The organism is Tissierella praeacuta DSM 18095 (genome assembly GCF_900128955.1).
GTDB classification, from domain to species: domain Bacteria; phylum Bacillota; class Clostridia; order Tissierellales; family Tissierellaceae; genus Tissierella; species Tissierella praeacuta.
Window position 1 is genome coordinate 57,672 of the sequence record NZ_FQTY01000006.1, and the last position, 115,343, is coordinate 173,014.

Below are 115,343 nucleotides of genomic sequence, written 5' to 3' on the forward strand. Positions count from 1 at the left end.
CTTCATCATACTTAGCATACTCCTCTCTACTAAATGATCTTTTCTCCATTTTGGCCATAGAATACAGTTCATTAATATATCCGTCCTTCTTAAACACATTTCTAAATTATTTCTATTAGAATATAACAGTTCAACATTAGGTGGCAATATCTTTCTTGCTTCTTCAAGTTTCTTTATATCTATATCTAGTATAGTTACTTTGTTTCCAAAAGCTGATGCTAACTCTGCAGCTGCTACACCTGAATTACCTGCTCCTATAATAGTTATTTCAGGTGTTCTTATGCCATCTATTCTTGATAATAATATTCCATTACCACCATGTATTTTTTGCATAAAGTTTAATGCTGCTAAGAAACCTCCCTTCCCTGCTATTATACTCATTGGTCTTAATAATGGAAATTCACCCTCTTTGTCCTTTACATCTTCATATGCTATTCCTATGATTTTCTTTTTAATCATAGCATCTGTTTGCTCTCTATAGGCATTGGAATGAATATAAGTAAATATTATTTGTCCTTCTCTCATATATTCAAATTCCTCCGGGAATATTTCCTTGACCTTGTATATTAAATCAGCCTTTTCAAATACTTCTTTGGCAGAGCCAATTATTGATGCTCCTTGTTCCCTATATTCATCATCAGTAAATCCACTTCCTAAACCTGCATTTTTTTCAATCAATACTTCATGTCCTCTGCTTACAATTTCTTTTACTCCATTAGGATCACAAGCTACTCTATATTCGTTTGGTTTTATTTCTTTTGGTATTCCTATTATCATATTTATTCCCCCAAGGTTTACATTCTATAACATTATTCCTATTACTAAATACAATACGGCAGATACTCCTGCCACTGAAAGAGCATAAGGTATTTGAGTTTTTACGTGATCAATATGATCAGCCCCTGCTGCCAGTGATGATAATATTGTTGTGTCCGATAATGGTGAACAGTGGTCTCCAAAACATCCGCCTCCCATTACTGCTGCTAAAGTTGCATATACTAAAGTAGTTATTTCTCCTCCTGTTAAATTGAATGCTAATGGAACAACCATTGGTGTTATAATTGCATATGTTCCCCAACTTGTTCCTGTGAAAAAGGCTATAAATGCAGAAATAATAAAAGTAAATACTAATAATAGTGCTGGAGTCATCCATGAACTAGCTATAGATATAACATAATTAGCTGTTCCCAATTCCTTACTTATAGAATTAAGTGAGTAAGCTAATGCTAATATTATAACTGCTGAAACAATACCTTTTATTCCTTCAACTGCTGTTTCTATTAATTCCGATATAGTTCCCATTTTCTGAATTAGCATAGTTATAAATTGAAATGATACTGCTGCAACGAAACCTTCTAATGTTTTTGCACTGCCAGTAAATATATATGTTCCTAATGTAATTGAAATAATAATTAAAGCTGGTGCAAAGAAGTTTATAAAAATATTTGGCTTGATACCCTCTTTTGGTCTTATTTCTGAAAGTTCCTTGCCTAACAAAGGTCTTGCTTCATCTCCTACTACTTTACCTGTTTCCCTAGCTCTCTTTTCCGCCTTTTTCATTGGCCCATAGTCTGGAAATATTCCAAAAGCTATTGCCCCTACCATTATTACTGATAATATACCATAAAAGTTAAATGGAACCATTCTAACTATTGCATTCATAGCTATATTATTATCTGTAAATCCTCCAATTCCAACTACTAACCCAGCCATATATACTCCCCAAGATGAAAATGGGATTATTGTACAAACTGGTGCAGATGTAGAGTCACATATATAGGCTAGCTTTTCCCTTGAAACTTTTGCTTTATCTGTTATATTCCTCATAACTGTACCTACATATAGTGGACTAAAATAATCACTAAAGAATATAAATATTCCTAATAACCAAGCTAATACTTGAGCTCCCCTTGCTTTTACATTGAATTTCTCAATGGTTTTTGAGAACACATCAATTGCCCCTGATTTTTGAAAGTAGGCAATCATTATTCCTACGAAAACTTCTATACTTAGAACCCAAATAAAATCTGCATTTCCTAAAGCTGACTGAGCCAATCCTGTAAATCCAAATAAGATATTTTGTCCTGTAACAATAATCCCAACTAAAATTCCTATTAATAGTGAAAAAACTGCTTCTCTGGTGATAAATGCAAGGATTAATGCTGTAAATGCTGGCAATAATGATAAAACTCCATAACTTGTAACCGGATCCATTATATTACCTCCCAAGTTTTTATAATATTTTATAAAATTTCAAGTAAATTTGCTATTTGGTATTTGTCTAACCCTAATGTTTCCATGGTTCTTCTCTTTTCTCTTCCATAGTCCTTTTCCATAATAACCGATGCAATCTTTATTACTGCATCAATGGTTGGTGTTGGAACTCCAATTTGCTTTCCTAAATCTGACAAAAATATTAGACCGTATCCTACATCCTCGTTTAAATACCTGTGTTCTAGATTTGCTTGTGCTCCTATTCCCTTAAATCCTATAGCTTCTGAATATCCTTTGTCATAAGTAGCTTCTTGCATATATCCTTGCTTCATACCTAATATAGGATCTTCTATGATTTTAAACCCTAGTTTCTCACCTATAGCTATTCTCTCATTATCTACCTCCTTCATTAATCTTCCTACTGCCTTAGTAACTCCTTCTTCATAGAAATAAAAATCACCCTTAGTCCTTTCTATCAATGCTGCATTTAGTAATGTTACAGATGGATGGATTACTGGATTAGCATTTTGTAATGTTGTTTGAAATACATTCTTTGCTGGTATTAAAGCTGGATAAACTTCTTTAACTAATTCATAAACTCTAGACGTATTTTTAGCAGGCAAAGCTGCTATAAATACTCCATCTTTTAATTTTAAAAACACATTTATACTAGCTGGCTCGCTAATTCTTACTGCATAGGGTAAAGTACTTGTTTCTGCAATAAAGTAATCTTCATTTTCTAAGCTTAATCCCAATGCGTTTTTAAATACAATACTACCACCACATGAACTTGGACATATGATAAAAGTTTGGTTCTTTTCCAAATAAGGTTTTGCAGCTCTTCCAAAAGGTTCTGTACTATAAGCTGGTCCTACTACAAATATTAATTCTGCACCTTTCAAGGTTTTTTCCAAATCATGACCTGCATATGCTAATTTTTGAAACCCTTCTAACATACCTGAACTTGTAATTCCACCTTTTTCATTAATAGCATCAATATTAGATGAAAATTGTTCAAAATCATATAGATATACTTCATGCCCTGCTTTTGCCCAATCAAATGCTACAGCAGATCCACCATTACCAGAACCTAATACTGCAACTTTCATTTCATTCTCCCCCTTAAAATTTTTCTTGTAATAAATCCATAGCATTTTTTACTACTTTTAACCTTATTTCTCTTTCCTTTTCTTTTGTTTCATTAGGATCTCCCACAGGATATGGTATAGCAATTGCTGGCACTATCCTTATTGCTCCAACTGTTTTAGATATAGGTGTTACTGTACATATATGTGCTGCTGGAATCCCTACATTCTCTACTTCTTTTACTATTGTTGCACCGCAACGTGTACATGTACCTCATGTGGAAGTCATAATTGCTCCATCTATTCCTGCATCTAATAATTCCTGTGCTATCTCCTTCCCCATTCTTGTTGCATCTGCTACTGATGTTGAATTACCTGTTGTTACAAAATAATACTCATATAAACTATCTATCCCTCCTTCCCTTTCTAATTCTTTTAGTAAATCTAAGGGTAATAATCTATTTGGATTATGATTTGCATACACTGGATCAAATCCTGCGTGAACTGATTCAAATTCTCCTTCTTTAAACTCTTCTATTCCACCTATTGGATACTTTTTGTAAAACTTTGCAGTAGCAGCTGGTAAATGATCTGGATTATTCAAGGGTACTAATGCACTAGTAGTTAGTAAAGCAATTTTTGCCTTTTTTATATCAGCTACTGGTTCGGCTGGAATAATAGTGTTGTAAGTGGGTATAGGAATTTCAGTCCTAAACTTTTCTCCCTTTAACTTTTTAACTAGCATATCTAATGCTCTTTCCGCACCATTTTTTTCATAAAATACATTTATTCTTACTCCCTTAGGCATATATCCTTCATCTTCTGGTAAACCAATAGGTTCTTTATTTAGTATTTTATTGGCTAACTCTACTATTTTAGGTACTGCTTTTCTAATTCCAGCTGCCGAATTACTGGTTTCTACTATATAAGTATTGCTTTTATATATTTCAACTGCTGGATTTTCAATATACATTCCAGTTATGGTATCTATGCCGTATTTTTCCTTAACAAAATTACATATATCGCCACAAGCTATACCAAACCTTCCTGCATTAAATGCTGGTCCTGCAATTACCATATCTGGCTCTAATTTATCTATTTGTTCCGATATAAATTTTCTTGCTTCTTCTATATTTTCAGCATAGTAGTTATCTCCACAAATTATAGTTGCTACTATTTCTCCATTTAAAGCCTTAAATAAATTTGCTGAACCAACTGCACCTTCTTTTATTTGTGGTGGAATATTTGCTTTATCTTCTCCTCCAATTTGTCCAAAAAATTGATTAGTATAAAATAATATTTTCTTCATTATTTCACCCCCTAAATTGTTACTGCTGATAAATTACTAAATCCCTGTAAATTGTGACTGCCCATTATACCATGGACTTCTATAATTAAAGACCCATCTTCTTGTCTAGAGCCTTTAAAACCTCCTGTAACATGCTCTAGAGCATCTAAATCTCCCAGTATAATATCCAGCTTTGGTATCCTTATTGTTGCATTGCTATTTCCTGTAGACACCATGGCATTAGCTTCAACAGTTCCATCTGGTAAGGATTCAGATTTACCGTCTACCCCTGCATCTTCATTACTTATAAGGACTGTTTTGATTCCTTTATTTTCAAGTCTTTTACATATCATCATTAAATCAGTTGTTGGATTCCCAAATCCTTCTTGAGATTGAATCACTCCCTCTGCTCCAATCATTTCTATGGTTCTAGCTGTAATTATTGCATTTCTATATTTATCTGCTAAAAATGTGGTCATAGGACTTAAAACTACTCCTATAAAATTGATTTCTTTTCCATGCCTTTTAAAGCATTCATTAATTATGGCATTATTTTGGTGATGATATGTTGTAGTTTTAGAACCTGCTGATACACAGTTACCGCTTACTAATGCCCCATCAAATATTTCTAAAGGATTAACCATTGTTGATACCATGGTCTTAGTGTCTTTTCCATAAAAATATGTATCATGTAATAGCCCTTGACCTACACATTGATAAACATATGCTACCTTTGGTAAATGAGGGTATTCTTGTGATTTTACTCCTATATTATCCCAAGTATAAATATCTTCCTCATCATAGTCAGATTCCAAAGCTTTCTTTCCAATATAATGGGCAACCCTTATCCCCCCAACTCTTACTGCTTCTTCGTGCTCATGAGGACTTACTTCAGGTTTCTTCTTTATATTAAGGACAAGGTTGTTTAATTTTGAAAATGGAGTATACTGAGTCAAAGGACCTTTCATATCAATTATCCCCTCTTGAAATCCTACTATGGGTCCTGTAGTAATTACTGCACAATTTTTTAGTGCATAAGTGACCCCTCTCCCAACATCTTCAATTTCACCATCTATCCCTGGGAAAGCATCTCCATTTAATTTAGCTCTAGGTTCTATAACATCTTTAACAGGTATAATCCTTATGGATTCTCCTGGTCTGGCTATATCTATCTTTACTTCTGATATTCTTTCATCTTCCAATATCAAGTTTTTTATCTCGTTTTTAGATATTGTTAAAATTCCATTATTTATTTTTGTAGTTGAACCAAAAGCAATTTCTCTTACATTAATTTTTCTTAAAGTTAATTCCATATTTTTACCTCCATTCTTTTACTTGATTATCTACTATCTTAAATATTTGCAAAATTCATGCCAGTAGTTTTTAGAACTATTTTATCATTTCAACATAAAAAAACTTTCACAAGATGACAGAAATCTGTCATCTTGTGAAAGTTTTTTTGCTATTTATTTAACATTATATTAATTCTATTCTATATTTATCTAATTTATAATGTAATCTTTGTCTAGTTATTTTGAGTAATGATGCTGCTTGAGTTATATTTCCATTAGTTTCTTCTAATGCTTTAAATATCATTTGTTTCTCTATTCCCTCTAGAACTTCATCTAAGGATTTAGAACAACCAATATTGTAACTATATTCATTTTCTTTTATATTATCTCCATTTATCTTGTCGTTCAAATACACTGGTAAATGAATTAGCTTTATATCTCCTTCTTTAACAAAATTAATGGAGGATTCTATTATATGTTGCAATTCCCTTACATTACCAGGCCAGCTATAATTAAAAAATAACCTTTTTACTTCATCAGATACTCCTGTTATTTCCTTATTATATTTTTTATTATAAATATTGATGAAATAGTCTACATATAACATTATATCTTCTCTTCTATTTCTCAAAGGTAATAACTTTATATTTACTACGGATAATCTATAGAATAAATCCTCCCGAATTTGACCTAATTCCATAGCTTTAATTGGCTCTATATTCATTGCTGAAATTATTCGTACATCTACTTCCTTTTCCTTATTTCCTCCTACTCTACGAACTCTACCATCTTGTAATACTCTTAGGAGTTTAGCTTGAAGGTTTAATGGCATAGAATTTATCTCATCTAAGAATAGTGTTCCTCCATGTGCTTCCTCAAATAATCCTGGTTTATCTACTGCTCCAGTAAAGGCTCCCTTAACTGAACCAAATAATATGGATTCAAATAGATTTTCCGGCAAAGCAGCACAGTTTTGTACTATAAAAGGTTTATTTCTTCTATTACTATAATTATGTATGGCTTGAACATATAACTCTTTACCTGTTCCAGTTTCTCCATAGACTATAACTGATGATTGATTATTTGATATAATCTTTGCCCTTTCTATATTATGTAGCATTTCTTTATTGGATGTTATTATATCTTCAAAAGTATATATTGCATCTTTTTGAACCTTTTCTTTTTTAAAAAGATTTTTTGAAAAATTTGTTTTATTTTTAATTTGTTCTTCAATTTTAGTTATATCCTTAGATAATTCTATTGCTCCAAGAATTTTGCCACTTTTTATTATTGGTATTGTAAGGTTTTGAGTATTTATTATTCTTCCCTTATAATCACTAAATACCTGTTGAGGTAAATAAAAAGCTCTCCCTTCATTTATACATTTAATCATGGTACTATCTTTAGGATTAATATCTGGATACACTTCCAAAAAGTTTCTATTTATAATATTTTCAAAATCATCTTCACAAACATTGCTATCAAATCTCGGATTATATCTTACAGAATATACTATTCTTCCATGCCTATCAACTATCATTATGGCATCTACATATTCCATCTCGGTTAGATAACTATTGTTTTCCATTATATTCCCTCCAGGTAATCTATACTTGTATTATACAATATAGATAAAGTTTATGGCAAATATAAGTCTAAGGCTAATTTGAAAATATAAAGCTATGAATTTATATTTTTATGGCTATATTTAACTAATTTCCTATGTTATAATAATTTTAAAAAATACAGGGGGGATTTTTATGTTTAAAACTTTATTTCCTATAGTTGGAATTGTTATTATAATATCATTTCTTACTACTATTTTAAAGAATAAAAATACTAAGTCAGATATTTTTGACGATATTTATCCTTATGAAAAGAAAAAATACTTATTATCAGTGGCTGAAAAGAATTTCTATGATATTCTAACCTTGGCAATTAAAGACACTGCTTATTATATATGTCCAAAAGTTAGATTAGCCGATATTATTGTAGTGGGAAAAACTGATAAAAGGCAATCTTATTTTAATAAAATTCAATCTAAACATATAGATTTTTTATTATGTGATAAAAACTCTTTAGTTCCACTATTAGCAATAGAACTTGATGACAGTAGCCATCTTAAAGATGATAGAATCTCTAGAGATGATTTTGTTAATAAAGCTTTAGAATCTGCTAAATTGGATCTTATTAGATTTAAAGTTCAACAAGCTTATACTGTTACAGAAATTAAAGACAAATTAAATACTCTAAAAACAAAGTAAGAACCTTATATTTTATAAGGTTCTTACTCTTTGGTGCACCTTCAGGGACTCGAACCCTGGACCCACTGATTAAGAGTCAGTTGCTCTACCATCTGAGCTAAAGGTGCATATGCTTTTTTCAACATCTTTTATTATACTACCTTAATTTATATTTGTCTATAGTTTTATTAAAAAAAGCTAAATAAAAGAATTTTTTTCTATTATTTAGCTCTTATTTATTTATTCTATATAATTTTCTCTTAAAAAGAACAATGCTATTGTACCAGGCCCAGAATGAGCACCTATTGATGCACCTATCATATTTATGATAAAAGTCTTAGCTCCAAATCTTTCTATGATTAACTCTTTAAGTTTCAATGCTCCTTTCAAATCATCACCATGAGTTATACAAATTATTTGCTCCTTTAAATTAGCCTTTTTTGTTCTTTCCTCCATTATATCCAACATACATTTAAATACTTTATGTCTTCCTCTTACTTTTTCTAATGGAATTAATTTACCATCTTCCACATGAAGTACAGGTTTAATATTTAGTAAACCACCTACAAATGCCTGCATTCTTGATACCCTTCCACCTCTAAATAAATATTCTATATCATCAACCGTAAATATATGCTCTATATTTTCTTTATAGAATTCAACTGCTTTTAATATCTCTTCTTTTGTTTTCCCTTTCTTCGCTAATTTTGCAGCTTCCAACACTATAAGACCAAAACCACCTGACGCTGCCTTTGTATCCACTATATCTAAATCAAAATTAGGATATTCTTCAATTATTGATTCCTTTATAATCAATGAAGTTTGATACGTTCCTGATAAGCCTGATGAAAACCCTATATAGATTACACTATCTCCATTCTTTGCATATTCTGTAAATTTGTCTTTAAATACATTCGGTGGTATTTGTGCTGTTTTATACACTTGACCATTTCTCATATCTTCATATACCTTTTTTGGAGTTATAGTAATATTATCTAAGTATTCCTTATTATCATTTATTACAATAATAGGTAAGATTTCTATATTATATTCTTCTATTATTTCTTTTGACAGATCACAGGCACTATCACTTAATATTTTTACAGTCATTTTTATTCCCTCCCTTTCCCAACTAATATTATACAACATTATATCAATAGAATTAACAGTAAAATAAAAATAATGGTATATATTTTTTATTTTTTAAATAGATTATAATACTATTATTTTAAGGAGTTGAGCTTTATGAAATTATTCTTTATCAAGAAAAAGACTTTATTCTGGATAATTGCAATATTGATTTTAATTATTGTTTTATTTGTAGGCATCCCTTTTTTAGTTTAGACCTTGACTTAAGAAATATACATTCTTATACTTAATATAAAAGGAGGTCTGATAATGAATATATTAGAAAATACTTTTATATTAGGTATACTTGCTAGTACAGTAGCTGGTCTAATGACAGGTATAGGTGCAATACCTATATTTTTTACTAGAAATATTTCAGAGAAAATGTTAGATAGCTTACTTGGATTTGCTGCTGGTGTAATGCTAGCTGCTACCTCTTTTTCTCTTATAATACCTAGTTTAGAAGCTTCAGGTGGTGGAGTAAAAGGTGCAATGATAACTGGGTTAGGTATCTTAGCAGGTTCCATTTTCCTAGACTTAACAGATAAATACTCTCCTCACGTTCATCTGTTAGATAAAAGAAAAGAAGGTAATTCTAGTACATCTTTAAAGAAAATTTGGCTGTTTATCATTGCAATAACTCTACATAACTTTCCTGAAGGTTTAGCTGTAGGTGTTGGATTTGGTGATGATAATATAAAAAATGGTTTATCCATTGCTATTGGTATAGGTCTACAGAATATGCCTGAAGGTTTAGCTGTAGCTTTAGCTTTAGTGAGAGAGAAATATAATGTTAAAAAAGCTTTTTTAATTGCATTATTAACAGGCTTAGTAGAGCCCATAGGAGGCTTATTGGGAATCGGTCTTGTATCTATATTTAAACCCATACTTCCTTTTATATTAGCATTTGCAGCTGGTGCAATGTTATTTGTTATATCTGATGAAATAATACCTGAGACCCACAATAATGGATATGAAAGAGAAGCCACTTATGGAGTAATTATTGGATTTATTGTGATGATGATATTAGATGTCACTTTAGGATAAAAAAGCAGCAGATTTATACAATCTGCTGCTTTTTATCTTGTATATACAATGAATAATATTTATTTATTAGCAAATCCAATTCTTGACTAAATCTTAAAATTTTGTCCTTATCTAGTCCTTCTAAGAGTATCTTATTAAGTTCTTCTCGCTTAATTTGAATTTCTCTTCTTATATTTTTCTCACACCATTTTTCACTCATATCTCTCCCTTTACCTTTCTTTTGTTTTACACAAGACTAGTTAAAATACATATCCGATTTATCATTTTATTGTAATATACCCCGTAGCTTCATTTATAAACTCAATATATATTTTGCCCAACAAATATTATAGCACTTAACCATATGAAGTAAAGTTAAATTTTTTTTACTTTTTCTACAAAATTCCCCAATATATTATTTTTTATGTTGTATAATATAGCTAATGCACAATAAATATAGGAGGTAATATAATGAATAAACTAATTAATAGGTTTCTACAATATGTTAAATATGAAACCACTTCAGACGAAAGTTCTACTTCTATACCTAGTACCTTAAATCAGCTTGAGTTTGCAAAAATATTAGGTAAAGAATTAGAGAACCTTGGACTAACTGATGTATCTGTAGATGAAAATGGGTATGTGATGGCTACCTTATCCTCAAATATCAATAAAAATGTTCCAACTATAGGTTTTATAGCTCATATGGATACTAGTCCAGATATGTCAGGAAAAAATGTAAATCCTAAAATTATATCTAATTATGATGGAAATGACATAGTATTAAATGACGAAAAAAATATTATTATGTCAGTAAAAGATTTTCCAGATTTAAAAAATTACGTGGGAAAAGATTTAATCACTACAGATGGAACTACTTTATTAGGAGCAGATGATAAAGCAGGAATAGCTGAAATAATAACAGCAGTAGAATATCTAATTGAACATCCTAATATTCCCCATGGTACTATAAAAGTTGGATTTACTCCAGATGAAGAAATTGGTCGTGGAGCAGATTGTTTTGATGTAGAGAAGTTTGGTGCAGATTTTGCGTATACTGTAGATGGAGGACCAGTAGGTGAATTAGAATATGAAAATTTTAATGCAGCAACTGCAAGAATTTATATTCAAGGTAGAAATGTTCATCCAGGTACAGCGAAAAATAAGATGTTAAACTCTATTTTAATAGCAAGTGAACTTAATTCTATGCTTCCTATAAATGAAAGGCCTGAATATACTGAAGGTTACGAAGGCTTTTATCACCTAATGGATTTCAAAGGTTCTGTTGAAAAAACAGAAATTGCATATATTATAAGAGACCATTCTATGGAAAAATTCCAAGCCAAAAAAGAAACTTTGGCTAAAATAGTAGAGTTCTTAAACTATAAGTATGGAGAGATTATTACATTAAAAATAACAGATTCATATTATAATATGAAAGAAAAAATTGAACCAGTTATGCATATAGTAGATATTGCTAAGAGAGCCATGGAGGACTTAAATATTGAACCTCTAATCAAACCTATTAGAGGCGGTACTGATGGTTCTAGGCTTTCTTATATGGGATTGCCTTGTCCAAATCTTTTTACTGGCGGGCATAATTTTCATGGTAAATTTGAATATATACCAATATTCGCCATGGAAAAATCAGTAGAAACTATTTTAAAAATAGTGGAATTAGTTCAAGACATGTAAATTAAAATCCTTCGTTATACTAAAACTAATAAAAAATAATTATAGTTATAACGGAGGATTTTAATTGTTAACTGTTATTTATCAATTAAACTATATCCATTCATTTTTATTTTTTAAAATGTAATTCTCCATCTCTCTTACATAAGCCTTATTTATTTCTTTTATTATTTCATTGTTTATAGAATTTAATTCTATATTATCAATTGTTGAAATAGGCAATACGTTTACAGATGTTCCAGACATAAATCCTCCATCTAACTTATTTAAATCATCTATATGAATACTTTCTTCTATTATACTGATATTTAGCTTATTACATACTTCAAAAATATGCTTTCTTGTAATGCCTATTAATACATCAGATGCTTTAGCTGTGTACACTTTATCTTCTTTTATAAAAAACATATTTGAACGACTTCCTTCAGGTATATAGCCTGATTTATTTACAAGTAATGCTTCAAATGCATTATTTTCTTTTAATGATTTTGCTACATTTTCCTTAAATGAAGTAAATAGCACCTTTGCATTAGGATTATTTCTTTCATAATGAAATAGTATGGTATGTATACCTTTTTTATAAAATTCCTCAGGTGGATAAAAACTTTCAACATTATATACTAAAAACACCTTACCTATTTCTTCAATTTCAGTAGATAAAAGTTTTACATTTAATCTATCTATATTGTTTTTTAAGATAAGAGTTTTTATATCATTTCTTATGTCTTTTTCATCTTTATCTATGTCATATCCTATTATTTTTGCCGAATCTGTCATTCTTTGCAAATGGTCTTCCAGGAAAAGAGGAACTCCTTCTATTGTTCTAATTACCTCATAAACAGGTGGTTTTTCTATTTTATCAAAAATTTTTAAATCTCTTGTAGTTTCCAACTGTCCATTTACAATATAATAATCTTTAATTGCTTCTGGTTTCATACTTTCTCCCCCTTATTATTGTTATTTACCCAATTCTTCAAGATTTTTTATTATTATATCCCTTTTAATTCTAACTAATTTTATACTATTTTCCTTCAATGATTTATTCATATCTTCTATAGATAGATTAACTTTATCTAATATCTTTATTTTGCTATCATTTTTTTCAAGCTTTAATCTAATTTTACTTATATCCTCTTCAGAACTTTTCAATAGTTCAATAGTTTTTAAATCATCTCCTTTTAAGCTGTTTAAATAAGATTGATAAGTAAGATATTTTAATCTATTTATTTCCCCCCATATTTCATCTTTATATAATCCAAATATAGGACTAAGATTTAACATAGTTTGACTACTATAATCATAAATTCCTATTATGTTCTTACCCTCAATTGAACTTGTTAAAGCATTTAAACTGTCCTTAAACCTATTACTTATCTCAGAAGTTACGCCTTTTTTCATTCCTTCCGTTTCATAGGAGTTCCATTTATTGTGAATATCTTCTAGTTTCTTATTTATTTCTTCCCATTTATCTAATAATTTTTCATCTTTATTCTTATATTTTTTTTGCTGGCTATCCCTACTATCTTCTGTTTTTTCATCATTTTCCTTTCCTACTTTTTTTCCCATAGTTTCTCGATTATTATCTGCCCCCTTATTATCATCTTTTATTTCAATGATATTCTCTAATTGAGCTTTTTCTTTCTCTTCTGCCTTTTTCAATTCAAGCTTTTTTATTTCAAAATCAGTTCCATCTAATATATTTTCAATTTCTTCAACTTCTCTTAATATATCTTGTATTCCACTACTAATGTCCCCTAACACTCTAGGTGCTTTATCCTTTTTCTCGAATTTAACTCCCTGATTTTTGTATGATTTACATCCACTTAATACAAATATAATTATTATAATCAATATATACCATCTAATATTTTTCAAAATAATCACCTCTGGATTATTATCTCCAGAGGTGATTATTTTATTAAAGAATAGGAGATAACAGTCTAGAAAAAGACTCTTTTATCTTTACTATATTACTTCTGTTATTATATTCTTCTATAGTTATTTCCTTGCAATATTGCAAATCATCTAAAAATCTATCTGTTAGTTTTAAATTTATAGACTCATCATATAAAAATGCATTCACTTCAAAATTTAATTTAAAGCTTCTAATGTCTAAATTTGCAGTACCAACAGAAGAAACAAAATCATCCATCAATACTACTTTTGAATGGAGAAAACCATTTTCGTAGGTATAAAATTTTACCCCTGCTTGTAAAAGTTCACCAATATAACTCATACTAGCCCAGTAAACAAATGGATGATCTGGTTTACATGGTATCATGACTCTAACGTCTAATCCAGATAATCCAGCAAGTTTTAATGCTTCAAAAATACTATCATCAGGTATAAAGTATGGTGTTTCTATATAGACCTTTTCTTTCGCATTAGTAATCATCTTTAAGTATCCATCTTTTATACTAGGCCATTTTGAATCTGGTCCTGAAGATACTATTTGTATTCCCGTATTGCCTAGTGCCTCTTCTCCAATATAAGTTTGGCATCTAGTTATTTCTTTACCTGTAGCAAATCTCCAATCTAAAAAAAACCTCCATTGAAGGGAGCTAATGGCGGAACCTTTTATACTAATATGTGTATCCCGCCAATATCCAAATTTCTTTGACAATCCAATATATTCATCTCCAATGTTAAATCCTCCTATGAAAGCTTCTTCCCCATCTATTATACATATCTTCCTATGATTTCTATAGTTAATCCTTAAACTTATAAATGGGACAAATGGTGGAAAAAATATTCCAATTTCTGCACCTGATGCTTTAAGTTTTCTAATATATTTTTTTGAAAACTTTCTTCCTCCCATACCATCAACTAAAAGTTTTACTTCAACACCTTCTTGAGCTTTCCTACATAATGCATCTATTATTTTTTTCCCAAGTCCATCAGATTTAAAAATATAATATTGAAGATGAATATAGTGTTCTGCATTATTTATACTTTCTAATAATGCTCTAAACTTATCTTCTCCGTCAAAAAATATTTCAACATTATTATCTTGAGTAAAAAATGATTCTGAACTAATTAAATGCATCTTTATTAAATCCTCATACTTAATATAATTAGGATCCTTATATCTATATTCATCTTTATCTATTTGTTTTTCTTGAACTGTTACTAAATCTCGAAAACAATAGTCCTCCTGTTCTTTCGTTTTAAACAGCTTTTTCTTGCTTAAATCTTGACCAATAAATAAATAAAGAATAAAACCTATACCAGGTAAAAAAGTCAAAACCATAAGCCATAACCATGTAGACGTAGGATTTCTTCTTTCAAAAAATACAAGTAATATAGCAAATAAAATATTCAACCATAATATATTTCTAAATATCCATATATAGGATGTCAATAGGAGCTCCATAATTTCCCCCTAAATTCTTAATTATTTTTCTTTGCCTTATACCTCTTAGTTCCATCTAATATTTTCTTTCTTATTCTAAAACTAAGTGGTGTTACCTCTATTAACTCATCGTCTTCAATAAACTCTAAAGCTTCCTCTAATGACATATTCTTAGGTGGAGAAAGTCTTAAGGCTTCATCAGATCCTGAAGCTCTAACATTAGATTGCTGCTTCTTTCTACATACATTTACATCTATATCTAATCCCTTTGGATTAGAACCTACTATCATACCTGTATATACAGGTATTCCAGGTCCAATGAATAATATACCTCTTTCTTGAGCAGAATGGAGTCCATAGGCAGTAGATTCTCCTGTTTCAAAAGAAATTAGAGAACCTAGTTTTCTCTTAGGAATTTCACCTTTATATATGGCATAACTATCAAATATAGAGTTGAGTATTCCATTACCTTTAGTATCTGTCATAAACTCTTGTCTATATCCTATAAGTCCCCTAGCTGGTATAAGAAACTCTAATCTTGCATATCCTCCATTGGATTCAGTCATACTAACCAGTTCTCCTTTTCTTTGACCTAGTTTTTCTATAACTGCTCCAACAAATTCATTAGACACATCTATAGTAACTCTTTCCATTGGCTCCATTTTTTTACCATTCTCTTCTTTAAATAGAACTTCTGGCTTAGATACTTGAAATTCATATCCTTCTCTTCTCATATTTTCAATTAAAACCGATAGATGCAATTCTCCCCTACCTGATACTTTAAATGCATCTGTTGATTCTGTTTCTTCCACCCTAAGACTTACATCTGTCTGTAATTCCTTAAATAATCGGTTTCTTATTTGTCTTGAAGTTACAAATTTTCCTTCTCTTCCTGCAAAAGGACTATTGTTTACAGAAAATGTCATGGCAATAGTTGGCTCAGAAATCTTTACAAATGGTAGTGGTTCAATATGATTAATATCACATATGGTATCACCTATATGAATATCTTCTATGCCTGTTACTGCAATAATACTACCTACTGTAGCCATTTCTACTTCTGTTCTATTTAATCCCTCAAATTCATAAACTTTAGCAATTTTAACTTTGTTCTGCTTTTCAGGTTCTTCCTTATTTACTATAATTACCTCCTGATTAGCAGATATCTTTCCCCTTTCTATCTTACCAATACCTATTCTACCAACATATTCGTTATAATCTATAGTAGATATAAGCATTTGAAGAGGTGCTTCCATATCTCCCTCTGGAGCTGGTATATTATCTATTATAGTTTTAAATAATATATCCATACCCTCTACTTCATCATTAAAGTCTAAAGCAGCTGTTCCTTTCTTTGCAGAAGCAAAAACAAAAGGACAATCTAAGTTCTTTTCATTAGCTCCTAATTCAATAAATAAATCTAATACTTCATCAATTACTTCATTTGGTCTTGCTTCTGGCCTATCAATTTTATTGATACAGACTATAACTGGTAAATCTAATTCAAATGCCTTTTTTAGAACAAATTTAGTCTGTGGCATTGGCCCCTCAAAAGCATCTACTACTAATATTACACCATTTACCATTTTAAGCACACGCTCTACCTCTCCACCAAAGTCTGCATGGCCTGGGGTATCTATAATATTGATTTTAAAATCTTTATAATATATAGCTGTATTCTTAGCTAATATGGTTATACCCCTTTCTTTCTCTATATCATTGGAGTCCATTACTCTATCTTCAACTACTTGATTAGCTCTAAAAACTCCTGATTGCTTTAATAGACTATCAACTAATGTTGTTTTTCCATGGTCTACATGGGCTATTATTGCAATATTTCTTATATCATTTCTTGTACTATTCATAAAACATATCCTTTCATATTTAAAATCATTATATATCTTTAACAAAATTCATTTTACCATACTTTAATCATAAATCAAAATATAATATTAAGCTTTATATAAAAAATCAGGTCTATTCCTTTAAGACCTGATTTTTGTTGCTTATTTGTTACTGATTAAAAATATACTTATAAATCATATTAGCTGCATCTTCCCTATTTAACTCATATCTTGGTTTTATATTTCCCTTTCCATCTCCTGTAATTATCTTTAGTCCATAGGCAATATTTATATATCCTTTTAAGTCTTTTGATACATCTCTGTCATCTTTAAACATCTCTTTGTATATTCCCTCTATTTCAGCTACTTTATCCATATTCATTACCCTAAGAATATATTTAACAGCCTCTTCCTTCGTAACAATTTTATTCGGATTTTTTTCTTCTTCTTTCATATAACCAGATGATATGAACTCTTTATATATATCTTCTTCTGTTGGGTCATCTTTTACATACTGGTTCATTGATTTCCAAAGTAAATATACAAAATCTTTTTGTTTTATTTTATCCTTAGGTTTAAATTCTTCTCCTTTGAAACCAATTCCATATTCAGCTAGGGTTATTATTTTATCTTTAGCATATGAGTTATTTATGTCTTTGTAGGATATTGGCTTTATATCTTTATATGCTTTCCCTGAATAATCTAATATCTCTCCTGTTATACCAGAAATTATAACAGGTTTATCTTTCTTTAATGTATATGCTAATTTTATTTCAGAATTTTTATTTTCTGATTTAGTATAATCATAAGTCTTAACATAAATTAATTCTAATCCAATTTCATTCCACAATATATCATAAGCCTTGTCTGTTGAAATAAGATTATCCTTTGAAGGAAGCTTACCTCTAAACCAATCTAAATTATAAGAAATTACCTTTCCAGTAACTCCATCTACGCCTACACGAATACTATCATTTTCAACATATATCTCTCCATCTTTCCTAATAAATTGAAAATTATAACTTAGTTGATTATCTTCTATATACTGTTCTTCTATTAACTCTATTTCATTAAATTTAGAAGGCTCCATTTTTTTAATATATTCTTTTGCTATATTCAAAGCTTTGTCCTTAGATATTTGTGACTTAGCATTTGCTTCATGATATACAGTAGTATTAAAATTCAATATTTCTCCCGTTTTAGCATCTAATCCTATTTGTATATACAAAGGTTGCTCCTTAGATATTTCTTTATAAAAATACATACTCCATATATATTCTTCTGGATTTTTAAAATCACCATAAAGATTCTTATTCTCTAATTTATAATCAATATCTATATTTAGTAACTCTCTTGCCTTTTTTTCTGCTGATTTCTCGTCTAATAATCCTGATAATTTGTCAATAGCCTCTTGCTCTACGGGGGTAATGCCCATTTCCACTGAACTATTCTCTTTTAATTCTTCACGCATTCCATAATATGGACCATAATGATTTAGATCTATCTTTTTACCTGTATAAGCATCTATCCCTTTATTTTGTTCTAATATGGAATAAGCCAAATAATAATTATTCTTTTCTTCAGCTCTAATACCATAACGAACCCTCGTCTTATACATTGGTTTAATTCCAATTTCTTTCCTATATGCTTCTTTTCCTTTGTCTAAACTTACTACGTTTTTTGGTGAAGGAAAAACTAATTTTCTATCCCACTCAACATAATAACTCTCAATATCTCCAGAATATTTATTTACAGTTATACTCACTGAATTTTGAGGAAATTGTATATCATTTACATAACGACTGAAATTAAAACGGTATTCTGTATCCATAGTATTTTCTGGATATTTTTCTGGAAGCAATTTAATTGAATTTAAAATATTTGAATCTATTTTATTTATAAATTCCATAGCAAATTTTTGTGCTTCTTCTTTCGTATAATTAGGTAATTTTGATTTAGGTTCTTTATATATTGGTGAATAGCTATTATAAGAAATAATATTTCCCTCTATATCAGCATTGACATCAATATTATTTAACTTTCCAGTAGAATCTGTCCAGTTTAAATAAAAATTGGTATTTCCTTCATATGAACTTACATTGGATGTAAATGTATCATATTTATCAGATATATTGAGGAGCTTTTTTACTTTAATTATTGCCTCTTGTAATTTTTTATCATAGTCATTTTTTGCATATGATGTACTAGGTAATAATCCACCAATTAATACTACAGCAGCTAGTAGCATTATGGATATTTTTTTCATAACTCCACCTCCTAATTTATATGTTTTATTGCAGTAACTTTGTTTTTCTGGATATAGAATTCATCAGAAAGACCATTGACAATAACTAACCCCCTGCCACAGCATTTTAAATCGCTAGGATCATAGGATTCTAAATTATAATCTATACCAGTTCCCTCATCTTCTACCTGAATCGTTAAAGTATTTTCCTTTACTTCTAATGATAGTTTAACACATTTAGATGTAATACAATCATTACCATGTAAAACACCATTGATAACTAATTCATTGAGTATTAATCTTATATCAAACATTATATCATTGTTCTCTATTATATTATTCAGTTTTTTTAAAACATCCTCAACAAAATTTTTTATCATATCCAAATCAGAACATACTATTCCGCTGTATTTAAAATCCAATGTCATCACTTCCATCTAATTATATTATTATATCTCTTAGTTTTTATTTTACCCATTTTTTTCCCAATATAACCTATTTGTATCATAAGTAAAAATAAAATTTTAATCAAAACTTTTTTATGGTTTATTATATGTTTTTTTGGGTATTATCTATATGATTACAAAATGAAAGGAGAATGTAAATGGATAGATATGTATGCGATCCATGTGGTTATGTATATGATCCAGCTGAAGGAGATCCAGATAATGGAGTAGCTCCAGGAACAGCTTGGGAAGATGTTCCTGCTGATTGGGTTTGTCCTGTTTGTGGTGCTGACAAGGATCAATTTTCAAAAGAATAATTGGAACGATAAATCAATTGTTCTCTACATAAAAACCAGTAGCATAATGCCACTGGTTTTTATTTTATATATAAACACACAATGGATGAATTTTTTATGGAAACAATATAAATTCTTATCTACATTAAAATCTCTTCAAATTTTTGCCAAACCTTATCCTTATTTATCTTTTTTTCTGATGAATAAGGTATAATAAGATTTGTATCTTTTATTTCCAGTTTATCCTTTATTACCTTTATGTGTTTCTGCCAATTTCCCTTTGATATCTTGTCTGCCTTAGTAGCTATAACTATACCAGTATATCCAAAGGATTTAATCCACTGATACATCATTAAATCCTGTTCTGTAGGCTCATGTCTTATATCTACTATTAATATGACTTCTTTTAAGTTTTTTCTATCAGTAAGATATTTTTCAATTATCTTTCCCCATTTTTCCTTCTCTGATTTAGAAGCTATAGCATATCCATAGCCTGGAAGGTCTACAAACCTAAAGCTATCATTTATAATATAAAAATTGATTGTTCTTGTCTTCCCAGGTTTTCCTGAAGTTCTAGCCAAGTTTGCTCTATTAATCATAGAGTTTATAAAAGATGATTTTCCAACATTAGATCTCCCAGCAAAGGCTATTTCTGAAAGTTCATCTTGTGGATATTGTTTTGGTCCTACTGCAATTGCATGTAAATCAGATTTAATTATCTTCATCATTATCATTCCTCTTTAACAATGCATGTTCCAATACTTCTTTCATAGATTTTACTAGAACAAAAGTCATCTTCTTTCTTATCTTATCTGGAATTTCTTCTAAATCCTTTTCATTCTCAATAGGTAATAATACTTTCTTAATTCCCATCCTATTTGCTGCTAATACTTTTTCTTTAATTCCCCCTACTGGTAAAACTCTTCCTCTCAATGTTATCTCTCCTGTCATAGCCACTTCTCTACTAATTGGAGTATTTGAAAGTGCAGAAATAACAGCTGTAGCCATGGTAATACCTGCCGATGGTCCGTCCTTTGGTATAGCTCCTTCTGGTACATGAATATGAATATCCATTTCTTTATAAAAATCTGATTCTATACCTAATATATTAGAATTAGCTCTAATATAGCTGATACCTGCCATAGCAGATTCCTTCATGACTTCTCCTAACTTTCCAGTTAATTGAATTTTGCCAGTTCCTTTCATTGTATTAACTTCTACTGAAAGGGTTTCTCCTCCAACAGATGTCCAAGCCAATCCATTAGCTACACCAATTTGATTTTCTTCACCTAATGTATCAAACCTATACTTTTCAATTCCTAAATAATTTGATAAATTACCACTATTTATTCTTACTGATTTCAAACTCTTTTCTACTATCTTCTTAGCTGATTTTCTACAAACATTAGCTATATTTCTTTCTAGATTTCTTACTCCTGCCTCCCTAGTATAATTATTGATTATACCTCTTATGGCTGCTTGGGATATAATTAGATTATCACTACTTAATCCATGTTCTTTTAATTGCTTTGGCAATAAATGGTTTATAGCTATTTCTAGCTTTTCTTCCTCTGTATAACCAGATATTCTAATGACTTCCATCCTATCTAAAAGCGGTGCTGGTATTGTAGCAGTGGTATTTGCCGTAGTTATAAATAGCACCTTAGATAAATCAAAGGGTACATCTAAATAATGATCAGTAAATGTAGTATTTTGTTCTGGATCTAATACTTCTAACAATGCACTAGAAGGATCCCCCCTATAATCACTACTTAGTTTATCAACTTCATCAAATAGAAACACTGGATTTTTAGTCCCAGCTTTCTTCATAGAATTAATTATGCCTCCTGGCATAGAACCAATATAAGTTCTCCTATGACCTCTTATCTCAGCTTCATCTCTTACTCCACCTAAAGACATTCTAACAAATTTTCTATTGAGAGATTTAGCTATTGATTTAGCAATTGATGTCTTACCAACTCCAGGAGGTCCCACTAAACAAATTATAGGTCCTTTCATACTATTAGTTAGTTTTCTTATGGCTATAAACTCTAATATCCTTTCCTTTACATCTGTAAGTCCATAATGGTCTTGATTTAATATATCTCTTGATTTTTTAATATCTATCTTATCTTTTGTCTCTTTATCCCAAGGTAAATCTATAAGCCAGTCTAAATAAGTTCTAACAACTCCAGTTTCAGGTGAATGAGGTGATAACTTTAGAAGTCTTTCAACCTCCTTCAGTGCCTTTTCTTTTACTTCCTTAGGCATCTTTATTTTTTCTATCTTTTCCTCATACTCTTCTGCTTCTGCCATAATATCATCATCTTGCCCTAATTCCTTTTGTATAGCCTTTATTTGTTCCTTGAGATAATATTCTTTTTGAACCTTATTTATTTGTTTCTTTACTCTTTGGTTTATTTTATCCTCAATTTTCAGTACTTCTATTTCTTCTTGTAATATTATGTGAAGCAATTCTAATCTTTCATAGAAATCAATTGTTTCTAATATCTTTTGATTATCTTCTATCTTTAAATATATATATGATGCTATAACATCTGCCAATCTTCCTGGATCATCAATATCCATTATAGTAATTAAAATATCAGAAGAAATTCTATCATTAAAAGAAAGATATTCTTCAAAATCATTTATTACAAGTCTCATAGCTGCTTCTAAATCTATATCCTTTTCTATATCTTCCTCATCATATGATAATTCTTCAACTTCTGCTATGAAAAATGGCTCTTCTTGAACCACATTAATTACTCTACCCCTATTTATACCTTCAACTAAAACTCTAATACTTCCACCTGGTAATTTTAACATTTGTTTAACCTTTACAACTGTTCCTACATGGTAAAAATCATCTACAGCTGGTTCATTCATTTTCGTATCCTTTTGAGTACATAAAAAGATAGACGAATCATCTAACATAGCATTTTCTAAAGCATTTATAGATTTTTCCCTCCCAACATCAAAATGAACAACCATGTGAGGAAATATTGATATTCCTCTTAAAGGTATGAGTGGTAGGGTTTTATTTTGTATTTTATACTGGTTCATTCTTTTTTATCCTCCCGATATATGCACAATTTTATCCCTAAATACAAATAAAAGCTCACAAATGTGAGCCTTTAAGATGCAGATTCGTTGTTGCTTGTTTTCTTAGACCTACTTTTCTTTTTTCTATCTGATAGTACCAAAGTAGGCTCTACCTTGTTTTCTATTGTTTCCTTAGTTATAACACATTTCTCTATATCATCCCTTGAAGGTATCTCATACATAATATCTAACATATTTTCTTCTATTATGCTTCTAAGCCCTCTTGCTCCAGTCTTTCTTTCAATTGCTTTCTTAGCTATAGCAATGAGTGCTTCTTCTTCAAATTCAAGTTCTACTCCATCTATTGCAAACAACTCTTTATATTGTTTTACAAGAGCATTTTTGGGTTCTGTAAGAATTTTAACCAATGTTTCTTCATCTAATTCTTCTAAGGTTACTATAACTGGCAATCTTCCAACAAATTCTGGAATTAGTCCAAACTTAAGAAGATCCTCCGGTTGTAAATGTTTTAAAAGCTCACCTATTTTAGCATCCTTCCGAGATGATACCTCTGCTCCAAATCCCATAGCTTTTTTGCCTACACGATTTTGAATTATTTTATCTAATCCATCAAAGGCACCACCAACTATAAACAATATATTAGTTGTATCCACTTGGATAAACTCTTGATGTGGATGTTTTCTTCCTCCTTGAGGTGGAACATTGGCAACAGTTCCTTCTAAAATCTTAAGTAATGCCTGTTGTACCCCTTCACCACTAACATCTCTTGTAATAGATGGATTTTCAGTTTTTCTAGCTACTTTATCTATTTCATCTATATATATTATCCCTTTTTCAGCTCTCTCAATATCGTAATCCGCTGCTTGAATAAGCTTTAATATTATGTTTTCAACATCTTCACCAACATATCCAGCTTCTGTCAAAGAAGTGGCATCTGCTATAGCAAAAGGTACATTCAGTATCTTCGCTAAGGTTTGAGCAAGCAAAGTTTTACCAGAACCTGTAGGTCCTAGCATAATAATATTACTCTTTTGAAGCTCTACATCATTATGTTTTGTTGGTTTTTTATTTATTCTTTTGTAATGATTATAAACTGCTACAGCTAAAGCCCTTTTAGCCCTCTCTTGTTTTATAACGTAATCATCTAGAGTTTCCTTTATAATAGCAGGCTTTGGTAACTCTTGCATATCATAATCAAAATTATCAACAAATTCTTCTTCAACAATTTCCTGACATAACTCTATACATTCATTACATATATAAACATTTGGCCCTGCAATAAGCCTCCTAACCTGTTCCTGTGGCTTTCCACAGAAAGAGCAACGGAGCTGTCTTTCATCATATTTAGCCACGATGACACCTCACTTAATTTATTTTCTTAATATTACTTCATCTATTATACCATATTCCTTAGCTTCTTCAGCTGTCATATAATAATCTCTATCTGTATCCTTAGACACCTTTTCTAATGGTTGACCAGTTCTATCGGCTAGTATCTTATTTATTCTTTCCCTTATTTCAATTATTTTTTCAGCTTGAATTCTAATATCTTCTGCCTGACCTTTAGCACCACCTAAAGGTTGATGTATCATAATATCAGCATTAGGTAATGCAAATCTCTTACCTTTTGCACCTGCTGCTAATAAAAATGCACCCATACTAGCAGCCATACCCATACATATAGTTGAAACATCTGGTTTAATATATTGCATAGTATCAAATATAGCAAATCCTGCACTTACTGAACCACCAGGGCTATTTATATAAAGTTGAATATCTTTGTCTGGATCTTCTGCTTCAAGAAATAATAACTGAGCCACTATTAAATTCGCAGTCATATCATTAACTTCACTGCCTAAAAATATTATTCTTTCTTTTAATAATCTAGAGTAAATATCATAGGACCTTTCTCCCCTGTTGGTTTGCTCTATAACCATAGGAACTAAAGTCATTTTACATCCCTCCATTAATTATTTGAATTTAGCATTAGCTACTAATAAATCAATAACTTTTTGATTTATAATAGCTGTTTCTAAAAAGGCTAAATCACCTTTTTTCATGTCTTTTATAAATTTTTCTTTATCTTCTTGCTTATATGAATCTGCCATTTTATCTAATTCTTTATCTATATCTTCTTCTGTTACTTCAATATTTTCAGCCTTACCAATAGCTTCTAGAACTAAATCTCCTCTAACTCTCTTTTCTGCCATAGGTTTTAATTGTTCCTTTAGAGATTCTTCTGTTGAGTTAGTTATTTGTAAGTATTGCTCTAAGTTAAGACCTTGCATTCTCATCCTATAGTCAAATTCTCCTAATTCATTTTCCAATTGAGAATCTACCATAGCCTCTGGTATGTCAACTTGACAGTTTTCTATTACTTTTTCAATTAAGTTATTTTCATTTTCTGCTTTTTCTTTGTTTTTAAATTCTTCTTCTAGTTTTTCTCTAATACTTGTTTTATATTCTTCAATAGTATCAAATTCAGATACATCTTTTGCAAATTCATCATCTATTACTGGCAACTCTTTTTCTTTTATTTCATGAATTTTTACTTTAAAAGTAGCTTCTTTCCCTTTTAATTCTTCTGCATGATATTCTTCTGGGAATGTTACAACTACATCTACCTCTTCTCCTTTATTTTTACCCACTAATTGTTCTTCAAAACCTGGAATAAATCTACCAGAGCCTATTTCTAAAGTTTGTCCTTCAGCTGTTCCTCCATCAAATTGTGCCCCATCAACATATCCAGCATAATCAATTGTCAAAACATCTCCAGTTTTTACCGCCCTATCTCCAGCATCAATTATTCTTCCGTTCATTTCTTGAACTGACTTTAATTCATCTTCTACATGCTCGTCTGTAACATTATACTCTACTTTTTCAATTTCTATACCTTTGTATTCACCAAGAACTACCTCTGGTTTTACTATTACTTCAATTTTAATTAAAATAGGTTTTCCTTTTTCAATTTCTTCAATATCCACAATTGGCTGATCAACTGGTTCAAGTCCCAACTCTTCAACTGCATCACTATAAGCATGTGGTAAAATGGCATTTATAGCTTCTTCATAGAAGATACCTTCTCCATAGTTCATCTCAATAATCTTTCTTGGAACTTTTCCCTTTCTAAATCCTGGAATATTAAATCTAGCCCTATTTTTTAAATATGCTTTTTGCAATTCCTTTTCAAAATCAACTTCAGATATTTCAATGGTAAAATCCACTTTATTATTTTCTTTCTTTCCTAACACTGCCTTCATCTACAACTTCCTCCTTAACGATATATTTATCCACTTTAAACTAACCTATTATATCATAAAATTATAACATAACAAATAGTAATATCCAATACAATATATTAAAAAACATAGTAAAAAAACCAATGGTACAAATCCACTGGTTTAAACATGGTGCGGGAAAGAGGACTTGAACCCCCACGTCAATGACACTAGATCCTAAGTCTAGCGCGTCTGCCAGTTCCGCCACTCCCGCATAAATAAAAATTTTGTTTACCTTATAATTATAACATGATATTTGTACTTGTCAATATATTTTTATATTTAAAAATTCCCATTACATTTAAAATACTAAAATAATTCCCCCATCATTGGCATAAGCAGAACTTAGCCCTGCTGTCTTAACTAAAATAATATCTTTAAAATTATACCTTTTTTGAATTTCTTTTTTTAGCTCTTCTGCTTTTTCAAATGCATTAACATGAGAAATTGCTAATATTTTTTCCTCAAATTTTTCACCAGTTTCTCCAATTATTTCAACTAGTCTTTTAAATGCCTTTTTAGTCCCCCTTACATTTTCAACAAGCTTTATATTTCCCTCTCCATCTTCTCCCATAATAGGTTTTAGATTTAAAACATTTGCAATTAAACCCTTAGTTTTTGAAATCCTGCCATTTTTTATTAGATTATCAAGATTTTCTAAAACAAAATACGTCTTCATTCCATTAATATATTTTTCTACCTTTTCAACTATTTCAAAGTTGTTTAATTTTTTCTCTATTAACTCTTGTATTTTCATAGCTATTAAGGTTTCTCCTACACTAGCAGACTTAGAATCAAAAACATGAATAAATTTATCAGGCTCTTCTTCTTTTGCCATATCCTTTGCTAATACTGCTGAATTATATGTTCCACTTAATTTACCTGATATTGTAATAGCAAAAATATTATCCGCATTTTTATATTCCATAACAAAATCTCCAGGTGAAGGACATGAAGTTCTAATTGGATTTGGACTGCTTTTCATTGCATCTATTAATTCTACCATATTTATTTCTTCATTATCTATAAATTTTTTATTATCTATATCTATTTTAAATGGAACAAGGCTAATATTAAGTCTTTGTTTCAATTCTTCATTTAAATCACAGCTACTATCTGCTACGATTTTATAATTCATCTTATCACCCCATAATATATTTTGATTTAAGAATTAATTCCTATTCTCTCTTCAATAAATTTTGCTAAGTTAGATGCAATTTTAAATAATCCAATATCTTCCTTTGCTTCAATCATTACCCTAACTAGAGGTTCTGTACCAGAAGGTCTTATAACAACTCTACCCTGTCCATGAAAAATTTCCTCAACTCTTTTTATTTCTTCCATTATTTCTTGGTTTTCCATATATTTATATTTTAATTCATTTTTTACCTTTGCATTAACTAAAACTTGAGGAAAATTCGTCATTAAATTATTTAATTCTGACATTGGCTTTTCAGATGCTCTCATTACTTCCAATAAATGTAGTCCAGTGGCCAAACCATCTCCTGTAGTATTATAATCCAAGAAAATTATATGACCTGATTGCTCTCCTCCTAAAACATAATCTGATTTTACCATTTCCTCCAATATATATCTATCACCAACTGTAGTTTTCACTATATTTATTCCTTCTTTCCTTAAAAATACATCTAAGCCCATATTTGTCATAATTGTACCTACTACAGTATTATTCTTTAACTTTTTTTGTTTATGGAGATATAGTCCACAAATAGCTAAAATATGATCCCCATCTATTATATTCCCTAACTCATCAACAGCTATTATCCTATCTCCATCTCCATCAAAAGATATCCCAATATCTGCCTTTTCCTTCAATACCAATTCTTGAATCATTTTTGGATTAGTAGATCCACAGTCAGCATTTATATTCATTCCTGTGGGTTCTGTATTTATAACTATTACCTCTCCCCCAAGCCTTTTTATAGTTTCTGGAGCAATTTTATATAAAGCTCCATGACCACAGTCCATCGCAATCTTCATTCCAGTTAAATCTATATTAGCAGTAGAAGTTAAATAGTTTATATAATCTTCACTGCCATTCTTGTCTAATATTACTTTTCCAATCTTTTCTCCTATAGGTCTAATATCTAATTCTTTCTTGTTTAATATAATATCTTCTATTTTTTCCTCAATCTCATCCGGCAATTTAAATCCTTGATTATTAAAAAACTTTATTCCATTATATTCTCCAGGATTATGGGATGCAGATATTACTACACCTGCTATTGCCTCATACTTTCGAGTTAAATATGCAACTGCTGGAGTTGGAATGATGCCTACAGATATTACATTTAATCCCATAGAACAAATCCCTGCTGTTATGGCAGCCTCTAGCATATCTCCAGATGCTCTTGTATCTTTTCCAACTATTATTTTCCCATAGTTGCCTTTTGATAATATATATGCTCCTGCTCTACCTATTTGAAAGGCCAACTCTGGAGTTAGCTCCTTATTTGCAATTCCTCTAATACCATCTGTACCAAATAATTTTCCCACTTTAGTAAACACTCCTTTTATATAATTGACAATTAATATTATCAATTAAAAGTATAAAATATAATTTTTTAACTCATCACTTATATTTAACTATTATGATATAATTTCATAAGCCTTTAGATTTTTTAATTAATGCCATGTTACTACTCTAAAATAATTATTTAAAATCTTTCCTTTATAATATTAATCAATTTTTCCTTTTCATCTAGTTCAGGTTTTTCCAATACCTTTTCCAATAAATAATCTAAAATTTCACCAATTATTTTTCCTTCTTTATATCCTAATTCTATCACATCACGACCATTAATTGCTAATTGATTTTTGTTGTAAACCTCTTTGTTTTTTATAATATCTTTTATCTTTTCTTCTCTTTCTAATAAATCCTTTATATTAGCTTCTTTATTTGAGCAGACCCTATCAGCTTTCTGTAACTCTAACAAAGTAAATATTTCTTCTTCACCAAAAGTAGATAATAGTCTTTTTAGTCCTTTTTCTTTTAAATTATCATGTTGCGTCATATGTTTATGTACTAGCATTTCAACTTTTACAATTATATCCTTAGGTGTTTTCCATCTTTGTAATATTTCCTTTGCCATTTTAGCACCTAATTTATCATGCCCATAAAAATGTCCAATTCCCTCTTCATCTATAGTTAAAGTACAGGGTTTTCCTATATCATGGAATAAAGCTGCCAGCCTTAGGTGTAAAATAGGTGTGGTTTCATCTAATACACACATTATATGTTGAAATACATCCTTATTATGATGAGGATTATGTTGGTTAAATCCTATTGTATTTATCATCTCAGGCAAAATAATATCTAGTATTTTTATATCTTTCATTAATTTAATTCCATAGGAAGGTTTTTGTGATAATATTATTTTAAAAATTTCTTCTCTGATTCTTTCTATGCTAATTTCAGATATATGTTTACTATATAATCTACAAGCATGGAGAGTTTCCTCATCAATAAAAAACTCTAGTTGTGTTGCAAACCTTACTGCTCTCATTATCCTCAAATAATCTTCCTTGAGTCTATTGTATGGATTACCCACAGCCTTAATTCTTCTTTTCTCCAAATCTTCTACTCCATGAAAATAATCTATTAATCCAGTCTTTTTATTATATGCCATAGCATTTATTGTAAAATCTCTACGGGATAAATCCTCAAAAACATTTTTTGAAAAATATACTTTTTCAGGTCTTCTTCCATCTATATATTCCCCATCAGCTCTAAAGGTTGTTACTTCTACAATCCCTTCATCTTGAACTACAACTACAGTACCAAATTTTTTCCCTACTTCCAAGGTTATATATTCACTAAATATTTCTTCTATTTCCTCTGGCAAAGCATCTGTAGTTATATCAAAATCGGATGGCTCTCTATCTAATAATATATCTCTAACTGACCCACCTACTATATATGCATTGAAACCTTTTTCTTCAAGTTTATTTATGATTATCTCTACGTATTCTGGAATATTAAATACCATAATATCACTCCATATATTATATTATTTTAGTATACCATAGTATCTGTGATAGACAAGTTTTTTTATACAAATAAAGGCTTTGGACATTTCTCCAAAGCCTTTATTTGTAATTTATTTAAGTATGGAAATAATACAAAGTATAAATGAAACAATTGCCAATGAATTATGTCAAAATATCCTTTTCAAAAATAATTGGCTCCATATCATTTGTTTCCTTATTAAATATAATTTTCATAGATTTAACTTCTTCATCATTTATATATTTATTGGTATTTTCATTTTCCATAATCATATGGAATAATCCCTTACTTATTTTTTCGATCTCTTGATTATGTATACCATCAACTGTATATATATGAAATTCTATAATCAATATATTGTTATCAGTACCAAATCTTTTTAATTCATAGTTTTTCTTGTACTCTTTTATATACTTAAATATCTCTTCTAATATTAATTTTTCTCCTTCAGATTTTTCATTTCTTAAAGTTATCATTGTTTGAGAATCTCTTGAATTATTTATATTTGAACTATATTTTAATTTATTTTTCCTATCTGCATATGATATTTCTAATCTTCCAACTTTTGAATATTCAATGGTACTTTCCTTATGTAATATATCCAATAAATCCTTATTGGTATTTTTCGTCAGTTCTTTAAAAGCCTTATCTTTTTCTGCTATAGTCATGTCTTTTTTCAAATCCGTAGAAAACTTATCTAAATCCACCTCTATATCCAGTAGTATTTTTATATTATTAAATTTTTTTACTTCATTAGTATTATCTATTGCTAATTTATCCTCTACAAACTCTAGATTAGAAACAGTATAATAATCATAATTATATAAAAAATCATTGATTATATTTGAAAGATTTTTTACAACATCATCATAACTAATATTTTTTACTTTACTAATATCTTCCTTAGATATATTAGTAGAACTACATGACGTTACTAATACAAGTAAAATTATTCCTATGATATAATAATTTATTTTTTTCATAGTTAAATCTAACCCCTTTCAGAAATATGAATAGAATAGCCTTTTATAATTTCAATATATTTATCCTATCGGAAGTAATTTTTGTATATAATTTTTATTACCTATACTATTCTACCGTCTTTATCTACTAAAACCCATTTATGTTTCATCAGGCGAAAAGCACTAATAATAATTATAAAAGTAGTTGAAAAAGTTAAATATCTATCTGGTATTAAAAACACAAAAAACAAAATGCAAAATGAACAAATATATTCTAAATCAGCAGTGTCATTCTGTGCTTTTATCCAAAAATCTTCATCAGAAGTAGTATATCTGTAAATACCTTTAGTTACTTTTTTTTGGATATCCGTAGGATAAATAGTTATTTGATTCATCTCTTGTTTATTTTTTTGCATTTTTAGAACATCTTTTACTTGTCTAGCATGCCTTATAAAAGCTAGACTTGCTAATGACGCAACAAATCGAAGAATGGAATCTCCAAAATCTTTAAAATTTATTATTTTAACTTTGTTAAAAAGTACTGCTAATATAATATTTAAAATGATAAAAACAAATAATAGTGATTTTATAGAAAGTTTTTTAGATAAAATAATTATCCTAAAAAACAATAATATTCCTATATAATAAATAACAGTATATGAAAAAACGTCTAGATTTTTAGCTAGAATCAATGATTGTGGAATAGGAAATAAAGAGTATGATGACAGCAAAAACCAAAGTGCAAAGAAAATATTAAAAATATCATTACTTCTTTCATTTATCCAAACTACAATTCTCTCTTTCAAAATAACCACCTTCAATTTGTATTGAGATTTTATTACAGATAGTAACTTGATTATATTCAAGCTTTATAATATGATTACAATTTACTAAATAGGAATATATATGTTATTTATATTATAGCTTAACATATGAACTATTAAAACACTCAATCTACAAAACAAACTAAAAGGACTTTGATTTCTCAAAGTCCTTTTAGCCTAATCTATATACTTTTTAAATAATACCGTTGCATTATGTCCACCAAATCCTAATGAATTTGATAGAGCATAGTTTATATCTCTTTTTACTGCCTCATTTGGTGTATAATTTAAATCACATTCCTCATCTAGATATTCATAGTTTATAGTTGGAGGGATTATCCCTTCCTTTATTGCCATTATTGTGGCTATAGCCTCTATTCCACCAGCAGCTCCTAGTAAATGACCTGTCATTGATTTTGTTGAGCTAATATTTAAAGCCTTTGCATATTCTTTAAAAACATTTTTTATTGCTAGGGTTTCTAGTTTGTCATTGAAATATGTGGATGTACCATGGGCATTTATATAATCTACATCATGGTAATCAGCTGCTGCTTCTTCTAATGCCAATTCCATAGCTCTTGTTGCACCCTTTGCTTCTGGATCTGGTTGAGTTATATGGAAAGCATCAGAAGTAGAACCATATCCTACAATTTCACCATATATATTTGCTCCTCTAGCCAACGCATGATTTAGCTCTTCTAAAATCAATATCCCTGCTCCTTCTCCCATTACAAATCCATCTCTTTCCTTATCAAAAGGACGTGATGCCTTTGTAGGATTATCATTTCTTGTTGAAAGAGCTTTCATTGAACAAAAACCTGCTACTGAAATAGGTGTTATAGACGCATCAGCTCCACCTGCTACTATCATATCTACATTCCCTGTACTAATCATTCTAAAACCTTCTCCTATAGCGTGAGTACTAGAGGCACAAGCTGTAGTTACTGTCATTGTTGGACCTCTAAAACCAAAGGTCATAGATATTTGTCCTGGTGCCATATTAGATATCATCATTGGAATAAATAATGGGCTAACTCTACTGGGACCTCTATCCCTTAGCTTTGTAAACTCAGTTTCCATGGTTTCCATACCACCAATACCTACACCAATTATAACACCAACTTTATCTAAGTTTAATTTATCTAATTCTACTTTTCCATCTTCTAATGCTAACTTTGCACCTGCTACTGCATATTGGGTAAATCTATCCATCCTTCTAGCTTCCTTCTTATCTATATAATTAGACGAATCAAAATCTTTAACCTCAGCACCTATTTTGGTATCAAAGTCTGTTGTGTCAAATCTAGTTATAGCTCCTATTCCTGACTTTCCTTCTATTAGAGAGTTCCAGAAATTTTCCTTTCCTATTCCTATAGGTGTTATAGCACCTAATCCCGTTATTACGACTCTTTTCATTTTTTACCTCCAATACAAGGTCTTATTCAGTTTTTTCTTGGACATATTTTACTATGTCACCAATGTTTTTAAAGTTTTCTGCATCTTCATCTGGAATTGTTACTCCAAACTCGTCTTCTAATGCCATCATAATCTCTACTGCATCTAATGAATCTGCTTCTAAGTCCTTCATCATAGAGGTTTCCATTGTAATACTCTCTACATCATCTACTCCTAATTGCTCTGCTATTATATTTACAACTTTTTCAAATATCATTTTTATATTCCTCCCTATTAATTTAATTCACTATTTATATTTCAAAGCTACCCTGCAGTTTCGCAACTCAAATCTATTTACTCGCTACGCTCGTATAGATTTGACCCTAATGGCACTCCCAATGATAAGTTCTACATTAAGGTTGGTGCTCATTGCCTTTGACCTACATCAACTCACTATCCTTCGTTGTGTTAGGTCATAATCATTCCGCCGTCTACATTTATTATTTGCCCTGTTATATAGTCTGAACTTTCACTTGCTAAAAATACTGCTAAATTTGCAATGTCCTTTGGGTTTCCAAAGCTATTTAATGGTATTGTTTTTAGCATGGCTTCCTTTATTTCGTCTTTTAATACATCTGTCATATCTGTTTCAATAAATCCTGGTGCAATTCCATTAACCCTAATACCTCTACTAGCCAATTCCCTTGCCATGGATTTAGTAAATCCTATGACTCCAGCCTTTGAAGCACTATAATTTCCTTGCCCAACATTTCCAGTTATTCCTACTACAGAAGTAATATTTATTATTTTACCATATCTTTTTTTCATCATTATCCTAGATACTGCCTTAGTACAAAGAAAAACTCCCTTTAGATTAACATCCATTACCTCGTCCCAGTCTTGCTCTTTCATTCTAATAAGAAGATTATCTTTTGTAATTCCTGCATTATTTACTAATATATCTATGGTACCTAGTTCTTCTTCTATGGTTTTTATCATTTGAAACACTTCTTCTTCTACTGATACATTTGCTTTTACAGCAATTGCATTAACTCCGTAAGATTTTATCTCTTCTAATACTTCATTGGCCTTTTCTGTGTTGCTAACATAGCTAATTCCTATGTGAACCCCATTTCTAGCTAATTCTAAGGCAATTTCTTTACCTATACCTCTTGATCCACCAGTTATTAGGGCTGCTTTATCCTTTAGACTCATCTTTGTTGCCCCCCTTACCAATTAACAATTTTTCGCTATTCACTTATTTTATTGTTTTTTAATGATTTTAAATATTCAACAGTTTCTTCAAAGGAATTAACATCACCTACATTTAATGCCTTTACTTCCTTCCCCATAGCCTTACCAATTCGTTTTACAAATCCTGAAAGAGATTTGCCTGGTCCTATTTCCACAAAAGTATCCACACCTTCATTTATCATATATTCAACAGATTGTTGCCACAATACTGAATTGCTTACTTGATTAACCAATTTAGGTTTAATTTCATCTTTATTGGATAGAAGTTTAGCATCTACGTTAGAGATAAATTTCTTTTGAGTATCTTTTATATCTACTTTAGATAGCTCATTCTTTAATTTTTCCCCTGCTGAAACTAACAAGGATGAATGAAAGGGTGCTGATACAGGCAATGGTACCGCTTTCTTAGCTCCTAACTTAACTGCTTCTTCACATGCAATCTGAAGTCCTTTTAATTCTCCTGATAATACAATTTGCTCTGGACTATTATAATTTGCTACTTCAACAACTCCATATTCCTTAGTTTTTTGTAAAATAGAGGGTATGTTTTGTCTGTTTAATCCAAGTATTGCAGCCATTCCTCCCACTCCTAAAGGCACTGCCTCTTGCATAAATTTGCCTCTCTCTTTTACAACCTTAAGAGCATCCTTAAACTCTATACTTCCACTGTTGACTAAAGATGTATACTCACCTAAACTAAGCCCTGCCGTATATTCACAATCTATACCTCTAGCTTGTATTGCCTTTAAAATTGCTATACTTGTAGCTAATATGGCTGGCTGAGTATTCTCTGTCTTTTTTAAATCTTCTTCACTACCATTAAAGCATATGCTTTTTAAATCCATACTTAATACTTCATTTGCCTCATCAAATACTTTTTTAGATTCCAAAAAACTCTCATAAAAATCTTTACCCATTCCTACATATTGAGAACCTTGCCCAGGAAATATAAATGCTAATTTACTCATCTTTATCACCTTCTTTTAGTAGGTGTAAAAAATCTAGTTTTTTCTCTGCATAAGAAACTATATCTCCTATTATTTCTTTACATGGCTTAATATCTTTAATTAGTCCTGCAACTTGCCCAGACATTAAAGACCCTTTATTTATATCTCCTTCTACTACGGCTAATTTTAATCTTCCCGAGCCTAAGAGTTCTAGTTCTTCAAGAGAAGCATTATTATTCTCAAGTTCTAAAAACTCTCTAGTAAATTTGTTTTTTAATGCTCTTACAGGATGACCAGTACTTCTCCCAGTTACTTGTGCATCCCTGTCTTTTGCCTTTACTATAGCTTCCTTATAATTTATATGAACCTTGGCTTCAGTGGAGCATACAAATCTAGTACCTATTTGTACTCCTTCTGCTCCTAAAGATAATGCTGCTAGAAAACCTCTCCCATCACCTATTCCTCCTGCTGCTATAATAGGGATTTTAACTGCATCAACGATTTGAGGAACTAAAGTCATGGTGGTTAATTCTCCGATATGACCACCTGCTTCTGTTCCTTCTACTATTACAGCATCAACGCCTTCTCTCTCTAATCTCACTGCTAAAGACACAGTAGGTACTACAGGTATGATTTTTACATTATGTTCTTTTAATTTTTTAATATATTTCCCTGGACTTCCTGCACCTGTAGTTACAACAGGAACTCCTTCATCACATACTATACCTACAATATCCTCAGCAAAAGGTGACATTAACATAATATTTACGCCAAATGGTTTATCTGTTAACTCCTTAAGCTTTTTAATTTCTTCTTTTATTACTTCTGCTGGTGCATTGCCAGCTCCTATAATTCCTAGTCCCCCAGCTTCTGATACAGCTGCTGCTAATTCATGAGTTGCTACCCAAGCCATGCCTCCCTGTAGGATAGGATACCTTATATTTAACATATCAGTTATTCTAGTCCTAAACATTTCCATCCCTCCTACTCCATCTTATAACCATTGAAGCCCAAGTAAGACCTGCTCCAAAGGCTACTAGAAGTATATTGTCACCTTTCTTGATCCTATTATCCTTAACTGCTTCATTTAGGGCTACTGGAATAGAGGCTGAAGACATATTTCCATATTTGTTTAGATTTACGCATATTTTATCTTTTTCTAGCTTCAACTTTTTTGCTGCTGCATCTATTATCCGCATATTAGCTTGATGAGGAATTAAAAAATCCAAATCATTCAATTCTAAGTTTGCTTTTTTTAAAGTATTTATAGATGTTTTTTCCATAACTCGTACAGCAAATTTAAATACTTCCTTACCATCCATTTTTATAAAGTGAAGTTTATTTTCTATGGTATCTATACTAGCTGGTATTCTAGATCCTCCTGCTGGTTGAGTTAATACCTCCCCATTGTTTCCATCAGAACCTAATTCAATAGAAAGTATTCCAAAACCTTCCTCGCATTTCTCTAGCACACAGGCTCCTGCACCATCTCCAAATAGTACACAAGTGTTTCTATCTCCCCAATCTACTATTTTGGATAATGTTTCTGCACCTATGACTAATACCTTTTTATACATACCTGATTTAATAAAGCTTTCTCCTATGGATAAACCGTAAACAAATCCTGAGCATCCTACGTTTATATCAAATGCAGCTGCATTTACTGCACCTATGTTTTTCTGAATTATACAAGCAGTTGATGGAAAAGCATGATCAGAAGTTACAGTTGCAACTATTATAAGATCAATATCCTTTGACTTAATATTAGCATCTTCTAAAGCATTCTTTGCAGCCATAGTTGCCATATCCGAGGTTGCCATATTATCACTAGCTATTCTTCTTTCATGTATGCCTGTCCTCTCTATTATCCATTCATCCGATGTTTCCACAATCTTAGATAAATCATTGTTAGTAACAACTTTTTCAGGCACATAACTACCTACACCAGAAATTCCTACATAAATATCTTTCATTCTCCACCTCCATATTAAATTGTATTTTCTTTATTATTATTCCCATCTACCACCTCCTTTAAAAGTATTTGCAAATTAATTTTCTTTAGATTATTATTAATATGATATGAATAAAACGTTAAGACTTAGTATATATGAATATAATAAAATAATCAATCATTAATTTTTCCCTAAAAAAGACTAAAAAGGAGGAGTTTTATGGATAAATTGTTGAATATAGAGGAAATAAAGGGAATTATTCCCCATAGATACCCTTTTCTCTTTGTTGATAAGATTTTAATAGAAGAAGTAGGTATAAAGGGGATAGGGTATAAAAATGTTACTGTAAATGAATTTTTCTTCCAAGGTCATTTCCCTAACATGCCTGTAATGCCAGGTGTATTAATAGTAGAATCTATGGCTCAAGTAGGAGCTATAATTTTATTATCCCATGAAAAATACAAGGGTAAAACTCCTTATTTTGCTGGAATAAATAAGGTTCGATTTAAAAGAAAGGTAGTCCCTGGAGATACACTTAGGATGGAAGTAGAATTAACTAGAATTAGAGGATCAGTAGGTATAGGACAAGGAAAAGCCTATGTTGAAGATGAGCTTGCCTGTGAAGGTGAATTTTTATTTGCAATAGAATAAATTTATTATCACCTAATCTACTTGGGAGAATATATTATAGTATGGACATGACATAAAACCATTGACATCCAAATGATATTAAGGAGGAAATACTATATGTACAATCCAATAGAAGGTACAACAATTAGTAATGTACGAGTATTTGACAGTAATTTTGGGCAAACTAGGGTTAATTCAAAACCCCATGTCCCCGAATGTAATTCTAATTCAAAACATCAAAATCTTTGTGTTGATGTGAAAAGCAATGTATTGGATAGTTGTACCAATACACCAGTAACACCTATTGGAATCTCAACTGGTGTTGTTGCTAAAATCCCAGTAGTTTTAGCTGAATTAACTGTTCAATTCCATGTTGGTGCATTAATTCATTTGCCAGAGAGGGCACTTGAAGTTAAAAATATAAAGAAGAGAGTAAAGATTACTCAATGCATGTTACTTCAACCCACTAATGTATTATTTATAAAAGGTTTTATTCGCAAAAACATTGATTACTCTACAGGAACTTGTGCAAATATGAAAGGAATCTGTGGTGAATTACACCATTGTACCGTAGATGTTCCATTTGAATGTTCTACACCTCTTTCTTTCTCTACACCACCAGCAGAACTTGCTGTAAATTCTAGTGCTGAGTTTGAGTATTTTAAGGTAAGCGATTTACCAAATAAACATTTTGCTGAAAAGGATAAGTTGTTGGCTGGAGATTTATCAGAATTCAATCAAATCATAGTTGAAAACTTCAATGAACTTCCATTCTGTGAACTAATTAGTGCAAGAATTTTTGAATTTGATGAATTTATAGGTCGCCATAGTCACCATGATGAAGAACTTCCTTTTGAAGAAAAGTTTTTCAAGAAAATAGAAGAAAAAATGGTTATAGAACTTAGAGTTAAAGTTTTACAAAATAGACAAGTTCAGATTCCAGCAGTAACAGGAACCAGTGGTGGATGCCCTTCCCATTTTACTTGCTCCGCAGATGAAGACTAATCCGTTAAATAACTAGGTTAATAGCTAAAAAGACAGGAGAAAATTTTCTCCTGTCTTTTATTATTTAATTTTATTTCATTTGTTCTCTTGCTATTTCTGCACCTTTTTCTAAAGCTTCTTTATTAATAGGTAATAAATGAGCCCTATTTTCTCCAAATACTGCTGTAAAAGCTTTATTAAGTATTGAGTCTACCTCTACTGCTTTTGTAGCTTCAAGGAATGCTCCTAGCATTACCATATTTGCTGTTCTTGGATTACCTACTTTGTCCGCTATTTCATTTGCTGGAATATAATATACTTCTATATCATCTCTTGTACATTTTCTATCTATTAAAGATGAGTTTATAAACAGTCTGCCTCCTGGCACTACTAAATTTTCAAATTTATCTAAAGATGGTCTATTCATTACAATAGCTGAAGTTGAATCTATTACAACTGGAGAGCCTACTTCATCTGGAGATATAATAACATTACAGTTTGCAGTTCCTCCCCTCATCTCTGGACCATAGGACGGCAACCAAGATACTTTCTTGTTTTCTATCATTCCTGAATATGTTAAAAGTTGACCTAATGCCATTACACCCTGTCCACCAAAACCAGCAATTACTATTCTTTCTTCCATTTTATTCAACCTCCTCTGGTCTTCTAAAATTTCCAAGAGGATAATAAGGTATCATATTTTCCTCTAACCACTTCATTGCCTCTGGAGCTGTTAATCCCCAGTTAGTTGGACATGTGGACAATACTTCTACTATTCCAAATCCTTTACCATCAAGTTGTAATTGGAAACATTCTTTTATGGCTTTTTTTGCTTTTCTTATATTTGCTGGAGTATTTACTGCTACCCTTTCTACAAACTTTGCACCGTGAATTGTTGCTAACATTTCAGATATCCTTATTGGTCTACCACTATGTTCTTCTGTTCTTCCAAAAGGTGCTGTTGTGGCTTTTTGTCCAATCAAAGTAGTTGGCGCCATCTGACCACCTGTCATACCATAAATAGCATTGTTAACAAATATTGTAGAAATCTTTTCTCCTCTATGTGCTGCATGAACTATTTCTGCTGTACCAATGGAAGCTAAATCTCCATCTCCTTGATAAGTAAATACAAACTTATCTGGATGAACTCTTTTAATTCCTGTAGCTACTGCTGGTGCCCTACCATGAGCTGCTTGCTGCATATCACAATTGAAATAATTGTAAGCAAATACTGAGCAACCTACTGGTGCAACGCCTATAGCATTATCTAATACTCCTAATTCTACTAATACTTCTCCAACTAATCTATGGATAATTCCATGTGTACATCCTGGACAATAGTGGGTTTGAACATCTGTTAAACCTTGAGTCTTTTCAAAAACTATAGCCATTATTTTTCACCTCCATAGATTTTCTTAACATGTTCGATTATTGCGTCTGGTGTAGGAACCATTCCACCTGTTCTTCCATAGAAAGATACTGGAAATCTTCCTTCTACTGCTATTTTAACATCATCTACCATTTGTCCTGAATTCATTTCAACTGTAAGTACGCCTTTACAATTTGGATTTATCTTTTTAAATTCATCATATGGATATGGCCATAAAGTAATTGGTCTAATAAGTCCTACCTTATATCCTTCTTTTTCTAATTTCCCTATTGCTGTTTTTGCAATTCTTGCTGTAGTTCCATAAGCTGCTATAACTACATCAGCATCTTCTATATTATATGAATCTACTCTTACTTCATTTTCTTTCATTGTTCTATATTTTGCTTGAAGTTTAATATTATGTTCTTCAAGTGCTTCTGGTGCTATATATAATGAATTTATAATATTTGGCTTTCTCTTTCCACCAGTTCCTACTGTTGCCCAATCCTTTTCTGGCAACTCTCTTTTTGCTGGTGCTTTAAACTCTACTGGTTCCATCATTTGACCTATCATACCATCACCAAGAACCATAACTGGGTTCCTATATTGGTCTGCTATATCAAATCCTTCTATAATTAAATCGACTAATTCTTGAACATCTGCTGGAGCAAATACAACCATTCTATAGTCTCCATTTCCACCACCTCTAGTAGCCTGGAAATAATCTGTCTGTGAAGGTTGGATACTCCCTAGTCCAGGGCCACCTCTCATTATATTAACTATTAGACAAGGTAATTCTGCACCTGCAATATAGGAGATGCCTTCTTGTTTTAATGACACTCCAGGGCTTGATGAAGATGTCATAACTCTTGCACCTGCACCTGCTGCTCCATAAACCATATTTATAGCTGCTACCTCTGATTCTGCTTGTAAAAATACTCCTCCTGCCTTTGGTAACTCTCTTGACATATATTCTGGTAATTCAGATTGGGGAGTTATAGGATAACCAAAAAAGTACTTACAGCCTGCTTGGATAGCTGCTGCCCCTATAGCCTCATTCCCTTTCATGAGAACTTTTGTCATTATAAAACCCTCCTTAAAATATATTAAACTCTTTCTACAGTAATAACTACATCTGGACAGATTGTAGCACAATTAGCACAACCAATACATTTTTCTGGGTCTGTTGTTGTAGCTGGATGATAACCCTTAGCATTTATTTTTGTTTTGTCCAGAGCAAGTATATTCACTGGACAAACAGTTGTACAAAGTGAACATCCCTTGCAGATGTCTTCTTTAAATGTTACCTTTCCTTTAGCCATTTTTTTACCCTCCCTTATTATTATAACATCCATTCATCCCTCATAAATAATTTTATGGGGAATATTTCCCCTTCCAAATTTTTTGGAAGGCTTGGTACTATATCCTCTAATACAGATATATATCTTAACTTTATACCGGTTCTTTCTTGAACCTCTAAAGCTAATTTCTGACCTCTTAATACATCTTCGCAAGTTGTACTCTTTAACAAATGTGTATTATTTACAATACCTGTTATTTTAGCCCTTGATACATCTTGAATCTTTACCATATATTCTAACACCTTATCTACAGTTTGAGTTTCAGGTCTATTTGCATTTAGGACGAAGAACATATCGTATTTACCTTCTTCAAAATACTCATAATATCTTCCTAAAGCTCTTGCTCCTACTTGATCTCCACCTACATCCAATATTAAATTATAAGATTCATCTTGTAATGGTGTATAAACTTCAGCAGATATAGATGGTACTTCTATGGCAGGTGCATTTATTTGACTGCCTATTACCTTTATACCAACACCTTCCATCTCCAATGCCTTTTCTCTAGATCTAAAGTACATATTCACTATATCCAAATCAGCCAATGCAACTTTTCTATTCATTTGTGCTAATTTAACAGCATAATTTACACTAAACTCTGACTTTCCTGAACCATAATGCCCTATTATAACCCTAATTCTTTTGTCGTTTAACATAATCACCAAATCCTATTTATATAGTTTTGCTTCTTCTTCTCCTCTTAAAACACGAAGTCCGCCTTCTGCCAATGCCATAAGCTCATCTTCTCCTGGATATACAGTTACATCACAAATAAATTTAACCCTTTCTTCTATCCAAGATGTAAATTCTTTATCATAGGCAATACCGCCTGTAATTAGAATTCCATCAACTTTTCCTTTTAGCACTGCTGCACATGAGCCGATTTCCTTTGCGACTTGATATGCCATAGCATTATATATTAACTCTGCATATTTATCTCCATTTTTTATTCTTTGTCCAACTTCTCTAGCATCATTGGTATTTAGATAGGATACAATCCCACCATTTCCTTTTATCATCTTTTTCATTTCATCTAAAGAATACTTCCCAGAATAACAAAGCTTTACTAAATCTCCTACTGGAAGAGAACCAGATCTCTCTGGAGAAAATGGTCCCTCTCCATCTAAGGCATTTGCTACATCTATTACTCTGCCCTTTTCATGAGCCCCTACTGAAACTCCACCACCTAAATGAGCAACTATTAAGTTTAGTTCTTCATATTTTCTTCCTATTTTGTTAGCATGTCTTCTTGCTACGGCTTTTTGATTTAATGCATGAAATATACTTTTTCTCTCTATTTCCTTTAGTCCAGATACTCTAGCTACTTCTTCCATTTCATCTACTACAACTGGATCCACTATAAAAGATTTTTTGCCTATTTCTTTAGCTATTTCATAAGCTATTATTCCACCTAGGTTTGAGGCATGCTCTCCTAAGTATCCAACTTTTAAATCTTCTAACATCGTATCATTTACTTCATAAGTACCACCTTCTATAGGTTTAAGAAGTCCACCTCTACCTACTACTCCATCAAGAGTCTCTATAGAAATATTATTTTTTTCCAATACATTAACTATAATGTTTTTTCTAAATTCATATTGATCATAAATTTTATTGAAACTAGAAATTTCTTGTACTGAGTGACGAAGAGTTTCTTCAAATATGCTTTTTTCATCATCAAAAACTGCTATTTTAGTTGATGTAGAACCTGGATTTATAATTAATAGTCTAGTCATTTTCCCCCTCCTATTTTGAAGCCATAAGTACGGCTAAGGCTATTGAATTTAGTTTTGACTCTTCATTATCAGCTCTAGATGTAAGTACTATTGGTGACTTTGTCCCCACAATAAGTCCTGCTGATTTTGCATTCGCTAAAAATGATAAACATTTATATAATACATTACCAGCATCAATATGTGGTACTAATAGTATATCTGCATCTCCTGCAACTTCACTATTTATTCCCTTTAATTTTGCTGATTCCTTAGATATAGCATTATCTAATGCAAAAGGTCCATCTACTAAACAGCCTGTAATTTCTCCATTCTTATTCATATCAGCTAATTCTTTTGCATGAATAGTAGCTTCCATCTTTGGAGATACTTTTTCCTTTGATGCCAAAACTGCTACTTTTGGTTTTTCTATATCTAAAGACTTAGCCAATTCTACAGCATTCTCAATTATTTCTTTCTTCTGAGAAATATTTGGAGCTATATTCATAGCTGCATCAGTTACAATGAAAACCTTATGATAAGTTGAAACATCAAATACAGCAACATGAGATATTACCTTGCCTGTCCTAAGTCCGATTTCACTGTCTAATACTTGTTTCATTATTACTGAAGTGTCTATAAGCCCCTTCATTAAAACATCTGCCTTCCCACTGCTTACCATCTCTGTTGCTATTCTACAAGCCAATGCTCCATCTTTTTCATTAATTATTTCAATACCTGATAAGTCAAACTGAATTTCCTTAGCAATTTCTAATATTCTTTCCTTATCTCCCACTAATATAGGCTCTGCTATTTTTGACTCTGTAGCATTTTTTATTGCAGATAATACGTCCTTGTCCTGTGCTACAGCTACAGATATTTTCTTTGGTCCCCTTTTTTTAGCTAATTCTAATAAATCTTCCAATGACTTAGCCATTTATCTTCACCTCATCTTCATATATTTTTACTACTTCTTCCCCATTAATTACTCTTTGAGCACCTTTGTTTAATGCCTCCATTTCATCTTCTCCAGGATATACTATAACTTCAGATATAAAGTTTATCATTTCTTTTATTCTATCTACTAAATAATTAGAATATGATAATCCACCAGTTAATATGATATTATCTATTTTCCCATAAAGCACTGGTGCATAAGCTCCTATTTCTTTCCCTATTTGATATGCCATTGCATCATAAATAAGTTCTGCATACTTATCTCCCTTATTTATTCTTTCTTCTACCTCTCGTCCATCCATAGTACCTAAATATGAGAAAAGTCCTCCTTCTCCTTGAAGCATGGTTTTCATCTCATTTATCGTATACTTTCCTGAATAACATAATTTAACTAAATCCCCAACAGGTAATGTTCCTGCTCTATCTGGAGAAAAAGGTCCCATTTCTTTAGCATTATTTACATCTATTATCCTACCAAACTCAACTGCTGCAATAGATATGCCCCCTCCTAGATGAGCTACAACTAAGTTTAAATCTTCTATTTCTTTATTTAACTCCTTAGCTCTTCTATGGCATACAGCTTTAATATTTAATGCATGAACTAAGGATTTTCTAGGAACTTCCTTAAGTCCAGATATTCTAGCTATTTCATGAAATTCATCTACTGCTACAGGATCTACTATATACGCTGGTATGCCTTCTAAATCAGCTAATCCCTTAGCAAGAATACCACCTAGATTAGAAGCATGTTCCCCTTGTATACCGACTTTTAAATCTTCAATCATTGCATCGGTTACAGAATAAGTCCCTCCAGGCATGGATCTTAATAATCCTCCTCTTCCAACTACTGCTATCAGTGAATTAGTGGGTATATTTTCCATTTCTAACCAATTTTTGATTAAATTTAATCTATAATCATATTGGTCTACAACCTTTTCATACTTCTCTAAATCTTCTTTTCTATGGTCTATCTTAAAGGTTTTTAACAGCTTTTCCCCTTCAAATATAGAAACCTTTGTAGATGTAGAGCCTGGATTAATTGCTAAAACATATTTTTTCTCCATACCTTTCCCCCTACCGTTTAATTATTTTAAATTCAATGGATTGCGGTATAATTTCTTTTATTGTAATACCTGTTGGTGTATTAGAACCTAAATATACTTTATGTGTTCCTTCATCTATCATATTAAAATCTAAATATAATTCTATGTCTTCTTTACTTAAAGCTTCAACTATTTTTTTACTTCCCTTTACAGAAACCTGTATAGTTTTAGAGCTATCATCAGTATCAATAGCTAAGCTATTATCTAAATTTCTAATCTCTACTTCATTTAACGCATATTCAAATACCTTAGTAGAATTTTCTTCAATATTTAAAGATACGGTTATCTTTTCATTAGGATTTAATAAAGAAACATTTTCTGGAAGTTCTAATTCAACAGGTACATCTGTATTTCCAATTAATTTATTTACATCTATTGGCTTAGTTTGAATAAAAGTTAAATTTGATATACTTTTATCCCCCTTAAGTGTTATCTTATTTGGATTTATAGTAATTTCAGTAATCTCATAGTTATCTGGTAGCTGCTCTTGTAAGTTAAGCTCTATTGGTACATTTACTGTCCTAAATATTGGAATAGTAATATCTACTACCTTTGGCTCTTTTTCCACTCCTATAACATCATGTCCTTCATCATCTATTAATTTTATAGGTACAGTAATACTCTCATCTTCTTTTCTATTGTTAAGATCTACCTCTACTATTGCTTCCGAAACCTTATTTACTAAAGTCCTAGGTCCTTTAAGTAAAACTGATTTAGATTTTGTTGTCATATCCCCTACTACATAATTTGCTCCAAGACTCCCTTTAGTCTTTATCCTTAAATTCTTTTCCTTAGTTATTAATTTATCGAATGTAAATAAGGCCTCCCTTGGTTCGTATCCAACCATTTTTATATTATTTGATTGACTTAAGTTTACATTTATCGGAACCTTTATTTGTCCCTCTTTATATCCACTTAAATCTACTTGAGCCTTTATAGATTCTTGAGAAAAGTTAGCCATATCAGATTTTTTGCCTACAACTTTTACATTTACAGTTACTTCCTCTGGCTCCATAATAATTAACCCTTGTCTTTCCAATGCACTTTCATTATTAAACCTTACTGGAATATTCTTATATTCCTTAGATATATCTGGATTTACTTCACTCATAACATAGCTCCACAAAATAACAGCTATAATAAAAGCAAAGACCTTTAGCGTTAAATCATTCTTCTCCTTGCTCATCTTTTCGCCTCCATTTTGTCATAAATGTTTGGGGTGAATCCTTTGGCTTATACATATCTATTAAAATCTGCTTTAATGTCTTAGAATCTAAATGCCTTGCTATAGTTCCATTCTCGGCTATTGAAATAGCTCCTGTTTCTTCAGAAACTATTATAGCTAGACTATCTGATCTCTCTGATATGCCCAATGCTGCTCTATGTCTGGTTCCTAACTCTTTACTTAAATTCATATTATCTGTAAGTGGTAAAAAACAAGCTGCTGCCTTAATCATATCTTCTTTTATAATTACTGCCCCATCGTGTAGAGGAGTATTGGGAATAAAAATATTAATGAGCAAGTTACTAGACACAACTCCATTTATCTTAGTTCCTGTTTCTACAACTTCATTTAAACCAGTTTCCCTCTCAAGAACAATCAATGCTCCGATTTTTTGTCTAGATAAAGATGCACAAGCTTCAACTATTTCTTCTACAATCTTTGACAAACTTTCTCCTTTTATTTCTAGAAATGATTTAGTAAAAAACCTAGATCTTCCTATATATTCAAGTCCACGTCTAAGTTCTGGTTGAAATACAATTAAAATAGCTATAACTCCAACTGTCATAGTGTTTTTTAATATCCAGTTAATAGTATATAGTTCTAACAATCCTTCTCCACTTATTTTTTCAAATACAAATATAACAAATATTCCTTTAATAAGCTGCTCTGCTCTAGTTTCTCTGATTAGTTTAAAAACCTTATAAAAAACTGCCGCTACAATAATAATGTCTATAACATCTCTTATTCTAATGTTTGAGAATAATCTATTCAAAATTTCCAAGGTTTACCACACCTTCTATAGTATTTTCACTTCTATTTCTATTATATAATAACTGTTCCATTAATTGAACTGATAAATTAAATATATTAAATTTAATTCAATTCTGAAAAGCCTTAATTTTCAATCATCTTGTTCATAGTATCTTCAAAGGATTTTTTAAGTCTTGGCTTCAATGACTCTTCTACAGCTACATCTAGTTCCCCTTGAATATAATCATCTATAGGTAAAATTTCATAAAACAGCTTACCATTTTCCCTATATCTATAAACCCATGTTGGTATATAATCTCTATTTTTAATTATTGTTTCTCCAGTTATGAAATCCTTTTCTATATTTAGATTAACCATTATTCCATCTTCAGTATATGGGTTGTCTGTATTTTCTTTTCTCTGATTAGATAAAAAATTCCCCATAGAATAAATAATAAAATTATCTTTCCCATCTTTATTTATTATTTCAGTCCTTTGAATTACATGGGGATGACTGCCCAATATAATATTCGCACCCCATTCTACCATATTTCTTCCCAGTTCCACTTGATGGATTGAAGGCTCCCTTTGATATTCATTTCCCCAATGAATACATATTACTACTAAATCAGCACCTAAAGACTTTGATCTATCTATATCAGATTTTATTTTTTCTTCATCTATTCTATTTATCATATAGGATAATTCTTCTTTAGTTAAAGCATTATCCAGTCCATTTAAACCATAGGTATATGAGAGAAGAGCTATTTTTATGTCTTTTATCTCTTCTATAAGAATGTTATCATTAGGTTCTTTATATGTTCCTATATTTTTCATTCCATATTCATTTATATTATCTATGGTTTTAATTATCCCTTTCTTTCCTTGATCTAAGCAATGGTTATTAGCTGTAGTCAATATATCAAATCCTGCTTCCTTTAAAGCTAAAAGTGATTCTTTGGGAGTATTAAACCTTGGAAATCCAGAAAAACCAACTTCTGCTCCAGCTGTGACCGTTTCAAAATTCCCCAATGCTAAATCTGCTTCTTCTACATATTTCTTTATATGTCTAAAAGTAGGAGTAAAATCATAGGATTTTGTTTCCTTATTAAAAGCAGCTTTATATTGAGGAGAATGGAACATTATATCTCCAACTGCTAAAATATTTATAGATGAAATCTTGGGTTCTCTAAAGACTTCAATTGTTTCATTATCTTCTTCTCTTATTTCTTTGTCTAAACTAATATGTTCACTTTGTTCTATAAAATTGTTAAATATTATTATCCCTAAAAAAACAAATAGACAAAGTGAAAAAGTTAAAAATAATATTTTTAAATTATGTCTTTTTCTCATAAATGTCCTCCTTCGTATTATATTAATTGAATTACTTATTCATTTCCTTTGATTTTTCTCCACATATTCTCATGGCTTCAATTATACTTCTCCTAAAACCTAATTCTTCTAGCTTTGCCACAGCTTCTATTGTCGTACCTTTAGGTGAGCATACATTATCTTTTAATTCTCCTGGATGAATATCAGTATCCAAAACCATCTTTGCTGCACCTAATACTGCTTGGGCTGCCATTCTATATGCTTGTTTCCTTGGTATACCTTGCAACACTCCTCCATCACCCATAGCCTCTATCATCATATATACATATGCAGGGGAAGAACCACATAAAGCAGTAAATCCATCCATAAGTTCTTCTTCTAAAATTTCAGTTCTACTAAAACTATTAAATATAGATATTATTTCAACTTTAGTTTTTTCATCTATTTTTTCATCAAAGGATAATGCTGTTACTCCTTCTCTCACCATTGCTGGAGTATTTGGCATGGCTTTCACCACCAATGCAGCATTACCTAAATGTTCTTTAATATAACCTATACTAATCCCTGCAGCTATTATAATAACTATACACTCTTGACTTATTTCTTCCTTTATCTCTCTTAATATTAAATCATACATATGGGGTTTTACTGCTAATATTAAATAATCTGCTCTAGCAACCTTTTTATTATCTAAAGTAACATTAACTTTATAATTCTTTTTCACCTCTTCTAAAGTTTCCTTTGTTTTTGCTGATACTATTATTTTTTGTGGAGAAATTAATTTAGATTCTATCAATCCATTGAGCATTGCCTTTGCCATATTCCCACATCCTATAAATCCAATTGTTTTATCCATTTTTTTAATCCTCCCATAAATTTAATAATCCTTATGATAAATTACAATATCATTGACAAATCCATATATTTGTAAATATAATAACATATATACCATTCTATTTAAACAAATACTAAATATAAGTTTTCTCTCTAGCTGAGGTGATGCTATGAATAAGTTCAAATCTTTATTTATATTTATAATAGTATTAACTCTTATAACCATAAGCTTTAGAGTTAAATATAATAAATATCTATCTGAAATCAAATCTGAGTTTAACCACTTCCTTTATAAATATGATAATTTTGATGATGAATTACCTGTAATAGTTAGTAAAGATGAAAATTCTCCTTGTAAAAGTCTATCTTCAATTAGTAAAGATAAGGCAACTGAAGATGTAGAATATTTATTTAGCCTATTAAAATTTGGATACTCAGGATATGAATTTTTCGGAGGGGATAGTACCTTTATTCCTGCTAAAGAAAATATTATATGGTCTGTAATTGCTTCAGAAGGTTCTTATATTTGTGTTAATAAATTTTTGGATATTATATACTCAGAGCTTAAATTTATACAAGATTCACATTTTAATATAGGCAATTATAAATTATGTAACTATAGTAAATATTTTAGCAGTAGAAAATTTATATTTCATAAAGATAATATTGGATTCTATACAAAGATATATGGTAAGCCTTTTTATCTTGAGAAAGTTAATAATGAAGACCCTTGAGATTATATTAAAAAATCCTTGGATAAGGATGGCAATATAGTTTATAAGTTGGGAATTGTATCTACTACAAAAGATGTTTCAATACCTCTTAATCTAATATTAAAATCTAATGAATATATAAAAGAAGAAACTATCAGTTTATTTGAATATATCCCATTACTTAATAACAACACCAACAGCTATAAATATTATGAAATAGATAATATTCCTATATTACAAGTAAATTCCTTATGTCGAATTACTCCAGAAGATAGAACCCTTGAAAAATTTATTGAAGATAGTAAAAAGCTAAAAGGAAAGGATAATATAATAATAGATTTGCGAAATAATACTGGTGGAAGTATGGTCAATATAGATAAATGGTATGAAGGATTTACTGGAACAAAACTAAAAAAAGATATAATTGAAGCCAGTCTATATACGAATACTAGCATTAGTTTATCAAAAGATAAATTTAAATCAAAACAAAATGAACCTGATAATATAAAAGATAAATGCCTTGAAAAAATATCTAGTTATGAAGATAAAAAATATTATCCTGGCTGGAGTCCAATTGAATACGAAGATTTTAAACATACGGAGAATAAAACTAATATATTTATACTTGTAGATAAGAATACATCTTCTGCAGCAGAGTTTTTAGCATACTACCTAAGAAAATTAAATAATGTTACTTTAATCGGAACTAATACAAATGGTTGTATGCTAACGGGAAATTGTAATTCTAATTATCTTCCAAATTCTCATATACCAATAAATATATCTCATAAAATATATATGAACAAAGATTTTACTAATATTGATGGCTTGGGATTATTCCCTGATTTATGGGTAAAGCCAGAACAAGCCTTAGATAGAATAGTTAAGTATATAAATAAAAACATATAAAAAAGATACCTTAAATTATTTAAAATAACTTAAGGTATCTTTTCTCATTTTTTAGATTTCTGTGCCATTGGATCCGATATAGCTTCATACCCTCCCATACTTGCTACTGTTATCATCATTGCATTGATAATAGATAATACAATACCTTGAATTCCATTAGTGTCTCTGGTAAAAATAAGGGTTAGTATCAAAGATACAAAAAATGCATATAGCCTTACCATCGAATCTCCAAATGTATTTTTTACTATAGGTTTAGTAAATTGTACAATTACCGTAACAGCAGTCGTCAACCCTACAAAGGTCTTTAATCCATCCGCACTCATAATTTCATTAAACAATCGTCCCCCTCCCCTAATAATAATCTTTATATAATTTTATGATTATATTAGAGAGGTTATTCTCATTAATCTTTAATTTAATAAATTTCTCCCCTAGCTATATGAGTTGCACTACCTAACATGAAAATTTTATAATCATCTTTTAATTCTACTACTAATTTGCCTCCTTCTGTATTTACATAAACCTTTCGATTGAGTTTGTGCAGCAGATTACCTATGACTACTGAAGCACAAGAACCAGTGCCACATCCTAAGGTTCTGCCAGCCCCTCTTTCCCAAGTATAAACATTAATATTATCACAATCTATAATTTCAACAAAATTAACATTAGTCTTCCTTGGAAATAGGGGATGTATCTCTATCTTTTTCCCCAAATCATTTATATTGATTTCCTTTATATCATTCACAAAAATAACAACATGAGGAACTCCTATTTTTAATGCAGAAAATTTATAACTTTTTTCTTCTATAACTATGGTTTCTTCTATGATATTTTCCTTATCTATTCCTACTGGAATTTCTCTTCCATGAAATATAGGATTTCCCATATTTACCTTAATCATATTTACTTTTCCTAACCCATCAACTTCCATAGTTATATATTTTATACCTGCTAAAGTTTCTATAGAAATATCTCTATTTTTTACAATTCCATAATCATAAATATACTTAGCAAAGGCTCTAATTCCATTACCACACATTTCTCCCTGGGAACCATCTGAATTATAGTAAAGCATTTTTATATCTGCAATATTACTGTTATAACATACCATCATACCATCTGCACCAATACCAAAATGTCTATTACAAGCTTTCAAAGCTAGTTTATTATAATCCTCTATATATTCCTTTAAGCCATTAATTAAAATAAAATCGTTTCCTGCAGCTACATATTTATCAAACTTCATATACATCACTCCATTTGTATAAAATAAATATATAGTAATATGATAGTTTCTACACTATATCCATATTGATTATGTGAAGTTTAATTCTTTTTTAAATCCATCATATCCTATAACTGTATTTGAAAATATGTTCATAGCATTTAATTTATATAACTGAGGTTCATCCATGACTGGACTAAAGTGAGTAAGTAGAAGTTCCTCTACTTTTCCATCACGGGCTAATTCTGCTGCTTCACTAAACAACATATGTTTGTTTTTTATTGCTTTATCTAAATCTTCATTATCTCCATAAGTACCCTCGCATACAAATAAATTACTTTCATTTATAAAATTTAATATTTTATCTACTGGTCTTGTATCTGTTATATAGCTTAACTTTATTCCTTTTCGTTCTTCTCCAAGTACCATATCTGGAGTATATGTCTTATTATTATGTATTATAACTTCTCCATTTTGAAGTCTTTTCCATATCTTTTTAGGTACTTGGTATAATTCTGCTTTTTCTGGATAAAACTTAGGTTTCCGTCTTATATAAAAATTATATCCTAGACATGGTGAAGAATGTTCGAGATCCAAAGTAGAAAGAATAATATCATTATTACTATGTTTTTTAGTATAATCTTTTATTGACATTCCATTATCTAATATTTGAATACTTAAAGAATTTTTAGGATTTTCTATTATATTTATAGTGTAAGGAAAATAGGATATTGATGATATAAGTCCATTTACTACATCAGCAATTCCCTCAGGCCCTATTATAGTAACAGGTTCAATTCTACTACTGTTTCCAATTGTTGAAAGAAGTCCTGGCAAACCAAAAATATGGTCTCCATGAACATGAGTTATACATATTATATCAATCTGTTTAAATCCTGTTTTCAAATTTCTCATAGATACTTGAGTTCCCTCTCCACAATCTATAAGAATCTTTCTCCCTTTATAACTTATAATCATGGAGGACAAAAATCTATTAGGCATAGGCATACCTCCACCAGTCCCTAATAAAACTATATTAAACAATAAAATCTCTCCTTTGGTAATTAAAGTAATATTAACTATAATTAGTGTACCCCATAATAAAAAATCCTCTATCAAACATTAAATCATTCAAAAAATTTTTCTCTAACTTTATTTAGTTATACTAATTTTAATATAGAACTTTCCAGGATTTCTCAATCTCTATGGCAGTTTTAAGTAATTTATCTCTTAAATAATCAAACCCTTTATAGCCCAATCTCGAAGTTGGCCCTGAAATACTAATTGTAGCTACTATGTTCTCTTCACAATTCTTTATAGGAGCCGCAATACATGTAAGCCCATATTCGTACTCTTCTCTATCGTATGAAACTCCTTCATTTTTTATATTCTCTTTTAACTCTAAAAATTTTTCTAAATCAATTATTGAATTTATAGTTCTTGATTGTGGTTTATCACTATTAAAATATTTTCTCAACTCTTCATCTGAATACTGAGAAAGATATAATTTTCCCATGGCAGAACAATTTAATGGACTGATGGGTATAAGTTTAGAAACTAGATAGAAATCTTCTCCCTTTGCATTATATATAGTCATGACTAAATCTTCATATAGAATACCCAAATTTACACTTTCTCCAACTTCCTTTGCCAATGAATCAATATAGGGAGTAGCAATTGTTGAAATATCTATATCTGATTTTACTCTTGAACCATATTTGATAAAGGACTTACCTAGGAAATATTTATCAGAATTACTCTTTTCTACAAATCCCCATTTACTCAATGTAAATAATATCCTGTAAACAGTTGCTTTTGGAATCTTTAATTCTTTAGATATTTGAGAAATACCTACTTCTTCAATAGAGTTATACATAAAATTTATTACCTCAAAAGCTCTATCTATCATTGGAATTATATAATTATTTCCATTTTCCATAAAATTCTCCTTTACTAAAAATGTTATCAATAAATTATACCATAGGAAAAAATACTTTACATTAATATGTAGAGAAATAAAATAATTTTATAAAATATATTGAACTTTCTTATAACTTAATATATAATCAACTCAATCTTGAAACATCGTTTCATAACATAAACATTAAAGGAGTGATTGACTTGAAAAGTCCTTATATCTCAAAAAGATATTGGAATTCCATATCTACTCCCATGGGAGAAAGTACAAATTTATTGGGAAAATATCCAGACCTGATTAATCTTAGTCTTGGAGATCCGGACCTTAATACGGATGAAAGGATTATAAAAAAAGCTTTTGAAGATGCATTAAATGGTCATACCCATTATACCGACTTCTACGGTGTAGTAGAACTTAGAGAATCTATTTGCAATTTTTACTATGAAGAATATAATTACAAATTGGTAAAAGAAGAATGTATGATAACTACATCTGGTTGTCATGCAATGTGGTTAGCATTAGAAGCCATTTTAGATGATGGTGATGAAGTTATAATACCTTCTCCATATTTTACTCCCTATCCACAACAAGTAAAATTGGCAAGAGGCATACCAGTATTTTTAGAAACCTTGGAAGAAGAAGATTTCCAACTTAATATGGATAGATTAGAAAATCTAATAACTGATAGGACTAAAGCTATAATAATAAATACACCAAACAATCCAACGGGTACATGTTTAACTATTAAAACTTTAGAAAATATAGCGTCCATTGCTAAGAAATATGATTTATTAGTGATAGCAGACGATATCTATACCATATTTAGCTATGAAGAGCCTTTTATACCTATTACAAGCCTAGAAGGCATGAGAGAGAGAACTATTACTATAAGCTCCTTTTCTAAGGACTATGCAATGACAGGATGGAGAATTGGGTATATACTCGCTGAGCCGTATATTATAAATATAATCAAAGATATAAACGAAAATAATGTTTTTACTGCTCCTTCAATCTCTCAACAAGCAGCAATGTATGCCATAAAACTTAGAAAAGAAATTCAACCACCAATGATTAAAGAATTTAAAGCTAGAACTTTTACAGCATATGAAAGATTAAAGCAGCTTAAAAACGTTTCAATATTACCACCAAAAGGTACTTTCTATTTATTTCCAAATATAAAGGCTACAGGACTTACTTCTCAAGAAGTAGCCCATAGAATACTTGAAGAAGCTCATGTAATGGTTCTTCCTGGCACTTCCTTTGGTGATAATGGAGAAGGATATATAAGGATAGCAGCAACTGTTGGTAAAAACAAGATAAATGAAGCTTTTGACAAAATAGCTAAAATGGAAATTTTTAAATAGGAGGAATTTAAATGAATGTAAAGAAAAAAGTAGCTTTATGTGGTGTTCCAGGTATGAATAGGGAAGATATAGAAAAAATGGAGAAATATATTAGGGAAGAATACAAAGATGTAGAGTTCCTATTCTTAACTGAAAATGTTTTAGAAAAGGAAGAATTAATTGAACTATGCCAAGATGTAGAAATTTTAATTTCCTGGGATCAAGAAATGGATGATGAGATTTATGAAAAATTAAATCTACGGGCATATTGTGCTGCTAGCACAGGATTTAATGCTGCTAATATAGAAGCTGCCACTAGGAATAAAGTAATAGTCACTAATGTAGTAGATTATTGTGTAGATGAAGTTGCTACCCATGCAATTATGTTAATGTTAGGATGTAACAAAAAAATTTATTCCATGGTTCCTTATGTAAAGAATGGAAATTGGGATCTATCTGTTTTAGGAAAAATCCAAAGATTTGAAAATAGTACCGTAGGATTACTAGGATTTGGTAGCATCCCTAAAGCTGTAGCTAAAAAATTAAGTGGTTTCCACCTTAATATCATATCATATGATCCTTTTGTCAATGAAGAGGATATGAAAACATTAAATGTAACTAAAGTTGATTTAGATACTTTATTTAAAGAATCAGACTATTTATCATTACATACTCCCCTATTAGAGAGTACAAAGAATATTATTAATAAGGAAGTATTTAAAATAATGAAATCAACAGCCTTTTTAATCAATACTGCAAGAGGAGGTTTAATAAACCATGAAGACCTTTATGAAGCTCTTACAAATAATTATATTCAAGGAGCAGGTTTAGATGTATTAGAAAATGAGCCTCCTAAAGAAATTGACAAAAAAATCATATCTTTGCCCAACACTATTGTTACTGCTCATTCTGCTTATTTATCAGAAGAAGCATCAAATTCACAAATAAGAATTACAGCTGAAACAGTAGGAAAGATATTGAACTCAAGTATTCCTAATAACGTGAAGAATCCTCAAATATTGAATAATATTGATTGGCTAATTAAATAATTTTAAATATCTAATTAACCAATATTAATCAAGCTTCCATAATAGTTATTTATTACGGAAGTTTGATTTCATAAAACATTTAATTATATTTTCTCTTATCACCAAATAATTCATCTTTAGTATACATGGCTATCTTATATATATGATCTGCAATTCTTTCAAGATGACCTACTATATCTATAAAAAGCACTCCTGAGTCCACATTGCAAGACCCTTCATTAAGCCTTCTTATATGATTTTCTTGGAAGGTTTCACTCATCTCATCTATTTTGTCCTCTAATTCAACAATTGTTTTTATAATATCATTATCTCTCTTTTTAAGAACAATAATAGTATTATCAAACAATTCAATAATAGAGCTTTCCAATTCTTTTAATTCAGTTATGGCAACATCCGTAAAGGAAAGATTTCCGTCTATTTTTTTGTTAAACAAAGAAGATATTTCGATAACTCTATCTCCTGATCTTTCAATATTATTTATACTACTTATCATGGCAGGTACCATAATAGATTGACTCTCTGTTAATTCTCTTCTTGAAACTTCTACTATATATCTTGTTAAATCCTTCTGCATTTGATTTATCTCTGCTTCATTATCCATGATTTCAGCTATCTTCTTTCTATCATCTAAATATATCATATTCATTACATCTGATACCATATGTTTTAATATTTCCGTGCCTCTAATAATCTCAGATCTTGAAGCTTCTAAAGCTGCTACTGGTGTATCTATCAAAAGCTTATCTAATATTACCTTTTCCTTAAGTCCATTTTCTTTTGACCTTATTATTTTATATAAAAATTCTACATAATATTTTGTTAAAGGTAAAAATATTAATGCGTTTATAGAATTAAATAAGGTATGTGAATTTGCAATATATGCAGATATATTAGTATCTGTTTTATGAAAATGGTTTGTAAGAAATATAATAATTTTTATAAATACTGGCATTAGTATTAAAGCTAGCAAAACTCCAAAAACATTGTAAAGAGTATGAGCCCATGCTGTTCTTCTAGCATTTATATTTCCCGTCATACTTGCAAGTTGAGCTGTAAAGCAAGTTCCTATATTATCTCCTAAAATAATATATATAGAAGATTGCAAGTCTAACAGTCCTGCTTGACTTAGAACCATTACTAATCCAATTGTAGCTGCACTACTATGTACCATTGCAGTAACACACATCCCTAAAAATATTGCTATTACTGGAATAGACGCATAATTAGTAAAAAAGTATCTTAGGGATTCACTTTGCTGCATATATGGAACTCCTTCATTTAGGATTTTAAGACCTAAAAACATCATTCCGAATCCCATCATTGCTTGACCTATATTTTTAAATTTCTTATTTTTTGTAATACTATTAATTCCAAAACCTATTCCCAAAACTGGTAATGCTATATCTGTTAATTTAAATTTAAAACTAAATGCCATAAGTTGAGCTGTTATTGTAGTTCCAATATTAGCACCATAAATAATACCTATTGCCTGTGAGAGTTTCATAAGACCAGAGTTAACAAATCCAACTGTCAATACTGTAACAGCAGTGCTACTTTGAACTATTGCTGTAACAAAAATACCCACTAAAAAAGCACTCCATACTTTTCCAGTCAGTACTGTAAGAATCTTTTTCATGGTTTCTCCAGAGGCCTTTTCAAGACCATCCCCCATCATATCTACACCATACATTAATAAAGCTGTTCCACCAATAAGTCCAAATATTAGCTCCTCCATTAGTCACCCTCCAATTGATAATTAACAAACATTCTTATATTAAGATAAATTACAGCAAGTCCATAATAATTTTACCAGTAAAATTTTATAAATACAATGTTAATTATTATATTTATTAATATAAAAAAGAAATAAGCCTTACAATTAATTGTAAGGCTTATTTCTTTGGCACACCAGAGAGGACTCGAACCCCCAACACCTTGATCCGAAGTCAAGTGCTCTATCCATTGAGCTACTGGTGCTTATTAATATTACGTATAAAAAAAATTGGCTTATGCCAATTTTTATGTATGGTGCGGGAAAGAGGACTTGAACCCCCACGTCAATGACACTAGATCCTAAGTCTAGCGCGTCTGCCAATTCCGCCACTCCCGCATATTCCCTTTATGGGAATTATTGGTGATCCATCCGCGACTCGAACGCGGGACACCCTGATTAAAAGTCAGGTGCTCTACCGACTGAGCTAATGGATCATGTTTAAATATGGGGTGGATGATGGGATTCGAACCCACGACCTCCAGAGCCACAATCTGGCGCCATAACCAACTAGGCCACACCCACCATGTTTTAAACTATTAAGCTGGCGCACCTAGGAGGATTCGAACCCCCGGCACACGGATTAGAAGTCCGTTGCTCTATCCTACTGAGCTATAGGTGCTCTCACAGTTGGAGCGGGTAAAGGGGATCGAACCCTCGCAGCTGGCTTGGGAAGCCAGTGCTCTACCACTGAGCTATACCCGCATAGTTCGATACTCAGTGATTGCTTTCAACTTTTATTCGCTAACAATTTAAAATTATAACAGGTTCTAAATACAATGTCAATAGCATATTCTTAATTTATTTGAATTATTTTTGTATCTATTGAATTTCCAATGTTTATAATACCAAAGGTTTTTATTTTTACAGCATTTCTTGGCAAAGAAGGACTTCCTGGATTCATTATAATCATATTTTCTAGGTTTTCTACAATGGGTATATGGGTATGACCAAATAATACTACATTAGCACCTAGTTCCAATCCTTTATAATATAAGTTTGTTATTCCATTTTGTACATTATACTTATGTCCATGAGTAAGGAAAAACTTCTTTCCTTTAAATTCTATAATTTCATCCTCATTATATTCTGTATGAAGATAGTCTCCATTTCCCCTTACAATTATGGTTTTAATCCCCAAGGCTTTAGATATTTTAACTCCATCATTGACATAATCTCCAAGATGAAATAAAATATCTGGTTTTTCTATTTCTGATAATTTCTCTATAATATCTTTATTATTCCCATGTGTATCACTAACTACAGCTATCTTCATATTAACTTACCTCTAATATATTCTTTAGAGCCTCTTTTAGATTTTCTAATGCCTTTGCCCTATGACTTATTTTATTTTTTACCTCTTCTCCTAATTCTGCAAAAGTTTCATTATATCCCTCTGGAATAAATAAAGGATCATATCCAAATCCATTCTTCCCTTTTAACTCAAACCCTATTTTACCTGCACATTCACCTGATACTACTATTATTTCTTTATTCTCTGTTATTAATACTATAACTGTTTTAAATTTAGCACCTCTTTTGTTTAAAGATATATCTTTTAATTCATGTAAAAGCTTATTATTGTTTTTTACATCATTTCCTTCTTCTCCTGCATATCTTGAGGAATACACCCCAGGTTCACCATTTAATATATCTACAAAAAGTCCAGAATCATCTGCTAAAACCATATAATCTAGTTCTTCTGCTAAAGCTTTAGCCTTTTTCAAACTATTTTCCTCTAATGTATAACCATCTTCTACTACATCCAACTCACCTAAACCTACATCTTTCTTCGAAACAACTTCTATTGATAAACCTTCAAGTATATTCTTTATTTCCTCTACCTTATGTTGATTGCCCGTTGATAATACAAGTTTTCTTTTTTTCATATTAAATATATACTCCTTTATTTTTAATATCCTTTTCTATTATTATATTTTACCAAATAAGAAAATTTTTATCTATAATAAAAATAATCAATTGACTTATTCACATTTGTTTGATAAATATAAAAGTATTGATGGGAGGAGTTTAATATGAATTTAAGTGGAATCTTAGTTGGCATTGGAGCCTTTGCTATTATTGGAATATTTCACCCTATTGTTATAAAGACAGAATATCATTTTGGAAAAGGCGTATGGCCAATATTTTTAGTTTCAGGAATTATTTGTAATGTAGTTTCTATGGTTATATCTAATGTTGCCCTTTCTTCATTAACATCTGTTTTAGGTTTTACTCTATTTTGGAGCATTAAAGAACTATTTGAGCAAGAGGTTCGAGTAAGTAAAGGCTGGTATCCTAAAAACCCTAAAAGACAATCAAAGGCTACTGGTTCAAATTCAAATTAATAAAGAAAAAAGTGAGCAAAGCTCACTTTTTTCTTTATTAATTTATAATTGAAAATTCATCTCCAAATTAACGTTACTGCCTTAATATTCATTTGCAAAAACAGGAATAGTAGTATTTATTGTTTCTCCATCTATAAGTAACTCAACATTGTTAATTTCCTCAAACTGACTTAATGTCAATCCTATATTTTTTACTATATCGCTAAACATTTTATCTTCCGATGAATCTGAGTGGTTGTCATAAGATATATCTACATATGCAGTACCATTTTTTACTTCTACTCCTTGAAGCATAACACCCCTTGGAATATCTGAAGACAAACCTATGTCCTGTGGTGGTCCTTCAAATAGAAGATCTAATGCAGAATATACATTTGCTACTGGTGCTAAAGTAGGTACAGTAACTGGTATAAAATATTCAAATTCTTCTTCATTCATACCCTTATAATAAACAACTACCTTTGACCTTCCATCTTCTAGTTTTCCAACTAAATTAATATTTTCTCTTGCTAAAGGTTTACTAATATCTCCTCCATGTTTTAAAGAAGGTATTACCTTTCCACCAACTAAAATTTGTACTTCTCTAATAGCCGGAAACTCTGTTAATGTATATACTACACCTTTTATAAAATTTTCTTCTTCCTTTTCTGATTGATTTTCTAAAACTTTATCAGAAAAGTCTACCTTACATACTCCTGTTTCATCATTTATAGATATTCCTAAAACTTCTGTACCTGCTGGGATTATAGGCAATAAACCAGTAGGGTTTAAAGTTTCCCGAACTTCTGGGCTATCAATCATATTTTTAAGTGTTACCCTTGCAATTCCTTCTTCCCAAGGAATCTTTCTCATTACAGGAACTAAATATCCATCCTTATCCTTAAAATACATAACTGTTCTTCTAATTCCTTCCTCCTCAGCTACAACCACTTCTTCTTCGTCAGACCTAATTATTTCTATTTCCTCTTCCTTAGCTGTTAACCTATCATTAATAAGGTTTTTGCCAATTCCCAATACTGTTAAACCTAAGACTACTATTAGTCCAAATAATATTATTCTCCTGTTCACCATCATCAACCCTCCTAAATTATACTATTATATTATATTAGAAGAGTTGTCAGACTATGATTAATTTATCTTTTACTTTTTATTAGTTGCAAAATACCCTCCACTAATAGGGTTAATATTATTTACTGTTATAAATGCTTTTTTATCATATTCATATACTATTTTCTTTAAATTAGGTAAATCTTTACGATTTATAGCTACATTGAATATCTCTTTACTACCTTCTAATCCTTGACCGATTACGACTGTTACACCAAATCCATTTTGCCTAAGGATTTGAAGCAACTCTTTATTGTCTGGTTTATTTAATATAATTTGAGTTGCCAAATTGCCTAATGCAATTTTATTTTCTATTGTAATTCCCAGATAATTTCCACAAGCAAAACCTAATGCATAAGATAATAGATTTAATGGATTATCTAGATTTCCAACAACCTTACTCAATGCTGTTACATAGATACTTACTTCAAAAAAACCAATTAATGCGGCTTGCCATCTTCTTCCTTGTACAACCATCAGTGTCCGAATAGTAGCTAAGGACACATCTGATACCCTTGCAAAGAAAATAAATAAATACCCAAATATTAACTCCATATCTTCTCCCCCTTAAAAATATATAGACAAGGTAACCCTTGCCTATATATTAATACATTTCAAAATATTTTTCTATTCCTTTTATTATAGCATCTACTATTTTATACTGATATTCTTCTGTATATAGAAGTCTTTCTTCTGCCTCATTAGATAAAAATCCTGTTTCCACTAAAACCGCTGGCATTTTTGTTTCCCTAAGAACTACTAAATTTGGTCTTTGAATTATTCCTTTATCCGCTGCACCAGTAGCTTTTAATAATTCCTCCATTATAATTTTAGCAAAAGGATGCTGATCTACTTCTTTTTTGCTTGAATTAGTTGCAGGACAATATAACACTTGAATTCCAGCAATTGACCTATTATCATGGGCATTACCATGTATACTTACAAATACATCTGCATAATTATCGTTTGCAATTCTAGCTCTTTCATATAAATCAATAAATTCATCTTTATCCCTAGTCATTATTGTATTATATCCTTTGGCTTTAAGTGCATCATTAAGTTTTAAAGAAACACTAAGACTCAAATCCTTTTCATATCTTTTGCCAATTGATATAGCCCCGGGATCCTTTCCACCATGTCCAGCATCTACAACAATTACCCTATCTGTAGATTTTACATTTTCACCTTTTCTCAATAATAAGGAGATTTTATCATCAAATTCTCTAGAAAGTAAAACATATTCTATATCTTTTTTAAGTTTAATAGAAACCGTAGTCTTGGATTTACCTTCATAAATTTCAACTTCATCAACTAAATTATCTTTTATAGGAATTATTCCTTCATCTAATTTTACATTTTCACTTGGAATGGTTATTTCTATTAACTTGCTGCCTAGCTCATAATCTACAGAATAATCTGTTACCGTAAGATTATTTATAGTAAGGATTTTATCAACACCTTCTGAAGTATAAAAAATATTTTCCCAAGAAGTTTTTTCAGGATAAATTATAATTTTATTATCTTGACTTTCTAATTTTATATCTGGATCAGTTACACCATCTTTCACATCTAATACTACTCTAACTATTTTATCAATAGAACTATAGTTATTATCACCACTAAATTGTGACGCCCTAACTCCTTTAATAAATCCTAAATCATAATTATAATTATATTGTGTACTTTCTTCAAAACTAGAATCCATTAAATCTACTACTACTCTTTCTGGATTCTTTAATTTCATCAAATTAACCTTAGGCTTAGATGTACCTTGAATTACAATGGCTTCTTTTCCATTTATTATTTCTTTTGTAATTGATTTTACCTTATTTACAAAGGATATAACCATATCCTTGCCATCATTTGCAAGGGAAATATCATGTGTCCCTAATTGATTTAATTTTATTACAACCCTAGTGATACTAGGTTCTGAAGAAAACTGAGAGTATTCAATGTTTTCAATTATACCATCATTTACATTAATAATACCTTGATTATTTTTAACATCAATTAAATCAAGTTTAGAATCCTTTATATCTATGACTAATTTATTTGAATCCTGTAAAAACATTGTCTCATATTCAATACTTTTATTACTATTTATAACTATTTTGTTTTTATCTGTACTTCCTTTTCCAATAGAAATCCCCTTTATAATACCTATACCATTTTCTTGTTTAGAATTAATATATGGAGCTTCTTTTGCACTATCCCATCCAATTTCATAACCAAATAATTCATTAACAAACCTTAAGGGAACCATAGTCCTAGTATCTTTATTTCCTAAGGTTACTAATCTAGGAATGGCATATTTATCCAATGTCTTTTTCTCACCATTTATTATAGCAATATTACTATTTATGGTAAATTTTCCTTCCTTATCCCCATAATTCACTATAGCAGTCTTAGTTTTTTGATCCCAACCAACTTCCGCACCATAATTTTCTGCTACAAATCTAATAGGAACCAAAGTCCTATTAGTATGAACAAAGGAGGGAAATTCCGTATTAATAGCTTGTCCGTCCATAATAATTGGTACTGGCTTTACAGAAATTTTAGTACCATTCATACTTACTTGAATTGTCTTGTTACTAGCTGCATATCCTATTTGACTAAATAAAAGCAATAGTACAAACAAAGATAGCATTATCTTCCACCTTTTCATTTATCTACCTCCTTATGCCCCTAACCATTAATAAAGTTTGTCTATTTTATTTATATCATTTAGTCAATTATTATGTCAACGAATTACGAATTTTGTAACCATAATGTAATATTACTTAGTAAATAACAAAGCCTTATATAATTCATCAGATTTTGGTGGTTCTATATCATAATTTGCCCCATTTTTCTCTAATATAATACCTTTTTCTATTATCTCTCCTATAATTGTAACTTTAATTCCAACCTTATTCAGTTCTTCATTGATTATTGAAACCTTTTCATCTTCTGCAATAATTAACATAGAGCCACTAGATATTAATCTATATAAGTCTATACTAAGTATATCAGCTATTTCTTTAGTTACATCTTTTACAGGTATCAACTCTTCTATAATCTTTATTCCCTTTCCAGTAGCCTTAGATGCTTCCCAAACCGCTCCTAAAACTCCTCCTTCAGTAATATCATGCATATATCTGACACCAATTTGTCCACAAATTGTACCTTCTTTAACTACACTTAACATACTATCCATGCTTTTTGCCATATTGAGTTTATCTTTCCCTATTTTATCAGTTAATTGTTTTTCTAATTCCTTTGCAATTATGGATGTTCCCTCTATTCCAGCATACTTAGTAATTAGTACTTTATCTCCAATCTTTATCTTTCTTGGATTAGGTAATTTTTCCTTAGACTGTTTTCCTATAACAGTTGTACTTATTACTATCCTGTTTACTGCATCTGTAATTTCCGTATGTCCTCCCATTATTTCAACATTGATTTCTTTTGCTACTTCTCCCGCTTCTTTCATAATATTTTCTATATCTTCTTCTGAAGTCTTAGGTGGTGCTAATATAGTAATTAAAACTCCTATAGGCTCTGCTCCACTGGTAGATACATCATTACAAGAAATATGTACAGCCAGTTTTCCAATATCTTTAGTTGTCCCTGTAATTGGATCTGTGCTGATTACACATAAATCATTATCAAAATCAATTACAGCACTATCTTCTCCTACTGCAGCTCTTACTAATACTTCATCTCTTTTATTTTTTATATTTGATAAAACTATTTTTTCCAAAACCTCATTAGGTAATTTCCCAATTTCCATCTTGCTACCTCCTATAATGCTCAATCTATATTTTAATTATATTGTACCATATGTATAACACTTTTAATATACTTTCGATACACTTTTAAAACACATTTTAATAATAAAATATGCTCCTCTTATAGTATACAGTTTTTATTATCTCAACTGTCCACCACAAGAGGAGCATGTCTCTCGATTCACTTTGTTATATTAAAGTTTTCAATTCTGCTAATATATTTCTACACTCTTTATCATTCATAATTCTAAATTTTGCTACATTACGAATATTATCATGTTGATTGGTTACAGAATCGTTATCTATACTTTTAACATCTTTTTTATTAAGCTGTTCCATAAAATAATCATCTGCTGCTTTCCTTAATGAATGTTCGTCATAAGTTGGTTTATTTGAAGCATCTGAGAATTCTTTTACTACGGCTCTGGCTAATGATGCAATTCCAGATACCCTCTCTACAATATACTTTTCATATTCACAGTATTCAATATCTCCTAATGATTTTTTCTCATAGGCACTTTGAATTAAAGGCTTTATAGTATCAAAAAACTCTTTATCAAATTTTAAATCTCTTTTATCCATAGTATCGTCATGAAAAATTGGATTAGTTATTCTAAATTCATCTCCAACAACAGCTCCATTTAAGTACCTTTCAATTACAGCATTTATCAACCTATCTAAATCTATAAAAGAATAATCTGGATTGGAATTGTACGCATAATTATTATTCTTTTCTCCTTCTTTTCCTTTAATCTCATGACTTTTTGTGCTACTATTTACTTTTATTGACTCATAAGCTCTATTTATTCTATTTATCATATGATATTTCTCCTATCTAGCATCTATCATTATATCATAGCTTACTTGATCCCAAGAACTACTAAGTAAACTTAGCTTTACAAAATAATCTCCTTCTGGAGCATTTCGAGCAGTGACAACTTGTTGAATTCCATTACTATTTCCCTCAGCAACATATGTCATAGTTCCATTACTATTTTGACGATAAATTTCAATCTTTACTTTTCCCCTAGTGGATATATTGAATAAAGTAACATCTATATTTCCATAATTTCTATGACTATAGTAATAATAGTCAACTGAGTCATAACCTCTCTCTAACTTGCCTCTTCTCCATTGTGTATTAGCTTTTAATTCATTATTTTGTTTTGCTTGTGCTGGTGTGTCATTTGGTTCAACTTCATACATTCCGCTCATTACACTGATATTCTTATTTGTTTTACCTGCAACATTGCCACCTTCAGCAAAAACTGTTGTACTTGTTACTACTAAAATCATCGCTACTAATAAAACCATACTTTTTTTCCTCATATTCCCTTTCCCCCATTTTTAATATTTTTAAGGTTTTGTCAATGGTTTCTTCATGTTATAAATTCTTTACCCATATATATAGCTATTAATCAATTTATTTGAAAACAAAAAAATATTTTGTGATTATATTTTAATAATAATTAAATATATTTTGGAAAGAATAATTAGAGCAATGGGTAATTGACAATGCACAATTGACAATTAATTCTAAGGGAGGGTTTAGCTTTGATGATACCTTGTTCTGAAAAATGCGTATATGCAGAGGACGGCTTATGTGCTTTAGATACAGTTACTCCTCCATCGAATACTCCTACTAAAGATTGTCCTTATTTTACTAAAAAAGAAAAAAAAGAAGATTCATAAACTCTCCATAATCTAAAATTAAAAGCACTAAAAATTATTCAAATAATTTTTAGTGCTTTTAAAGTTTAAATTAATTATTACTTAACGATCACTGTCCCTGCTTTTCCTTCTATTGCATCCTTTAAAAGTTCTAAAGAAGTAATTATTACTTTTTTTCCACCTCGTACTAAATATTCAATCCCAGCTTCTATCTTTGGTCCCATACTTCCTTTTGGAAATTGTCCTTCTTCATAATACTTTTTAGCTTCTTCTAAAGATATTTTTGATAAAAATTCTTGATTAGGTTTCCCAAAATTTATTGCCACTTGTGGGACTCCTGTTAAAATCACAAGAAAATCTGATTCAATTTGATTTGCTAATAAAGATGATGCATAGTCCTTATCTATAACAGCTTCTACACCTTTTAACATTCCATTATTTTCAACAACTGGAATCCCTCCACCTCCTACAGTAATTACTATGGTTCCATTATTACTCAATGTCTTCACAGCTGATTGCTCAATAATATCTAATGGTCTTGGTGAAGGCACTACTCTCCTATATCCTCTCCCACTATCTTCAACCATAATATAGTTATTTGTCTTAGCAATCTCATCTGCATCTTCTTTGCTATAAAAGGGGCCTATTGGTTTTGTTGGTGAATTAAATGCTGGATCATTATCATCAACTACTACTTGTGACAATACGCAAGTAACATCTCTTTTAATTCCTCTTTTTCTTAATAGATTTTCTAAGGACTGCTTTATCATATAACCTAATTGTCCTTGGGTTTCAGCTACACATATATCAATAGGCAATACTGGAATTTTATCTTTAGCCGCTTCACTCTGCAAAAGTATATTTCCTACTTGAGGTCCATTCCCATGGGTTAATATAATTCTATACCCTTCTTGGATTAAATCTGCAATATATGGACAGATTTTGTTTATATTATTATATTGTTCTTCTGCTGTTCCTTTTTGTCCCTCGGATATTATTGCATTTCCTCCAATTGCAATTACTATTTTTTCCTTCAAAATAAAACCTCCTGATTTTGATATAATATTTCCTAATATTATATCACTTCATCTTATCAATAAGAAATATTTTTTTATGAATTGGCAAGCTCCATATTAATTTCCCCTTCTTGTTTTGCTATTACTGCTGTACATACTGCATCTCCTGTAATATTTGTAACTGTTCTCCCCATATCTACAAGTCTATCTATGCCCATGATTAAACCTATACCTTCTATAGGCAACCCTATAGATTGCAATACCATAGAAAGCATTATAGTTCCAGCTCCAGGAACTCCTGCAGTACCTATAGAGGCTAAAGTAGCTGTAAGTATCACTGTTACTATCATACTTAAGCTCAATTCATATCCATATACCTGAGCTATAAAGAAAACAGCTATGCCTTGCATTATTGCAGTACCATCCATATTGATTGTAGCTCCCAAAGGAACGGTAAAAGACGCTATATTTTTTGAAATACCTAGTTCCTTTTCTGCTATCTCCAATGATACTGGAACTGTAGCATTGCTGCTAGCAGTTGAAAAAGCTACAGACATTGCTGGTAAAAATTTTTTATAAAAGGTCATTGGCGATAAGTTTGTAAACCCTTTTAGAAGTCCTCCATATACTAAAAACATATGAATTATTAATCCAATGTATACTGTAACTATATATTTTAATAAAGGCAGCAATCCAGAATATCCTACTGTAGCAAAGGTCTTGGCAATAAGACCAAATACACCTATTGGTGCAAATAACATTATTATCTCTACTAATTTCATTATAAGTTCATTCAAGTTAATAAAAAGTGTTACTAAAAATTCAACTTTTTCTCCTAATAGAGATAATCCAACTCCAGTCAATATGGCAAACACAATGATTTGAAGCATATTCCCCTCAGCCATTGCAGCAATAGGGTTTTTAGGTACCATTTCATATAGTATTTGAATAAGTGGTACTTTTGGATTAATTGTTGGCTCTACAACTTCTATGGAAGACATATCTAGCCCTAGTCCTGGTCTTACAAAAAATCCTAATAATAAAGCAATAATAATAGCTATAGCAGTAGTAGTTAAATAAAAGCCTACAGTTTTTATACCAATTCGACCTAGTTTTTTCACATCTCCCATGTTAGCGGCACCATTTACTAAGGAAATGAACACTAAAGGAACAACAAGCATCATTATTCCTCTTAAAAATACTTGACCTAATAACTGAAATATTCCATTGATTAAAATCCTGTCCTTAATTACTCCGCTAGGTAATCTGAAAACCATAATACCAATAATTAATCCTAATAAAAGTCCAATAAGTACCCGTGATGTAAGACTGATTTTTTTCTTAGCCATAATATCACTCCTTAATATATTTGATTTATTATAAAGTATTATTATTATAATATTCTATTCCGAATATTATTTCAAGTTCAAATTATCAGAATATATCCTAGAATAAAAAAATTAGAGCAGAAATCATGGGGATCTCTACTCTAAAAGAAACTTTAACTTTTTGAATCAACTTAATCCTATCTATCTTTCATTTATCATATCTATAACCATTTTATTTACCAATTGGGGATTAGCCTTACCTTTTGATGCCTTCATTATTTGACCAACTAAAAATCCAATAGCTCTATCTTTACCATTTCTATAGTCAATAATTGATTGTTCATTATCATCTAAAACTTTTGATACTATTTCCTTTAATGCCCCTTCATCATTAATTTGAATTAATCCTTGTTCTTTCACTATTGTTTCTGGATCTTTGCCTGTATCAAAGATTTCCTTTAATACCTTCTTACCAGTATTGTTATTAATTTTACCTTCTTTAACAATAGATATTAATTGTCCAAGATATTTAGGAGTAAGACTTGTATCTTCAATTTCCAGTTCTTCATCCTTTAATCTTCTTAAAACGTCTCCCATAATCCAATTACTAACTAATTTTGAATCATCTATATATTTTATAGTTTCTTCAAAGAAAAAAGCTAATTCTTTAGATGCTGTTAGTACTCCTGCGTCATATTCAGAAAGTTCATACTCTTTTATAAATCTTTCTTTTTTATCATGAGGCAATTCTGGAAGATTGTTTTTTATTTCTTCTATCCACTCATCAGATAATTCAATGGGAGCAATATCACCATCTGGTGCAAATCTATAATCTGCTACACCACCTTTACCTCTCATGGTTATAGTTTCATTACTTATATCATCCCATCTTCTTGTTTCCCTTACAGTGTTTTTTCCTTCCTTAAGTAACGATATATGTCTTTTCTCCTCATATTCCATAGCCTTTACTGCACCTTTAAAGGAGTTTAAATTCTTAATTTCTGTAATATTGGTTTTAGACCCTGTTTTATCGTCTACAACATTTATATTAATATCGCATCTTAAAGAGCCTTCTTCCATTTTACAATCTGATACTTCAATATATTTTAAAGTTGCTCTAAGTTTTTCAAGGAATAATCTAGCTTCTTCTGGAGTATTCATATCAGGTTTTGTCACTATCTCTATTAAAGGTACTCCTGCTCTATTATAATCAATTAAAGTATCTTCCTTCTCACTATGAATTTGTTTTCCTGTATCCTCTTCTATATGGATTCTTTCTAAGCGAACCTTTTTAGTTTCATTTTCTAATTCTATTTCTATATAACCACCATCACATAAAGGTAAATCATCTTGAGAAATTTGATATCCTTTAACTAAATCCGAATAGAAATAATTCTTTCTATCCATTCTTGTTTTAGTATTTATTTTTGAATTAAGTGCAATTCCTGCCTTCACAGCATATTCTACAGCTGTTTTATTTATCACAGGAAGTGCTCCTGGAAGTCCAATACAAACTGGACAACAATGAGTATTAGCTTCACCTCCAAAGGCATTTATACAACTACAGAACATCTTTGTTTTAGTAGCTAATTCAACATGAATTTCTAGTCCAATTATAGTTTTATAGCCCATTTTTTATACCTCCTTCAAATCCTAGACCTGCCTTTATAATATTTGCTTCTTTATACTTGTCACCAATTATTTGCAGACCAAGAGGAAGTCCATCTATAGAACCACATGGTACACTCATTGCACAAATTCCAGCAAGATTAATGGGGGCAGTAAATAAATCGGCTTTATACATAGCTAGGGGATCTTTAAGCTTTTCTCCAAATTTAAAAGGAAGTATCGGGGAAGTTGGAGATAAAATTACATCATATTTACTAAATACATTGTTAAAATCTTCTATTATCAAAGTTCTTACTTTTAATGCTTTTTTATAATGCTCCTCTGCATACCCTTTAGTCAATGAATAAGTTCCTAGCATTATTCTTCTTTTAACTTCTTCTCCAAAGGCTTCTGTCCTAGAGTTTGTATATAATTCATCTAATGTAGTATATTCCTTAGCCCTATGTCCATATCTAACTCCATCAAATCTAGCTAGATTTGAGCTAAGTTCTGATGTTGATATAATATAGTAGGCTGCCAAGGCATATTCTAAATGAGGTAAAGATATTTCACTTATTTCTGCACCTAAGGCTTCAAATATTTTTATTGATTTATTCATCTGTTCCTTAATACTACTATCTATACCAATATTAAATATTTCTTTAGGAATTGCTATCTTCATTCCCTTTAAATAATTATCATAATCCATTTCTTTTGGGAAACTACCAAATATTATAGTTCCATCTGGATTCTTAAAAGACGTGGAATCCTTTTCATCATATCCAGTTATAGATGACAGCATAAGAACTGCATCTTTTACATCTCTTCCAAACACTCCCACTTGATCTAAAGTATTTGCCATAGCAACTGTCCCATATCTGGAAACTATGCCATATGTAGGTTTAATACCTACAACATCACAATAAGATGCAGGTTGTCTAATTGAACCACCTGTGTCTGTGCCTAAGGATAACGCAACTTCTCCAGCCCTTACTGCTGCTGCTGAACCGCCAGAAGATCCTCCTGGAACTCTTTCTAAATCAATAGGATTTTTAGTAGGTCCAAAATAAGAAGTTTCTGTAGATGAACCCATGGCGAACTCATCCATATTAGTCTTCCCCATAATTATTCCATCTGCAGATTTAATTCTTTCTACAACTGTTGCATCATATGGAGGAATGAAATTTTCTAGCATCTTAGAACCACAGGTAGTTCTAAGATTTTTAGTCATTATATTGTCCTTAACTCCTATAGGTATTCCACTTAATAGTCCTACTTTTTCTCCATTTCTTATTTTTTCATCTACTTTATCTGCTAATTTTAAAGCTTCTTCTTTATTTAAAGTAATGAAAGCATTAATACTTTTCTCCATTTCATCTATCTTATTGAAATGCAGCTCTGTTAGTTCTCTGCTTGATATTTCTTTTTCACAAATCATTCGCTTCATTTCAAATGCTGATAGTTTTGTTATATCCGTCATTTCTTCACCCCTTTTTATTCAACAATCTTTAGTAATTTAAAATAGCCCCATTGGTTTTCTATTGAATTTTGAAGTATTTCTTCCCTTGATAAACCTTCTTTTACTATATCTTCTCTTAACCTTTGATTATAATCATATACTTGATATGTGGGTTCTACATTTTCTGTATCTACTTCATTTAACTTAGCCACATAATCTAATACTTCGGCAAACTTATGAGTAAATTCATCTATTTCTTCTTCTGAAAACTTTAATTTAGCTAAACTAGCTATATGTTTTACATCTTCCTTAGAAATCATCATCTTACCCTCCTAATTAAACTTTCCTTTTTATTTTACCACTTTTTATAATAAAAAATCAAACAATACTATAATGAGCCAGAGAAAATACTCCCTGACTCATATTATTATAATAACTCCTTCAATTTCTCCTCATTTATAATTTCAACACCTAACTCCACTGCCTTAGTATATTTAGAACCTGGTTCTTCTCCTACTATAACATAATCTGTTTTCTTACTAACAGAACCTGTTACCTTTCCACCCATTTTCTCCACCAGTTCCTTTATTTCATTTCTACTAAGTCCCTCTATGGTTCCAGTGATAACTACAGTTTTATCTGTAAATACAGATCGTTGAACCTCTATCTCTTTAAAATATGGTTTTACTCCTTCTGATAATAATTTATCTAGACTCTCTAGTATCCTTTCATCATGGAAAAACTCTAAAATACTATTAGCTATAACCTCTCCAACTTCTCCTACTGTAATTAACTCTTCAAAAGTTGCCTCTTTCAGTCTATCTAAAGATTTAAAATGATTCGCTAAATCATTTGCAGTTTTTATACCTACATTATTTATCCCAAGTGCATATATAAAAGACCCCAAGGATATATCTTTAGACTTCTCTATGGCTTTAAGTAAGTTATTGGTCTTCTTATCCTTAAATCCTTCTAATTTAATTAAATCTTCATATTTAACCTCATATATCTGGGGTAAATCTACTATATCCAGTTCCTCCAAAAACTTCTCTGCAGTTTTCTCACTAAATCCTTCTATATTCATGGCATCTCGACTAGCAAAGTGAACTAATCTAGATACTAACTGAGGCTTGCAGGATAATGAATTTGGACAAAATATATGAACTCCATTTTGGACTAATTCAGAATTACAAGCGGGACAATGTATAGGTTTTTTAATTTCAAAGGTTTCATCATCTGTTTCCACAGTTCCCAATATCTCTGGAATAACATCGTTAGATCTTCTAATAAGAACTCTAGAATTTATTCTTACTCCCTTTCTTTCAATATCATCATAATTATTTAAGGTAGCTCTTTTAACTGTAACACCTCCAATTTCTACTGGTTCAAGTATTGCAGTAGGAGTTACCTTAGATGTTCTTCCAACATTCCATACTACTTCTAATAATTTTGTTGTAGTCTCTTCTGCTTCAAATTTATAAGCTATTGCCCATCTAGGAAATTTATTAGTATATCCAAGAATTTCTCTAGTTTTTATATCATCTACTTTTATAACTAACCCATCTGTTAAAAGATCTAATTTATGTCTTTCTTCTTTTATTATCTCAATTTCTTTAATTATTTCTTCTATTGAATAGAATTCTTTTGCATATGAAAATACAGGAAATCTATTTCTTTTTAAAAATTCCAATACTTCAGTATGCTTTTGAAATGTCTTTCCTTCTATATATCCTATATTGTAAAAATATGCTGTAAGATTTCTCTCCGCAGTCACTTTGGAATCTAGATTTCTCAAAGCCCCAGCTGCTGCATTCCTAGCATTTTTCAGAGGTTCTAAAGCATTCTTATTATATTCCTCCAATGCAGATAATGGCATTAATCCCTCTCCCTGAACCTCCATTGTTCCTTTAAAGTCTATCTTTAAAGGGATAGCTTTTATTGTTTTAAGCTGAGGTAATATAGCTTCCCCAATGTTTCCATTTCCTCTAGTAGCCCCCTGTACCAAAACTCCATCTTTGTAAGTAAGATTTACAGTAAGACCATCAAATTTATATTCCACTATATATTTAGGAGCAGGTAATTCATCAACATTAGACAAATTATATTCATTTATAGCCTTTCTCACTCTATTATCCCAATTAATTAACTCCACTTCATTTTGGCTTTTATCCAAGCTCCACAACCTGCCTAAATGAATATGTTTTTCAAACTTATCTACTAATTCTCCACCTACTCTTTGGGTTGGAGAATATGGTCGTATAATCCCTGTTCCTTTCTCCAATCTAACTAATTCATCATATAATAAATCATATTCTTTATCAGATACCTTAGGATCATCCAATGTATAGTAATGATAATTCAAATCATTGATTATCTCTATTAAATCATCTATTCTTTTCTCATCATTCATAAAATCACCTCAATATTTCTATAGGAGCAATAGAAAGTAATAACCTTTTCAACCCTTCTCCCTCAAAGGATATAACCACTTCCTTATCATTGTCACGAGGCTTTATTTGAACTATAGTTCCTATGCCAAATCTCTTATGTTTTACTTTATCTCCTACATTTACGTCTAGATTTACATCCCCCTGTGGTTTAGGTTGAGTCTGTATTACAAATGGTCTAGGAGCAAATCTTTCTCTCTTTGTTGTAAAATCCTTTACTGATACTAATTGCTCTCTAGTATTTTTATTTTGCTTCTTTTCTATAGCATCTCCCATTTCTTCAATAAATCTAGAAGGTAGAGTATAATTTACATTTCCATAAATTGTCCTTACCCTTGCGTTAGTTATAAATAATTGTTTTTCTGCCCTAGTTACAGCAACATAGCAAAGTCTTCTTTCCTCTTCCAATTCCGTTTCGCTGTCCAATGCTCTAGTTATAGGAAACAATCCGTCTTCCATACCTACTAAAAATACTACTGGAAACTCTAACCCCTTAGCACTGTGTACAGTCATCATTGTAACTACATTAGTGGTATCAGAGGTTTTATCTACATCTGAAAGTAAAGCTACATTCGCTAAAAATTCTTCTAAATTACTTTCACCCATACGCACTTCAAAGTCTATAGCAACGGATACAAATTCTTTTATATTTTCTATTCTAGTTTGAGCTTCTATGGTGTTTTCTCTTTCCAGTTCTTTTATATACCCTGTGGTATTGATAACTTCTTCAATGAAATCTTTTACTCCCATTACTTCCTTCTTAGCCATAAGTTTATTCATCATATCTGTAAATGGTTTTAAACTATTCTTTGCTCTAGCATTTAAATCTGGTATATTGTCTAAAGATAATAATGTACCATAAATGGAGTCATTAGTCACTGATGCAAATTCTTCTAATTTGTCTATAGTTGCATTTCCTATACCTCTTTTAGGTACATTAATTATCCTTTTTAGAGAAATATTATCCAAAGGATTTTGTAATACCTTTAAATAAGCCACTATATCCTTTATCTCTTTCCTGTCATAGAATTTAAGCCCCCCTACGATTTTATAGGGAATATTTTTTCTAATGAAAGAATCCTCAAAAGAACGAGATTGTGCATTAGTCCTATAAAGAATAGCACAATCTGATAAACTATATCCTTGAGAAGTCAATTCTTCAATTTTACTAGCCACAAACAACGCTTCATCTTCTGAATCTGGTAACTCCTCATAATATATAGGTTCCCCTTCATTATTTTCAGTCCATAGATTCTTATCTTTTCTCTCGGAGTTGTTTTTTATTACTATATTGGCTAATTTAAGTATATTTTGTGTAGATCTATAGTTTTGCTCTAACATTATAGTTGTAGAGTTTTGAAAGTCCTTTTCAAAGTTTAGGATATTAGTAATATCTGCTCCTCTCCACCCATAAATCGACTGATCTCCATCACCTACTACACATATGTTTTTATATTTATCTGATAGTAGCCTTATTAACTCATATTGAATCTTGTTTGTATCTTGATATTCATCTACAAATACATATTTAAATTTTCTTTGATAATAATCTATAATATCAGAGTTTGATTTTAAAAGTTGTACGGTTTTTATTATTAAATCATCAAAATCTAAGGCATTATACTGTTTAAGCTTTTCTTGATATAAGGCATATAATTCTCCAATATTTCTTAAATAAAAATCCTTATAATTTTGATTTATAAATTTATCAGAGTCCGTCATAGCATCTTTCAATTTGCTGATTTGAGCTAAAACTGAGGCTTCTTTATATGTGTCCTTGTCAAGATTTCTTTCTTTTATACATTCTTTTATTAAAGTTAACTGGTCATCTCTGTCATATATTGTAAAAGATCTATTGTATCCAATTTTATCAATATCTCGCCTAAGTATCCTAACACATATAGAGTGAAACGTCCCCATCCACATACTATCTACATCTGTAGATAATAGTTTTGATACCCTTTCTTTCATTTCATTTGCAGCCTTATTAGTAAATGTTATTGCCAAAATATTTCCCGGGAAAATTCCTTTTTCTTCGATTAAATATGCTATTTTATGAGTCACTACTTTAGTTTTTCCCGACCCAGCCCCTGCTAAAATAAGCAAAGGTCCATCTGTATGTAATACAGCCTCTCTCTGTCTATCATTTAATCCATTTAGGTAATCCACTATCTCACACCTTTCTAAACATTTGTTTCTTATTTAATCATTATATAGTATTAAACATAAAATTTCCATTAAAAAAGCAACAATCAAAGATTGATGCTTTTTTAAATTTAACCCTTTATAAAATGCAGTTAAACTAAATCTAACTTATATATATTATCTTGTAACTAGGTTACATTATTAATTATAGCACATATTCCTTCTCTCTTTCTAAACTTCTTTTATAAATTAATTGAAATTCTTCAATATTTTCATTAAATATATCTACTATATTTGGGTCAAAATGACTACCCCTACCTGCTAAAATTATTTCCTTAGCCTTTTCAAAAGAAAAAGCATCTTTATATGAACGCTTTGAAAGCAAAGCATCTAATACATCTGCTAATGCAACTATTCTTCCTGCAAGGGGTATTTCCTCTCCTTTTAAACCCTTTGGATATCCTGTTCCATCCCACTTTTCATGATGTGACTCTGCTATTTCTATTCCCATCTTAAATACAGACTTTCCATTTTTAACTATATTGTTTTCTGCTTCTCTTAAAACACTAGCTCCATAAACAGTGTGATTTTTCATAACATTAAATTCATCTTCATCTAATTTCCCAGGCTTCAAAAGTATTTTGTCTGGAACTCCTACCTTCCCTATATCATGCATGGGACTAAATTTTTCTATATCTGCTATAAACTTAGAGTCTATACTTGCCTTAAATCTTTCATCTTTACTCATTAGTCTAGCTAATTTTGTAGAATAATCCCTCATTCTAACGATATGTTCTCCTGTATCTTTATCTTTTTCTTCAGATATTTTTGTAAGAGCCAAAAGAGTTGAATATAGCAAATCTTCTATATATATATTTTTTTGAAAAGCTATTGATATAGAACTACTAAGAACTCTTAAAAATCTTGTATGCTCTTCTTTATATACATTTTTCTTATCACTTGAAAAAAATATAAAACCTATACAAGATTCACTTACCATTAAGGGCAATGTTATTGAAGATTTTATCCCTGCCCTTAGAAGTATTTTATTATATCCAGTTAAAGGCTTTCCTTTTATATGTCTTTCCAAATTATTTATGATTCTAGGTTGCCCTGTTTCTATTATATCCCCTAGACTTGTCTTACATATAGAAACTTCATATCCTAGTATATCTGTCATTTCCTTATTTATTGTTTCATTTCTTCCAACTCCGTAGGAGCCTATTATATATCCTTTATTCTTACTTTTTTCTTCACTATTAAATAAGGCTATGCCTATATAAGAATAAGGAATATAATCTATAAAAGAGTCATATATACGCTGTAAAAAGTCATCAAAATCAACAGTTGTATTTATTTCTGTAGTTAATTCTAGTGTTTTGAATAAACCTTGAAATATTCCCTTTATTTCACTTGCAATTCCCTTCATTCCATTGCTTTTCTTTTCCATTATATTTTCAAATCCAATTTCCTTAAATCCACTATACAACTCTCCCAAAGGCAAGAAAAGATACTTATATACCTGAGAGATTCCTATTATTATCATAATCCCAATGCTACCTACTACAATTGCTATTATTGTATTGAAATCGGAATATATTTTGTTGTTTGATTCAAAATATTTATCTGATAATATACTGCTAGCTTCTATTAATTGGTATGAATTTTCATTTATATATGTATAAGATTTTATAAATTCATTAAAATTTAAGTTGTTTTCATATATTTTCACATAATCTTTTTTTAATTCTTCCCATATTTTAATATTATCTTCTATATAGGGATCAAGAATTATTAAGTTTTTATCCCATATCTTCCCTTTCATAGAATCATATTCTATAGTTCCACTTTGAATTTCTCTAATCTTTATATCATAGATTTCTATATATTCTTTTAATCTTTCTTTAATTTCTTGTAATTTGTTTTCTAAGCTAATCTTGTCTATCAATGCTTCTTCTGAATTTAAGACATTCATAATTAGATAAATTGTATCTACATCTCTAGTTATTGTCTTAGCTAATGCTTTTTGCTCTATGAGAAGTTTCCATATGGTTTGTCCTTCTTTTTACATATCCATATAATTCAGTACTGAAAATATAACTACACTCAATATAATAACTATTGAAATGATTATTGATAAATATCTTATTTTTAATCCTTTTAATTTATTTGAACCCTTATACAAAACTTCACCTCTTTTAAAGTTACAAATCAAATATCCTATTTCTTCTATTAAAAATATTTTAATAGAAAAAGAACTCATGATGAGTTCTTGAATATATATTATCTAACTGACTTTAATATTGCTATATCACTTCAATTATCAGCCATAGCTATTTCTATTCTTGATATATTAGCTTTTGCTTCTGCAAATCCCTATTTAACTTCATGTTGAACCTCATTAACTCAACATCTTGTTCTTCAATTCCATTATTATCCATAATATTCTAGATATAATTATTAACAATAATCATTATACAATGAACTTAAATTTTACTTTTCTACTAAAAATATATTAATATCAAATTCACCAATAGGTGTTTTTAGAGGCATAAGTAATGCTCTTTTATTTGCCATAGAAATAGATTTATACTCTCCTATAATTATCTGTGGGGGAGCAATATCACATATATAATTATGATTAGTTAAATTAGTTACTGCATTTCCTCCAATAATATTTGCCACCTCTCCTAAGGCTGAAGATACAAAGTTATCAATTTCATACATTTCCATTCCTGACATTATTTTTACCATTTCCAATGTCATATCTTTTGTAAAACTAAAAAGTATTGTGCCTTTTAAATCTCCTGTAACTCCAAGAATAATATTTGCCTCTCTACTGCAAACCATATCCTCTACTATCTGTAAATTACCTCTTTCTACATCAGTATCAAGCATTAATCGAAATACATCTTGAGTTGCCTTATAAAAGGAGTTTACATATTCTGCTTTCATTACTCTTGTCCCCCTTTTTCCCTTACATACTCTCCAATCTTCTGATCCATTTTTCCTACATGCATAATTAGCCATGTCATTAGCTTAGCACTAAACTCCTGTATCTTTTCCTCCGTAAATCCTCCCTGCTCAAAAATCTTAACATAATCATTAATACCCTCTTTAAACTTTCTATGTGCTTCCTTATGTATTTCAATATCTGGGTAATTAATTTTTTTCTGATACTCTTCCTCATCATTAAAATGAAATACTACATATTCTTGCATAAATTCCATTGTTTCTTTTACCTTATCCAGTCTTTCATCCCAATCACTTTTACTTTGAACTATTTGAATAAATTCTGATAAACGTTTGAAAAGTTCTTTATGTTGCTCATCAATTAATTCTACGCCAACTTTATATTTATCTTTCCACATCATTTTTATCCCTGCTTTCTATCTTAGAATTTATTATAAATTATTGATTTTTATTTTATATTACTATATCTAATATCTCAACTTCTTGTGGTTGAAAAAAATCTATAAATCTATTATCTATTTGTACTATAGGTTTAGTTTCATCTTGGGGATGTATATATACTATTTTTCCAATTGAGCCATCACTCAATAAAACCTTATTTCCTACATAGAAGGTAGAGATATTTTTTAAAAACAATTGAGTAATTTGAGGATCTAAGGAAGAAAAACTCTCATCTCTAAGATAATCTGCGGCTCTTAGGGGTGAATCCTTATCTCTATATACTTTGTTAGATGTAACTGCATGATATATATCACATACGGCTATTATTTTTGCGTATTCATGGATTGCATCTCCTTTAATGCCATTAGGGTAGCCTGTCCCATTAATTTTCTCATGATGCTGCAGCACTCCTAATAAAATATCATTATTAAATTTATTAGTTTCCAACAATATTTGATAACCATATAGTGAATGTTTTTTCATTTCTTCATATTCTTCAATAGTTAACTTACCAGGTTTTTTTACTATTTCATCTGAAATTTTCAATTTCCCAATATCATGTAAAAGTCCCGCTATAGATAAATCTAAAATTTTATCCTTAGAATAATTCATCCATTTCCCTAAACTAGCAGCTAATATACTTACACCTAAGCTATGATCAAATGTATAATCATCTTTTTTTTGAAGAAGTCGCATTTGAGTAAGTATATCTCTTTCTGAGGCTATTTCGTCAACAAATGTATTCATCTCTGAAATTATCTTATCAGATTTCAATTGTTTACCTTCTTTTATTTCATTAAATACATTATCCAGCGTACTCTCTATCTTAGAATATCCCTTAGTCAATTTCTTATTTTGAATTTCATCACTTATTTTTTCTTCTTTTATAAACACAAAATGTATTCCATGAATATTTAATTTATCAATAAAAGCCTTTGTTATAGTAGTATTTTCTGGTATTAAAACTGCACCTGTTTTTATATCTATTACATCCTTATCCAAGAGCATTCCTATTTCTAGTTTATCAATATTAGTAAGTTTCCCCAACACTCACACCTCCATCAAAACTAATTACTATTTATGTATCTTAGTAAGAAATAAGGGACTCTTAGTCCCTGTTTTTATTAATCTATTATCCCCAACTTCTTTAATACAATATTATATCCTTCAGAACCATAGTTTAAAGCTCTATTTATTCTGCTTATAGTTGCTGTACTAGCTCCTGTCTCTGCTTCTATTTCATTATAGGTTTTATTTGCCTTAAGTAGTTTTGCAACCTCAAGTCTCTGTGCTATGGCTTGTATCTCCTTTATAGTACATATATCTTCAAAAAACCTATAACATTCTTCCTTATTTTCTAGAAGTAAAATCGCCTCGAAAAAACCATCTACCTGATCAGATTTTATTTTTGAATTAAATTCCATTTTTTGCCTCCTAATAATTTATAGTTTCTTACTAACTATTCAAGTGGATAAGGATAATAATAGCTGGGTCTTTGCCCAGCTATCATCTAGAATAATCCTACTATTTCTCCACTTGGCAATATATCAATATTGTTTGCAGCTGGAACTTTTGGTAACCCTGGCATTGTCATGATTTCTCCTGTTAAAGCTACTAAGAATCCTGCACCTCTTGATACTTTTATATCTCTAACTGTAATTTTAAATCCTCTTGGTCTACCTAATAAAGTTGGGTCATCTGAAAGTGAATATTGAGTCTTTGCCATACAAATTGGCATCTTATCAAATCCTAATTTTTCTATATTAGCTATTGTCTTTTCGCATGATTTAGTAAAATCTACTCCATCTGCACCATAAACTTCTTTAGCTATTTTTTCAATCTTAGTTTTAATTGAATCTTCTACATCATATAAAGGTTTGAAATTGGACTCTTTTGTTTCACATACTTTTACTACAGCCTTAGCCATCTCTATTCCGCCTTCTCCACCTTTGCCCCATACTTCTGAAAGAACAGCTTCTGCACCTAAGGAATTACATCTTTCAAGTACATAATTAAGTTCTGCTTCCGTATCAGTCGGGAATTTATTAATCGCTACTATAGCAGGTACTCCAAATTTATTAACATTTTCAATATGTTTCTCTAAGTTTTCAAATCCCTTAGCTAATGCCTCTAGGTTTTCGGAGCCTAATTCATCCTTCTTAACTCCACCGTTATATTTTAATGCTCTAATTGTAGCTACAATAACTGTAGCATCTGGTTTCAATCCACCAAACCTACATTTAATATCAAAGAATTTTTCTGCTCCTAAATCTGCACCAAATCCTGCCTCTGTAATTGTATATTCTGCCATCTTTAAAGCTAATTTTGTAGCTAACATTGAGTTACATCCGTGAGCAATATTTGCAAATGGTCCGCCATGAATTAATGCTGGTGTATTTTCCAATGTTTGAACAAGGTTTGGATTAACAGCATCTTTCATAAGTAATGCTACTGCACCTTGTGCTTGTAAATCTTTAGCAAATACTGGACTTCCGTCAAATTTATATGCTACTATAATTTCTCCAACTCTAGCTTTGAAATCCTCTAAATCCTTTGATAAGCAGAAGATTGCCATTATCTCTGAAGCAACTGTTATATCAAATCCATCTTGTCTTGGCATACCATTTGGCTTTCCGCCTAGACCTACTACTATATCTCTCAAGGCTCTGTCATTCATATCAAGAACTCTTTTCCAAACTACTCTTCTTGGATCTATATTCAATGCATTTCCTTGATGAATATGGTTATCTAATAAAGCTGAAATTAAGTTATGAGCTGTAGTTATTGCATGAAAATCCCCTGTAAAATGAAGATTAATATCTTCCATAGGTACTACTTGAGCATATCCTCCACCAGCAGCCCCGCCTTTAACTCCGAAGCTAGGTCCAAGTGATGGCTCTCTAAGTGCTGTTATGGCAGACTTACCTATCTTATTTAATCCCATTGAAAGACCTATATTTGTCGTAGTTTTTCCTTCTCCTGCTGGAGTAGGATTAATAGCAGTAACTAAAACTAATTTTCCATCTGGTTTGTCTTTCAATTCCTCCAAAAGTCCTAAATCAACTTTCGCCTTATACTTACCATAATGTATTAACTTATCTTCGTCTATTCCTAGCTTTGATGCCACCTCAGATATTGGCAACATTGTTGCCTCTTGAGCAATTTGAACGTCAGTCTTCATACTAAATCCTCCTTATATTTATTTTATACTACCTATTATTTAAATTACCTAAGTAAATTATACCCTTACTCATATATGCCTCTTCAATAAAATAAATATTTTCTCAAGAATTTCTATAGATTCAATTTATTGTAAAACTATAATACTATATAGTATTATAACAGAACAACAAGATTTTGGAAATCTTTTTCAATAAAAAAGCAGGTTTTACCCTGCCTTATAAATTAATCAATCTAAAATTTTAATTTTCCTATGTCTTTTCTATATCTCATTCCATCAAAGTTAATATTATCTATATCTAAATAAATATTTTCTCTAGCTTCTTCAACAGTCTTCCCTAAACAAGTAATAGATAAAACTCTTCCCCCATTTGTAATTAAATCATTATCCAATTTTTTTGTTCCATTATGGAAAAGGATAATATCTTTATCTAGTTTCTCCATACCTGTAATTTTGAACCCCTTTTCATAATTCTCAGGATAACCGCTAGATGTAAGCACTACAGTAACACAAACATTCTCTTTCCAAATTAAATCCGAGCTATTTAAAGAACCATCTATAGTCTTTTCGAATATATCTATTATATCTGATTCAAGCCTTGGAATTAGTACTTCAGTTTCAGGATCTCCAAACCTTACATTAAACTCTAAAACTTTAGGCTCACCATTCACCAGCATTAAACCTATAAATAATATTCCTCTAAAATCCATTTTCTCCTGATTTAATCCAATTAGTATATTTTCTAAAATATTCCTTTCAATTTTTCCATTTAACTCATCATTAAATAAAGGACTAGGAGAATAGCAACCTACACCTCCAGTATTAAGTCCCTTATCTCCTTCATATATCTTTTTATAATCCTTAGCAGATTCCATTGGAATTATTTTATCCTTAGTAACTAAACAAAGAAGTGAAGCTTCTATACCATCTAAAAATTCTTCTATAACTACCTTTTCCCCCTCAGAGCCAAAAACCTTATCTCCTAAAATGCTTTTTAATGTGTTTATAGCTTCTTCTTCACTATTACAAATAACTACGCCCTTACCAGCACATAATCCATCTGCCTTTATGACTAATGGATAAGTAAATTCCTCAAGTCCTTCTATTGCTTCATCTAAGTTTATATAAGATTTATATTTAGCAGTAGGAATATTATATTTTTCCATAAACTCTTTAGAGAAATCTTTACTTCCCTCAAGCTGAGCACATGTTTTATTTACGCCAAAAATTTTCAACTCTTTTTCTTGAAATTTATCTACTATACCTAGCACTAAAGGTAATTCTGGTCCTACTACAGTTAAATCTATATTATTTTCTATGGCAAACTGAACTAATTTTTCTATTTCATCAACATTTATAGGTATATTTTCAGCTACTTCAAGAGTCCCCCCATTTCCAGGTGCACAGTAAACTTTACTTACCCTTTGACTCTTAGATATTTTCCAACATAATGCATGCTCTCTACCACCACTGCCTATAACTAATACTTTCATTTTCTAACCTCCTAGACATTAATGTTTGAAATGTCTTATTCCAGTGATTATCATAGAAATACTATTTTTATCTGCTTCTTCTATAACTTCACTATCTTTTAAGGAACCTCCTGGCTGAATAATTGCTGCAACCCCAGCACTAGACAATAACTCTATAGAATCTTTAAATGGAAAAAATCCATCAGAAGCTAAAACAGCTCCTTTAACCTTTTCCCCTGCTCTTTCTATTGCATTCTGTACTGCCCACACTCTATTTACTTCTCCTAATCCAATTCCTATAGTTGCTTTATCTTTAGCTATAACTACTCCGTTAGATTTTACACTCTTTGCAGCTTTCCATGCAAATAGTAAATCCTCCATTTGTTTTTCTGTAGGTTGATTCTTAGTTACTATTTTTATTTCTTCATTTAATAAAATTCTATCTTTATCTTGAACTAAAAGTCCACCTAGCACTTTTTTTATATCTAGCTCTTTGTATTTCCTATCTATAATACTATCTATTTGCATAATTCTTATATTTTTCTTTTGAGTAAGTATTTCTAATGCTTTTTCTGTAAAGGAAGGTGCCATTACTATCTCTATAAAAATCTGATTTATTTTTTCTGCTACTTTTTCATCTATTTCTCTATTTGCTGCAATTATCCCTCCGAATATAGACACCTTATCGCATTCATAAGCCTTTTTATAAGCTTCTAATATATCCTTTCCACTTCCAATACCACAAGGATTAGCATGTTTTACAGCCACTACTGTAGGTTCATCAAATTCCTTCAAAGCTTCAATACAACCATTTGCATCATTTATGTTATTAAATGATAACTCTTTTCCATGAAGCTGAATTGCTCCTGCTAAAGTACCTTCTTTTTTTCCTACTTCCTTATAAAAGGCTGCTTTTTGATGAGGATTTTCTCCATATCTTAATTCTTCCTTAGACTTATAGGCTAAAGTTAGTTTTTCTGGAAATATAACTTCCTCTATTTCATTAAAATAATTTGATATTAAGGTATCATAATAAGCTGTATAGTTGAAAACTTTCCTTGCTAAGTATTGTCTTGTTCTAAAGGTAGTTTTCCCTTCAAATTTTAACTCATTTAGTACCTGTTCATAGTCAGAAGGATCTATTATTACTGTTACATCCTTATAATTTTTAGCTGCTGCCCTAATCATAGATGGTCCGCCAATATCTATATTTTCAATAATTTCTTCATGAGTCACATTTAGTTTGTTTATAGTTTCTTCAAAAGGATAAAGATTGTTAACCACCATATCGATAGGATCTATCTTCATATCTTCAATTGTTTTTATATGATTTTCATTATCCCTTATGTATAGAAGCCCACCATGAATATATGGATTTAAAGTCTTTACTCTACCATCTAATATTTCTGGGAAATTAGTTACATTATTTACCTCTATTACTTCTATTCCTGATTCCTTTAAAATTTTATAGGTTCCACCAGTTGATATTATTTCCCAGCCTAATTTCTTTAATTCTGAGGCAAATTCTACAATACCTTCTTTATGAAAAACACTAATCAATGCCCTTTTCATTATATCACCTCTATTTTATAATCACTTTTCTTCCTTCCACAGATATTCTTCCGCTACAGTACAGTTTCACTGCTTGTACTAAAAGTTTATGCTCTATTTTTAATACTTTTTCTTTTAAAGTTTCTACTGTATCCTCATTATCTACGTATACAATATCTTGAAGTATTATAGCTCCTGTATCTGTACCTTCATCGACAAAATGAACTGTAGCTCCTGTTATCTTTACACCATAATCTAAAACTCCTTGATGAACTTTTTCACCATAATATCCCTTTCCACAAAAACTAGGTATTAAAGATGGATGAATATTTATTATTCTACCACTAAATTCCTCTATAAATTCTTTAGATAAAACTTTTAAATATCCTGCTAAAACAATTAATTCTATATCTCTTTTTTTCAACTCTTTTATTAAATATAAATTATATTCTTCTTCGCTATTAAATAACTTCCTATCTAAATAAATACTTTCTATTCCAGCATCTTTTCCTCTAGTTAAACCATAAGCATCTTTTCTATTAGAGATGATTAATTTTATTTCTCCATTTATATTTCCATTTTCAATATTATCTATTATAGACTGTAAATTCGTCCCTCCACCAGAAATTAAAACCCCTATTTTTACTGGTGACATAATACTACTCCTTCAGTCCCTTTCTTAACTTCACCTAGTAATACAAAATCCTCACCTTGGTCTTTTAAATATTTTGTAATATCTTCTAGTTCACTTTTACTTACTGCCATAACCATACCTATTCCCATATTAAAAGTACCGTACATCTCATCTCTTGTAATACCACCCCATTTTTGCAAAAGATTAAAAATAATTGGAGTGTTTATCATAAAAGTATCTATATAGGCTGTTAATCCTTTTGGTATCATTCTTGGAATGTTTTCATAAAATCCTCCACCAGTTATGTGAGATAATCCTTTAATATTAAATTTTTGCACTAAATTATATACTGGATTTGTATATATTCTGGTAGGTTTTAGAAGTTCCTCACCTATTGTACATCCAAGCTCTTCTATATATTGGTCTACTTCCATCTTTTCCTTATCAAATATTATTTTTCTCACAAGAGAAAATCCATTACTATGAACTCCGCTAGATGGTAATCCTATAATATAATCTCCTTCTTCTATAGTAGAACCATTTATTATTTTTTTCTTGTCTACTACTCCTACACAAAAACCTGCAACATCATACTCTTCTTCCTTATAAAATCCAGGCATTTCAGCTGTTTCTCCACCGATCAAAGCACATCCTGCTTTTATACAACCATTAGATACACCTTCTACAATACTTGCCATCTTCTCAGGAACAAGTTTTCCTGTAGCTATATAGTCTAAGAAAAATAAGGGTTTAGCTCCTTGACAAAGAATATCATTAGCACACATAGCTACACAATCTTCACCTATAGTGTCATGTTTATCCATCATGAAAGCAAGTCTTAGCTTTGTACCTACCCCATCTGTCCCTGATACTAAAACTGGTTCTTCATAGGCTTTTGTATCTAATTGAAACAAACCTGCAAACCCACCTATATCTGATAAAACTCCTGGAACGTGAGTTTTCTTTATCATTCCCTTTATAAGCTGTACTTCTTTATATCCAGCTTCTTTATCTACACCTGCGTCCTTATAAGTTAAGCTCACAACATTCTCTCCTTTCACTTAATAATTGACAATTGACAGTTGGCAATCCTCAATTATTAATTCAATTATCTAATACCAATTGGATAATTGCCACTAAGGCATCCCGTACAAAACTCTTCTCCACCTGCCGCCTTTAATAATCCTTCCAAGGATAAATACTCTAAGGAATCTACTCCTATCAATTCTTTTATTTCCTTCTTTGACATTTGAGCTGCTATTAAATTTTTTCTATTAGGGGAATCCATACCTAAATGACAGGAATAAAGAACTGGCGGCGAAGATATTCTAACATGTATCTCTTTTGCACCTGCATTTCTAAGCATTTCAATAGTTCTTTTTATAGTAGTTCCTCTTACTATAGAATCATCCACTAATATTACTCTCTTTCCTTCAACATTTTCCTTTAATACATTAAGTTTAATTCTAACTCCTTGCTCTCTTAGTTCTTGAGTTGGTTCTATAAAAGTTCTTCCTACATATCTGTTCTTTATCAACCCTTCTGCATATGGAATTCCAGATTCTTCTGCATATCCTATGGCTGGTATAGTACCAGAATCTGGTGCACCTATGACAATATCCGCATCTACAGCTGACTCTCTAGCTAACTCTTTCCCCGCATTTATTCTTGATAAATAAATACTCTTACTATCTAATTTACTATCTGGTCTTGCAAAATATATTATTTCAAATAAACAAGGTCTTTTTCCTTTTGTATCCTTATTTATAGATTTCAATCCATTTTCATCTATAACAACTATCTCTCCAGGCTCTACATCTCTAATAAATTCAGCTCCTATAGTATCAAAAGCACATGTTTCTGATGCCAATATATAATCCTCACCAAACTTACCTAAAGAAAGAGGTTTTACCCCATAGGGATCCCTTGCACCTATTAATTTATCCGTTGTCATCATAACTAATCCATAGGTTCCCCTTATAGTCTCCAAAGCCTTTATTACGGCATCTTCTACACTATCTTTATGATATCTAGCTATTAAATTAGGTATAACTTCAGTATCTAACTGAGATTGGAATATGCCTCCCTGATCTTCCAGTTCATCACGTAATTTTTCAAAATTTACTACAGCACCATCATGGGCTAATGCCAATGCACCTCTTTTATATCCAACAACTAAAGGTTGTGCGTTTGTAGTAGTTGTATCTCCTATGGTGGCATATCTAATATGTCCTATACCAATATTTCCTCTAAGCCTTTCCATAACTTCTGTTGAAAAGACTTCATGTACTAATCCTAAGTCCTTAAAGTAATCAACAAAACCATTGTTATTTACTGCAATACCTGTACTTACTTGACCTCTATGTTGCAGTGCATATAAGCCATAGTATATTACCTTTGATACATTATTTCTTTTTTTGCTATAAATTCCTACAACTCCACTCAAGATTGCACCTTCTCTCTAGTTATAGTCCCCAGTTTCCCAACTCAAATCTATTTACTCACTACGTTCCCATAGATTTGGTACTCATTGCCTTTGACCTAAACTACTTTCGCTGTGTTAGGTCATTTCCCGCAGTCTCACTGCACAAATTCATTTGCTCATTACATTCACATGAATTTGGCGTTCGTTGCGTTTGACCTACATCAGCTCACTACTTTCGCTGTGTTAGGTCATAATCAATTTTTTCTACTTCTTTTGACATTTCTTTTTTATATTCCTTGAATTTTTTCCTTAATTCAGGATATTTTATAGAGAGCATCTGTACTGCCAAAAGCCCTCCATTTTCTCCACCATCTATAGCTACAGTAGCTACTGGAACGCCTTTAGGCATTTGTACCACAGAAAGAAGTGAATCCAATCCATCCATTGTAGAGGAGCTAGCAGGAATTCCTATTACAGGAAGAGGGGTTACTCCTGCTAATACTCCAGCTAGATGGGCTGCTTTTCCAGCTATGGCAATAATAACTTCTGTATTGTTCTTCTCAGCATTTTCAGCAAATTCAATGGCCTTATATGGAGTTCTATGAGCCGATATTACTCTAACCTCATATTCCACTCCAAATTTATCAAAAATTTTAGTTACCTTCTCTGCTAAAGGTTTATCCGATATACTTCCCATCAATATACTAACTTTCATTTCCCTTCCTCCTATTTAAAGTACTTTATACCTGATTCAAATATCTTATGTTTTCCTACTATATCTGCATTTTTATATAATCCATTTCCTACTCTATCAATAGAAGAAATAGTTCCAAGTATTCTGCCATCAAAGCTAGTCATAGATTCTATACCATATATTGAACCTGTTGGATTTTCATCTATAAACTGAGTAGAAATTTGACCTTTAGATATTAATTCATCTATGTTTTTTACTATTACTCTTCCTTCCTTTGTAGCCACTGGCACAGTATATATATCTCCTACTTTCATTTCATTAAACCAAGGTGATAAGTTTGAACTTATTTTAACATTAGCTAATTTTGAATTAAATTGACCACTTGTATTGTAAATAATATTTACAGAAGGAGCTATAAGTCCTAGTTTTACCAAGCCTAAGAATCCCGCCCCTATACCAAGAATTAACCCATCCTTCTTGTATAAATGAGCATCTATTTCTTCTTTTACATAAGAATTACTTAATATTAGTTTCATCAACTTTCCACCAGTTTCTGGTTCATCTCCCAATAGAGAACCATTTGGCAATCCTATTATTTGACATTTCTTAATTCTCTCTGCTAGTTCCTTATATGATTCTTCCATATCCTTTAAAGATAGAGTCTTAAATACAAAGGTATCTACTTCCCCACCAGCCTTCTCAAAGCAATGGATCATATCATATTCTCCATGGGTTCCAGTAAATATTGGTACTAAAATCCTTGGTTTTACTATAGATGATTTTCTTGTAATTACATTATCTTTTTCAAATTTAATATTTTCCACATTAGATTTATCCCTATATACTGGGAATACTTCCTCTAAAGGCTCTTCAAAGGATTTAATTAAGGAATCTAGCTCTATAGTTTCTTTATCTATTTCTATATGCTTTTCTTCTATTGTAGTTCCAAGAATTATATAGTTAGTATTTTGTAAAACTCTTTCATCCTTCAATTCAACTACTATTGAGCCATATAGTGGCTTAAATAACTCTTCTTTACTAATTTCATTAAATCTAAATCCTATTTTGTTCCCCATAGCCATTTCAGCAATAGATCTTGCAACTCCACCAAATTTAACTGTGGAAGCTGAAATTATTTCTTTTCTATCTATTAATTCTTTAATTGCAGAATAATTTACTTTTAATTGGTTGAAATCAATCATACCATTTTCATCTATATCTAATTTTATTAAAGCAACAGTTGAACCAATACTTTTAAATTCTGGTGATATAATATTCTCTATCTTATCTGTAGCTACTGCAAAGCTAACTAAAGTTGGTGGAACATGAATATCTTCAAAGGTACCGCTCATACTATCTTTTCCACCTATACTTGGAGTATCTAACTCTTTTTGTACTAAAAATGCACCAAGTAATGCAGAAAATGGTTTTCCCCATCTTGTTGGATCATTTCCAATTCTTTCAAAATATTCTTGGAAAGTTAATCTTATTTTTTTGTAATCTCCACCCATAGCTACAATCTTCGCCACAGACTTTATAACAGAATAATATCCTCCATGGAAAGGACTCCATTTTGAAAGCTTTGGTTCATATCCATAGCTCATTAAAGAGCAAGTATTTGTCTCTCCCTTTAATACAGGAATCTTTGCCACCATTCCCTCTGTTGGAGTAAGACAATATTTTCCTCCTAGGGGCATTAATACTGTACTAGCTCCCACAGTATGGTCAAATCCTTCTATTAAACCTTTTTGACTGCAAATGTTTAAGTCCCTTATATTTTCTATAAATGCTTCCTTTATATTTTTCCCCTCCACATGAGATGGAATTTTATCTAAATATAAATTCTCTGCTGGTTGTTCTATATTAACTTTATTCTTCTTTCTTATGCCATTGGTATCTAAGAACTCTCTCTTAATATTTACAATAGTTTTTCCCTTCCATACCATCTTAAGGACTTTTTCCTCTGTAACCTTAGCTACCACTGTACCTTCTACGTCTTCTGATTCAACAAAGGACATAAACCTCTCTATATTTTCAGGTGCTATAACTACAGCCATTCTTTCTTGGGATTCTGATAGTGCAATCTCTGTACCATCAAGTCCAGGATATTTTAGTGGTACCTTATCTAGTTCAATGAAAAGTCCATCTGCTAATTCTCCTATGGCTACGGAAACTCCTCCAGCACCAAAGTCATTACATTTTTTAATCATCTTGGATACTTCTTCATTTCTAAATAAACGAACTATTTTTCTCTCTACTGGTGGATTTCCCTTCTGTACTTCTGCACCTGATGTGTGTAAAGATTCCTCCGTATGTTCCTTAGATGAACCAACTGCTCCACCTAATCCATCTCTTCCAGTTTTCCCCCCTACTAAAACAATTAAATCACCTGGTTGAGAATTTCCTCTATATATAGCTTCCTTTGGGGCTGCAGCAACTAATGCTCCTAACTCCATTCTCTTAGCCATATACCCCTTATCATATATTTCCTTAACATATCCTGTTGCAGCACCTATTTGATATCCATAGGAACTATATCCTGCTTTAGCAGTTTGAGTAATCCTTCTTTGTGGTAACTTTCCAGGTAATGTTTCTTCGTACTTTTGTCTTGGATCTGCTGCACCTGTAATCCTCATAGCTTGATATACATAAGCTCTTCCTGATAATGGGTCTCTTATGGCACCTCCCAGACAAGTAGATGCACCACCAAAAGGTTCCATTTCTGTAGGATGATTATGGGTTTCATTTTTAAACATTAACAACCATTTTTCATTTTTACCATTAACATCTACATCTATCTCTATGCTACAAGCATTAACTTCGTCTGTTTCTTCCTTATCATTTAATAAACCTTTTTTCTTTGTTTCCTTCATATTAATAGTAGCCAAATCCATTAAACAAATTGGTTTTTCTTTATTTTCATAAACAAATTCCCTAGATTTTATATACTCTCCTAATGCTTTTTGAAATACATCCCTATACTTTCCATCATTCATGGATATATCCGTAATCTCTGTCATAAAAGTAGTATGTCTACAGTGATCTGACCAATAGGTATCTATTAATTTCAATTCAGTAATAGTTGGATTTCTATCTTCGTCTTTAAAATATTTCTGACAAAATAAAATATCTTCTATATCCATACCAATACCATATTTAGATTTAAATGATTTAATTTCCTTTTCTGCCATTTCTATAAAACCATCTATTACTTCAATATCTTCTGTTGCTTCTTCTTCTTTTTCAAAATTAAAACTATCAAATGAAACTTCTTTCATTTCTATTGGATTTATATAATATTTCTTTATTTTAGCTAATTCTTCTTCTGTGATATTTTCTAGAATTATTATCTTTGAATTTTGTACTATTATATCTTCATTTTTAGTTAACATTCTAATCATCTGATTTGTAGAATCTTCTCTTTGATTATATTGACCTCTCAAATATTCTACTCTAAATAATCTTTCATTTGCTTTAATTGGAAGGTTATTTTCATATTTATTATCTAAGGTTTCTTCAAAGAGTATTTCATTTACTATAAGTTTCATTTCCTCTTCTGTAGCATCCATTAAATCATATACATTGACTGTTCTTACCTTTGTTAAACTTTTTATTTCTAAATAATCTTTAAAATCTTTCAATAGTAGCTGTCCTTCAGTGTTAAACTCTTCTTTCTTCTCGATAAAAATTCTTTTAAATTCCAAATTTAACCCTCCTCAAAAAATTAAATTAAGCCCAGCCGGGTAGGCAAAGCGAAACCTACCCGACTGGGCTTTTATCCCTTCGGTGTAATACTAGTCACATAGTATCTGTACCGCTTGGTCCAGCAAGATAAAATCTTCGGAACCCTAGGTACACTTTCGCCCATAGCTAAATGATTTTCGGTCATTTGTAGAAACGTCCCAACCGTATTATGGAACCTATATGAGCAACATATTCATTATTATTTATTACACTTACATATTAACAGTATGATTTATATATGTCAAGAGTTGTTTTTAGTATAACATAATAAATTTTTATTGTTTTTTATTGACAATTTTCTTTAATCACTTAACCACATTATAAAATTCCTCGTTATATTCTTTCTTATCTATTTTATATAAAACATGACGTTTTAATGGACTACCTACTTCTACTTTTGGATGATCAAATTTCCCAATTTTCTTTAGACCTATTTTCTTCATAACATTTTGAGATGGCTCGTTTATTTCTGCTGTAAAAGAATATATACTACTTAAATTTAGCTTGCTAAATCCATATTCTAAACACGCCTTTGCACCTTCTGTTGCATATCCCTTGTTCCAATATTTATTATCCAATCTCCAACCAATCTCAACACATGGTGTAAAGTCTGCCTCAAAAGTTGCATTTAAAAAACCAATAAATCCTATAAATTCCTTAGTATCTTTTAATTCTACTGCCCATAACCCATATCCATTTTTCTTGAAATGTTCTTGTATTCTACTGAGAAAATCATCAGTTTCTTTAGAATCTAAAGTTTTTGGAAAATACCTCATTACCTCCGTACTAACATTCATCTTAGCAAATAATACTCTATCGGATTCTTGCCACATTCTAAATCCCAATCTAGAGGATTCAAATATATATTTACTTATGCTTAAATTCTCCATGATTAACCTCACTTTCAGCGTTCTCTTTTACATGTATCAATAATTCTGTAAATTTGTCACATTCCTCAAAAAGTGGGAAATGTGCTGATTCTTCAAACCATATTAGTTCTTTTTTAGGTGCTGTTATCTGATTATAATATCTTTCAATCAACACAGATGGAGTATTGTAATCGTATCTACCTGCACAGAAATAAATAGGTACTTTTACTTCTGGGATATCTCTAATAAAATCCAAATCCTTATTATGACCCCACATTGTATCAGCAGAAAATTTATTACCTAAAGCAAATTTCACTCCATCTATTCCCCTATATTCAGGTGAGAAGATACTCCCTAAAGCAATATCCTTTAATGTATTTACTTTCCTTTCCACCCCGCCATATTTAGCTAACCATCTTCTCTGTGTTGTAGTGCCATTGACAGTATTTTTATAAGGTGGTCTTCCAATTCTCATTAAGTCATTTAAAGCCTTTTTATCATTATTCTTATTAGCCATTTCTAGAACATAATCATATGAAACCACTTCATTGTCTACTCCATTAACCACTTGCCCAACACTTATAAATGCAGCTACCTTTTCTGGATATTTATCTACTACATACAAACCAAGCTCTGTCCCCCAAGAATGTCCCACTAGGTATAATTTTTCTTTTTGATATTTTTCACATAGATAATCAATAAGTTCTTTTGTATCTTCTATAAACTGATCTCTATTCATGGACTCTTTTGGAATATTAGGTGAGTAAGACATTCCAGAACCCCTTTGATCCCAATTAACTACAATAAAGCTATCTTCTAGTCTTTTTTCATATTTACGAGCAAAGGATATTTGAGAATACCCTGGTCCCCCATGTAGAAATAGCAAAATCGGATTAGCAATATCCCTTCCTCTTACTAACACACCTTGTTCTAGTCCACCTAATTTAACTTTTTCTATAACTGCTACACTATTTTCACCTTTAATCTTTGGTGTTCTGTTGGGCAAAAACAATATAATTAGTATACATATCATTAAAATCCCTATTGCATATACTACTATTTTTCTTAATACTTTCATAAGTTTAACACTCCATTTAAGTTAAGAGAATTGTTTTCATTTTCTTATTTTTTAAGTTATCATAGAATTTACTTTTATCTTTCCATTGAATTAAATCTATCTCAAATCCATCTGGTTCTTTTATATAGAACTCCATAATTTTTCCCATTTTCTTTAATGCCTTTATAAGTTAATCCATAGTCAAGAACATCTATGTAAAAATCAATAAATTTATCTATATTTGAAACATATCTATTTAAGTGATCTACGACTCTCATTGAATACTCCTTTAATTGTTTCTCCTACTAATTATTATGCCATATATCTATAAATATTTGACTATATCTTTTAGAGAATCTATTTTTATTGTTTTTCCTTCAATTTTTTCTAATCCTATACCAAATGTCTTTATTTGTAATCTTTCTCCAAGTTGGATATCACACAAAGAATCTCCAACTATAAAAGATTTTTCTAAATCTATTTCTGGATATTTTTCTAATGCCTTTTTTATCATTCCATCTTTAGGTTTCATACAGTTACAGTTTTCTTCTTTAGTATGGGGGCAGTAAAATATATCCAATATCTCAATTCCATTATCTAATAATTTATTTACAAACTTTCCTGTAATCTCTTCATATTGCTGTAAGGTAATGATTTTCTGATTTATTAAATATTGATTTGTTATAATAATAATTTCATATCCCTTTTGTCTTATAGACTTAAGGGCATCTATTGAATCCTTTAAAAAAACAGGCTCAGTTATATCACTCCAAAATTCGTCCTCATAATCTTCTATAATTGTTCCATCTCTATCTAAAAATCCTATCTTCAAAACCTCACTCCTAACCTTCCTACTGTTTTTTATGAATTACCATTTACCAATGCAAATAATCCGTTCACAAATTCCAACTAATACTGTAGTTATTATATTAGAATACAAGATTGCCTTATTTAAATCTTTTTCATTTTCACAATCTTTTCTAAGTAGCAAATATACTACTGGAAATTCTACTAGAACAGTTAATAATAAATACCCAACTAATACTATATAAAATGGCCCTGCATGAAAAGCATCTAATAAAGCATAGTCACCACTTATAGGTATAAACATATATGCTCTATTTATATATGGTACAAGAAAAGATATTAGATTTGCTAAACTTACAATAATAAAAGTTTTTTTATAATTCCGTACCTTACCAACTTTTATTACCATAATCGTTTCAATAAGCAATGTAAAGATTATAGCAAAAGGCAAAACTGTTAAGGGGCTGGTAGTTAACCAGTGCCAAGACGAATTTGCATAAACTAATGATGGAAATAGTATCAAAGCAATACTAAATAATATTATAAATTTAAACCTTTTAAATTTCATGATCCATCTTCCTTTTAATTTTTACTCTATTTCTTTGTGAAAGTTCAAGATTAATTTGAAAAACTAGATATTTTATTACACTTTATTTTGTAAATATATATACATAATATGGGAAAATACAAACTAACTTATTTTTAGTTCAGTATAAAAGTCTTCAATCTTCTTAAATAAATATGGCTGAATCAAAGGATATGTTAGGCTTTCAGGTATGATGTCAAATAACTTAATTTCAGCAATTTCAAAATTAGGTAGTTCACCAAGATATTCTACTTCTGAATAAAACAGCTTTCCAAAAGACTCTATTCCATCCCTAGTTACTGAATATATGGAAACTGGCACAATTCTAAAATCCTTTGCTCCAGTTTCTTCTACTAATTCTCTTGAAGCAGTAAAGTTAATATCCTCATTCTCTTCTCTATGTCCTCCTGGAATTTCCCAAGTTAATCTATCCTTATGTCTTACAAATATCCATTTTTCATTATATCTTGCCATAATAACTGCAAACTTCAATTTAGTATCTTCCACTGTATTTAGATCATGAAAATTAACCTTTAGCATATTACAACTCCTTTTTCTATTAAATTTGTCATATTCCATAGTTTTGCGATTTTTTCTACAAAACCATAACCTATTTCAATCTGAACATTTTGACTATCCTTTAAAATCTATATCTCTTTTCATTTCACCTTATATAAATTATATGAATTACTCTAATTTTAAAGATAATGCTTATTTTTTACTTAAGTATTCCCCAAATCATTACTAATAAAAGACCTATAATACCACCAATATTTTTTGCTATTGATTTACCTTCTTTCTTCATTATAAAAGTTTTAATCAATAATCCTATTTCAATACACAAAATTGAAATACTTATTGTAACTTTACTAAAAAATGGTGAAAATCCCTTAAATGTATATTTTTCTTTATATTATTCTAAAAATGGATTTTTGAAGACATCACTATATGGTGATTTTTTAGCAAAATCCTTTGCCTCTTTTTCTCCCTTTTCTATTGGCAACATTGTTCCTGGTCCACCTACACATCCACCAGGACATGCCATGCCTTCTAATAAATATCCATTGAACTTTCCTGCCTTTGCCATTGCTAACATTTTACGGCAATCTGCTAACCCATTTGCATTATGAGTTGGTATTTCTAAACCTGGATGAGCTTGTTCTATACTTGCCTTTACTGATGATGCAACACCTGAAGCATATGCAAAATTCCTTCCCTTTGTTGAAGCATCTGCTACTATCTCATCTTCAGTAATCTCTGCAACGTCAATATTAGCTGCAACAAATATTGCGGCAAGTTCTTCGTACGTAATTACAAAATCAACATATGGTCGAACATCTTCTTCCATTGCCTCAATCTTCTTTGATATACATGGCCCTATAAATACTATCTTCCCGCTTGGACTTCTTCTCTTAATTGCCTTTGCTGTTTCTACCATGGGTGTATTTGATGAGGATATATATTGATATAGATCAGGGAAAAATTTTTTTGCTGTCATTGTCCAAGATGGGCAACAGGATGTACCTAAAAATGGCTGCTTTTCTGGTACTAATTTGGGAAACATTTCTGCTTCGTGTCGAGCAGCAGCATCTGCTCCAAGTGCTACTTCAATAATTTCCGTAAATCCTAAATCTTTAGCTGCCCTAACTATTTTGCCTGGTGTTGCAAAGGGTCCAAACTGCCCTACAAATGAAGGGGCTATTATGGCATGAACTTCTTCCCCTTGCTTAATAGCTAAAACTAATTGAAATATATCAGACTTATCTGTAATAGCTGCAAATGGACAATTAACTATACACATTCCACAGCTTACACATTTATCATAGTTTATTTTAGCTCTACCTAGTTCATCTGACTCTATAGCATCTACTCCACAAGCAACTTTACAAGGTCTTTCCAACTTCATAATTGCATGATATTGACATGCCTTAGCACATTTCCCACAATCTATACATTTTTCTTTATCTATAATTGCTCTATCCTTTCCAATGATAATAGCGTTGACTGGACAAACAATCATGCAAGGATGAGCAATACATTTTCTACAATTATCAGTAACAAAATGCTTTGAACTTTCACAAGATGCACAAGCAAATGGAATTACATTTACTAAGGGCTCTTTAATTATACTATGAGTTACAACAGCTTCATCAACAGATTTAGATAAACGACCATTATCCTCGTTAAGTTTTCTATCTAATCCTAAACCAAGCCTAGCTCTAGCTGCAACAATAGCTCTTTCATGAAAAATACTTCCTCTATAATGTGGTACTTCACCGCTTATTACTTTATAGGGAATATCATCTACTTCCCTTGGGTCTCTTCCTTCCCAAGCTATCTTCGCTATTTCTGTAAATACTTGTCTGCGAATATATGTAATTGGTGTAAATATACCTCTCATTATCTAACCACCTCTAATATTTCTGATATAATCTTCTCTGCACTGGCATTAGTAATTATTTTACCATTTAATTCAACTACAGGTGCCTTGTTATCTTCACAAAATTTTAGACATTTTACTGCCTCAATTTCAATCTTACCTGGATACTCCAATTGCAAATCCTCAAGATTCTCCTGTAAATTCAAATTTCCCATCATTGTACAATGAGTCCCCATACAAATCTTTACCTTCGCCAACATCTCATCTGCCTCCTATATTTATAATGTTTATGGTAATTATAACATATTGACAAAACAATAACTATTCTTTTCCATATTAATATTCCCACTTATTATTGTAACTTGTTTGTTACACACATTTAATTATTTCAGTGTATAATATTTTTATAGAAAGGAGAATATTATATGTCACAAAATCCAACAAAACTCATAGTACTAATATTATGTTTAACTATTTTTACAATTGCCTGTTCTAGTAATAAAAGCCTTCCTACTACTTTAACCTTAGAACAGTCAATAAAAGAAATCATATTATCTAAAGGTAATGAATATGACTTTTTAAAAGATAAGGCATACATGGAATATATGGCTAAACTCGGAGATGAACTTGCAAATAATACTCCTTATTATGCAATTGGAAATCTTGATGATGATAATATACCAGAAATTGCTGTATTTAAAGAAAGAGATCCTAATAATATGGCTGATGAAGGAAGTCTAGAAATCTACAAGTTTAATGGAGAAAAATATAATCTAATAGATAGCATTTCCATGAACTATGATAATACTAATTACCAAATTGTAATTGGAAAAATATCTGAAAATCAAAATGGATTACTTCTCAATAACAGTGTAGGTGCCCACTCTGGATTAACTTATGGATTTATTTTAGAAAATGGAAAATTAAAAAACATATTAGATGAAAATAAAATTTCATTAATATCCATATATACTAATAATGAAATTAAAGATATAAATAATGACGGTATTTTAGAATTTAGTATTTATACTGTAGATCCTGAAACAGAAGATTCTAGTTCAGCTGGTTCTGATAAAATGACTCTTTGGTATAAATGGAATGGCAAAGATAGTGCTGAATTATTAGAAATTGAAAGAAGAGATTATTCTAAAGAAAAATCAGATAAAGAAATTTTTAATGAAGCCAAAAATTTAATAGAAAATAATTTTAATGAAGTATTAAAATATATAGATGAACATAAAGAAAAATTGTCTAAATACGATAATACAGAAATTTTAATGGAATATATAAAAAAATTAAATGAAATGTCTTTTGATAAAGGAGTTGAAATAGAAAATCTATTTATAAAGTATCAAAACAAGGAAAACTTTGATTACCTATTTAAAAAATATGGTTTATCCATTGAAAAGTTAAATAGCTTGGAGTATTTGAATCGTGAAAAGGTATTAAAAGACGAACCTGAATTAAAAAAACATTTAATAGATCATATTCTATTGGGATATAAATTAGATACTTCAGAAGGGATTTATTATTATTTAATTGATAATCAAAAATTTATAGATACTTTTGGTGGAAATATTACCAATGAATATAATGATTATCTTAAAATATTGGCATTAGATACTAACGAGCCTTTTATGAAGGATGGAAGTCTTATGATATCTATGGATAAATTGGCGGAAAGAATATTACTGGCAGAAAGTTTTAAAATGGTTTATCCATATTCCAATTTATTACCAAAGGTTGATGAAATATATAAATGGTATATATATACTTATTTCTATGGAGATAACCATAATCCTAATTTTGATGAAAACACTTTCATAATGAAAGAAAACATAGTTAAAGAGTTTGAAAAAACCATAGAAAAATATGAATATACTAATTTTGGAGATATAGTAAGAGAATTCATGGCTAATTTAAAGGAAAATAACAATATAATAAACGATACAATTAGAGAAAAACTTAATGATAGATTAAACTAATCACAAATTTTTCCCCTCATAATATTATATATTATGTAATATTATATCTAGGGGGGATTTTTTTGTTATCAAGAAAAGAGTTTATTCAAAGTTCGCTAGAAACAAACTTATTTTTTCAAAGGATTATAAAAGAGCATATGTTTTTTATACAAGTTAATCTTCCATCAGTAAATAGTTCTGAAATTAATGAAGCTAATTTACTTAAAAAATCCTTTGAAGCAGTATTAGCTGAAACAGTTATATTTTCAAACTGTGCTGTAAGAAATGAAGTCTTGCAATCAAATGAAATTGTCACACCTTTTACTTTAAGAGCAGAAGAAATATCCTCACAATTATCTGGTGCTTCTCTAAACACAGAAATAACTGAAGCAGAATATGATTTAAGAACAGATCCAAACTTTAACTATACAGAGTGGTTAGAGGAAAAGTTGTATAATATAAATATGAGATCAATTAATTTACTAGAGGAAGCTATTGATTTCAGTAAGAAACTATTAAGTTCAAGATTACAATGTAAAATATTTATAACCCTCTATCCACATTTAATAGAACATACTATTAGAGAGTCCGAATTATATATGGAAATATTGAAAAATTTACAAAACAAAAATTTACCTGATATAACCATATGTAATGAATTAAATTTCTGGAACCATATAATGGAGGACCATGCAGAGTTTATTGATGGACTACTTGATCCTACAGAGGAAGATTTAAAAGAAATAGCTGAGGCTTTAGCAGAAACCTTTGAAAAAATATTAGATAAAAAATGTAATAAAAACAATGAAAAAGAAATATTAGATAAAAGTTTAAAAGCAACTCAAGAAATAATAGATTTTAAAAAAGCCAGTACAGAAGGTCTATTAGCATGCAAAATCAAATCTATAATAATACCTCTTTTAGGAGATCATGTTTTAAGGGAAGCAAATCATTATCTAAGAATATTAAAAGAAATAAAATAAAGATAAAAAGTAATCACTCTATATTGGGTGATTACTTTTTATCTTTATAGAAAATATAATATGAGTTATAATAATTATATTAATTAACAGGAGAGATAAGATGAAAAATATTAAGATGCATTTACAATTTGATGGTAGCAGATATTCTGGGTGGCAAAGATTAGGTGATAAGGATAATACTGTACAAGGTAAATTAGAAGATTTACTTAAAAAAATGACTGCTGAAGAAATAAATGTAATAGGTTGTTCAAGAACTGATAAAGGAGTCCATGCACAGGGCTTAGTTTGTAATTTTTTTACTAACTCCAATATGACAATAGAAGAAATAGGAAAATATATTAATAGATATTTGCCTGATGATATAGTGGTCTATAATCTATCTGAAGAAAATGAGAGATTTCATTCAAGATATAATGCAAAGTCAAAATGGTATAGATATACAATAGACAATAATAAATATCAAAATGTATTTAGTAGAAAATTTACTTCTCATATTCCTGAAAAGCTAAATCTAATACTAATGCAAGAAGCCGCCACCAAATTGATAGGAACCTTTGATTTCACAGCATTTACTACTATGAAATCAAAGAAAAAAAGCTTTGTTAGAACTATAATGAACATTAATATATCAAAAGAAAACAACTATATCTATATAGACTTTGAAGGTGATGGTTTTCTCCACAATATGATTAGGATTATTACAGGAACTCTAATCAGAGTAGGAAAAGAAGAAATTAGTCCCAGTGATGTCCAATATATTCTTGAAAATAAAAATCGTAGTATTGCAGGTCCTATGATTGAGGCTAAGGGGCTTTGTTTGATGGAAGTTAGATATTAATTAATTTCTTCTATTATTGTCCCATATGAATCTAATCTAAGTTCTTTAACTTCCCAAGTATAATTAATAGATTTAAGATATTTTTTTATTTTTAATATAAAATCATTATCTTTCTCATCTACAATAGCCATTATAGTAGGACCCGCCCCACTTAAATATAACCCCAAGCATCCAATTTCCTCACATTTATTAATTATATCGTAAAAACCAGATATTAACCTTCCTCTATATGGCTGATGAAGAGAATCCTTTACTGCGTATTTCAATAAATCAAATCTCCCATTAGATAGTGAAGATAATAATAAAGACACCCTACTTATATTATATATAGCATCTTTATGAGATATGGTAGCAGGTAAAACAGCCCTCGAATCTTTAGTTGATAGAGTATAATCTGGTATCAATGCTACAAATTTAATTCCTGTATAAACATCAAACTTATTATAAATCACCTTGCTATCTTCCATAATAGATATAACAAGCCCTCCAAATAATGCAGGTGCAATATTATCTGGATGTCCCTCAATTTCCGTTGCTATTTCTAAGATTTCTTCCTTAGAAAGAGGAGCTCCTGCTAAACAATTAGCACCCATAACTCCTCCTAATATACAAGCAGCACTACTACCTAAGCCTCTTGAAACTGGTATATTAGCATCTATATCTATCTTGATTCCCTTAGGTAAATACCCTATTTTATCAAATACCTTTAACATGGACTTATATACCAAATTATTTTCATTTGAAAATTCTTTATTACATCCTGTGATTTCTATTCCATGAGAAATTTCTTCAAATCTAAAATAATTATATATATTTAAGGCTAGACCTAATGTATCAAATCCTGGACCTATGTTTGCACTGGTTCCAGGGACACTTATCCTAATCATCTTCTTCACCAACCTTTAAAAACATTTTTATCATAGTTTTCATATTTTCTTTATTGCAACTGTTCTTGTGTAATATTTCCTTGTTTTTTAAATTTTTTATATTATTAGGAACTTTTATTTTACTTCTATTTTCCAATTCTTCTAAAATAATAAACTCATCTTTACCCTCTAATTCTATGCCTATAGAAGATGCTACCTTAGTTCCAAATTTAAATGGGCTTGCCGTTGAAACTATAATTGTCTTTGTATTATCCTTAGTATTTTCTTTATATCCTTTATATACATTATAAGCTACAGCAGTATGTGGATCCATTAAATAACTATTGTCATTAAATACTTTATCAATTCCTGTCTCAATATCCTTCTCAGTAGAATAATATCCATAAAAATCCTCGTGACCTATATCTATTTTATAAAAGCCTTCTTTAGATAAACTATTCATCTTAATCTTCACTAGATTATCATCTTCTCCGCTTAAATGAAATAAAAGCCTTTCTAAATTACTAGATATTAAAATATCCATTGAAGGAGATGAAGTAACTATCAATTCTCTCCTTCTGTCATATATCCCTGTATTAAGAAAATCTGATAAGATATTATTTTCATTTGATGCACATATTAACTTATTTACAGGAAGCCCCATTTCTTTAGCATAGTACGCAGCTAATATATTCCCAAAATTCCCTGTTGGCACGGCTACATTTATCTTTTCACCTTTTCCTATTTTCCCTTGATTTATAAGCATAACATAACAATGGAAATAATAAACTATTTGAGGAATCAATCTACCTATATTTATAGAATTAGCAGATGATAAAATATATCCCCTTTCATTTAAGAATTCATTAAATTCCTTATCATTAAATATCTCTTTCACTCCAGATTGAGCATTATCAAAGTTTCCTCTTATCCCTATTACAAATGTATTATTTCCTTCTTGAGTAAGCATCTGTCTTTTTTGAATTTCAGATACTCCATTTTCAGGATAGAAAACGATTATCTTTACCCCAGAAATATTAGCAAATGCTTCTAATGCAGCTTTCCCTGTATCTCCCGATGTAGCCGTTAAAATCACTATTTCTTTATGATTATTCTTGATTCTCATAGATTCCTTTAATAAATATGGAAGTATAGATAATGCCATATCTTTAAAAGCAAAGGTTGGTCCATGAAATAATTCCAAGATAAATGCATCATCTATTTCTATTATGGGAGCAATAAGGGATGTATCAAATTTATTATCATAAGCTCTATCTATACATTCTTTAAGTATCGTAGGCTCAAAATCCAGAAAAAATTTACTCATTATGGTATATGCTAGTTCTTTGTAATCCATATGAAAAATCATTTCCAAATTTTCTATTTTGGGCAATTCTTTTGGTACAAACAAGCCACCATCCTGAGAAATTCCTTGTATAATTGCATCAGCTGATGAAACTTCAATGCTTTTATTTCTTGTGCTAATATATCTCATATTATGATCCCTCACTTAACTATTCTTCCTAAAAAATACTTGTCATCATCAATTCCTAATGATGAAATTAAACTTAAAATATTCTGTATAGATACTTCTTTAGTAATGATGGCAATATTATCTGTTGTAGACAATATTTCGTCTGCCATATCATATAAAATGGTAAATTTCTTCTTATATTCTGAAGAAACTCTCAAATAATATGGTTCTTCTATTTTCTCGTTAATATTTTTAAGTTTTCTTGTTCCTAATGGATTGCCCTTTCTATAAGAACTTTTTACTATATCTAATACATCAGATATTACTGCATTTGCAGTAGGAAATTTTCCTGCTCCCGAACCATAAAATTTTAACTCTCCTACATTATTTCCAATAAAAGCTACAGAATTAAATGCCATATTTACATTGGCAAAATAGGAGTTCTTTTTTATAATGGTCGGTTGAACCATTGCAGTAAACTTATCTCCCGTAGATTTAACTTCTGCAATCAATTTTACTGTACATCCTAAATTCTTTATTTGCTCAATATCAAAAGGAATAATACCTTTTATACCCCTCACCAAAATATCTTCCTCTGAAATCTTTCCCTTTAAAGCAATAGTTCCTAATATTCTAAGTTTCCGCAATGTATCATAACCTTCTATATCAGCTGTTGGATCTAATTCAGCATAACCAAGTTCTTGAGCTATTTTTAATGCTTCTTCATAAGCTAATTTTTCATCAAACATTCTAGTCAAAATATAATTACATGTTCCATTTAATATCCCTTGTATTTGAGTAATTTCATTGGTTGCCACTACTTCCTTTAAAGGTTTTAATATAGGTATTCCTCCACCTACACTTGCTTCATATAAAAAAGCACAATTATTTTTATTTGCCATATTTGTTAATTCTTCAAAGTATTTAGAAACTACTGCTTTATTAGCTGTAACTACATTTTTTCCTGCCTTTAATGATTTTTTTATATAATTATAAGATTCTTCTAAATCCCCAGTAGCTTCAATGATTATACTAATATCAGAGTCTTTTAAAATTTCATCAAATTCTAAAGTAATCAAGCTTTTTCCTAGTGAAATATCTCTTTTCTTATTAATATTTTTTACTAAAATCCTCTTGATAAATAACTCTGAACCCAGAATAGATTTAAGCTCATCTTTTCTTTTATTTAATATCTCTACAACTCCCGAACCAACTGTACCAAGTCCAATTAATCCAATATTTATCATTTAATCAACTCCTATTAAATCTTCATTTTCAAAAGCCTCATATATAGCTCTCATAGCTAAATCAAAATCTTCATTTTCAACTCCTATAATTATATTTAATTCAGATGACCCCTGAGAAATCATTCTAACATTGACTCCACTATTTCCTAAAGCAGTAAATACCTTAGCAGATACACCCTTAGCTTTTATCATCCCTCTTCCTACTACTGCAATTAATGCCATATTAGGATAACAAGATATTGAGTCTGGATTACAATATATACGTATTTCTTCAATTACCTTGTCCATTTTTGAATTAAGTTCCGAATTTGAAACTATTACCGATATTGAGTCTATGCCTGTTGGTACATGTTCAATTGAAATATCATTAGTTTCAAATACAGAAATCAGCTTTCTTAATATACCTGTTTCTGAATTCATTAAAGTCTTTTCTATAGATATAACAGTAAAATCCTTTTTTCCTGAAATACCTGTTATATTTCCTAAACTAGCTGGAGTATAATCATTTACAATCATAGTTCCAGGTTCTTCTGGAATATTCGTATTCTTAATATTTATAGGTATCCCTGCATTTTTCACTGGAAAAATGGCCTCCTCATGAAGAACAGGAGCTCCCATATACGAAAGTTCTCTAAGTTCCTTATAATTAATAATTTCAATAGGTTTAGGATTTTTTACAATTCTAGGATCTGCCATTAAAAATCCAGATACATCTGTCCAGTTTTCATAAAGTTTCCCTTTCACTCCATTAGCAATAATAGCTCCTGTTATATCAGAACCTCCTCTAGAAAAACTTACTATCTCACCATTTTCTTTAGCACCATAAAATCCAGGGATAACACCATAAGAAATCTTTGTTAGTTTTAATTCAATTTTTTTCTGTGTGTCTTCTGGAGCAAAATAGCCTTTATTATCAAATACAATTAACTCTGCAGCATCTATAAATTCAAAATCCAAATAATTCGAAAGTATAATACCATTTAAATACTCTCCTCTACTAGCAGAATAATCTCTAGAGGCACCATTTTTAATTTTTTCTTTGATTTCAGTTAAAATTTCATCAATATTTAAACTTAAATCTAACTCATCACATATCCCTTTATATCTTTTTTCAATAATTGAATATACCTCTTCAAAGTTTAATCCATGAGATGCAAGTTGATGGCACATATACAATAAATCCGTTATTTTATGATCCTTGCTGTTTCTTTTCCCTGGTGCTGATGGTATTATATATCTTCTTCTAGAGTCTGCTTTGATTATGTCTTTTACCTTGATAAATTGAGTACTATCAGCTAAGGAACTTCCTCCAAATTTTGCTACAATTATTTCTTTCAATTCTAATTCCTCCTATATCTACTATAAAAATATATACAAAAAAACTCGTCCAAAATAGGACGAGTTTTTTATTCTCGTTTCCACCTAAAAACAAATTAAGTAAATAGCTTTAACGCAGCAAACGCATATCTCTACTATTGTTCAAGATTGAGCTCATAGGTGGTTTTCAATCTAGTGTATCCAAGAAGTCTTTCAGCCGATGAACTTCTCTCTCTAATGACCTTAAAAGATTTACTCGTCCTATTCAAAGCTTAGGATGTAATTTTAAATATTTCTACCATTATACAGCATTGTCTTGTTAAAGTAAAGTGTTTTATTTTTTTTCAATAGAAAAATAAACAAACTGCTTACTTTCTCCTAAATATTTATTTCCTTTATTGCCTTCAATAATAATATTATATTTTTCTGTAGATATTTTTTTACTATTAACCTTCTCTTCAAAGATATCCCTATATTCTTCTAATAATAATTTTCTTTCCTCTTTATTTAAGTCTAGACTAGAAATCAAGTTTAGAAAAACTTCTATATCTATTATATCTAATTTACTATCATTATCTTTTTTTATAAGTATATTTACTTTTTCTATCTCTTTGTTCTTTAAAAACAAATTATATCTAATACTAGGATTATCAGTTCTATAATTTCCTATATATCCACTGCTGTTTACAAAATTTATTAAATCCAGTTCTTCTCCCTTAATTACATTATCTAAAATGTAATTATCATCGGAAATTTTATTAAAAATATTTCTATAATCATTATCTTTAATATCTAGAATATTTAGTTCAACAGCTATACGATTATCTTTATAATTTATATTGTCTGCTGTTGAAACTGTTACAATTGCTCTCCCTATTTTCTTTGAAAGTAAAGTATTTGGTTCTAATTTTTTATTTGACATTTCATTTACATAAGCTTTTAATCCACGAGCTATACTCTTATCTATAATCTGAATTAAATCATTAAAATAATCTTCATGATATCTAGACATATTATTATCAAATCTTGTATTATAAGAATCTCTTGGATAATTATCATATATATTTATATATAGAAAATCAAAATTATCGTTCTTTAGAACATCTTTATATTTTTCTCCTAAATGATTTATCTCATATATAACATTTTTAATATATCCTTCTACATATACCTGCTCTTGATTATCCCTAAGGGAATGGGTTTTCACTATTCTTACTCTATTATTAAAATTATCCTCTGTATTTACTATTCCTGAACAGCTAGTTAAAATTAAAGAGCATCCAATTAACCCTATTAATTTTTTCATAATTATCCCTCCTATCTATTTCCTACTTCAGTTATTTTATTGCTTATAAAATAGCCTATATAGGCTGATACCAAAATTATAATCAAAAACAATATATTATTTATTTCAATCATCAAAAATCTGTTAAAAATCATAGATACTAATAATCCACTACATATAGTAACTCCAAACTTAAATATTTGCCTAAATATCTTAAATATTATTATTCTATTTTCATCTTCTATTTTTGAGTTTTTTGCAAATTTATAGGCTATGGTTATATTTAATGAACTTAAAATTATACCCACTAGATATTTTAATGATAGGTTTTCTATAATATTTTTCCTTACTATACTTCTTCCTGTATTATCTATAATTAAATCTATAGAGCCATAATCTATAGGATATGCCCAAGGTAATAGCCAATTAGCCTTTTCCAATATTTTATTTAATAACTCAGACCTGTATATAGAAATAATATTAAATCTTCCTAATGTTAATATCGTAGCCCATAGTAGAAATAACGGTGCTAACCATATTAATATTCCAGTTACTATGCCACCAACAGTATGTGTAAAAGTATATTGAATCATAAATAGAAATGTATAAAAGCTAATAACTACAAAATAAATTATCCCCATCTCCTTTAGAATAGTACCTACACTATCTATTTCTATAAAAGGTTCTGATATTAAACTTATTTTATATATATCTTTTATCCAAAACATATTGCTTTTTCTTACAACTATTAAACCTATTATTAAAACTATAAACCCCAATGTTATATTTGCTAATCCAAGTAATATCTTGACTTTAAAAAATTCTTCCCTCTTTATTGGCAAGGCTTTTAGAAATCTACCTATCTCTTGACCTTTTTCTGATTGAAATTGCATAAATACTTGTATTATTGCAATAACTGTAAATAATACTAATACCATAGGTGCAATTCTTTCCATTGCATCTTTAATTAGAGTTTCATTTCCAGATATACCGTCAAAAATCATCCTCTCATATTTAGTATTTAAATTTATACTAAACATTAGTATAATAAAAAAACTAATTATAACAGATAACAATGATATCCATTTCATAGATCTAGTCTCATGTTTTAATATTGATCTATTCACATATTTCACTCCTATCTATTTTTTTATTTGTATATATAAATATCTCCTCTAAAGAAATTCCTACATTTTCAATAAGTTCTGCCCCTAAGTTATTTAAATCTGATAATACTTCTTCACCGTAATTATCAATAATTAAATAATATACACTTCCTATTTTTTCAATATTTATAATACTATCTATTTTTTCAAGTTCTTTCTCCACATCTTTTTTAAATATAACCTGCAGCTTTTTAACACTTTCTTTTATTTCATCTATATTAGATTGATATTTAACCTTCCCTTTATGAAGTATTGTTACTTCATCACATATTTTCTCTAACTCTCCAATATGATGGGAGCTTATAACTACTGTATTTTCTTTTTCATGTACTTGATTTATTAGAATATCTAATAAATCCTTTTTTATAATAGCATCTAATCCAGAAGTTGGTTCATCTAATATTAAAACTTCAGGATTTATAGATAAATTTAACATTAAGGCTAATCTCATTTGCATACCTTTTGATAATTGCCTTACTTTTTTATCTAATTTCAAATTAAAAATTTCATTGTAATTATAAAAATCATCTGTTGAAAAATCTTTATATATTCCTGAGTAAAAATCTAATAATTCTTTTATCTTGTAATCTTTAAAATATTGGTTTCTATCTGCTACATATCCTATTTTTTCTTTAACTTTTCTATTATCATAAACCTCCTCACCATCTATAAGTATCTTACCTTCCTCTACTTGATATACTCCTGATAACATCTGTAGTAAAGTAGTTTTACCAGCTCCATTTTCTCCTATTATTCCATGTATTGTACCTTTTTTTATACTCATATTCACATTATCTAAGGCTTTAAAACCATTAAAAACCTTATTTACACCTATTACTTCTATCATTTTATCCCTCCTTCTATACCTAATTGTATTTTATCTATTTCTTCATAAATTTTATTTTTGTCATATCCTAAATGTACCAACTCTACACATATATTTCTAAGTCCCTCTAGAGCCTTTTCTAATCTTTCATAATCAATAGGCCTCTCACTATAAGCACTCATAAAAGTTCCCCTCCCCCGAACAGTATATATTATCTTCTGCCTTTCTAGTTCTTGATAAGCTTTGCTAACAGTATTAGGATTAACAGACAACATACTAGCCATCTGCCTTACGGAAGGCAACTTATCATCCGGTTTAAGTATATGCTTTAAAGATAATTCTTTTATGCTATCTATAATTTGTTCATATATAGGTTTGTCACTCATAATATTTATATTAAACATAATAACCCTCCTTTCTAGTGTACTATGTGTATTGTGTGTATTATACCTTATAGTACACTATTTGTAAAGTGTTTTTTATAATTTTAGTAACTTTAACTGCCTATTAGATAAATTAATAAAACCATTATAATATTTAAGGGATTTCCCCTAGGGGAAATCCCTTAAATATTATAATTTATTCTGCAAAATCCTTATTATTTCAATATTAAATTCCACCATAAAGCCCATCATCATAATTCTTATTATATATAATTTGAACATATTCTTCTAAACCATTTTCTATTATTCTTGCCTGAATTTTAGCTTTGTTTTTATTTCTTTCTATTGGATTAATAGTCATTTCTATACCATTGACTATTTCATTGAACATATGATATGGCATTCCTACACCTAGTTCGCTATTTTCCCACTGAGCTAAAAGTCTAGTTCCTGCACATAACATAGATACATTTATATCATTAGTTTCAAATGGATATGATGTACACTCCTGACATATGGCTTGCATTCCAGCTAACTTGATATTCTTAGCTTGTCCATTGTGATATGCATATCCTTGAGTAATACGCATCATATTATATGGTTCTGTAACTATAATCACAACGTCTGGCTCTACTTCAAATTCCTTTAATGGCATTATATTTATGCCATATATTATATGTTTACAATAAACCATATCTTTGCTTACACTTCTGCCTATACATAAGTTTTTATAAGTTCCTATTTTAACCCTACCTTTACCAGAGTCATCTTCATGAGTTGTTTCTAGTAAACCTATAGCTTTGGCTGCAGAAAGGCAAGCAAAATTTTCTAATTTTGCCTTTATACACTCCCCTCTCATTCCATTTCTGACCATTGTACAGTATGCCATCTTATTTGTAAGTGCCCTTCCTTTTGATTCTATAAACTCCTTTTCATCAAATAAAAACTTTACACCTACAACCTCTCTGTTCAACTCTAAATATGCATTTAATTTTAATATATTTAATTTTATATTATCCAATTATATCTCCTCTCAGTCTATTCAAATAGAACATAGGTAAAATCATAACGGTTATTAAACTTCTCTTTAAATTCTTCTTGCTTTTGATATTCGAGAACAGCCTTTACCCAATCTTCATTTTCATCTTCACTTCTTACAATTAATCCTAATGGATAATCTTCGTTAGAAAAGTAAAAATGATAAAATCAAAATCACAGCAAGTCCCATTAAACTCCTTTTTTTGACCAAATTTAACCCTCCTAATAAATTCTAGCAAATTCCAACAAATTCCAACAAGCATTATTATATATTTATCAATAGATATAGTCTAATAGATATTATCTATAGTGTTTAGACTATAATAAGTTGTATCTATTTGCTTTATGATAACCATAAGATTATTTTTTAACTTTTTGCAAGAAATAGAATACACTAAATATAGAAAATAAATTACTCCATGATATCTCTTCAGCGTTAGACTTTTCCAATTGCTGGTGATATAATATTAACAATAAGGTGTTATAAAAATATGTCAAAACTATTTAAGGGGGATTATTATGAAACTGGTTGTATTAGGTGGAGCAGGTTCTCAAGCACTTTATGGAATTAGGGATTTAATCAATCATGGTAGCATTTTTGACGAGGTAGTTATTTCATCTCGTAATCTTGAAAAAAACAAGAAAATTGTGGAAAAGCTAAATTCACCAATAGTTAAAGCTGCAGAAGTTGATGTTTCTGACCAAGCAGCATTATACGAACTTATAAAGGATTGTGACGTAGTTGCAAACTGCACAGGTCCTTATCATATTCTTGCATATAAGATTATAGAGACTACAATAAAGGCTGGTAAACACTATATTGACTTTTGCGATGATATTGAAGCATTCAACAATATATTTGAATCAGAATTACCTAAAAAAGCTGAAGAAAAAGGACTTAGTATGATAATGGGTCTTGGAGCAAGTCCAGGATTTTTATCAATACTAGCATGTAGTGCAGAACAACGTTATTTTGATTCATTAAAGGAAGCCATATTCTATTTTGCATGTGATGAGAAAGAACCAGGTGGTCCTGCAGTTCTTGGACATATGTTAGAATGTATACACAACGCACCATATATTAAAGATGGAGAAAAGTTCAATGAACCTTCATTCCGTGAAGAATGGGATTTTGATTTTGGAGAACCTTATGGAGTTCGTAAAGTTACTAGAATAGGTCATCCTGAAGTATTTACATT

General features: G+C 30.3%; 109 protein-coding genes, 8 tRNA genes and 1 riboswitch (2 of these 118 cut by a window edge). Of the genes, 16 read left to right on the top strand and 101 right to left on the bottom strand.

Annotation, left to right across the window (positions count from 1 at the left end; all coding sequences use genetic code 11):
* The 6 genes from BUB33_RS08290 to BUB33_RS08320 all read right to left on the bottom strand — a co-directional run.
* Positions 1-777, bottom strand: partial view of an alanine dehydrogenase gene (locus BUB33_RS08290; RefSeq protein WP_072975378.1) — the 5' portion only. The gene continues 342 nt to the left of window position 1, outside the view; only the first 777 of its 1,119 coding nucleotides appear in the window; its start codon is at positions 775-777; its stop codon lies beyond the left edge, outside the window.
* 24 nt (positions 778-801) lie between these two features.
* Positions 802-2,214 (bottom strand): Na+/H+ antiporter NhaC family protein, encoded by a 1,413-nt coding sequence (locus BUB33_RS08295; protein ID WP_072975381.1) that lies wholly within the window; start codon positions 2,212-2,214, stop codon positions 802-804.
* 29 nt (positions 2,215-2,243) lie between these two features.
* The gene (locus BUB33_RS08300) at positions 2,244-3,323 is read right to left on the bottom strand and encodes an NAD/NADP-dependent octopine/nopaline dehydrogenase family protein (RefSeq protein WP_072975384.1); all 1,080 of its coding nucleotides are present in this window, start codon (positions 3,321-3,323) and stop codon (positions 2,244-2,246) included.
* A 13-nt stretch (positions 3,324-3,336) separates the two neighbouring features.
* Positions 3,337-4,608 (bottom strand): glycine/betaine/sarcosine/D-proline family reductase selenoprotein B, encoded by a 1,272-nt coding sequence (locus BUB33_RS08310; RefSeq protein ID WP_084725300.1) that lies wholly within the window; start codon positions 4,606-4,608, stop codon positions 3,337-3,339.
* 11 nt (positions 4,609-4,619) lie between these two features.
* Complete coding sequence (locus BUB33_RS08315) at positions 4,620-5,900, bottom strand: glycine/sarcosine/betaine reductase component B subunit (RefSeq protein WP_072975389.1); 1,281 nt, start codon at positions 5,898-5,900, stop codon at positions 4,620-4,622.
* A 163-nt stretch (positions 5,901-6,063) separates the two neighbouring features.
* A complete protein-coding gene (locus BUB33_RS08320; protein WP_072975391.1) occupies positions 6,064-7,467 on the bottom strand; it encodes a sigma-54 interaction domain-containing protein in 1,404 nt (467 codons plus the stop codon).
* A gap of 172 nt (positions 7,468-7,639) precedes the next feature.
* Here BUB33_RS08320 and BUB33_RS08325 point away from each other — a divergent pair, with 172 nt between their 5' ends.
* Positions 7,640-8,143 (top strand): DUF2726 domain-containing protein, encoded by a 504-nt coding sequence (locus tag BUB33_RS08325; RefSeq protein WP_072975394.1) that lies wholly within the window; start codon positions 7,640-7,642, stop codon positions 8,141-8,143.
* A gap of 31 nt (positions 8,144-8,174) precedes the next feature.
* Here BUB33_RS08325 and BUB33_RS08330 read toward each other — a convergent pair.
* Together BUB33_RS08330 and BUB33_RS08335 are read right to left on the bottom strand one after the other, a co-directional pair.
* A tRNA-Lys gene (locus BUB33_RS08330) sits at positions 8,175-8,250 on the bottom strand.
* A gap of 112 nt (positions 8,251-8,362) precedes the next feature.
* Positions 8,363-9,232 carry a DegV family protein gene (locus BUB33_RS08335; protein WP_072975396.1) on the bottom strand — a complete coding sequence of 290 codons (870 nt, stop codon included), beginning with the start codon at positions 9,230-9,232 and terminating at the stop codon, positions 8,363-8,365.
* A gap of 288 nt (positions 9,233-9,520) precedes the next feature.
* Between BUB33_RS08335 and BUB33_RS08340 the strand changes: the two genes are divergently transcribed.
* Positions 9,521-10,297, top strand: a complete 777-nt coding sequence (locus BUB33_RS08340) for a ZIP family metal transporter (RefSeq protein WP_172463205.1) — start codon at positions 9,521-9,523, stop codon at positions 10,295-10,297.
* A gap of 13 nt (positions 10,298-10,310) precedes the next feature.
* On the opposite strand, the gene BUB33_RS08345 is transcribed toward BUB33_RS08340, so the two are convergent.
* A complete protein-coding gene (locus tag BUB33_RS08345) occupies positions 10,311-10,496 on the bottom strand; it encodes an aspartyl-phosphate phosphatase Spo0E family protein (RefSeq protein WP_072975401.1) in 186 nt (61 codons plus the stop codon).
* 251 nt (positions 10,497-10,747) lie between these two features.
* Between BUB33_RS08345 and pepT the strand changes: the two genes are divergently transcribed.
* Positions 10,748-11,971, top strand: a complete 1,224-nt coding sequence (pepT, locus tag BUB33_RS08350) for a peptidase T (RefSeq protein ID WP_072975404.1) — start codon at positions 10,748-10,750, stop codon at positions 11,969-11,971.
* Positions 11,972-12,061: 90 nt separating this feature from the next.
* Here pepT and BUB33_RS08355 read toward each other — a convergent pair whose 3' ends face one another.
* The 6 genes from BUB33_RS08355 to BUB33_RS08380 all read right to left on the bottom strand — a co-directional run bounded on the left by BUB33_RS08355 (position 12,062) and on the right by BUB33_RS08380 (position 19,846).
* A complete protein-coding gene (locus BUB33_RS08355; RefSeq protein ID WP_072975407.1) occupies positions 12,062-12,904 on the bottom strand; it encodes an aminotransferase class IV in 843 nt (280 codons plus the stop codon).
* A 21-nt stretch (positions 12,905-12,925) separates the two neighbouring features.
* Positions 12,926-13,843: a hypothetical protein gene (locus BUB33_RS08360; RefSeq protein ID WP_072975409.1), complete on the bottom strand. Its 918-nt coding sequence runs from the start codon at positions 13,841-13,843 to the stop codon at positions 12,926-12,928.
* A 43-nt stretch (positions 13,844-13,886) separates the two neighbouring features.
* Entirely contained in the window at positions 13,887-15,341 is a 1,455-nt protein-coding gene (cls, locus tag BUB33_RS08365) for a cardiolipin synthase (protein ID WP_072975412.1), read from the bottom strand.
* Between the two features lie 17 nt (positions 15,342-15,358).
* Positions 15,359-17,185, bottom strand: a complete 1,827-nt coding sequence (gene typA / locus BUB33_RS08370) for a translational GTPase TypA (RefSeq protein ID WP_072975414.1) — start codon at positions 17,183-17,185, stop codon at positions 15,359-15,361.
* Between the two features lie 148 nt (positions 17,186-17,333).
* Positions 17,334-19,430, bottom strand: coding sequence for an S-layer homology domain-containing protein (locus BUB33_RS08375; protein WP_072975416.1), 2,097 nt, complete (start codon positions 19,428-19,430; stop codon positions 17,334-17,336).
* A gap of 11 nt (positions 19,431-19,441) precedes the next feature.
* Positions 19,442-19,846: an ATP-binding protein gene (locus BUB33_RS08380; RefSeq protein ID WP_072975418.1), complete on the bottom strand. Its 405-nt coding sequence runs from the start codon at positions 19,844-19,846 to the stop codon at positions 19,442-19,444.
* A 167-nt stretch (positions 19,847-20,013) separates the two neighbouring features.
* On the opposite strand from BUB33_RS08380, the gene rd reads away from it, so the two are divergent.
* On the top strand, positions 20,014-20,172 hold the full coding sequence (gene rd / locus BUB33_RS08385; protein WP_072975420.1) for a rubredoxin: 159 nt from the start codon (positions 20,014-20,016) through the stop codon (positions 20,170-20,172).
* Between the two features lie 119 nt (positions 20,173-20,291).
* Here the strand turns inward: rd and yihA are convergent, their stop codons facing one another.
* The 17 genes from yihA to BUB33_RS08470 all read right to left on the bottom strand — a co-directional run bounded on the left by yihA (position 20,292) and on the right by BUB33_RS08470 (position 37,880).
* Positions 20,292-20,876, bottom strand: coding sequence for a ribosome biogenesis GTP-binding protein YihA/YsxC (gene yihA, locus BUB33_RS08390; protein WP_072975614.1), 585 nt, complete (start codon positions 20,874-20,876; stop codon positions 20,292-20,294).
* The gene (gene lon, locus BUB33_RS08395; protein WP_072975423.1) at positions 20,863-23,217 is read right to left on the bottom strand and encodes an endopeptidase La; all 2,355 of its coding nucleotides are present in this window, start codon (positions 23,215-23,217) and stop codon (positions 20,863-20,865) included. The genes yihA and lon overlap by 14 nt, the downstream gene beginning before the upstream one ends.
* Positions 23,218-23,288: 71 nt before the next feature.
* Positions 23,289-24,569, bottom strand: a complete 1,281-nt coding sequence (gene clpX, locus BUB33_RS08400; protein WP_072975425.1) for an ATP-dependent Clp protease ATP-binding subunit ClpX — start codon at positions 24,567-24,569, stop codon at positions 23,289-23,291.
* A gap of 18 nt (positions 24,570-24,587) precedes the next feature.
* A complete protein-coding gene (gene clpP / locus BUB33_RS08405; protein ID WP_072975427.1) occupies positions 24,588-25,169 on the bottom strand; it encodes an ATP-dependent Clp endopeptidase proteolytic subunit ClpP in 582 nt (193 codons plus the stop codon).
* 18 nt (positions 25,170-25,187) lie between these two features.
* Positions 25,188-26,477: a trigger factor gene (gene tig, locus BUB33_RS08410; RefSeq protein WP_072975429.1), complete on the bottom strand. Its 1,290-nt coding sequence runs from the start codon at positions 26,475-26,477 to the stop codon at positions 25,188-25,190.
* A 148-nt stretch (positions 26,478-26,625) separates the two neighbouring features.
* A tRNA-Leu gene (locus tag BUB33_RS08415) sits at positions 26,626-26,709 on the bottom strand.
* Positions 26,710-26,796: 87 nt separating this feature from the next.
* Positions 26,797-27,633 (bottom strand): DegV family protein, encoded by an 837-nt coding sequence (locus BUB33_RS08420; protein ID WP_072975432.1) that lies wholly within the window; start codon positions 27,631-27,633, stop codon positions 26,797-26,799.
* 26 nt (positions 27,634-27,659) lie between these two features.
* Positions 27,660-29,012, bottom strand: coding sequence for a phosphoglucosamine mutase (gene glmM / locus BUB33_RS08425; protein ID WP_072975435.1), 1,353 nt, complete (start codon positions 29,010-29,012; stop codon positions 27,660-27,662).
* Positions 29,013-29,173: 161 nt separating this feature from the next.
* On the bottom strand, positions 29,174-30,505 hold the full coding sequence (locus tag BUB33_RS08430; RefSeq protein WP_072975438.1) for a CCA tRNA nucleotidyltransferase: 1,332 nt from the start codon (positions 30,503-30,505) through the stop codon (positions 29,174-29,176).
* Between the two features lie 163 nt (positions 30,506-30,668).
* Positions 30,669-31,508, bottom strand: coding sequence for a hypothetical protein (locus BUB33_RS08435; RefSeq protein ID WP_072975441.1), 840 nt, complete (start codon positions 31,506-31,508; stop codon positions 30,669-30,671).
* A gap of 101 nt (positions 31,509-31,609) precedes the next feature.
* Positions 31,610-32,293 carry a hypothetical protein gene (locus tag BUB33_RS08440; RefSeq protein WP_072975444.1) on the bottom strand — a complete coding sequence of 228 codons (684 nt, stop codon included), beginning with the start codon at positions 32,291-32,293 and terminating at the stop codon, positions 31,610-31,612.
* Positions 32,294-32,488: 195 nt separating this feature from the next.
* Positions 32,489-33,727 (bottom strand): beta-ketoacyl-ACP synthase II, encoded by a 1,239-nt coding sequence (gene fabF, locus BUB33_RS08445; protein ID WP_072975447.1) that lies wholly within the window; start codon positions 33,725-33,727, stop codon positions 32,489-32,491.
* Positions 33,728-33,749: 22 nt separating this feature from the next.
* Positions 33,750-33,983, bottom strand: a complete 234-nt coding sequence (gene acpP / locus BUB33_RS08450) for an acyl carrier protein (protein ID WP_234950023.1) — start codon at positions 33,981-33,983, stop codon at positions 33,750-33,752.
* A 191-nt stretch (positions 33,984-34,174) separates the two neighbouring features.
* The gene (gene fabG, locus BUB33_RS08455) at positions 34,175-34,921 is read right to left on the bottom strand and encodes a 3-oxoacyl-[acyl-carrier-protein] reductase (RefSeq protein WP_072975449.1); all 747 of its coding nucleotides are present in this window, start codon (positions 34,919-34,921) and stop codon (positions 34,175-34,177) included.
* A gap of 35 nt (positions 34,922-34,956) precedes the next feature.
* Positions 34,957-35,928 (bottom strand): ACP S-malonyltransferase, encoded by a 972-nt coding sequence (gene fabD / locus BUB33_RS08460; RefSeq protein WP_072975452.1) that lies wholly within the window; start codon positions 35,926-35,928, stop codon positions 34,957-34,959.
* Positions 35,921-36,880, bottom strand: coding sequence for an enoyl-[acyl-carrier-protein] reductase FabK (gene fabK / locus BUB33_RS08465; RefSeq protein WP_072975454.1), 960 nt, complete (start codon positions 36,878-36,880; stop codon positions 35,921-35,923). Before fabK ends, fabD begins: the two co-directional genes overlap by 8 nt.
* Positions 36,873-37,880, bottom strand: a complete 1,008-nt coding sequence (locus BUB33_RS08470; RefSeq protein WP_072975456.1) for a beta-ketoacyl-ACP synthase III — start codon at positions 37,878-37,880, stop codon at positions 36,873-36,875. Before BUB33_RS08470 ends, fabK begins: the two co-directional genes overlap by 8 nt.
* A gap of 198 nt (positions 37,881-38,078) precedes the next feature.
* Between BUB33_RS08470 and fabZ the strand changes: the two genes are divergently transcribed.
* The gene (gene fabZ, locus BUB33_RS08475) at positions 38,079-38,510 is read left to right on the top strand and encodes a 3-hydroxyacyl-ACP dehydratase FabZ (protein ID WP_072975458.1); all 432 of its coding nucleotides are present in this window, start codon (positions 38,079-38,081) and stop codon (positions 38,508-38,510) included.
* A 96-nt stretch (positions 38,511-38,606) separates the two neighbouring features.
* Positions 38,607-39,494 carry a CsxC family protein gene (locus BUB33_RS08480; RefSeq protein ID WP_174905296.1) on the top strand — a complete coding sequence of 296 codons (888 nt, stop codon included), beginning with the start codon at positions 38,607-38,609 and terminating at the stop codon, positions 39,492-39,494.
* 70 nt (positions 39,495-39,564) lie between these two features.
* Here BUB33_RS08480 and BUB33_RS08485 read toward each other — a convergent pair whose 3' ends face one another.
* The 12 genes from BUB33_RS08485 to proC form a co-directional block, all read right to left on the bottom strand.
* Positions 39,565-40,116: a 2-oxoacid:acceptor oxidoreductase family protein gene (locus tag BUB33_RS08485; RefSeq protein ID WP_072975460.1), complete on the bottom strand. Its 552-nt coding sequence runs from the start codon at positions 40,114-40,116 to the stop codon at positions 39,565-39,567.
* Position 40,117: 1 nt separating this feature from the next.
* Positions 40,118-40,864 (bottom strand): thiamine pyrophosphate-dependent enzyme, encoded by a 747-nt coding sequence (locus tag BUB33_RS08490; RefSeq protein WP_072975462.1) that lies wholly within the window; start codon positions 40,862-40,864, stop codon positions 40,118-40,120.
* Positions 40,864-41,925 carry a 3-methyl-2-oxobutanoate dehydrogenase subunit VorB gene (locus BUB33_RS08495; protein ID WP_072975464.1) on the bottom strand — a complete coding sequence of 354 codons (1,062 nt, stop codon included), beginning with the start codon at positions 41,923-41,925 and terminating at the stop codon, positions 40,864-40,866. The genes BUB33_RS08490 and BUB33_RS08495 overlap by 1 nt, the downstream gene beginning before the upstream one ends.
* Positions 41,926-41,948: 23 nt before the next feature.
* Entirely contained in the window at positions 41,949-42,164 is a 216-nt protein-coding gene (locus tag BUB33_RS08500; RefSeq protein ID WP_072975621.1) for a 4Fe-4S binding protein, read from the bottom strand.
* A 20-nt stretch (positions 42,165-42,184) separates the two neighbouring features.
* Complete coding sequence (locus BUB33_RS08505; RefSeq protein WP_072975466.1) at positions 42,185-42,859, bottom strand: ATP-binding protein; 675 nt, start codon at positions 42,857-42,859, stop codon at positions 42,185-42,187.
* 12 nt (positions 42,860-42,871) lie between these two features.
* The gene (buk, locus tag BUB33_RS08510) at positions 42,872-43,939 is read right to left on the bottom strand and encodes a butyrate kinase (protein ID WP_072975468.1); all 1,068 of its coding nucleotides are present in this window, start codon (positions 43,937-43,939) and stop codon (positions 42,872-42,874) included.
* Between the two features lie 10 nt (positions 43,940-43,949).
* Complete coding sequence (locus BUB33_RS08515; RefSeq protein ID WP_072975470.1) at positions 43,950-44,852, bottom strand: phosphate butyryltransferase; 903 nt, start codon at positions 44,850-44,852, stop codon at positions 43,950-43,952.
* Complete coding sequence (gene buk / locus BUB33_RS08520) at positions 44,845-45,936, bottom strand: butyrate kinase (protein ID WP_072975472.1); 1,092 nt, start codon at positions 45,934-45,936, stop codon at positions 44,845-44,847. Before buk (BUB33_RS08520) ends, BUB33_RS08515 begins: the two co-directional genes overlap by 8 nt.
* Before the next feature lie 10 nt (positions 45,937-45,946).
* Positions 45,947-47,161, bottom strand: coding sequence for a CdaR family protein (locus BUB33_RS08525; protein WP_072975474.1), 1,215 nt, complete (start codon positions 47,159-47,161; stop codon positions 45,947-45,949).
* On the bottom strand, positions 47,142-47,981 hold the full coding sequence (cdaA, locus tag BUB33_RS08530; RefSeq protein WP_072975477.1) for a diadenylate cyclase CdaA: 840 nt from the start codon (positions 47,979-47,981) through the stop codon (positions 47,142-47,144). Before cdaA ends, BUB33_RS08525 begins: the two co-directional genes overlap by 20 nt.
* Before the next feature lie 113 nt (positions 47,982-48,094).
* Positions 48,095-49,303 carry a CapA family protein gene (locus BUB33_RS08535; protein WP_072975479.1) on the bottom strand — a complete coding sequence of 403 codons (1,209 nt, stop codon included), beginning with the start codon at positions 49,301-49,303 and terminating at the stop codon, positions 48,095-48,097.
* 31 nt (positions 49,304-49,334) lie between these two features.
* Positions 49,335-50,138: a pyrroline-5-carboxylate reductase gene (gene proC, locus BUB33_RS08540; protein ID WP_072975481.1), complete on the bottom strand. Its 804-nt coding sequence runs from the start codon at positions 50,136-50,138 to the stop codon at positions 49,335-49,337.
* A gap of 148 nt (positions 50,139-50,286) precedes the next feature.
* Between proC and BUB33_RS08545 the strand changes: the two genes are divergently transcribed.
* Both BUB33_RS08545 and BUB33_RS08550 read left to right on the top strand, forming a co-directional pair.
* Complete coding sequence (locus BUB33_RS08545; RefSeq protein ID WP_072975484.1) at positions 50,287-50,850, top strand: hypothetical protein; 564 nt, start codon at positions 50,287-50,289, stop codon at positions 50,848-50,850.
* Between the two features lie 18 nt (positions 50,851-50,868).
* The gene (locus BUB33_RS08550) at positions 50,869-51,738 is read left to right on the top strand and encodes a S41 family peptidase (RefSeq protein WP_159429178.1); all 870 of its coding nucleotides are present in this window, start codon (positions 50,869-50,871) and stop codon (positions 51,736-51,738) included.
* 44 nt (positions 51,739-51,782) lie between these two features.
* Here BUB33_RS08550 and BUB33_RS08555 read toward each other — a convergent pair whose 3' ends face one another.
* The 4 genes from BUB33_RS08555 to BUB33_RS08570 form a co-directional block, all read right to left on the bottom strand.
* Positions 51,783-52,076 carry a hypothetical protein gene (locus BUB33_RS08555; RefSeq protein WP_084725304.1) on the bottom strand — a complete coding sequence of 98 codons (294 nt, stop codon included), beginning with the start codon at positions 52,074-52,076 and terminating at the stop codon, positions 51,783-51,785.
* A 77-nt stretch (positions 52,077-52,153) separates the two neighbouring features.
* Positions 52,154-52,984: a diaminopimelate epimerase gene (dapF, locus tag BUB33_RS08560; RefSeq protein WP_072975489.1), complete on the bottom strand. Its 831-nt coding sequence runs from the start codon at positions 52,982-52,984 to the stop codon at positions 52,154-52,156.
* Positions 52,985-53,053: 69 nt separating this feature from the next.
* Entirely contained in the window at positions 53,054-54,007 is a 954-nt protein-coding gene (locus tag BUB33_RS08565; RefSeq protein WP_072975492.1) for a ribonuclease Z, read from the bottom strand.
* Between the two features lie 127 nt (positions 54,008-54,134).
* The gene (locus tag BUB33_RS08570; protein ID WP_072975494.1) at positions 54,135-54,902 is read right to left on the bottom strand and encodes an IclR family transcriptional regulator; all 768 of its coding nucleotides are present in this window, start codon (positions 54,900-54,902) and stop codon (positions 54,135-54,137) included.
* 182 nt (positions 54,903-55,084) lie between these two features.
* Between BUB33_RS08570 and BUB33_RS08575 the strand changes: the two genes are divergently transcribed.
* Entirely contained in the window at positions 55,085-56,245 is a 1,161-nt protein-coding gene (locus tag BUB33_RS08575; RefSeq protein WP_072975496.1) for a pyridoxal phosphate-dependent aminotransferase, read from the top strand.
* 11 nt (positions 56,246-56,256) lie between these two features.
* On the top strand, positions 56,257-57,273 hold the full coding sequence (locus BUB33_RS08580; protein WP_072975498.1) for a C-terminal binding protein: 1,017 nt from the start codon (positions 56,257-56,259) through the stop codon (positions 57,271-57,273).
* Positions 57,274-57,352: 79 nt separating this feature from the next.
* Here BUB33_RS08580 and BUB33_RS08585 read toward each other — a convergent pair whose 3' ends face one another.
* From BUB33_RS08585 to rdgB, 9 genes are all read right to left on the bottom strand, one after another.
* On the bottom strand, positions 57,353-59,008 hold the full coding sequence (locus BUB33_RS08585) for a Na/Pi cotransporter family protein (protein WP_072975501.1): 1,656 nt from the start codon (positions 59,006-59,008) through the stop codon (positions 57,353-57,355).
* 166 nt (positions 59,009-59,174) lie between these two features.
* Positions 59,175-59,250: transfer RNA gene (locus BUB33_RS08590), tRNA-Arg, on the bottom strand.
* 49 nt (positions 59,251-59,299) lie between these two features.
* Positions 59,300-59,383, bottom strand: a tRNA-Leu gene (locus BUB33_RS08595).
* A gap of 22 nt (positions 59,384-59,405) precedes the next feature.
* Positions 59,406-59,481: transfer RNA gene (locus tag BUB33_RS08600), tRNA-Lys, on the bottom strand.
* 11 nt (positions 59,482-59,492) lie between these two features.
* Positions 59,493-59,569: transfer RNA gene (locus BUB33_RS08605), tRNA-His, on the bottom strand.
* 20 nt (positions 59,570-59,589) lie between these two features.
* A tRNA-Arg gene (locus BUB33_RS08610) sits at positions 59,590-59,666 on the bottom strand.
* 9 nt (positions 59,667-59,675) lie between these two features.
* A tRNA-Gly gene (locus BUB33_RS08615) sits at positions 59,676-59,749 on the bottom strand.
* Between the two features lie 91 nt (positions 59,750-59,840).
* Positions 59,841-60,320 carry a metallophosphoesterase gene (locus BUB33_RS08620; RefSeq protein ID WP_072975503.1) on the bottom strand — a complete coding sequence of 160 codons (480 nt, stop codon included), beginning with the start codon at positions 60,318-60,320 and terminating at the stop codon, positions 59,841-59,843.
* Between the two features lies 1 nt (position 60,321).
* The gene (gene rdgB / locus BUB33_RS08625; protein ID WP_072975505.1) at positions 60,322-60,933 is read right to left on the bottom strand and encodes an RdgB/HAM1 family non-canonical purine NTP pyrophosphatase; all 612 of its coding nucleotides are present in this window, start codon (positions 60,931-60,933) and stop codon (positions 60,322-60,324) included.
* Positions 60,934-61,080: 147 nt separating this feature from the next.
* On the opposite strand from rdgB, the gene BUB33_RS08630 reads away from it, so the two are divergent.
* Positions 61,081-61,392 carry a DUF4491 family protein gene (locus BUB33_RS08630; RefSeq protein ID WP_072975507.1) on the top strand — a complete coding sequence of 104 codons (312 nt, stop codon included), beginning with the start codon at positions 61,081-61,083 and terminating at the stop codon, positions 61,390-61,392.
* An 81-nt stretch (positions 61,393-61,473) separates the two neighbouring features.
* Here the strand turns inward: BUB33_RS08630 and BUB33_RS08635 are convergent, their stop codons facing one another.
* The 6 genes from BUB33_RS08635 to BUB33_RS08660 all read right to left on the bottom strand — a co-directional run bounded on the left by BUB33_RS08635 (position 61,474) and on the right by BUB33_RS08660 (position 67,598).
* Complete coding sequence (locus BUB33_RS08635) at positions 61,474-62,463, bottom strand: GerMN domain-containing protein (RefSeq protein ID WP_159429179.1); 990 nt, start codon at positions 62,461-62,463, stop codon at positions 61,474-61,476.
* A 69-nt stretch (positions 62,464-62,532) separates the two neighbouring features.
* Entirely contained in the window at positions 62,533-63,054 is a 522-nt protein-coding gene (locus BUB33_RS08640; RefSeq protein ID WP_072975512.1) for a DUF2179 domain-containing protein, read from the bottom strand.
* 49 nt (positions 63,055-63,103) lie between these two features.
* Positions 63,104-65,164, bottom strand: coding sequence for an N-acetylmuramoyl-L-alanine amidase family protein (locus BUB33_RS08645; RefSeq protein WP_072975515.1), 2,061 nt, complete (start codon positions 65,162-65,164; stop codon positions 63,104-63,106).
* A 111-nt stretch (positions 65,165-65,275) separates the two neighbouring features.
* Complete coding sequence (locus BUB33_RS08650) at positions 65,276-66,271, bottom strand: AIR synthase family protein (RefSeq protein ID WP_072975518.1); 996 nt, start codon at positions 66,269-66,271, stop codon at positions 65,276-65,278.
* 187 nt (positions 66,272-66,458) lie between these two features.
* A complete protein-coding gene (locus BUB33_RS08655; protein ID WP_072975520.1) occupies positions 66,459-67,088 on the bottom strand; it encodes a hypothetical protein in 630 nt (209 codons plus the stop codon).
* Between the two features lie 12 nt (positions 67,089-67,100).
* Complete coding sequence (locus BUB33_RS08660) at positions 67,101-67,598, bottom strand: hypothetical protein (RefSeq protein ID WP_072975523.1); 498 nt, start codon at positions 67,596-67,598, stop codon at positions 67,101-67,103.
* Positions 67,599-67,823: 225 nt separating this feature from the next.
* Here BUB33_RS08660 and BUB33_RS16045 point away from each other — a divergent pair, with 225 nt between their 5' ends.
* Positions 67,824-67,961: a hypothetical protein gene (locus BUB33_RS16045; protein ID WP_159429180.1), complete on the top strand. Its 138-nt coding sequence runs from the start codon at positions 67,824-67,826 to the stop codon at positions 67,959-67,961.
* Positions 67,962-68,038: 77 nt separating this feature from the next.
* Here BUB33_RS16045 and arcC read toward each other — a convergent pair whose 3' ends face one another.
* The 29 genes from arcC to BUB33_RS08795 all read right to left on the bottom strand — a co-directional run bounded on the left by arcC (position 68,039) and on the right by BUB33_RS08795 (position 101,017).
* Complete coding sequence (gene arcC / locus BUB33_RS08665; protein WP_072975525.1) at positions 68,039-68,977, bottom strand: carbamate kinase; 939 nt, start codon at positions 68,975-68,977, stop codon at positions 68,039-68,041.
* A 74-nt stretch (positions 68,978-69,051) separates the two neighbouring features.
* Positions 69,052-70,305: a dicarboxylate/amino acid:cation symporter gene (locus BUB33_RS08670; RefSeq protein WP_072975527.1), complete on the bottom strand. Its 1,254-nt coding sequence runs from the start codon at positions 70,303-70,305 to the stop codon at positions 69,052-69,054.
* A gap of 180 nt (positions 70,306-70,485) precedes the next feature.
* Entirely contained in the window at positions 70,486-71,916 is a 1,431-nt protein-coding gene (gene gatB / locus BUB33_RS08675; RefSeq protein WP_072975529.1) for an Asp-tRNA(Asn)/Glu-tRNA(Gln) amidotransferase subunit GatB, read from the bottom strand.
* Positions 71,906-73,372: an Asp-tRNA(Asn)/Glu-tRNA(Gln) amidotransferase subunit GatA gene (gatA, locus tag BUB33_RS08680; protein ID WP_072975531.1), complete on the bottom strand. Its 1,467-nt coding sequence runs from the start codon at positions 73,370-73,372 to the stop codon at positions 71,906-71,908. The genes gatB and gatA overlap by 11 nt, the downstream gene beginning before the upstream one ends.
* Before the next feature lie 14 nt (positions 73,373-73,386).
* The gene (gene gatC / locus BUB33_RS08685; RefSeq protein ID WP_200778163.1) at positions 73,387-73,671 is read right to left on the bottom strand and encodes an Asp-tRNA(Asn)/Glu-tRNA(Gln) amidotransferase subunit GatC; all 285 of its coding nucleotides are present in this window, start codon (positions 73,669-73,671) and stop codon (positions 73,387-73,389) included.
* Between the two features lie 107 nt (positions 73,672-73,778).
* Positions 73,779-75,761, bottom strand: coding sequence for an NAD-dependent DNA ligase LigA (gene ligA / locus BUB33_RS08690; RefSeq protein ID WP_072975535.1), 1,983 nt, complete (start codon positions 75,759-75,761; stop codon positions 73,779-73,781).
* Positions 75,762-75,765: 4 nt separating this feature from the next.
* Complete coding sequence (gene pcrA, locus BUB33_RS08695) at positions 75,766-77,967, bottom strand: DNA helicase PcrA (protein WP_072975537.1); 2,202 nt, start codon at positions 77,965-77,967, stop codon at positions 75,766-75,768.
* Between the two features lie 181 nt (positions 77,968-78,148).
* Positions 78,149-79,918 (bottom strand): HD-GYP domain-containing protein, encoded by a 1,770-nt coding sequence (locus tag BUB33_RS08700; protein WP_072975539.1) that lies wholly within the window; start codon positions 79,916-79,918, stop codon positions 78,149-78,151.
* Positions 79,919-80,436: 518 nt separating this feature from the next.
* On the bottom strand, positions 80,437-80,898 hold the full coding sequence (locus tag BUB33_RS08705; RefSeq protein ID WP_072975541.1) for a chemotaxis protein CheX: 462 nt from the start codon (positions 80,896-80,898) through the stop codon (positions 80,437-80,439).
* Complete coding sequence (locus tag BUB33_RS08710; protein WP_072975543.1) at positions 80,898-81,317, bottom strand: bacteriohemerythrin; 420 nt, start codon at positions 81,315-81,317, stop codon at positions 80,898-80,900. The genes BUB33_RS08705 and BUB33_RS08710 overlap by 1 nt, the downstream gene beginning before the upstream one ends.
* 52 nt (positions 81,318-81,369) lie before the next feature.
* Positions 81,370-82,404 carry an HD-GYP domain-containing protein gene (locus BUB33_RS08715; protein ID WP_072975545.1) on the bottom strand — a complete coding sequence of 345 codons (1,035 nt, stop codon included), beginning with the start codon at positions 82,402-82,404 and terminating at the stop codon, positions 81,370-81,372.
* Positions 82,405-82,481: 77 nt separating this feature from the next.
* On the bottom strand, positions 82,482-82,781 hold the full coding sequence (locus BUB33_RS08720) for a YerC/YecD family TrpR-related protein (RefSeq protein ID WP_072975547.1): 300 nt from the start codon (positions 82,779-82,781) through the stop codon (positions 82,482-82,484).
* A gap of 86 nt (positions 82,782-82,867) precedes the next feature.
* Positions 82,868-84,538, bottom strand: a complete 1,671-nt coding sequence (locus BUB33_RS08725; RefSeq protein ID WP_072975549.1) for a formate--tetrahydrofolate ligase — start codon at positions 84,536-84,538, stop codon at positions 82,868-82,870.
* 233 nt (positions 84,539-84,771) lie between these two features.
* Positions 84,772-86,031, bottom strand: a complete 1,260-nt coding sequence (gene purD, locus BUB33_RS08730; RefSeq protein WP_072975551.1) for a phosphoribosylamine--glycine ligase — start codon at positions 86,029-86,031, stop codon at positions 84,772-84,774.
* Between the two features lie 18 nt (positions 86,032-86,049).
* Entirely contained in the window at positions 86,050-87,582 is a 1,533-nt protein-coding gene (purH, locus tag BUB33_RS08735) for a bifunctional phosphoribosylaminoimidazolecarboxamide formyltransferase/IMP cyclohydrolase (protein WP_200778164.1), read from the bottom strand.
* Between the two features lie 10 nt (positions 87,583-87,592).
* Positions 87,593-88,216 carry a phosphoribosylglycinamide formyltransferase gene (gene purN, locus BUB33_RS08740; protein WP_072975555.1) on the bottom strand — a complete coding sequence of 208 codons (624 nt, stop codon included), beginning with the start codon at positions 88,214-88,216 and terminating at the stop codon, positions 87,593-87,595.
* Entirely contained in the window at positions 88,204-89,238 is a 1,035-nt protein-coding gene (purM, locus tag BUB33_RS08745; protein ID WP_072975558.1) for a phosphoribosylformylglycinamidine cyclo-ligase, read from the bottom strand. The genes purN and purM overlap by 13 nt, the downstream gene beginning before the upstream one ends.
* 65 nt (positions 89,239-89,303) lie before the next feature.
* Positions 89,304-90,641, bottom strand: a complete 1,338-nt coding sequence (purF, locus tag BUB33_RS08750) for an amidophosphoribosyltransferase (RefSeq protein WP_200778165.1) — start codon at positions 90,639-90,641, stop codon at positions 89,304-89,306.
* Positions 90,642-90,849: 208 nt separating this feature from the next.
* Positions 90,850-91,335, bottom strand: a complete 486-nt coding sequence (gene purE, locus BUB33_RS08755; RefSeq protein WP_072975562.1) for a 5-(carboxyamino)imidazole ribonucleotide mutase — start codon at positions 91,333-91,335, stop codon at positions 90,850-90,852.
* Positions 91,336-91,346: 11 nt separating this feature from the next.
* Positions 91,347-95,018: a phosphoribosylformylglycinamidine synthase gene (locus BUB33_RS08760; RefSeq protein ID WP_072975564.1), complete on the bottom strand. Its 3,672-nt coding sequence runs from the start codon at positions 95,016-95,018 to the stop codon at positions 91,347-91,349.
* Positions 95,019-95,161: 143 nt separating this feature from the next.
* Positions 95,162-95,262: riboswitch (purine riboswitch) on the bottom strand.
* A gap of 101 nt (positions 95,263-95,363) precedes the next feature.
* Entirely contained in the window at positions 95,364-95,948 is a 585-nt protein-coding gene (locus BUB33_RS08765; RefSeq protein WP_084725306.1) for a GNAT family N-acetyltransferase, read from the bottom strand.
* Positions 95,926-97,005, bottom strand: a complete 1,080-nt coding sequence (locus tag BUB33_RS08770; RefSeq protein ID WP_084725308.1) for an alpha/beta fold hydrolase — start codon at positions 97,003-97,005, stop codon at positions 95,926-95,928. Before BUB33_RS08770 ends, BUB33_RS08765 begins: the two co-directional genes overlap by 23 nt.
* A gap of 101 nt (positions 97,006-97,106) precedes the next feature.
* Positions 97,107-97,262: a hypothetical protein gene (locus BUB33_RS16050; protein ID WP_159429181.1), complete on the bottom strand. Its 156-nt coding sequence runs from the start codon at positions 97,260-97,262 to the stop codon at positions 97,107-97,109.
* A 47-nt stretch (positions 97,263-97,309) separates the two neighbouring features.
* A complete protein-coding gene (locus tag BUB33_RS08775) occupies positions 97,310-97,816 on the bottom strand; it encodes a D-glycero-alpha-D-manno-heptose-1,7-bisphosphate 7-phosphatase (RefSeq protein ID WP_072975566.1) in 507 nt (168 codons plus the stop codon).
* Positions 97,817-97,852: 36 nt separating this feature from the next.
* Positions 97,853-98,359 carry a hypothetical protein gene (locus BUB33_RS08780; RefSeq protein WP_072975568.1) on the bottom strand — a complete coding sequence of 169 codons (507 nt, stop codon included), beginning with the start codon at positions 98,357-98,359 and terminating at the stop codon, positions 97,853-97,855.
* A 123-nt stretch (positions 98,360-98,482) separates the two neighbouring features.
* Positions 98,483-98,917: an NUDIX hydrolase gene (locus tag BUB33_RS08785; protein ID WP_072975570.1), complete on the bottom strand. Its 435-nt coding sequence runs from the start codon at positions 98,915-98,917 to the stop codon at positions 98,483-98,485.
* Positions 98,918-99,095: 178 nt separating this feature from the next.
* Positions 99,096-99,221: a hypothetical protein gene (locus BUB33_RS16765; RefSeq protein WP_268807675.1), complete on the bottom strand. Its 126-nt coding sequence runs from the start codon at positions 99,219-99,221 to the stop codon at positions 99,096-99,098.
* 69 nt (positions 99,222-99,290) lie between these two features.
* Positions 99,291-100,778: a 4Fe-4S dicluster domain-containing protein gene (locus BUB33_RS08790; protein WP_072975572.1), complete on the bottom strand. Its 1,488-nt coding sequence runs from the start codon at positions 100,776-100,778 to the stop codon at positions 99,291-99,293.
* Positions 100,778-101,017, bottom strand: coding sequence for an NAD(P)H-dependent oxidoreductase subunit E (locus tag BUB33_RS08795; protein ID WP_072975574.1), 240 nt, complete (start codon positions 101,015-101,017; stop codon positions 100,778-100,780). Before BUB33_RS08795 ends, BUB33_RS08790 begins: the two co-directional genes overlap by 1 nt.
* A gap of 165 nt (positions 101,018-101,182) precedes the next feature.
* On the opposite strand from BUB33_RS08795, the gene BUB33_RS08800 reads away from it, so the two are divergent.
* The 3 genes from BUB33_RS08800 to truA all read left to right on the top strand — a co-directional run bounded on the left by BUB33_RS08800 (position 101,183) and on the right by truA (position 104,542).
* The gene (locus BUB33_RS08800; RefSeq protein ID WP_072975576.1) at positions 101,183-102,742 is read left to right on the top strand and encodes a hypothetical protein; all 1,560 of its coding nucleotides are present in this window, start codon (positions 101,183-101,185) and stop codon (positions 102,740-102,742) included.
* 62 nt (positions 102,743-102,804) lie between these two features.
* Complete coding sequence (locus tag BUB33_RS08805) at positions 102,805-103,704, top strand: DUF2935 domain-containing protein (RefSeq protein ID WP_072975578.1); 900 nt, start codon at positions 102,805-102,807, stop codon at positions 103,702-103,704.
* Positions 103,705-103,804: 100 nt separating this feature from the next.
* Positions 103,805-104,542: a tRNA pseudouridine(38-40) synthase TruA gene (gene truA / locus BUB33_RS08810; RefSeq protein ID WP_072975580.1), complete on the top strand. Its 738-nt coding sequence runs from the start codon at positions 103,805-103,807 to the stop codon at positions 104,540-104,542.
* Here truA and thrB read toward each other — a convergent pair.
* The 9 genes from thrB to BUB33_RS08855 form a co-directional block, all read right to left on the bottom strand.
* The gene (thrB, locus tag BUB33_RS08815; RefSeq protein WP_072975582.1) at positions 104,539-105,429 is read right to left on the bottom strand and encodes a homoserine kinase; all 891 of its coding nucleotides are present in this window, start codon (positions 105,427-105,429) and stop codon (positions 104,539-104,541) included. The genes truA and thrB overlap by 4 nt on opposite strands.
* Complete coding sequence (gene thrC, locus BUB33_RS08820) at positions 105,422-106,903, bottom strand: threonine synthase (RefSeq protein WP_072975629.1); 1,482 nt, start codon at positions 106,901-106,903, stop codon at positions 105,422-105,424. The genes thrB and thrC overlap by 8 nt, the downstream gene beginning before the upstream one ends.
* Positions 106,904-106,914: 11 nt before the next feature.
* Complete coding sequence (locus tag BUB33_RS08825) at positions 106,915-108,129, bottom strand: homoserine dehydrogenase (protein WP_072975584.1); 1,215 nt, start codon at positions 108,127-108,129, stop codon at positions 106,915-106,917.
* A complete protein-coding gene (locus BUB33_RS08830; protein ID WP_200778170.1) occupies positions 108,130-109,458 on the bottom strand; it encodes an aspartate kinase in 1,329 nt (442 codons plus the stop codon).
* A gap of 322 nt (positions 109,459-109,780) precedes the next feature.
* Positions 109,781-110,752, bottom strand: coding sequence for a hypothetical protein (locus tag BUB33_RS08835; RefSeq protein WP_072975588.1), 972 nt, complete (start codon positions 110,750-110,752; stop codon positions 109,781-109,783).
* Positions 110,753-110,763: 11 nt separating this feature from the next.
* On the bottom strand, positions 110,764-111,858 hold the full coding sequence (locus tag BUB33_RS08840; protein WP_072975589.1) for a hypothetical protein: 1,095 nt from the start codon (positions 111,856-111,858) through the stop codon (positions 110,764-110,766).
* Positions 111,851-112,744 (bottom strand): ABC transporter ATP-binding protein, encoded by an 894-nt coding sequence (locus BUB33_RS08845; RefSeq protein ID WP_072975590.1) that lies wholly within the window; start codon positions 112,742-112,744, stop codon positions 111,851-111,853. Before BUB33_RS08845 ends, BUB33_RS08840 begins: the two co-directional genes overlap by 8 nt.
* Positions 112,741-113,127: a GntR family transcriptional regulator gene (locus BUB33_RS08850; protein WP_072975592.1), complete on the bottom strand. Its 387-nt coding sequence runs from the start codon at positions 113,125-113,127 to the stop codon at positions 112,741-112,743. Before BUB33_RS08850 ends, BUB33_RS08845 begins: the two co-directional genes overlap by 4 nt.
* 205 nt (positions 113,128-113,332) lie before the next feature.
* Positions 113,333-114,127 carry a DUF169 domain-containing protein gene (locus tag BUB33_RS08855; RefSeq protein ID WP_084725310.1) on the bottom strand — a complete coding sequence of 265 codons (795 nt, stop codon included), beginning with the start codon at positions 114,125-114,127 and terminating at the stop codon, positions 113,333-113,335.
* 536 nt (positions 114,128-114,663) lie between these two features.
* Here BUB33_RS08855 and BUB33_RS08860 point away from each other — a divergent pair.
* On the top strand, positions 114,664-115,343 hold the 5' portion of the coding sequence (locus BUB33_RS08860) for a saccharopine dehydrogenase family protein (RefSeq protein ID WP_072975594.1). It continues 514 nt past the right edge of the window; only the first 680 of its 1,194 coding nucleotides appear in the window; it begins with the start codon at positions 114,664-114,666; the stop codon falls past the right edge of the window.

Coding starts and splice junctions, on each gene's coding strand:
- BUB33_RS08295 (WP_072975381.1), bottom strand. CDS start 2,214: ATGGATCCGGTTACAAGTTATGGAGTTTTATCATTATTGCCAGCATTT.
- BUB33_RS08300 (WP_072975384.1), bottom strand. CDS start 3,323: ATGAAAGTTGCAGTATTAGGTTCTGGTAATGGTGGATCTGCTGTAGCA.
- BUB33_RS08315 (WP_072975389.1), bottom strand. CDS start 5,900: ATGGAATTAACTTTAAGAAAAATTAATGTAAGAGAAATTGCTTTTGGT.
- BUB33_RS08320 (WP_072975391.1), bottom strand. CDS start 7,467: ATGGAAAACAATAGTTATCTAACCGAGATGGAATATGTAGATGCCATA.
- BUB33_RS08325 (WP_072975394.1), top strand. CDS start 7,640: ATGTTTAAAACTTTATTTCCTATAGTTGGAATTGTTATTATAATATCA.
- BUB33_RS08335 (WP_072975396.1), bottom strand. CDS start 9,232: ATGACTGTAAAAATATTAAGTGATAGTGCCTGTGATCTGTCAAAAGAA.
- BUB33_RS08340 (WP_172463205.1), top strand. CDS start 9,521: ATGAATATATTAGAAAATACTTTTATATTAGGTATACTTGCTAGTACA.
- BUB33_RS08345 (WP_072975401.1), bottom strand. CDS start 10,496: ATGAGTGAAAAATGGTGTGAGAAAAATATAAGAAGAGAAATTCAAATT.
- pepT (WP_072975404.1), top strand. CDS start 10,748: ATGAATAAACTAATTAATAGGTTTCTACAATATGTTAAATATGAAACC.
- BUB33_RS08355 (WP_072975407.1), bottom strand. CDS start 12,904: ATGAAACCAGAAGCAATTAAAGATTATTATATTGTAAATGGACAGTTG.
- cls (WP_072975412.1), bottom strand. CDS start 15,341: ATGGAGCTCCTATTGACATCCTATATATGGATATTTAGAAATATATTA.
- typA (WP_072975414.1), bottom strand. CDS start 17,185: ATGAATAGTACAAGAAATGATATAAGAAATATTGCAATAATAGCCCAT.
- BUB33_RS08375 (WP_072975416.1), bottom strand. CDS start 19,430: ATGAAAAAAATATCCATAATGCTACTAGCTGCTGTAGTATTAATTGGT.
- BUB33_RS08380 (WP_072975418.1), bottom strand. CDS start 19,846: ATGGAAGTGATGACATTGGATTTTAAATACAGCGGAATAGTATGTTCT.
- rd (WP_072975420.1), top strand. CDS start 20,014: ATGGATAGATATGTATGCGATCCATGTGGTTATGTATATGATCCAGCT.
- yihA (WP_072975614.1), bottom strand. CDS start 20,876: ATGAAGATAATTAAATCTGATTTACATGCAATTGCAGTAGGACCAAAA.
- lon (WP_072975423.1), bottom strand. CDS start 23,217: ATGAACCAGTATAAAATACAAAATAAAACCCTACCACTCATACCTTTA.
- clpP (WP_072975427.1), bottom strand. CDS start 25,169: ATGACTTTAGTTCCTATGGTTATAGAGCAAACCAACAGGGGAGAAAGG.
- tig (WP_072975429.1), bottom strand. CDS start 26,477: ATGAAGGCAGTGTTAGGAAAGAAAGAAAATAATAAAGTGGATTTTACC.
- BUB33_RS08420 (WP_072975432.1), bottom strand. CDS start 27,633: ATGAATTATAAAATCGTAGCAGATAGTAGCTGTGATTTAAATGAAGAA.
- BUB33_RS08430 (WP_072975438.1), bottom strand. CDS start 30,505: ATGGTATTTAATATTCCAGAATACGTAGAGATAATCATAAATAAACTT.
- BUB33_RS08435 (WP_072975441.1), bottom strand. CDS start 31,508: ATGAAAAAAATAAATTATTATATCATAGGAATAATTTTACTTGTATTA.
- fabF (WP_072975447.1), bottom strand. CDS start 33,727: ATGAAAAGAGTCGTAATAACGGGATTAGGTGCTATAACACCTATAGGA.
- acpP (WP_234950023.1), bottom strand. CDS start 33,983: ATGATATTTGAAAAAGTTGTAAATATAATAGCAGAGCAATTAGGAGTA.
- fabG (WP_072975449.1), bottom strand. CDS start 34,921: ATGAGTCTAAAGGATAAAGCAGCCCTAATAACTGGTGGATCAAGAGGT.
- fabD (WP_072975452.1), bottom strand. CDS start 35,928: ATGAGTAAATTAGCATTTATATTTCCTGGGCAAGGTTCTCAATATGTA.
- fabK (WP_072975454.1), bottom strand. CDS start 36,880: ATGTTTAGGACTAGAATAACTGATATGTTAAATATAAGGTATCCTATC.
- BUB33_RS08470 (WP_072975456.1), bottom strand. CDS start 37,880: ATGAAAGATATTTATGTAGGAATTTCTGGTGTAGGTAGTTATGTGCCT.
- fabZ (WP_072975458.1), top strand. CDS start 38,079: ATGGATAAATTGTTGAATATAGAGGAAATAAAGGGAATTATTCCCCAT.
- BUB33_RS08480 (WP_174905296.1), top strand. CDS start 38,607: ATGTACAATCCAATAGAAGGTACAACAATTAGTAATGTACGAGTATTT.
- BUB33_RS08485 (WP_072975460.1), bottom strand. CDS start 40,116: ATGGAAGAAAGAATAGTAATTGCTGGTTTTGGTGGACAGGGTGTAATG.
- BUB33_RS08490 (WP_072975462.1), bottom strand. CDS start 40,864: ATGGCTATAGTTTTTGAAAAGACTCAAGGTTTAACAGATGTTCAAACC.
- BUB33_RS08495 (WP_072975464.1), bottom strand. CDS start 41,925: ATGACAAAAGTTCTCATGAAAGGGAATGAGGCTATAGGGGCAGCAGCT.
- BUB33_RS08500 (WP_072975621.1), bottom strand. CDS start 42,164: ATGGCTAAAGGAAAGGTAACATTTAAAGAAGACATCTGCAAGGGATGT.
- BUB33_RS08505 (WP_072975466.1), bottom strand. CDS start 42,859: ATGTTAAACGACAAAAGAATTAGGGTTATAATAGGGCATTATGGTTCA.
- buk (WP_072975468.1), bottom strand. CDS start 43,939: ATGACTAGACTATTAATTATAAATCCAGGTTCTACATCAACTAAAATA.
- BUB33_RS08515 (WP_072975470.1), bottom strand. CDS start 44,852: ATGGCTAAGTCATTGGAAGATTTATTAGAATTAGCTAAAAAAAGGGGA.
- buk (WP_072975472.1), bottom strand. CDS start 45,936: ATGGAGAAAAAATATGTTTTAGCAATTAATCCAGGCTCTACATCTACA.
- BUB33_RS08525 (WP_072975474.1), bottom strand. CDS start 47,161: ATGAGCAAGGAGAAGAATGATTTAACGCTAAAGGTCTTTGCTTTTATT.
- BUB33_RS08535 (WP_072975479.1), bottom strand. CDS start 49,303: ATGAGAAAAAGACATAATTTAAAAATATTATTTTTAACTTTTTCACTT.
- proC (WP_072975481.1), bottom strand. CDS start 50,138: ATGGATAAAACAATTGGATTTATAGGATGTGGGAATATGGCAAAGGCA.
- BUB33_RS08545 (WP_072975484.1), top strand. CDS start 50,287: ATGAATAAGTTCAAATCTTTATTTATATTTATAATAGTATTAACTCTT.
- dapF (WP_072975489.1), bottom strand. CDS start 52,984: ATGAAGTTTGATAAATATGTAGCTGCAGGAAACGATTTTATTTTAATT.
- BUB33_RS08570 (WP_072975494.1), bottom strand. CDS start 54,902: ATGGAAAATGGAAATAATTATATAATTCCAATGATAGATAGAGCTTTT.
- BUB33_RS08580 (WP_072975498.1), top strand. CDS start 56,257: ATGAATGTAAAGAAAAAAGTAGCTTTATGTGGTGTTCCAGGTATGAAT.
- BUB33_RS08585 (WP_072975501.1), bottom strand. CDS start 59,008: ATGGAGGAGCTAATATTTGGACTTATTGGTGGAACAGCTTTATTAATG.
- BUB33_RS08620 (WP_072975503.1), bottom strand. CDS start 60,320: ATGAAGATAGCTGTAGTTAGTGATACACATGGGAATAATAAAGATATT.
- rdgB (WP_072975505.1), bottom strand. CDS start 60,933: ATGAAAAAAAGAAAACTTGTATTATCAACGGGCAATCAACATAAGGTA.
- BUB33_RS08630 (WP_072975507.1), top strand. CDS start 61,081: ATGAATTTAAGTGGAATCTTAGTTGGCATTGGAGCCTTTGCTATTATT.
- BUB33_RS08635 (WP_159429179.1), bottom strand. CDS start 62,463: ATGGTGAACAGGAGAATAATATTATTTGGACTAATAGTAGTCTTAGGT.
- BUB33_RS08640 (WP_072975512.1), bottom strand. CDS start 63,054: ATGGAGTTAATATTTGGGTATTTATTTATTTTCTTTGCAAGGGTATCA.
- BUB33_RS08645 (WP_072975515.1), bottom strand. CDS start 65,164: ATGAAAAGGTGGAAGATAATGCTATCTTTGTTTGTACTATTGCTTTTA.
- BUB33_RS08650 (WP_072975518.1), bottom strand. CDS start 66,271: ATGGAAATTGGGAAATTACCTAATGAGGTTTTGGAAAAAATAGTTTTA.
- BUB33_RS08655 (WP_072975520.1), bottom strand. CDS start 67,088: ATGATAAATAGAATAAATAGAGCTTATGAGTCAATAAAAGTAAATAGT.
- BUB33_RS08660 (WP_072975523.1), bottom strand. CDS start 67,598: ATGAGGAAAAAAAGTATGGTTTTATTAGTAGCGATGATTTTAGTAGTA.
- BUB33_RS08670 (WP_072975527.1), bottom strand. CDS start 70,305: ATGGCTAAGAAAAAAATCAGTCTTACATCACGGGTACTTATTGGACTT.
- gatB (WP_072975529.1), bottom strand. CDS start 71,916: ATGGGCTATAAAACTATAATTGGACTAGAAATTCATGTTGAATTAGCT.
- gatA (WP_072975531.1), bottom strand. CDS start 73,372: ATGACGGATATAACAAAACTATCAGCATTTGAAATGAAGCGAATGATT.
- gatC (WP_200778163.1), bottom strand. CDS start 73,671: ATGATTTCTAAGGAAGATGTAAAACATATAGCTAGTTTAGCTAAATTA.
- ligA (WP_072975535.1), bottom strand. CDS start 75,761: ATGAATGATGAGAAAAGAATAGATGATTTAATAGAGATAATCAATGAT.
- BUB33_RS08700 (WP_072975539.1), bottom strand. CDS start 79,918: ATGAATGTCTTAAATTCAGAAGAAGCATTGATAGACAAGATTAGCTTA.
- BUB33_RS08705 (WP_072975541.1), bottom strand. CDS start 80,898: ATGAAAGCAGAATATGTAAACTCCTTTTATAAGGCAACTCAAGATGTA.
- BUB33_RS08710 (WP_072975543.1), bottom strand. CDS start 81,317: ATGATGTGGAAAGATAAATATAAAGTTGGCGTAGAATTAATTGATGAG.
- BUB33_RS08720 (WP_072975547.1), bottom strand. CDS start 82,781: ATGGAATTTAATTCAAAAATAAAATCTGATCAGGTAGATGGTTTTTTC.
- BUB33_RS08725 (WP_072975549.1), bottom strand. CDS start 84,538: ATGAAGACTGACGTTCAAATTGCTCAAGAGGCAACAATGTTGCCAATA.
- purD (WP_072975551.1), bottom strand. CDS start 86,031: ATGAAAGTATTAGTTATAGGCAGTGGTGGTAGAGAGCATGCATTATGT.
- purH (WP_200778164.1), bottom strand. CDS start 87,582: ATGAAAAGGGCATTGATTAGTGTTTTTCATAAAGAAGGTATTGTAGAA.
- purN (WP_072975555.1), bottom strand. CDS start 88,216: ATGTCACCAGTAAAAATAGGGGTTTTAATTTCTGGTGGAGGGACGAAT.
- purE (WP_072975562.1), bottom strand. CDS start 91,335: ATGAAAGTTAGTATATTGATGGGAAGTATATCGGATAAACCTTTAGCA.
- BUB33_RS08765 (WP_084725306.1), bottom strand. CDS start 95,948: ATGGAGAATTTAAGCATAAGTAAATATATATTTGAATCCTCTAGATTG.
- BUB33_RS08770 (WP_084725308.1), bottom strand. CDS start 97,005: ATGAAAGTATTAAGAAAAATAGTAGTATATGCAATAGGGATTTTAATG.
- BUB33_RS16050 (WP_159429181.1), bottom strand. CDS start 97,262: ATGAGAGTCGTAGATCACTTAAATAGATATGTTTCAAATATAGATAAA.
- BUB33_RS08780 (WP_072975568.1), bottom strand. CDS start 98,359: ATGAAATTTAAAAGGTTTAAATTTATAATATTATTTAGTATTGCTTTG.
- BUB33_RS08785 (WP_072975570.1), bottom strand. CDS start 98,917: ATGCTAAAGGTTAATTTTCATGATCTAAATACAGTGGAAGATACTAAA.
- BUB33_RS08790 (WP_072975572.1), bottom strand. CDS start 100,778: ATGAGAGGTATATTTACACCAATTACATATATTCGCAGACAAGTATTT.
- BUB33_RS08795 (WP_072975574.1), bottom strand. CDS start 101,017: ATGTTGGCGAAGGTAAAGATTTGTATGGGGACTCATTGTACAATGATG.
- BUB33_RS08800 (WP_072975576.1), top strand. CDS start 101,183: ATGTCACAAAATCCAACAAAACTCATAGTACTAATATTATGTTTAACT.
- truA (WP_072975580.1), top strand. CDS start 103,805: ATGAAAAATATTAAGATGCATTTACAATTTGATGGTAGCAGATATTCT.
- thrB (WP_072975582.1), bottom strand. CDS start 105,429: ATGATTAGGATAAGTGTCCCTGGAACCAGTGCAAACATAGGTCCAGGA.
- thrC (WP_072975629.1), bottom strand. CDS start 106,903: ATGAGATATATTAGCACAAGAAATAAAAGCATTGAAGTTTCATCAGCT.
- BUB33_RS08825 (WP_072975584.1), bottom strand. CDS start 108,129: ATGATAAATATTGGATTAATTGGACTTGGTACAGTTGGTTCGGGAGTT.
- BUB33_RS08835 (WP_072975588.1), bottom strand. CDS start 110,752: ATGAAAAAATTAATAGGGTTAATTGGATGCTCTTTAATTTTAACTAGC.
- BUB33_RS08845 (WP_072975590.1), bottom strand. CDS start 112,744: ATGATAGAAGTAATAGGTGTAAATAAGGTTTTTAATGGTTTTAAAGCC.
- BUB33_RS08850 (WP_072975592.1), bottom strand. CDS start 113,127: ATGTTTAATATAAATATTATGAGTGACAAACCTATATATGAACAAATT.